The organism is Streptomyces sp. LARHCF249 (genome assembly GCF_052871255.1).
On sequence record NZ_JBIXJQ010000001.1, the window covers coordinates 229,133 to 340,583 of the forward strand.

The window sequence follows — 111,451 nt, forward strand, 5'->3', positions numbered from 1 at the left end:
GCGGGCGGGTGGGGGGGGGGGGGCGGGGGGGGCGGGGGGGGGCCCCGGGGGGGCGGGGGGGGGGGGGGGCGGCCCCCGCCCCCCAGCCCCGCGTGATCACGATCACCACGCGGCGGTTCTACCGTCCACCCCCACACCGGCAACAGGGCCCCCAAGCGGCAGTTCACTCCCCCGGCCCGTCCAGGCGGGCTTCGAGGTGCTGGTCGCAGCGGACGGCACCCTCACCCGCCCGGCAGACTGGACCACGCGCGGCTGGCACCTGGTTCCCGAAGGCAAGCACATCCTCCAGGCCATCGGCACGGAGCCCACGGCCTGGCTCAAGAGGATGTTCGATGCGAAGGCCAAGCTCACCATCAACCAGAAGTGACCGACCTCGACCACGGCAACCGCACCATCCCGCTGGACGAGTCCGTGGACATCCTCTCCGGGGGTCATCTCCTCATGAGGGACGGCGTCTCCTACGCGCCCCACTCCTGCAGCGAACACCGTACGGAGGAGACCGGGACCGACGCCATCTGCCGGGACTCGCGCACGACGCTCGTGCCGCCCGGGCGTGACGCCGCCTGCCCCGGCCGGATCGCGCCCGGCAGTAGAGATCAGCTGTGGGAACAGCTCATGGAGCAGGACCCCCTGGGGAGCACGTGGGGAGGCGACGACCCCGACACCGCACCAGGCCTCGTCCGCTCACCAACGTTCTCCAGCTACGGCTGGAACGCCACCGTCGCCCAACAGCTGGCCACACCGTCGCTCGTCCTCCACGGCCTCGACGACATCGTCACCTCGTCGAACAACTCCACCGTCATCTACGACAACCTCCCCGTGGCGAACAAGGTGCTGGTACACGTCCGGTGCGCCAGCCACACGGCGCTCCTCGAGGGCTGCTCCGGTCCGCGCTGCCCGCCTGAAACGGGAACGCCCTACGGTGGCCGCCGAGGTCGCCCCTGGGCCGGCCCCCACGCGACCATCCAGGCGGCTCTGATCGAGTGGATCAAGAAGGGCACCTTCAACGGCACCCCGAACGGCCGCTTCGTCGTCGACGAGAGCGGAGTGGCCAACCCGGCCGGCACGGCAACCGGCGCCGGGCGCGACATCATGCCGCAGTCGCGATGATGCGGATGCGGCACCCGATTTTCATGCGACCCCAGAGGCACGGTGGGGACACTTCGCGCCTGAGTGCCGCACACGACAGGGCCGACCCGCACTCGCCGGGCCGGCCCTGTTCCTCGTTTCCGCAGTCCCCGCTCAGCGCGCTCCGTATGGCGCCAGCACCTCCTCGCCGCACTTCCCCCCCCTGCGGAACCTGGGCCGCGGGGTCCCAGAAGGGGTGCAACACGGCGCTGCAACGCGCTCGCGCGACAGAGCCTTGCGCCGGGTCAAGAGCGCAACAAACGGTTGGGTTCAACGTTCGTACCCGCACTGGGCGAGGTTGGTGTTACCGCCGATAATCGTGTCGCCCACTGGCGTTGGCCTGCCTCGTGCCGGGATTGTTCTGTCCTGGGTGGCCAGGCTTGCTGTTCCCGTTGCCCTGGTTAAGGTACGGCGACAAGCGCAACGACGTCACCCCGTTGGAACCGCCCCTGGACGCGGTGCCCGACGTGCGCGGCCGACTGTGGACTGGGCGGGGCGCGCTGCCCCATACTCGGTAACGCCCGGATTCCCACCATCGGCGGGAACGTGCAGCCGGGCACGGCCGCTATGAATTACCTTGGGGGAAGCCACATGCGCGTTCGTGCCATCACAACCTTACCTGTTGGCGTCGCACTGATCCTTTCGTTCCTCCTGCCAGGCCAGGCGAGTGCGGCCACCCAGTACGAAGGCCATTCCCCGTACGAGTTCATCGGCGGTGTCCAATGCGCCTCGGACGGCGAGATCGTTGCGTCCGCAGACGTGCTGCGGAGTCCGGACACGGTGTACGGCGTTGTCCACCTGTGGTGGAGCCCGAGGTGCTCGACGGTTTGGTCGACTGTGCACTTCAATCCGAGCATGGACCCCGGAACCTGGGGCATCGCCTACATCACGGTCACCACTGACAACACCGTTCGAAATTGCGACTCTCCTGGCGGAAACAAGCACGTGACTCCGGGCCAGGCGTCTTGCCGCACACCGATGGTGGACTTCTGGGGTCCCAGCACAGCGATCGCCCAAGGCCACGAGTACCACCAGAACAGCTCCGGCAGCTGGTATATCCATGCCACCGGCAAGACCGAGAAGTGGTAGTGCGTGCTAAAAACTTCTCATATACCTCGGGCACGGCACCGTGAACATCCCAGCGACGCCGTGAACACCAAACGCCCAACATGCTGAGCAGCAGGCCGAACACGGCGTCGGTGAGTGCCACACCCAGCGCCTCAAGCCGGGGCGGCATATCAGGGGTGAAGCCAGGTCGAAACACCATCGATTCGGGACGCTGCGAAAGTCCCATCCAGCCGTCGGCCGCGTGGCAGCGGGCGGCGGCACGTGCCCGCCGGCCGGCCCACCACCCCCCACGTGCCGGCATCCGGGGGCGGCCCCGCCACCGCGCCGGGCGGCGGGGCGGTCGTCACCGCCCTTTCAGAGCCCGGAGTTCATGACAGAACGGTCACACGCCGCCACATCGAGCGGCCGGGTTCGTTGACCTCGACATGGACCAGAAAACCGTTTCGCCTCCGGACTGGGCCGGATTCGCCTGGCTGGCACACGAGTTCTGGCAGGCATCCGACGCACCGATCTACGACGCCGTCGAGCGCCAGTGGCTCGCCCTGGGCCGTGAGGTTCCGCGCCGCCCAGGCCTGTCGTGGAGCGGTCGGAATCCGGTGAACGCCGAAGACCTGTTCCGCCGCGCCTGAGCAGCTGTTGTCGTTCCGATCCTGAGCGGTGTCTGTCGAACGGGAGTCTCGATTGGTTGGTCGCGGGCGATCGGCGCACACGAGCAGGCCCTCCTGAGCAGCTCGTTGGTGTCGAATCACCGAGCAGCATCAGGAGGCCCGGTGCTCACCGGTTCGGAAAGGCCGCGGACAACGGGTTTCGGGAGGCGCGCCGCCCGACGGACATGACGTACGCGGAGTGGGCCGTGGTGCGGCCGCTGCTGCCGGTGCGGGCCGCGCCTGGTCAGGCGCCGGTGGTGGCCGGGACGGGGGCCGGACCGGGTCCGGAGCCGATGATCTGTGTGAGCAGGTTGAGGCCGGGGCGGTCTACGGGGCGGGTGTTGGCGTTGAGGATGACGACTGCGGCCTGGTGTTCGGGGGCTATGGCCAGCAGGCTGCGGTAGCCGCCGGTGCCGCCGGCGTGGAACAGGATCCGGTGCTGGCTGCGGGGCAGGTTGACCGAGATCCAGCCGGGATGAACAACGGCTCTGGCGTTGATGCGGTGGGCGGTGGTGTGGGTGAGAGCGATGGCTTCGGCGAGTTCTTCGGGTGCGTGGCCGATCTGTGCCCGGGCCAGCGTGAGCAGGTCGGGCACGGTGGAGTGCAAGCCGCCGGCGCCGGCGAGGGCGGCCAGGTGCCAGGGTGGACGGGGGCGGCCGGTGCGGGAGTGGCCGGCGGCCAGTCGTGCGGTGCGCCCGGGGTCGAGAACCACGTGGGTGTCGGTCATGCCGAGGGGCCGGCAGATCTCGGCCTGAATGAGCGCGTCGTAGTCGGTGCCGGTGTGGCGTGCCAGGGCGAGCCCGAGCAGGCCGGCGCCGAGGTTGGAGTAGCGGAAGCGGGTACCGGGCACCGACCGCAAACGGGTGCGCCGCAATCCGTCCAGCAGGAGTTCGCCCGTGCAGCCGGCGTAGGGGTCCGCCCGGAACAGGCCTCGCGGCAGGAGGCCTTTGGGCGACCGGGGCAGGCCGGAAGTGTGGCAGGCCAGGTGAGCCAGCTTGATGACCTCACCACCGCGTTCGGGAGCCGTGATGTCGCGGGGTAGCAGGTCGCGAAGCGGTTGGTCCAGTCCCACGGCGCCACGCACGGTGAGCTGGGCCAGGGCCAGCGCGGTGAACGTCTTGGTGACGGAACCGATTTCGAAGAGCGTGCCGGGGTCTGCGCCGTGAAGTGCGGACTGGCCACCCCGGACGGCACCCACCACGATGACGCCACGCTGTCGGGCGCCGAGCCGCTCCGCCGTTCGTCGTACCAGATCATCGAGGAGCGAGGTCGTGATCGTCAGGCCTCTGTCCGGCCGAACAGGCGTCGGCCGCCGTACTTCTTGTGTACGGCCTGCTTTGAGACCCCCAGCGCCTCGGCGATCTGCGTCCACGTGGTCCCTGGCGGCGGGAGAGGTCGGCCGTGTAGGCGTTGCGGGAGACCTCAGAGCGTCGGGTCCAGTGAGTGGCCGACTGGATGTTGATGCCGGGGAGGGGCTCAGGACGACGGCTGGAAGCTCGGCGGCGAGGTCCAGGTGAGCGGTGTTGCGGACCGGCTTCGTGCGGATGCCGAGGCGATGGAGTCGCACAGGATCGGCCCGAGCCCCGCCCGACGAGTCCTCCCTGAGGGTGGCCGGTGTCAGTCCTCGTCCGCGCTGGACAGAGCGTTGGCGATCAGGCGGGTGGCGTAGTCGCGGTCGCCTGTGATCCGGTTGATGTGCTCCGCGAGCAGGAAGGCAGTGGCTTCCAGCGGATTCATCTCCTCGCTGGTCCACTCCCCGTACTGCTTGCGCCACAGGCTGGGGCTCAGGCCGGTGCCTGCCGCGATGACCAGGCCCGCCATGGTGGGGATGGCCTCGGGCAGCACGCTCCGGCGCATCGTGCGCATCGTGGCCACAAGGTTGGGCACCACGTACTCGATGACGTCTTTGCCGTGATCCTCGTGCGCCTTCCTCAGCCACGTCATGAACATGTAGATGAGCGTGCACGCACCGTCCAGCAGGTCATCGGCTTCCCTGGGTCCCAGGGAAGCCGAGAACTGGTCCGTCAGCAGCCGCTGCTCGGGGCCCGTCTCGCTCTTGCCGGCATAGACGGCTTTGAGCCGCGAGTCGATCACCATGAGCGCAGCACCCACATCGCCGGCGGGAGCGTACCGGGGGTCGTAGAACGACGACACTGAATCCTCCTCGGTGACTGCGGCATGCAGCGTTGCTTCCGTACGGTAGGCCGCGGATCAGGAGGGGTCTGGCAAATCGTGATTTCTCGCAGCAGCAGACCGGTGATCGGCAAGGCCGAAGTGTCAGAGCCCTGCGCGAGAGCCGGTGCGGGGTGCGGGGAACTATCCGGCGTCAAGGCTTCCTTCACCGCCGGGGAACACGGCATCTTCCATGCCCGGCCACCCCAGCATGATCCCCGCCGAGGCGCACGCGCGCGTCCAGTGCTTCGCGCGTTGGGGCGGACCGGATACCCACAGCACGCGGCGCAGCGTGGTGGTCCCGGCGATGGCTGGTTCGGTCTCGGCGAGCTGGGCCAGCTTCTTGGGCCGGAAGTCGTCGGCGTAGTCGATGAGCTGGCCGATCGCCATGCGGAGCTGGTCCGGATCGTTGTTCCCGGTGAGCGACTTGACCTCGCACAGCGTCAGTTCACCACCGCCGTTCCACAAGACGTCGTAGACGTGTCCCTGGTCGCGGCCCAGCCACACCCGCATCCCGCGGCGTACGGCTTCGTCGGCGAGGCCGGTCAGCAGCTTGCGGTGTTCGGCGTTGGCCCACGTCATCTTTCGCGCGTCGGTGGCGCTTGGGGCCGCCTGCGTGACGGGGCCGACCCCGCCGGGGGCGGTGTACGGCACGAGCGTCATACGGCCCACCGTGACCGGATCCGCATCGGCGGCGGGCGCGTCGGCGCAAGCGTCGGCGAGCGCCCGGAACGCCCATCCGTTGGCATTCTGGAATTCCACCGTCGGATGCTGGCGGGCCACGCTGGACCGCAAGTGGTCCGGGCACGGCTGCTGGCCGAACCAGCGCACGGACCGGCGGCGTGGGTAGTCGCCCGGGGTGATCTCCTCAGACTGGAGTGGGCCGGTGACGATGCCGAAGTGCAGCAGGCCCCGCCCGTCGGCGCCGTCACCATCGCGCCAGACCACGACAAGATCATCGAGCTTCATCCTGGCGCAGAAGTTGAACAGGCTGCCCGTGGCGCCGCCGACGTCCGCGGGAGCCAGCCAGCGGGCGACGATCTGCCGGATGTGCTGCTTGCCCGTGTGGTCATCCGGTAGCCCGGCCGGTATCTCCTCTTTCACTTCATTGAAACCGACGGCGCAGTACCCGCCGCGCTTCCAGTCGGGGAAGCGGTGCGGTTCGTTCGCCTTGCCCGCCTTCATCAGCCACACCGAGACGTCGTCGGCGTCGTATTTCAGGCGGGTGGGATGGTCAAGTCTCATGATTACGGGCGTCCGTTCGTGGGATGCGTGTTGACCGTTCGCACGCCGCGGCATGGCCGGTCATCGACGCACAGGAGAAGCTCGTCCGGCGCGCACGGCGGGTGCGGCCCGCTGCCTTGTTGGCGGCCGCGATGACGCGGGGCTGATCCAGGCGGCCCTCGTCGTCCAGGCCGTCGACTCCGGGCCCGCTGTGAGCTGGCCGGAGTCCGGGTCGAAGCCGAGGGCGGCGACGTGCCCGGCGAGCTCGGGGGCGATGGCCGCGCACCGCTCCCGCAGCGAAGCGCCCGCGGCCGGAAGATCCCGGGCCCGCTCGATCGCGCCGTGCGGCCGATGAGCGGGCCCGGACCCGGTCGGACGGACGGACGGGCGGATCAGCGCAGTCCGGCGAAGAGGTCGTTCTCGGGTACGGCCGCGCCGGTGGCGTCCTTGACACGTACGAAGGTCTCCATGCCCATCAACCCGCCGAACCTCTCCTTGCCCATCTTGAGGAAGAAGATGTTCTCGCCCTGACTGGCGTGCGCGGCCAGCGCATCGAACTTCTGACCGCTGAATGCGGTGGTGTCCACCCACGTGGTGATCTCATCGTCGGGGAGGCCGATCTCGGCCATCGCTGCGGCCTCGGCAGGATCCGGCTCCGGCATGTCCTCATGAAACTCGCGCATGATCTCCCCGAACCGCTGCATCCCGGAGCGGGGCATCGTCGTCCAGTACACCTTCGGTGTCAGCGCCGTCATCTCCAGCGCCGCCATCGTGATGCGGTGAGCCTGGATGTGGTCGGGGTGGCCGTAGAAGCCGTTCTCGTCGTAGGTGACGACCACGTCGGGTCGGTAGTGCCGCATGAGTTCCGCAAGTCGGGCGGCGCCTTCCTCCACGGGGGTCTGCCAGAAGGATCCGGGGGCGTCGTTGCTCGGCCAGCCCATCATCCCGGAGTCGGCATAGTCCAGCATCTCCAGATCGCTGACCTTCAGGACGTCACAGCTCGCCTCGAGTTCTTGACGGCGCATCAAGGCAACGGTCGCCGGATCGTGCCCGGGATCGCCCGGCTTGACACCCCCGGGCCCGTCACCACAACGGCCGTCGGTACATGTCACGAGAACCGTGCGGATGCCTTCCGCCGCGTACCGCGCGAGGACCCCTCCGGTTCCGGTGGCCTCGTCGTCGGGGTGGGCGTGCACTGCCATGAGCGTCAAGGGCCGGTCAGTCATGAAACTCCTCCTGCAGAAATACGTCTTGGTCCGAGTGCGCAGCGGCCGTACCGCGGCCCTGGGGACCGGATCCTGGTAGGGCGGACGACCCTGTGGTCTCCGTGCTCCCCGCCCGTGGCGCCGGTCTCTCGACCGGTGCAACCGTGCCTGCCAGCCGACTGTTCCCGGCGCGGCCGCTCGGCCTCGCAGGCATGAACTGCTTGCCGCCGTCCCAGCCGGACGTGGGTCTTGGGGATGTCGCCGAGCAGCCCCGTCACTTGCCGGCGGCGGCAAAGGCATGCGCCCGCTTGAACGGCGGGCAGTCCGAAGGAAGTTGCGCCGACTCACCCCTGGTCGACGACGTAGACCGCACGGCGTCGCGCATCTGCCGATGGCAGTAGCCCTCTGGTCGCCCGCCCCGCCCTTCCCACCAGGCTGGCACCGGCAGCAAGCGGCGCATTGCCGTGGACGGATACGCGGACAACGACAGAACCTGCCTGTGCTCAGCCAACTCGCACCACTGAGCTACCAGGAGGTCCCGTCTTCATGCGTCGGGCCCGCTGCGATCACCCGATCAGGAACCCGCGTTCGAACCGAGAGCCCGGTAAACGGGTGGCTCTTCAGATGCCGGTAGAGAGTGCTACGTGGCGCCATTCGTCAAGTTCACGTCGCACCCGGTCCAGCTTCGCCTCGACACGCTCGATCGCATCCGCGCCCAACTGCAGGCGCAGCGGCGGCTCGGCAACCTCGGTGATGTCGACGATGGCCTTCGCTGCCTTCACCGGATCTCCTGGCTGGCGGCCGTCGTTGTTGGCCAGCGCCTCGCGCACCGGCCCCGCGCCGGCGACGTAGTCCCCGATGGAGGCCGCTTCGACCTGCATGCTCGAGCTGTTGAGGAAGTCCGTGCGAAAGCCGCCCGGCTCCACGATCGTGACACGTACGCCCAGCGGGGCCAGCTCGCCGTGCAGCGCCTCGGAGATGCCCTCGAGGGCGAACTTCGACGCCCCGTACAAGCCCACCGCCGGCGCCGTGGCGAAGCCGCCCACGGAGCCGATGTTCAGGACATGTCCGGATCGCTGGGCGCGCAACGTCGGCAGGGTTGCCCGCAATGTGTTGAGTACGCCGAACACGTTGACGTCGAACAGAGCGCGGGCGGCTCTGTCTGACGTTTCCTCGATCGCGCCCACGAGGCCGTAGCCGGCGTTGTTGACCACGACGTCGATCCGTCCGAACTCCGCCAGACCGGCCTCCGCCGCGGCCGCCAACTGCCCGGGTTCGGTCACGTCCGCGTTCACCGCCAGCAAGCCGTCCGTCTTCCCCGGGTACGCCTGGCGCACCGCCGCCCCGTCCCGCGCTGTCGCGATCACGCTATGCCCGCGATCCAGCGCCTCGCGGGTGATCTCCGCGCCGAGCCCACGCGATGCACCGGTGACAAACCAAACGCCCATGTTCTCCCCTTGTTCCGATCACCTGACCGGCCGACTTGCTGACGGCTCGACACTAGAAGCTAGAGTCGGGTCTAGATCAAGAACTGCGTTACGGGGCGGTCATGGACCTGAGCATCGGTGAAGTAGCGGAACGCAGCGGGCTCAGCGTTCACGCACTGCGGTTCTACGAGCGGGAGGGCCTGTTCGCCAACCCGGTGCGCCGCCTGTCCAACGGCCGTCGGATCTATCACGAGGAAGATCTCGAGTGGCTGGCTATCTGCACGAAACTGCGCTCCTCCGGCATGTCACTGGCGACGATCCGGCAGTACATCGAGCTAGCCCGCCAAGGCCCGGGCAACGAACACGAGCGACTTGAGTTGCTGCGCCGGCACGAAAAACACGTGGAGGCGCAGATCCAGAAACTGCACGAGACCTTGAATGTGATGCGCCACAAGGTGCGGATCTACGAAGATCACCTGGCACGCGGCGAGGCCGACCAGCTCTGGAATCCGTCGCACGCGGAGACCGCACAGGCCGGAACTGATCAGGAGCGCCACCCCTCCGGGGGAACATGATCTTCCGGTTACGACCTGTGCGAAGTCGGCCGTAACGCCTACTGCTCCTTCGCCCCTCTGTGGCCACCGCTGGCCTCCGCGGCATCTCTTGCACGCTATATAGAACTCCGCGACGACACCGAGGGTTTAGTGCGCGAATGGTGGCTTGGTCACCGTCACTGCACGCAAACGGGGCGGGTTCCCATCGCCGCATCCGCTTGCAGCTGGGCCCAGGTGCCGAACTACGGCATCGGAATCTTCGGGTCATGCGACTGTTGATCCTGACGATCGGATCCGGGGAGCGCGGCCGGGGCCGTCGCACACGCCTCCTGCGGCAGTTCCCGGATGGAGGGCCGCGAGGCCCCGGGGGCCGGGGGCGGCACCTCAAAGGCGTAACAGCCTGTCACCATACGGTGATACACGGTGATAAAGGTCCGTGGCGATCCCTGACCGAGCACTTCCGCGACCACGGTGACGGCCTCGCCCTGGCGCGTGACGCCGACGAGGCCCTTGCCGGGCTTCGACGGAGGGAAGACCTGGGCGATCTCCGTGTCCGGAAGGCTGCCGTCGGCCGCCGCCTCGCCCAGCCGGTCGCGGAGAACTTCGACGTTCTTCCGAAGGGCCATGCGCGCCTGGGCCTCATCACGCGCCGGCTGTGTCTCCAGCCAGATCCACACGCCGACGACGCCCACGAGCAGCAGTCCCAGAAGGGTCAAGCATCCGTTGAACAGGCAGCCGCCCGGCGTACCCGTCCGGACCTGTGATCGTCTCGCCATGGACACAGCCTGTACTGCATGTACACGACAGGCCACCCCGTGCCCCAAGTCGTGACCGAAGCGCGTCATCACCATCGAAGCACCTCGCGGGACCCTGCATCCCCGCGTCTCATCGGCAGCCCTTCGAACAACGTCCGCAGGGGCCCCATCGCTGCTCCTCGGCGATTCCGCCCAACCCAACCCTGGGTGCGAGTACAAGGCGAAAGGGCCAGCTGAGGCACCCATAAACACCTGGAGAACCGTCGAACCGGCCTCTGTCCGGCCCACGCAATGGCGGCGGCTGGCGGATCCGGCGAGAGGCGCGCTCCTCGGCTTACCCAGGGGTGTTGTGGGCAGGTGCCGAAGAGAGTGAGACCACAGAGGAGTCAGCCATGTCCACCGATGCCATTGTGATGCTCAGGGAGGATCACAAGAAGATACGAAAGCTGATCCACGCCTACCGTGCCGGCAGTGAGCGGGGGCTGAGCAGCGCCGGGGACGGGGGGAAGGAAACAACCCCCCCGGGCGAGATCGTCAGAGAACTGCTGCATGAACTGACCGTCCACACGTTCGTCGAGGACGAGGTGATGTACCCGCAGGTGCGCCATTTCGCCCCCGAAACGGAGTCACTGGTGCTGGAGTTCCACGAGGAACATCATGTGGCGGATGTGCTGGCCGCCGAACTGGAGGGCATGCGGCAGGACGACGAGTCCTTCGACGCCAAGGCCAAGGTCCTGATGGATTCCGTGGAGCGGCACATGGAGGTTGAGGAGAAGGTCTGGTTCCCCCAGGTACGTGAGGCGCTCGGACGCAAGACTCTTCAGTCCATCGGCATGCGCATGGCCGACGCCCGGGAACGTGCTCCCCAGCGCCCACGCAAGCCTCTGTTGCGGAAGCTGGCCGATGCCATGGCCTCCTAGGCCCGCGGTCGTGCACCGCAGGGAAGCGTCCCCGGGCCTACTCACGGCCACGAATCGGGAACGTCGCACCTACCGAGAGGACAGCGCCAGAGTCCCGCCCGCTGGTGACTGGAGACACCGCCGCGGGCAGCCGCCCAGGGGCGCTGGCCGTCGCTCCTTCCTCACTTTCTTGGCTCTCTATCCATCGACAGCCGGGAGGAGGCACTCGTGAAGGCCTTGAGACGGCGGATGCGCAGGAAGATCAGGCGTCGTGTCCCCCGCTGGACGCCTCGAGCCATCGTGCGCCGGGTGTTCGCCCGACTGATGGTGTGGGGCGTGCGGGCGACGATGTGGGGCATGCGACTAGCGATGCGACGTCTGTTGCGCGCCACGTTGCCCCTGCTTTTGGAACCCGGGCCCGTTGCGATCTTCTGGGGCGGACGGCTACGAGGAGTCGCGCCGACCTCTTCACAGGAGCGGGCTGCTGCCTGCGGTCGAGGGCGCGGATGGCACGGTGAGCTCCAGTTTCGGAGCCGCTGCAGGTCTCGTCTGCGCCTCGGCGCCGGTTTAACTCCATGATCACAGTGGTGGATGGCGCATCGCCTGGTAGGAGGATGGTTGCAGCTGGTGGGCCGTCCGCCGTCTGCTTCCACACGCGAACGTACTGGGCCTTCACAGCCCAGGATCCGAGATCCGCAGTGTCTGCGCTGTACTCCTGCCAGGTCTTGCCCCGCTCGGCGTCGCTGGTGAGCGCCGTGTCCGGCTTGGACTCCCAGACAGTGACGTTGGTGACCCAGGCCAGTTCTTGGTGGAACGGATCGTCAGGGTGGGCGGGCATGGTCGGGGCCCGCAGAGATCCCAGCCGGCTCAGGCCCAGATACTCGAGCGAGTACACGGCCGCTTCCCCTCCCTCCTCCCACTTGTCGGGGGGCACCGTGACAACGGTCCCCCCGTAATGCGTCGCCTCGTACAGCGTCGCTTCAACCACCAGATCGATGTTGCCCGTCATCACCGCATCTCCCGCCTGGCTGGCGCCTTCCCCGCAGCGGCGGCCGCATCCCTGGCAACCCTGGCAGATGCGCATGAATCTTTCGTCCTGGCCATAGAAAATCCGGCACAGCGCGGTCGGTTGTGTGGCCCGTGCAGTTGCCGGGGCGGGCCTATGCCTGTTTCCGCCAGGTCGGGGTAGAGGCATACACGCATAGGGAAGGTACGAACATGAGTGCCAGCGAGAAGATGAAGGCCAAGGCGGAGCAAGTGATCGGGAAGGCCGTGCGGAAGGCGGCGCATGCCTTGGGCAGCGAAACCACTGCGGCTAAGGGCGCCGCTTTGGAGGCCCGCGGCAAGGGCCGGGGCGCGAAGGAGACGGGTAAGGACACGTTCAAGCCCTAACCCATGGAGGTCATCTCGGCGACGGGCCGGCGCCGGCTTCCGAGTCGGTGCCCGTGGCGTCTCTGTGCGCGACGAATCCTCGCGGCGTCAAGCCGTGACGAGCGTAAAACCTTGTGGAAGGTGTTGCTGACCAGCGGAAACTACAGCCTCCTCCTCGCGAGCGATAGGGTATTACTCGCGGGAAGGAGGCTGTCATGGGTGAAGCTACGACAACCCCCCGCGAGCGATATCGCCAGCAGGTGCGCGCGGAGATCAAGGAGAGGGCGTGGGAGCAGATCGCCGTCGCCGGGGCGTCAGCGGTTTCTCTCAATGCGATCGCCAAGCACATGGGCCTGAGCGGGGCTGCGCTTTACCGGTATTTCACGAGCCGAGACGAATTGGTCACCGAACTCGTCCGGGACGCGTACCAGAGTCTGGTCGGCGCCTTCCGGACAGTCGCTGCTCGTGGAGATGGCGACCTTGCGGGCCTGGCCTACGCGCTGCGCGAGTGGGCGCTGGACGACCCGCAGCGGTACTTCCTCGTCTACGGCACACCTCTTCCCGGGTACCGCACTCCCGCCGATGTCGCCGTGACCGCGTCGGAGATCATGGGGATCCTCCTCGAGGCGTGCGCTTCGCTGCCCGCTGATGGTCCCGCGACGTCCTTCGAGACGGATGTGGAGGCCCAGCGGAAGGGGGCGGCAGCCCTCGCGCCGCCTGGGGTCCTGCACTTGGCTGTCTCCTTCTGGTCCCGGCTGCACGGCGTCCTTGCCATGGAGCTGGGCGGCCATTTCACCGGCATGGGGTTCGACCCTGCCCTGCTCTTTCAGGCCGAGCTGGACGTCCTGTCCGCCCGCTGACCGGGAGGGCCGCCGGCCCTGCCGGCGCTCCGCGCGGTAGGACGGGGATCCGAAGCCGGCAGGGGCCGGCCCTGAACCGCCGGCGGGAGTTCACCTGGCTGGTGTCGGGGTTTGAAATTCGGCAGGCGGGCAGAACGCATTTGCAAGTCTTTATGTGCGAGAAGAGGCGCGCCATGGGCATCATCGGCTGGATTCTGATGGGTCTTATCGCCGGAATCATCGCGAAGTTCCTGATGCCGGGCAAGGACCCCGGCGGCTGCATCGTGACGCCGCTCATCGGCATCGCCGGCGGCCTTCTGGGCGGATGGCTCGGCAAGGTCATTTTCGGAGTCGACTCCATCGACGGATTCTTCGAGCTCTCCACATGGGTCGCCGCTATCGTCGGCTCCCTCATCCTCCTGGGCGTCTACCGCCTTGTGGTCCGCGCCAGGGACTGAAACCCGGTGTTGTGCGCCGACAGCGAGCGGGGCATTCAGTCCCGGGGTAGCAGAGGGCCCAGTGGACCGAGGTCGAGGTTGAGGTCTTCCAGTGAGTAGCCGTGCTGGGCACACAGGTCGGCGAGGCTGTCGTGCAGGGCCAGGAGGGTCGCGCCGAGTTCCTCTTCCTGTGCGTCGGTGAGGTCTCCGGCGTCGACGCGGCGCAGGGCTTGGCGTTCGATGAGCTGGCGCAGGAGCTCGACGATGGTGAGGACGAGTTTGAGGAGGTCTTCGCCGACGGTGTCGGGGTCGGTGTGCAGGCGGCTGGCGGGGCGGGGCGGCCGGTCGTGGGCGTCGGGGGGCGTCTGAACGAGGCGGAAGGCGTGGGACAGGCTGTCACCGACGTCTTGAAGGGCGTCGGGTCGAGGTGGCACGGAGCGTTCAGGCGTCACCGCGGCCGCCGTCCTGCGCCCGGGTGGGGGCCGTCTCCGAGCTGACCGAGACGATCAGGGCACGAAGTGAGATACGCACGAGGTCGATGTCGGCGATGGACAGGACGATGTCGCCGGTCAGGACGACGCCGCCGCTGAGGAGCCGGTCGAGGAGATCGACGAGAGCGACCTGGCGGCCAGGCAGGGGCTCGCCGTACTCCGTGAGGGTCATGGCGGCGGCTCGGGGGCGTCGGCCGGAGGCATGGCGAAGGAGTAGGGGGCCCAGGGGCCGGTGACCTCGATGCGCACGTCCGGGAACCTGCGGGCGGCCGCGGCGATCGCACTTCGGAACTGGTCTGCTTGGTCGTCGGGGATGAGGTAGGCGTCGTTGAGGACGTTCTCCTGCGGGCCGGTGAGGGCGCCGCGCTGGGGAGCATGGCGTACGCGTTGGGTGGTGTGTCGGGCGGCGATGGCCTCGATGGCCTCGGCGGCCTGCTGGGCCTGCCGGTGGACGGCTTCGCGGACGTGGTGCTGGGCCCTGCGGGCCTCCAGGTACGCCTTGCCCGGGCTGGCGGGAGGCTGGGGCGCGGTGGGGGTTTCGGCGCCTGTGGGGGGCTGAGGGCCGTGGGTGGTGGGGTCGAGGTAGATCTTGACGCCGTACTCGGTCTGGGCGTGGAGTTGGTCGAGGCGCTGGGTGAAGGTGTGGTGCTGGTCCGTGAGGGCTTGGCGGGCCCGATGGTCGTCCTGGTAGACGGTGGCCATGCGCAAGGGCAGGACGGGCGCGTGGGCGGCCACGGCCTGGACGACGTCGTGGTGGGTACGGGCGACTTCCTCGAGCCAGTTCAGGTCTTCGAAGTGGTCCTTGAGGGCGGTCTCGTTGAAGTCGCGGGCCGGGACATCGCTGGCTACGAAGGCGGGTGGGGCGGGCCCGCTGCCGAGGGCGGCGCCGGTGGGCGTGAGGAGCCGGGCGGGGGCCCGGCCGATGCCGCGTAGGTCGGCGAGCACCTCGTGCAGGCGGTCTGTGGGCCGGGTGACGGCGTAGACGTAGGTGAGGGTGCCGGGGGTGTTCACGGTGCGCTCCCCCGCCGTCGGCCTGCCGGCCGGCCGCCCGCTTCTTCGCCCGTGGCCGCTTCGTCCGGGGCCTCTGCCTGCCCGAGCTGGCCGCGGAGAGCTTCGAGTTCGCCGCGCAGGCGGCGGTTTTCCTGTTCCAGGGGGCTGCCGGTGTGTCGGGTGGACAGGGAGGGGTCGTGCTCCCACCAGTCGATGCCCATCTCCTTGGCTTTGTCCACGGAGGCGATCAGGATGCGGAGTTTGATGGTCAACAGCTCGATGTCGAGGAGATTGATGCGGATGTCGCCGGCGATGACGATGCCCTTGTCCAGGACCCGCTCGAGGATGTCGGCGAGGCTGGAGGAGGAGGTCTGCCCGTACGGCATCGGCGCGCGGGACGCGAAGGTTCCTGGTCGCTCGGGCAGGGATTCGGTCACGATGGCCCCTCCTTCATCGAGTCAGGGCAGCTGTTGCCGGAACGCTGCGATCTCTTCCAGTCGCTCGATCAGCTCGTCCTCCTGGCGGTCGAAGGTCTCCTGATCGATTTCTCCGCGCAGCAGCTGCTGCTCCAGCTCGGCCAGCTGGCGCCAGATCGGGGCGGGGTCGTAGTACTCCTCTTCGGCCTTGTCCACGACGCGCTGGGCGACCCAGGTGACGGCGCGTACCGGTGCGATGGGGAGCGTCAGGAGGTAGCTCAGCAGTCCCATAGCGTTCCCCCTCTGTTCGGGGTGGTTACTGGACGAAGCTGTAGGGGGGCAGCGGGCCGGAGAACCGCAGGTCGATGCCGCTGCCGATCTCGCGGGCCAGGTTGGACTCCGTGGTGCGCAGGGCCTCCTTGTTCTCGTCGGGTACGAGGAGGGAAAGGTTGAGGAAGTCGTTCCCAGAGGCGGGGTGGGCCAGGTATTCGCGGGAGAGCGGTACGAGTGCCTCGGTCAGGCCGGCAGCCAGGGTCTCGTGCCGTACCTGCACCTCGCGGGCGACCATTTCGCCCAGGGCGAGCGGCAGGGCCGGGTCCCGGTCTCCGCCACGGATCCGGTCGTTGAGGTCGTTCGCCTCGGGCACGTCCTGAAGGATCTGCTCCAGCAGAGGCGCCTCATCGGCCTGCGAGGCCCTGACGTGGTACTCGGCGCAGCCGTCCAGACGCTCGAGCGCGGCGAGGTAGTTCTCCCCGTTGGACTCGAGGGCTTGGCTGACCGCGAGGTCGTCGGGGGCGGTGTACCCGAACTGCAGCGGCAGGATCACCCCGTCGGCCATCAGCCGCTCCTGGACCTGTTGGTGCGCGGTGAGGTCGCGGCGTTTGGGCCGGATCTCCTCGGCGATGTCGCTGACCACCGCGCACAGGGGTCCCGTGGTAACCGTGCGCAGCGGGGAGGGCTCGGAGCCGACGCCGCTGATGCCGTCCAGACGGCAGGGGTGGTCCTTCGCGGTGATCGAGTACACGTAGAGCGGCATCGGTTACTCCTTCTCCCGCCGTACCGGGCGCCGGGCAGCGGGGCGGCGCCGCCTGGGTGCCTCTTCCTCCACCTCTTGCTCTTCTTCCCGTTCCTTGGACTTGGAGGATTTGCCGGTCAGGGAATCGGTCACGGCTTCGACGGCTCCGCTGATGGCTCCCTTGGTCTTCCCGCGGGATCCGCCTTCAAGCATGTTGCCCATGACGTCGGGGAGCTGGGCGGGCGCCTTGCGGCCGGCTTCGAGATCGAGACGGTTGCAGGCCTCGGCGAAGCGGAGGTAGGTGTCGACGCTGGCCACCACGATCCGTGCGTCGATCTTGATGAGTTCGATACCCACCAGGGAGACGCGGACGAAGACGTCGATGACCAGCCCGCGGTCGAGGATGAGCTCCAGGACGTCGTAGAGGCTGCTCGTGCCGCCTCCTTGCCCTCGCGCGATGGGGCTGCCGCCCTGCGGCACCATGGTCATGGCGCCTCCTTCCGCCGGCTGTCCTGAGCGCTCAGGTCGGCCGGTCGATCATGCCGCGGGTGTAGCGGCGCGTGCGTTCGTAGGAGATCAGCTCGCCGTCCTCATCCAGCGCGACCCGGTAGCTGGCCATCACGCTGGTGGTGTCCGGGATGCGTTCCAGCTCCACCACCTCCACCTGCGCCTCCCAACCGTCCTCGGTCGGCTTGAGCGAGGAAACGGAATCGGGAAGCCGGCCGAGAAGTTCAGCGAGCTGCTGCACCGCGGCACGCATCGCCGCCGCCGCGCCCGCCGTTCCGGAACGGCGCCGGGGCGCAGGGCGCCCGGGCGTTTGCCTGTCCTGCCCTCCGCCATCGTCGGCAGCCCGCGAAGAGGCCCGCCGGGGACGTGCAGGTTCCGCTGCGGCCATATACCACTCCCTTGGGGAGACGGCCTCACAGAAACTAGAATGTCACCAAATTCAGGTAGAAGTCTCGCATCGGGGCAGGAGCCTTTCGAAGGCCGCCCCGACCGGTCCCGACCGGACCCCTTCTCATGGGCGGGCAGCGCGAGCGTGGCGCTCCGCTGTCCGCGGGCGACACCACCAAGACCGTAAGCGCCCTGGCAGGGGATGATCATGGAGGACACCACCAAGATCGCGCTCGCAGCCGCTGTGGCTGGCGGATACATACTCGGCCGGGCGAAGAAGGGCCGCCTGGCGTTCACGGTGGCGACCTATCTCGCCGGTCGCCGCTTCGGGCTCGAACCCGGACAGCTGCTCAAGGAAGGGGCCTCCCGGCTCAAGGAGATGCCGCAGTTCGAAGAACTCACCGAGCAACTGCGCGGAGAAGCCCTCGACGCCGGCCGGCAGGCGCTGGCCGTCGCGGCCAACCAGAAACTCGCCGACCTCGCCGGGTCCCTGCACGAGCGCACCCTCGAGCTCACCCGCAGAGGCCGCGGCCGGGCCGAGGAGGACCAGGGCGAGAGCGAGGAACCGTACGAGGACGAGGAACCGTACGAGGACGAGGAAGCCGAGGAGTACGCGGGAGAGGGCGAGGAAAGCTACGCCGAGCCCGAGGACGAAGCGGAAGAGTACGAAGAAGAGGAAGGTGAGGAGGGACCGGAGGCGGCAGCCGAAGAGGAAGAGGAAGAGGAAACCGAGGAAGAAGAAGAGGAGGAGGAAGAGCCGGAGGAGGAAGAGGAGCCTCCCCCGCCGCCACGCCGGACTCGCACCTCGGCCCGCACGCGGAGCGGCAAGACCGCGGCCCCCGCCCGAAGGATCGCCCGGCGACCCGCCCCGGCGAAGACGGCCGCACCCGCGAAGAGGACTCCGGCCAAGAAGGCAGCACCCGCAAAGAAGGCAGCACCCGCAAAGAAGGCGGTGCCTGCGAAGAAGGCGGCTGCGAAGAAGTCCGCACCCACCGGGAAGACGGCAGCGAAGAAGAGCCCCGGCGGCCGACCGGCGAAGAAGGCGGCCGCGCCCGCCAAGAAGAAGGCCGCGCCCGCCAAGAAGAGCTCCCCGCCCAGGGCGACCGCCAAGAAGACCAGCGCCCCGCCGCGCAAGAGGAGCACCGCTCAGAGCCCGGCTCGCAAGAGCGCTGCGTCCAAGGCCACCGCCAAGAAGACCACAGGCCGCAGCCCGGCCCGCAAGACGGCCGCCAAGAAGACGGCGGCCCGCAAGCCGTCCACGCGGAGGTAGGCCATGGCAACCCCAGAACGCACCGGCTCACCGCAGTCTCCTTCCGGGATGGACCAGCTGCTGAAGGAACTCTCGGGATACCTCGCCGCCCAGGCCGACCACCTGGCCGACAAGGCCACCGACAAGCTTTCCGACGTCACCGACCAGCTCTACGACGTCGCCGACAATGGCGGCAGCCTCTCCGACGTCGCCGGCATCGGCGGTCGGCTCCTGGAGGGCGACTCCCCTCTGAAAGCGATCGCAGGCCAGCAACTCGGCAACCTCAAGGACAAGGTCACCGAGACCGTCTCCCAGGCATTCGGCGGCAACGGCCGCGGCCGTAAGAGCGGCGGCGGCAAGGTGGTCAACATCGTCGAAGCGATCGACGTCGGCCTGCCGCTGCGCACGGTCTACGACCACTGGACGCAGTACGAGGATTTCAGCGGATTCGCCAAAGGCGTCCGCGACGTCTCACGTGACGACGACACCACCAGCAACTGGAAGGTGAAGGTCGGCCCCTCCACGCGAAGCTGGAAGGCCACCGTCCAGGAACAGGTACCCGACGACCGCATCGTGTGGACCTCCGAGGGCGCCAAGGGCACCACCCGCGGATGCGTCACCTTCCACGAACTCGCCCCGTCGCTGACCCGCATCGTCATCGTCGTCGAGTACCACCCCTCCGGGCTGTTCGAGAAGACCGGCAACCTGTGGCGGGCACAGGGCCGCCGCCTGCGCCTGGACCTGAAGAACTTCCTGCGCCACGCCATGCTCACCACCGACGAACCGGAAGGCTGGCGCGGCGAAATCCGCGACGGAGAAGTCGTCCAGACCCACGAAGAAGCCCTCGAAGAAGAACAAGCAGAAGACGCGGGGGAAGCCGAGTACGAGGGCAGCGGTGCCGGCGAAGAAGCTGCCGACGAGGAGGGAGAGTACGAAGACGAGGAGCAAGGCGAAGGAGCCGGGGACGAGGACACGGACTACACCGCCGACGAAGAAGCCGACGAGGAAGAAGAGTACGAAGCCCCTCCGCCTCGCCGTCGCCGACGCCGCCAGCCTGCATGAGGGCCATCGGACGACAGAGCAGCACACGTGAGGGCCGACAGGGCATCTCCTGTCGGCCCTCAATCCCAGGGAGCCTACGACTCAGCGACTCAGCTTCACCGGCCTATTAGTGCTTGAACGTGTCCTTCGTCTTCTGAGCGGCCTGCTTGGCATCGCCAAGCGCCTGCTCACCCCGCCCCTTGGCCTCCAGAGATTCGTTCCCCACGGCCTTGCCGGTGGTCTCCTTCACCTTCCCCTTGGTCGTCTTCGCCATGTTCTTGACCTTCTTACCCGCACCCATTCCTCTCACCTCCCCCACTCAGCGCGCGGCACTATGGCCTGTTCAGCCCCTACCCCACTCCCCCGAGCCCAATACGCATTACGGCAAAAATAGGGCGAAAGGTAAGGCGCGGCAGATGCGTGAGCTCCCCTGCGGGCATCCAGGACGTCTGACCTGGCGTGCACCGTCTTCGGCGTGCTCGGCGGCCGCCACCAGATCCGGGAACCGGCACCGACTGCAGCAGGGCCCGGACCGCGCGTCGCGGTCCGGGCCCTGCCCCGTACTGTGCCGCCCTGCGGCGGCGGTGCGTCAGCTCTGTGCGGTGTCCTCGCCCGCCTGCCCGGCGTCCTCAGCTGCGCCTGCCTTCTCGCGCATCTTGCGCACCAGCTCCGCCTTCTGGTCGGCTGCGCCCCGGCGGTCGAGGTTGCGGTGCGGACCGTTGTTCTGCCGTTCGGCGCGGGACAGCCTCTTGCGCTGGCCGCCGCCCATGCCCACGGGGTTGTTGATGTTCTTGCTCACGGTCACGGGTTCTCCCGGTAATGATGTGAAGTGATCTACGGATTCGTCGGTGGGGGACGGGCGGCGACGTCGAAGGACGTCAGCAGGGGCCCATCACGCCCTCACTCGTAAATCGGCCTCTGGAAGAACATGACAAAGACGTTACCCGGTTCCGTCGGCCCCGCACACCAACCTTTTCGCCGCCCCGGCGTCGGCCCGGCCTTCGGCGAGCGCCCGGTGTCAGCCGTTGCCTTCCGGGACTCTCAGCACCGCCAGCACCCGCCGGTGGTCGTCGCCGCCGCCCCGGGGCAGAGTCCAGATGGGCGTTAGTGGGCCGCGCGGCGGGCCTGTTGGAGGTCCGCGTTCGGGTCGGGCAGAGCCAGCAGTCCGGCGCAGCGGGCCGGCAGCGCTGAGAGAAGGTGTGCCGCCGCGTCGATCACGTGCTCGCAGTTGGGACGACGAGCAGAATCTCGCGGCCGTCGTCGGCGGGGTCGCTGCGCAGCCTGGCGGAGGCGTCGAACAGCGCGGAGCCGCGCAGGCCGGTCGCGGCCGGCAGAGCGCCGCCGACCTTGCTGGGGTCGGTGGCCGAGGCAAGATCGATCAGCCAGGCGCTGTCACGAATAGCGGCACCGACCTTGCAGGCAACCCGTGGTCGATGACCGTCGTCGAGCTGGTCGAAGTGATCGGCGGGAAGAGGGCCGAGAACGCAGATGGGCGCGGCTCCGGCGCCGGGTGGGATCCTGGGGCGATGTACGAGACCTCCGCCGCTCTGGCGACCGCCCGATGGCCGCTCGCCGCGTCCGCGGAGACCGACTGGCTGAGGGATCTGGCCGCCGACGACGGGCTCACCGGGTTCATGCCGCCGGCGCTGCCCGACGCGGCCTGGGTGCTCCACGCCATGTACGAACACGAGCTCGGGCCCTTCGACATGTCGTACGTCGAGTACCGGCGGGCCTACCTGAACGGGAACAGCACCAGCCCGGAGATCATCCCGGGTCTCGACCCCGCGGACGTGTTCACCGACCCCTCGGACACCTTCGCCAAGTCCACAGGCGAGCACCCCGGACCGCGCTACCGCCGCCTGCGCTGGGCAGAGCTCGCCCGGCGGACCGGAGATCCCGTGGCCGCCGAGGGGCGCCTGCCCTGCCACACGTCCTTCCCCTCGCTCCGCGAGACGGGCTGCTGGCCGGTCGGCATCGCGGGTCCGTCCGAGGGCAGCCTGGACCGTGCCGACTGGAACAGGCTGGTCGAAATCCTCACCGAGCACAGCCCTCAGGGCCCCGACACCCGCTGCCTCGCCTACTACACCCCGCTCGGGCAAGCGGCCGAGGACTTCGACAACCTGCACGTCCGGGCCGGTCGGCTCGCCGACGCCAAGGCCCTGTACGACCACCCCGAAGAAGAGTGCTGGACTCCTTCCAACCTATGGGCCCACGACCGGTCCTGGGTCCTGTGCACGGACTACGACCTGTGGGCCACCAAGGTCGCCGGGCCGGCCCCGCTCGTCGAAGCCCTCCTCAACGACTCGGAGGTCGAAGCCGTACGACTGCCCTGGGCGCCCTGATCCGACCATGAGCAGGCGACGCGGGAACGACCAGGCGTCAAGGCCGGCGGCAGCCGGCTCAGCCCCGTTCGCCCAGGTCCAGGCGGTCGAGCAGTCCGGCGGCGGTGAAGGCGGCGACCAGCTCGTCGCGTCCCTCGGTGAAGTGCCCCCAGCTGTCGTAGTGGACGGGAACGACCCGGCGGGCACCGAGGATGGTGGCGGCCTCGGCGGCCTGCGCACTGTCGAGGACGATCAGCGCGCCGTCGAAGAGCTCGGTGAAGCGAGGGGCCCCGGCGAACAGGATGGCGGTGTCCACCGGTCCGAACCGGTCGGCGATCTCCTTGACCAGGCCGAGGGAGGCGTTGTCGCCGCTGACGTAGACCGTGGGCAGGTCCTGCCCGGTCAGGACGAAACCGACGACCTGGCCGGTGAACGGTTCGACCTCCTCGCGCGTGCCGGGCCCGTGGAGGGCGGGCACAGCCGTGACCGTGATGGTGCCGCCACCGGCGCGGTCGAGGTCGACCGACTCCCAGTCGGCCAGTCCCCTGGCCCCCGCCCCCAGGCGCTGTCCGCCCCCGGGCGTGGTCAAGGTCAGAGGGACGTCGGCGAGCAGTGCCCGGCCGGATTCGTCGAGGTTGTCGGGGTGCTCGTCGTGGGAGAGCAGGACCACGTCTATGCGGCCGAGGTCGGCCGGCGCGGCGGAGGGGGGCGCCGTCTTGGTCAACTGGCCGCCCGGCACGCGGTACTCGCGGGGCGCGTCGAAGGTCGGGTCGATCAGGAATCGCAGGCCGCCGTACTCGAAGAGAGCGGTCGGGCCACCGAAGACGCGGACGGGGATCTGCTCAACGGGCGTGCTGGTATCAGCCATCAGAACCTCACGAACCTCACGGTTGGGTTTCGGTCTATCCGTGATGATCATAGGGGACTCACGGATGAATGCAAGGCGTACCATGAGAATCATGAGTGAGATCCCGATCCTCGAATCCGTGCGACTGCCCGCCCCGGGGGCGGAGGACTACCTCGCCCTCGACTTCGTCAACAGCGCCATCGCGCTGCCCGGAGGGCAGTTCATCGATTTCCTCGGCACCCCCGAGAGCGCGAACCGGTGGCTCACCGACCACGGCCTCGCGCCGGCCGACGCCGGGGTGCGGGAGATGTGCGCGACGCAACTGCGCTCCCTGCGCGAACACCTCAGGTCGTTGTTCGCCGCCCGCGTCGCCGGGCTGCCGGCCCTGCCCGCGGCACTGTCCGCCGTCAACGACGCGCTGAGCATGGCTCCCACGGCCGGACTGCTCTACTGGGACGAGAAGAACGGCCCCTACCGCGCGGTGCCGTGTCCCACCAACGAGATCCTCGCCCGCGCTCTCGCGACCCTCGCGGCCAACGCGGCCGACCTCCTCACCAGCCCCGACGCCGACCGCCTCACCGGCTGCGGCTCCACCCCCTGCAACCGCTACCTGCTGCGCCACGGACGCCGCCACTGGTGCTCCACCCGCTGCGGCGACCGCGCCCGCGCCGCCCGTGCGTACGCCCGGCGCACCCAGGCGAAGGCAGACTGAGAAGCCGTTCGGACCACGCGCCGACCGTCGGACCGTCGTCCTGGGCACGATGCGGCACCGGAGCGGCCGGCGGTGCGGCCCCGAGCGGTCAACCGGCCCTGCCAGTACGGTAGGTCCGGGACGTACCGCGGTGACCTGTACGGACGACCAAGATCACGCGCCGGCCACCTGGTCGAACCACCACAGAGCTACGGACGTCGCCAAGCGTTCGGCCCCTCGCTCAGCCGATGGGGACGACGCGGGCCCACGCGGGCGGACTGTCAGGGACGTAGTCCGGATCTCCCTCGTTCACGGCGCGGGGAGCACGGGGGAAGAGGCCGACGACCGTGCGGCAGGGCGGCTGCGCGGAGGGCCAGGGCGTCTGACCGTCCGTCAGGGCGACGATCACGTCCGGGCGGGGGCGCGAGCGGAGCGCACGGGCGAAGCCGGACCGCAGGTCCGTACCGCCGCCGCCGATCAGTTCGAGGTTCTCGGCCCGGCACAGCGGTACGGCGACGCCCGCCGCCGCGTCGCAGGAGATCACCGAGACCAGGTCGCGCCGCCCGCCCACCGCCCGTGAGATCGCCGCCACCTCCAGCAGCGCGCCGCCCAGCTCGGCGTCGCTCACCGACCCGGAGGTGTCGATCACGACGCAGACCCGGGGCGGCATCCGGCGCAGGCTCGGCAGCACGACGCCGGGGACGCCGGCGGAGCGGCGGGACGGGCGCCGGTAGCTGTGGTCCTCGCCCGCCCCCGGCGCGCCCGCGGCCGTGCGGAGTGCCGCGCCGAGCAACTGCCGCCACGGTTGCGGAGGGTGGAACGCCTCGTCCGCCCAACGCCGCCACCCCTCCGGAGCGTCCCCCGGCCGGCCGGTGATCGCCTCAGCCACCCGGAAGCGCACCGCGTCGCGCTGCTGCCGGCTCAGACCGTGCGCTCCTTCGGGCCCCAGCTCCCAGGGCCGCGCGTGCCCGTCGGCGCCGCTGCCGCAGTCCAGCCAGGCCAGCCGTGGTGTGCGGCCCGCCATCGAGAACCGCCGCAGGTACTCCTCCATGAGCAGCCCGTCGGGCAGGCCAAGCGTCGCCGGGAGCACCACCCCCGCCGGCACCGCCAGGCCATCGCCGTAGATGTCGTCGTTGATCTCGAAGTCGGCCGCAACGTTCTGCCGCAGCCGCTGCCCCGGCCCTTGTTCCCCGTGCTCGCGGGCGTACCGCGCGCTGCGTTCGTGGTGGTCCCGGAGCAGGTGGGAGACCTCGTGCACCCAGACGCCCGCCAGCTCCTCCAGCGGGGTGCGCGACACGAAGGACGGGGAGACGTAGCAGCGCCAGTACGCGTCCACGGCCATGGTCGGCACCGACGGGTCCTCCACCACGTGGAGCGCGAAGAGCGCACCGGCGAGGTACGGCCGGACGGCGACCGCGTGCAGCCGCGCGGCCAGCAACTTGTCCATGTCCAGCGGGAGTACGGGGCCGGGCGGTGACCCGGGGGGTGCGGCTTGCACCGGCCGCGGCGGCGGGGGCGGCGTCATCGGGCGCGGCAGCGGGCGCGGGCGGGGGCGCGGCTGCTTCACGGACCCGGTCATCGGTGCCCGCCCGCCGCGCTCTTGGCACCGGCGGCCGCCGCCGCGGTACGGGCCACCGAGTCCTCCGCCCGCCGGGCAAGGCCGACCACCGCGGCGAGGCGCTCCACCGTCTCCGGGACCTCCCAGCCGTCGCGCCGCAGCGCGGCCAGCGCCTTCGCCGGGGCGACCAGCAGATCCGGCGCGCCGGTCTCCAGCGCCCTGACCAGCACCGCCCAGCCTGCCTCCCAGCGCTCCCGCTCCGGGCGCGCTCCGACGGCGGCGACCACCGCTTCCAGCGCGGCCTGGCGCAGGTCGCCGCGCTCGGGCAGTTCGGCGGCGGCCGGGTCGGCGAGCAGCGAATCCGGGTCGGGCAGCTCCATGCGGTCGATGTGGGCGAGCAGTTCGAGGCCGGGCCCGTCCCCGACCGCACCTCGGACCAGCAGCGCCAGCACGTCCCGGGAGACGGAAGCCGCCGTGCCGAAGGCGAGCAGTGTCATTGCGGCCTCCCAGCTGCGCGGCGAGGGCCAGGCGCCACCGCGCCGCGCCTCGGTGGTCGGCAGCCGGTGGATCAGCGTCGGCCGGGCGCTCAGGAAGCCGCACACCGCGCGGCGGGCGAACGCCACCGCCTCCGCCAGTCCCGCCGGGTCGAGCCGGGGCAGTTCCGCGCGCGGCCATACCCCGCCGAGACCGCGCACCACCACGTCCCGGTCGTGCACCCAATACAGGTGCACGAACCGGTTCGCCAGCGGCGGGCTCAGCTCCCAGCCGTCCGCCGCCGACGCTTGCGGATTGGCGGCGGCCACGATCCGTACGCCGGGCGGCAGTTGCAGCGCGCCGACCTTCCGCTCCAGGACGACCCGTAGCAGTGCGGCCTGGACGGCAGGGGTGGCGGTGGACAGCTCGTCGAGGAAGAGCAATCCCCGCCCGGCGCGCACCAGCTCCACGGCCCATTGCGGCGGGGCCATGGGCACGCCGTTCGCTGCCGGGTCCTCGCCCACGATGGGCAGCCCGGAGAAGTCGGTCGGCTCGTGGACGCTGGCGATCACGGTCGTCAGCGGCAGATCGAGGGAGGCGGCGAGCTGGGTCAGCGCGGCCGTCTTGCCGATGCCGGGCTCGCCCCAGAGCAGTACGGGCAGGTCGGCCGCGACGGCCAGGGTGAGCGCCTCCAACTGCTCGTCGGGGCGCGGCTCGGTTGTGGTCGTCCGCAGGAGGGTCAGGAGGTCTTCGGCGAGGGAGAGCTGCGTGCGGCCGGCCGGGAGCGGCACGGGCACGGGCACGGAGAGGACGGTGCTCGAAGTCATGGGCATCACCTGGGTGTTTTCGGGGACGGGGGCCCGTCCTGGATGTCGTCGTCGTTCAGCGGCGTACGACGGCGCGGGCGCCGTACGTGCGGTACGCGCAGTACGCGCAGGGGTCGCGTCCGTTGCCGGGGTTGAGTCCGGTCCGGTCGGACAACGGTGTGAGTCAGGTACGGGGACGCGGTCGGACGAGGCCGTGCGGCCGACCGGGCCCGCGGACGCGGGCGCTGCGGGCCTTCAGCTCTGCAGGCCGGTCCGGGGCCGGGCACGGCTGCCCCGCTTGCGGCGCAACTCCCACGGCAGACGGTGGTCGAGCCGTGGCCGGTAGCCGTAGCCCGTGTCCCCCGTCACAGCCGCGGCGGGGTGCACCGGTACCAGCCCCGAGCGGAAGAGCCCGTGGTCGAGGCGGCCGGCCACCGCCGCTTCCAGGGCTTCCCGCAGGGGCCCTTCGCGCAGGACGGCGCCGGTACCGAGCAGCCCTTCGACCACGGCCAGGGCCCCGGTCACGTCGCCGTGGCCGAGCCGCTCACGGACGGCGGGCAGCGCCTCGGGGCTGCGGTGCACCGTGTCGATCGCCCGCAGACAGGGCAGTCCAGGCCCTCCGAGCGCCATGAGCAGTTCCTCACGGGCCAGTTGGGCCGGATGGTGGTCGACCGCCGTCAGCGTCCCGTTGCGCAGCGCAATCCGGTGGACCTCCCCCAGGCATTCGACCCGGTGCGGATCGGTGGGCCCGGGGGCCGAGTCGTCCGTCGGCTTCACGGGGCCGGGCACCGCCACGGGACCGGAGGCGGGAGCCGCGAAGCCGGGTGCGGACAGCGCTGCCGCGACCAGCGGGTGCAGCCGTTCGGCAGGGAGCAGGCCGGCCCGCAGCAGCTCCAGGTCCGGAAGCGTCCGGGCTGCAGCCTCCGGAAGCACCGGGAGCGCCGCGATCTGCTGCGGCGGCAGCACCTCCCGCACCGGCCGGAGGACCGGAGCATGGCTGTCGTCGGGGGCGACGAGTTCGAGCACGGAGTGGTTGCGCGCACCGAGCCGCACGGTGAGGGCCCCGCGAGGACGGCCCTCGGCCCGCAGGAGCAGTTCGGCCTCGTCGGCCCAGTGGTCCGGCGGCCACGAGGGATCGCGGCCGGCGGGCCGGTGCAGTGCGTCCGCGCCGCACCTCTGTGCCAGTTCGGCGCTGCGCGTGGCGTCCCAGAGGTGGCGGTGCAGGTCGAGACGGAAACGCCGGTCGGGGTGGGGGTGCGGATGGTGCTCGGGTGCGCCCTCCCGCGACTCTTCCCAGAGCGCCAGGGACATCCGCTGGCTTGCGTCCGCCCAGGCAGGCGGCGTCCGTACGACGAGCTGTGGCGCCGCGGGGCCGGGGTCGCCGTAGCGGGCGAGCGAAAGGGTGAGGCCGGGCCGGAGCCGCCCGTCGGGGGCGATCCGGGGCATGTTCCAGCGCAGCAGATCCGGCGCCAGTCGGCGCAGATCTGCCCGGAGGCGGGTGGTGAGGTCGGTGCCGTGGCGGTCGCGCACGGCGCGCAGATCGAGATCGACGTCGATTCGGGCGGCGACGCAGGCCCCGGCCCAGTCACCGGCAGCACGGCGCGCGGTCGCGTTCTCGATCATGGACGGTGGCACGGCGTAATCGCGTACGCGCTGCCACATCAGCAGGCGGGCGGGAATCGGTTCCGCGAAGTGAGCTGCCATCAGCACTCACCTTGCGCGGACGATTCCCCCAATCCGAAGGAGGGGAAGTTGTTCATCACCGGCATCATAAGCACCTCCCGGATGATCTGTCAGCCATAAAACCGGGAGGCCCGCGCCCGTGACGTGCGCTTTCCGTCCTCGCGGCGGCGTTCCCGCGGCGCGCCGCCGAATCCGGCGGGCGGGGCGGCGGCGGCCCGGCTCATCGGCACCCCGGCGCAGCTGGCATGGGCGGCGTCGCCGGCACGTCGACGGCCGACGCCCCGCGTCCGACACGGTCAGGGTTTCAGGCTCCCGATGCCAGGCTGTGGCGCGTGCGGTAGAGCAGCTCCAACGCCGTGTTCTCGGAAGCACGGTCCGTGCCCAGCAGGCGGTTGCAGTGCAGGTGCACGTAGCTCTGGCACAGCTCGGGCAGTGTCTTGCCGAGCTGCCTGCGGCGATTCAGACCGGCGAGCCGGTCGGCGACGTCCGCCAGGTGAGGACGGCGTTGGGTGAGGATGTCGCCGATGGGACGAGGAGGTGGTCCGCGCAGCAGATCACAGAATTCCGCCTTGCGGGTGCGGTACTCCGCGCCCGCGAGCCGTCGCTCGGGAGTCTCCCTGTGGTAGAAGCGGAGCCTCTCGTCTTCGCTCAGGCCGAGCCCGGTCAACAGGTCGTCAATGGTGAGCAGCGCCAGGCCGGTCCTGTCGAGCTGAGACTCACCGGCGTGGTCGAGGGAGAGCAGGTCGAGAACGGCGGCGCTGTCGGCGGAGTACAGCTGCTCGGTGACGTCCATCCCTGCGGGGCCGCCGTAGCGTTCGACCTCACGATCGTAGACGTCGAAGGTGAACCGCGAGAGGTGTCCGTCAGCGAGGAGGGCACCGGCCCAGTCGCTGAGTGCGGGGATGAGCATGGCGGGATTGCCGCGAAGGCGCAGCCGCAGGTGGGGGTCGGGGTCCGAGTAGCGCAAGAAGACGCGCCGGTCGGCCTGGCGGTCCAGGGAGCGCATGAGATCGCGGATGCCGCCGACGAGCAGGGATTCCTCCTCCTGCCGGTCGCCGTAGAGCTTGACGAAGGTCCAGTCGCTGCCCGGAGGACGCAGCCGGTCTGCCCTCGCCACCCGGGCGCCGGCTTTGCTGGGTGGAACGGAGAGCGGAGCAGGGGCGTTGCGGCTCATGGACACCACGAGTTCGACGGTGTGCCGGCCGTTCGGCCCGCTGACCCAGGCGTCGTCGAGGCCGGGTACGGCCTCCTGGAGGACCACGCTGCCGCCGGGCCGCAGACGGTTCAGGGCTCGCCGTATCTCGTTGGTGTGGGAATGCGCGGTGGCGTCGATGAGGAGCCGGTGGTCCGCAGCCGTGTCGCTGCTGGTGAGGTACGTGTAGCGGGGCACCCGCCACTGGCGGCGCCAGGCGTCGAATCCGGCCGGGAACAGGTCCGGCTGCCCGGCCATCTCCTGCGCCGTGGCGTGGTCGATGCGCCACTGGGCCAGGCGCAGGACGACCGGGCCGGAGGTGACGCGGGGCAGGTAGGGGAAGTCGCGAGCCGGGCCCCAGTCAAAGCCGACGATCTGGGCGGTGCCGTCGCGGCTCACTTCGGCGAGGAAACGGCAGACGGCGGGGGCCCGGCTGTTGTTGAGCATGTGTCCTGAGCAGACGCTGACCTTTCGGAGTTCCCCCGTACCGTCGTCCCAGATCAGTGCGAACCTGCCGTTCGTGACGCGGACAGCGAGTTGGTCGAGGGGGATGTAGCGGGCAGGTCCGTCCTCCGCGCTGGTGCGGATGCCGACCTCGTGGTCGCGGATCGCGGGCCGGACGACGACGTTCGCGGAGCGGGTCTTCTCGGGGAGGTACACCAGTTCGGCCAGGATGCAGCCGGGTTCAACGGCCTGTTCGGCTTCGGCGATGTCGCCGAGTGCGGGAACGGCACCGGTGAGCATGCCTGCGAAGCGGCCGAGGTTGCGTCCGGCGGCTCCGGCACCGACGTTGGGGCCTACGACCAGGTGGAAGTCGCCGGCGTCGATGGCGGCGGGTGACGGGGCAGAGACCATGGCGTAGAGGTCGAGCGACGCGGGGAGCCGCTCGGGGGCCGCTTCCCAGAGGGCGAGTCGGTCGATGGTCTCCTGGTCGAGGTCGATGCTGGTGAGGTGGTCGTGGAGAGCACCGGTGGCGAGGCGAAGCAAGGTGTCCGTCCGGGCGGCTTTGGCGGGAATGACCGGAGGGAGGAGGGACGGTGAGCCGAGGCCTGTGGCGGGATCGAGGAGTTCGAGGACGGACACGTCGCGGTCGGTGCCGTAGCGGACCTCGAACGCGAGCCTGTACGCGGTGATCTGGGGCAGGCCGAAGGGGAACGGGGTGAGCCGCAGCAGCAGTTCGGCCGCTCGGACCGCTTCGTCGGCCACTTCGCGGGACACCTCGCAGGCCGCCAGCGGCAGAACCGTGTCGACTTGGAGCGGTGTGGCCGTTTCGAACCCCGTGACGCGGCGGGCGTGATCGGCGAGCGCCGGGAAAGCGGCGGCGCCGGTCCCGGGTGGCTGCCTCTCCCAGTCCTGGATCGCGGCCAGCAGTTCACCGAGGTCCGCAGCGGCGGTGACGGCCGCCGGTATCCGGCTGAGGTGGTCGAGGACATGTCCCGCGGGGTCGAGGTGGGTCAGCGGCGGGCGGAGGTCCGTCAGGAGGAATGCGTGCCGCCACAGCCGGTACAGCAGGTCGTGGACCTTGTCGGGAGTGGCTCCGGGGACGGCTTCCAGGAGGTCCGCGGCGAGGTCGGCGTAGGCCATGGGTGTGCGGGCGAGGGCGAGGGCGCGAGTGACGGCGCCGGTGGCGCGGAGGGTGACGTTCTCGCCGCCGTTCGCCCCGAGGACCGCTTCGACACCGCTCAATGTGATCCGGCCGGCGCGGTGCAGCACGGCCGGATTGGCGATGACCGTGGTCGCCCCCCGGATATCGGTTCGCGATTCGAGGGCGGTGACGAAGTGCATCAGGGCGTGCATGTCGACTCGGGCGTGGACGTCGGGAGGCTGGTCAGCGAGGCGGACGTCGGTGACCGGGCCCCACCGCCCCAGGGCGACGCCGGCGTTCAGCCCGAAGGGAGTGGGCCGGGTGCTGAGGCGAATGAGGTAGCGCAGGATGCTCGACTCGAGGCGCCGCCGGTCGCGTTCGGTGCGTGCGGGCCCCAGCAATGCGCCGGCGAGGGGCAGCGAGGACACGACGACGGCACGCCGCGCGTGCTCGCTGTCCCGGACACGAGCGGTCGCGGGCGCGCGCCTGAGGTCCTCGGCCGCGGGGTAGTCCGTGACGGGGAGGATCGGTGTGCGGATCACGAAGTGGTCGAGACAGCGGTAGAGCGCCGATGCCCGGGGGGCGGCTCGTCGCCGAGTGCCGGGACCGCGGGAGGCGTCGGCGCTCATGACAGGAGGAAGAACCGGTCCCAGGCGGGTGGTTCGGGGGTGACGGCGGCAAGGAGGGCGAGGGCAACCCCTGCGGCGCCTTCGAGGAGGCCGGACCGGTCCTCGCGGGTGCCGTCCGGCTCGACACTGCGATAGCCGAAGGACGCCTGCGGCTGGTACTCGCCGAGCAGTTGGTCGACCAGGCGGCGCGCGCCGTCGCCGATCTCCTCGTCTCCGGTGTCGACGGCGAATCGCAGGGTGACCTGCAGAAGCCCGGCGATGCCGTGGCAGAACCCGGGCGAGTCGATGCGCCGCCGGGCGACGGGTCGCCGCAGTACGGCCCGCATGGCCGCGACGGCCGTACGGGTCAGGTCGGGGTCGCCGAGGGCGGTGCCCGCGAGCCAGAGGGCGCGCGCGACACCGGGGCTGCCGTAGCACCAGGCGTCGCGGGCTGCCGACGGTGAGGCGGAGTTCTCACCGAGCGGGACCACCGACGGGTACGCCCCTCCCCGGGCGTCGTCGACCTGGTGTGAAGCGAGCCAGGATGCGGTTCGGCGGATGGCCTCGGTGTGCCCCGCAACCATCGGGCCGTCGGCATGGGCGAGGGCGAGCATGGCGAGCGGGCCGGTGATGCCGTGGGCGAGACCGCAGTTGGCGACCGCGGTCCGGTACCGATCGCGCATGCTCTCGTCCGTGATGAGGGCGTGCGGGGTGTGCCACGCGGGGACCCCGTCGATGGCACGGGACAGGTCGACCAGCCAGGCGAGCACGGTGTGGAGAGCGCGGTCCCGGGCTGGGACGGTCGGCCGGGAGTGGAGGTACGCGGCCACGCCGGTCCACCCCGATACGAGGTCGAACGTGCCGACGGCGAGGCCTTCCCCGGTGACAGCGGGAAGTTGTTGGGGAAGCCGGGCGTACAGGCTGTCGTCGATACCGCCGAGCAACGTGCGGTACCGCTGTCCGCCATGAGCCAGGTACGAGGTGGTGAAAGCCACTCCGGTGAGGCCGGCGAAGAGTCCCAGAGTGCCCACGGGGTTCGACGTGGTGCCGTCGACGGCGCGGCTGAGGTGATGGTGGGCCACGAGGTCCCAGCCTTCGCCGGGCAGGCACCGGTCGAGGTGTCCGAAGGCGAGGGCGAGGCCGCATGTGCCTTGGGCGGTGCTGTGAGTCGTCCAACGCGGACGTCCGTGGAGCGGTGTCGTCCGGGCTGTTCCTTCGACGGTGTCGGGGTCGCGTAGCCGGGAGAGCACGTCCACGGAGATGGTGCGTACCGAGGCGACGGTCTCTGGATCGCCGATGGCCGGCTGCCAGGCGGGCGGGGCCATCAGCCTTCCTGCGGGTTGTGCTCGACGACGCGGCGGATGACGTGCTCACCGGCGACCTTGCGGGTGACCCCGTCGGCCCGGACCTGGCTGACTTCCAGGACGTAGTGGTCCTCGAAGAGGCTGCGGTCGCACTCCGAGGTGCAGGAGCCGCAGGTCTCACAGGTTTCGGTCTCGTTGGGGGTGTCGAGCACGGGGCAACTGCCCGCACAGGTACTGGCACAGCTGTTCGTGCATTCGTCGCCGCAGGTACTGGCACAGCTGTGCGTGTCTTGGATGACGAACCTGTCGACTTCCCGCGTCGTCATCTTGACGCGGATGTCCAGGTCGAACTGGTCATCGTTGTATTCGACGTGTGCTTGCTCGTCTTCCATGGCTTAACCTTCGGCAATCGGTCACCGAGCAATGTCCTCATCTCCACGATGGCACTTCGGGTGAAGGCTGCAACCTGGGACAACCATGGGGCCTCCGTGTGTGCTGCGCCGGTACAACGGGGGCCGAGAACCCACGGCCGCAGCTCCGTGGCAGCTCTACCGGAACAGGCCGCGCGCTGAACCGACGACAGAGAGCGGCACCCCTGTCTCGAGGAACAACAGACCAGCGATGCTTCCGTCCTTGTGGAACGTCACGCGAAACTCCCCGGGCTCGCGTTCCATGCGCAGCGGCACGTTGACCACGGTGAACTCGCCGAATGTGACGTCCTTGGGATCCCCGTGCGATTGATAGCGTCCGAACTTGTCCTGGTAGGTCTCCCAGGCCTCCGCGAGGGCATCTGGAGACAGCAGCTCGCGCATCGTCGCATCGAAGCGGGCCGTGGCCGCGGTGAACTTGCCGTTCACGATGTCGTTGAGCGTCTGGGTGGCGATCCGGTCGTATTGAGTCTGAGCCGGGGCTGCCGCGGCTCGGCCAGCGACCGTCGTGGTGGCGTGCTCCTGCACATCAGCCAGCGCCAAACCGTTGGCCGGAAACAGCGCGCAGGCGGCCAGCGTGACGGTGGCTACCGCCTCGACCAGTTGCCGCTTGCCGCTGGGCGTTGGATCTTTGCCGGGCATCGAGCACCACGACCTTCTCCAGCTTGGCGGGTCCGGATACGTCCATCCTGCTCCACCCGCCCTCCCCTCGCACGCCCGGGGGCAACCCTCCGGCCGGTCCACGGGGAGAGCTGACGAAGCAGCGGTTCGGCATGCGCCGTCGTGCCGCGCTCATTTCAAGCGCCCCCGTCCCCTGCCCCGGTGTCCGCCGGAGCAGGGGACGACGAGGAGGCCGGGGATGAAGGCGGGTCCGTCGTCGCGAGCCACTTCTGGAACTCGCGGTGGCGGAACTGGTACGCCCCACCGGACGTGCGCAGCAGGCCGCCCTTGTAGGACCAGTCGAGGAACTGGCCGAGTTTGAGCGGCAGCGCGCCGCGGCGCAGGCACAGCATGAAGACCCCGTACCGTCGACCCCCGCCGAACACCTGCACCCACTGCATGGCGCCGGCGAGGACGCCCATGAAGATCAGGTCAACACCGGGCGCGGGACCGACGTGGAGCAGGTCCGACAGCGACATCACCCACCAGGCCACCCATACGGAGACCGCCGTGACGACGGCGGTGAAGAAGCCGACGATCAGGTCGCCCCGGAAGACGTACTGCCACCGCACGGCGGTGTTGGTGTCGCGTGAGCGCCTCGCGACATGGGCCTCCGTGATGCCGGAGCCGATCACGATGCTGATGCCCCACCAGACCGCCCAGTAGGCCACGGCCAGCGGGAAGAACACCAGCATCCGGTCCAGTCCGACGGCCGACAGGAGCCACGCCACGGGCAGCGCGGCCACGGCGCCCAGTGCCGCGAACACGAAGCCCCCTATCAGCCCGTCGAGAGCAAAGGTAGTGGTTGCCCCGGAGAACACGCGGCCCCATGCCACGCACGCCGGATCGGCCCAGTACCGGAAGACCTCGAACGCCGTGAACGCGGCGGCCAGACACACGGTGGCGACCATCGCCCGCGGGTCCGGCAGCCCGCTGGCCAGCACCGCTGGGACCAGCAGCAGGAACAGCAGGCCGACCGTCGCGGCGTCCAGGGCCCGTACACGGGCCTCACCGCCGATCCACCACAGCCGCTGCCGGTGGATATCGACGCGTTCGACGCCGTCCGGGCCGGCCTGAAGATGCCGGGCGATGGTCCCGAGCCAGTGCCGGACCCTGTCCGGTTCGTACCCGCCGCCCCGCTGGGCCACCACGGCCGGGATGAATCGGGACAGCAGGTGGTCCTTCAGTTCCGGTTCCGTGGTGTAGGTGAGCAGGTGGGCTGGGTCGTCGCCCTGGGCGTAGACGGACTGGACGAGGAAGAGCCACCACGGGGTGGACAGCGCCCGGCCCAGTACGCCGGTCCAGTGCGCCGGGAGGTCATGGAGGAAGGTCCGCCATCGCGGGTCGTCATCGAAGAGACTGGCCAGGTGCGCCGCGACGTGCGCGCGGCCGATCGGCTCGATGTCGATGGCCGTCGCGTGCCACAGGCGCTGGCCCGTCGGCAGGGCGTCGTAGTGGTTCGTGCGGCAAACCAGGATCAGAGGACGGCCAGGGGCGATGTCGCCGTACTTGTTCAGGGCCTTCAGCGCGGCCAGGGCACGCGGTGCCCGGGGATCGGGCAGCTGCCGGCCGTGCTCGTCGTACAGCGGGGTGCCGTCCACGCCGGTCAAACCGGGGTCCATCTCGTCCAGGCCGTCCAGGATGGGAACCAGCAGGCCGTGCTCCACGATCCAGTCGGCCCGGACCGGTGTCACGGCGTGCTCCTCAATCAGGCGCTCCGTCAGGAACTCCTCGAACGGCACGTCCGTGCTCCATTCCGCCAGCGACAACCTCACGGGTACCGGCTTGCCGGGGGCCCACAGGCGGACGAGGTCCACCAGAAGTTGAAGTGACAGGACCGTCTTGCCGGCGCCCGGTGGCCCGGTGATGACCAGGCGGCCGGTCGAGACCTGCTGGTAGTAGGAGGCGATGCCGGGCACCTGGCCGCTCTCGTCCGCCTTCAGTTGCCCGTACGGGGGCGCGGTGCCGGCGAGACGGTCGTAAGGGCGGCGAACGTAGGTCAGGTTGAGCCGCACACCGGTATCGCCCACCATCTTGGCCAGGGTCTTCCGTGCTTCGCCCGCGGTCTTGTCCTTGAGCGTATCGGCGGCCCCCTCGGCGAGCTTGCGGGCGTCGTCCGGCTGCCGCAGGGTGAGGATCGCCGTGCGCAGGGCGACCACCGCGACGAGGAGGCCGGCCACCGAGACCACCATCGAAACGATGGAGGAGGTGTCGGCAGGGTCCTGGCCACCTCTGGCCAGCTGCCCGGCAGCCCACGCACCCGCACCCACGACGGCGAGGCCCAACCCGCCCACCACGACGAGCCAGTCGTTCGATGGACGCCTGCGGCCTCCGCGCTTCCGTTCCCCCATGCCGACAGTGTGCTCAGCAGCACGGGCAGGAAACCAGGGACGCCGGGTCAGGGTTCCGTTCCGATGCCTCCGGCCCTTCCGTCAATCGAGACCGGTCCACTCCCGGCATCGGCCTCGACGGGTGTGAGGCCTGGACGGGTCTCGGTCGTGTCAGCGCGTGAATCGCCGCCTGGCCACGAAGCGGGCGACTCGGGTGGCACCGATGACTACCGGCACCACGGCGATCCCTCCGGCCAGTCCCCACAGGGCGCTGGCCACGAAGGACTGGTCGCCCAGGCGGAGACCGAGGACCACCCCCAGTCCGCCCAGCACCGCCAGCGTGATATTCCGTTCAGCGCCGGGGTAGCGACTCTCCAGGTCATCTGTCATTGCGGTACTCCTCACAGGTCACGTCGTCCGGGATCAGAGAAGCGGCGCCGCTATCGGCCGAGAAGGCCGCTGATCGCTCCGGCGACGCCCCCGGCCACACCTGTCGCGACGGCGCCCGGGAGGCATCCGGCTCCCCCGGCGATGGCACCGCCCACACATCCGCCGATCATCCCGGCGGTGGCCCCCTTGGCCGCCTCGTCCAGCCACTTGGGGTCGGCGACGACGGGGAACGCTGTGGAGTCGGTGGTCCGCACCGACTGGACGAGGATGTTGCCCTCGATGCGGTAGCTGGTGGGTACGGGCTTGCCGTTGGCGTCCTTCGCCCACGGCGCGTCGAACCCGCCCAGGGCCTTGCCGTCCCGGGCCACCGCAACGACCGCCCCGGTGTCCGTCGCCATCAGGCTGGCGCCGTTCGGAAGCGCGAGGGCGTATCGCTGCTCGCGCGGTGCGGTCTTGTCCTTGAGGACGGCCAATGCCCGCACTCCGCCTTCCGGAGTGGCCTGCACGGCCAGATCCGTGGACGGTGCGGCGCCCGGGTAGACGGTGGTGCCCTTGCCCGCCTTCCTGCCCGGCACGTTCTTGGTCTGAGGCAGGCTGATCGATACCGATCCCCCGTCGGCTGTCCTCGCCTCGACGGTGCCGGCCGCATTGGGCGGCACGCTCACGCCCTCCCCCGGGACCCGGGCAACGGCTTCGGCGCCCGTGGCGGATTCCACTACTGCCGCGGTCCGCCTGCCGGCGTCGTCCGGCCCCTCGGCCGCCGAGACGACGGCTGCGGCCCCGAGGACGAGCGACCCCGTGGTCGCGGTGACAAGTAGGGCTGCAAAAATTCGCTGACTGGTGTTCATAGCGCCCTCCCGCGTGCCGCGTTCATGCGTACGGCGCCTGTACCGGCGTGCCGGCGTGAGGCGCCTGGAAGGACTCTGGCAGGAGAGTCAGGCGTATACGGGCGAATAGGTGGACCTTGTCGTGATTGACGTGACATACGTCCTCATCACGTGGATGGCCCCTCCCCGGACCGGCCGTTCGACACCTGGGCCGCGACGTCCGGGACGGGGCCCCGACTTGGGTTTCCGTCCTCGCCCCTGGCGAGCAGCCGGGCCGCTCCGCATTCGCGACGGAGCCCTCCAGGCCCTCACCCACCTTCCGGCCGTCCAACAGCCAGCGGACCGGCTCCGACGTCGTGGTGGCAACCCCGTCATGGACAAGCAGCCGGATGAGCACCTCACCATCGGGTAAGCCCACGAGGCCGAGAAGAGCCTGCCCGCTGCACAGGCCGACGGCGAGACCGTTCCAGGTGGCGCCTGCGTCGGATGACCACTGTGCCCACGTGTCCGTATTACTGGATCGACTGTGTGACCTCGATGCCACTGATGTCGCGGAGTTCCGCCCGCCGATCGAACTCGGTCAAGGCGACCTCCCATGCGATACGGCGACTGTGGCAGCACTGCGGCGTCGGCAACCCATTCAAGCCGATACCGGCCCGCTCTGCGGGATGCCACCCCCGCGACGCTCAAGCTGCGACCCCGCTACCGTTCGAGGAATTCGAGCGCCTGCGCGGCGAATTCGTCGTGGTATTGGAAGATCCCTCCGTGGCCGGCGTCGGGGTAGAGGGGTACGAGTTCACCCCGGGGCAGTCGCGCGGCCAGGTCGAGGGTGTTTTCACTGGGCACCATCCGGTCGCTCTCGCCGTTCGCCACCAGGGCCGGATGGTGAATGCGCGACAGGTCGGCCGGCTCCTGGAGGCCCCACCGGTGGATGGCCTTCAGCTGGGCGCGGAACGACGACAGCGAGATGGCGGTGTCGCGGTGGTGCGTGCGCTCCCCCAACCGTTCCAGGAAGGCGCGGCCCGCCCGTCGGCCGCCCTCGCTGTCGGTGAAGAAGAGGTACTGCTTCGGATCCTTCCGCGTCAGTGCGCCCTTCAGCGCGGCGCGGACGGTGAGTGCCGTGACCTTGTCGATGCCGGGGCCTCCGGCGGGGCCGGTGCCCGCGAGGAGGATCTTGCGTACGAGGTGCGGTTCCTCTGCTGCGATGACCTGGGCGATGAAGCCGCCCATCGACAGGCCGAGGAGGTCGGCCCGCTCGAATCCGAGGGCCCGGATGAACAGCACCGCGTCGCGGGCCATCGCCTCGATGGTGTCGGGCGTGGAGCCGCCCGACGCACCGACTCCGCGGTTGTCGAAGGTGATCACTCGCCGCCGGGTGGCGAGTCCGTCGATGACGCGGGGATCCCAGTTGTCCAGGACCGCGGCCAGGTGGTTGAAAAGGACCAGCGGTACGTCGTCCCCGGGACCGAGCTCCCGGTAGACGAAGTCGACGCCGTGCACGGACACGGAACGGGTCGGCGCGCTCTGGTACGACGAGGGGGTGGGGGCGGGGGAACTCCGCGGTGCGCTCATGACCGGGTCCTAGCGGTAGCGGGGGGTGGGTGGTGGTGCGGGGGGGGTGCGGGGGGGGGAATCTTCTCGTTGCCTGGGAGGTCCTCACCGTTCGTTCCGGAGGGTCTGTCCTCACTTCATCGTGACGACGACCTTGCCGGCCTTCGCCCGGCCCTTCTCGACGTACTCCATGGCCTGGCGGGTCTGATCGAATGGGAAGACCCGGTCGACGACGGGACGGATCTTCCCGGCGTCGATGAGCGGCGTGAGTGTGCGCAGCTGGTCGCCGCTGGCCCTCATGAACAGGAACGAGTACGTCACGTTGCGGCGCTTGGCGCGGCGCCGGGTCGTGAAACTGAGCGCGCTCATCGCCAGTCGGAGGATCGGGTTCGCGCCCAGCTCGCGGGCGAAGGCCGCGTCCGGAGGGCCTGCGACGCTGATGACCTTCCCGCCGGGCTTGAGTACCCGCAGGGACTTCTCGAGCGTCTCGCCGCCGAGGCTGTCCAGGACGACGTCGTAGCCGTGGAGGAGCGTCTCGAACGCCTGCTTCTTGTAGTCGACGACGACGTCCGCGCCGAGCTCCTTCACCAGGTTGACGTTGGCGGTGCTCGCGGTGGTGGCCACGTGCGCGCCCAGCTGCTTCGCCAGCTGGACGGCGATGGTGCCGAGGCCGCCGGAGCCCGCGTGGATCAGGACCTTCTGACCTGGCTGCACCTGTGCACGTTCGACCAGCGCCTGCCACGAGGTCAGGGCGACCAGCGGGAGGGACGCTGCCTCCTCCATGGTGAGCGTGGCCGGTTTGATCGCCACGTCGTCCTGGTGGACGGCGATGAGTTCGGCGAACGCGCCGATGCGGTCCTTGTCGGGCCGGGCGTAGACCTCGTCGCCCACCGCGAACCGTGTGACCGCCGATCCCACCTGGACCACCGCCCCGGCGAGGTCGTTGCCCAGGATGAGCGGGAGACGGTACGGCAGGATCGCCTTGAACTCCCCGTCGCGGATCTTGAGGTCCAGCGGGTTGACGCTCGCCGCGTGGATCCGGACCAGGACGTCGTCGGCGCCCACCTGCGGGTCGGGCATCTCGCCGGCGCGCACGCCGGCCTTGTCGCCGTACCGCTCGATCATGAAGGTCTTCATCGTCGTCTCCGTTGCCCGTCCGGGTGGGGCGGGGATCTCTGTCCATCCTGGGCTTATCCCAGTACGAGACACCTTGCGTGTTTCTGTCTGTTCTTGGGGGCCCTCGCTCGCCGATGTGGGAGGCGTCAGCCCACCGGTACGGCAGGGGGGATGACGCGGCTGGCGTCCCCTCCCTGGATGCCGCCCAGGGATCCGGCGATCACCTCGTGGGGAACGCCGAGGGGCGCCGCGCTGACTTCCGACAGCCGCGCGGAGCTGGGTGCGGTTGCGCGGCCCGGTGATCGGGATGAGCGAGGTCGCGGACTGGGCGGCACGCTCCCGTACCCAGGCCACCGACACCTGGGCGGGCGTGGCCCCGGTCTCCTCGGCGATGGCCAGGACGGCGTCGAGGACGGCGGTCTTCCGGTCGGTGCTCTCCGTGTGGATGACCGCACCCAGGTCGCTGAGGCGCCCCTTGGTGCTGCGGCGGTACTTTCCGGTGAGCAGTCCGCCGCCGAGCGGGGACCACAGGGCGGCGCCGAGTCCGAGGCTCTCGGCCATGTCAGGAGCTCGCGGTCGGCGGTGCGCTCGACGAGGCTGTACTCGTTCTGGATGCCCACGATGGGCGTCCAGTTCCTGAGTTCCGCGAGGGTCACGCCGCGCGAGACGCGCCAGGCGGGGAAGTTGGACAGGGCGGCGTGGTGGATCTTGCCGGACCTCGCCAGGTCGTCGAGCCCGCGCAGGATCTCTTCCATGGGGGTGAGCTCGTCGGGGAAGTGCACCCAGAGCAGGTCGATGCAGTCGGTGCCCAGGCGCTTCAGGCTGGCCTCCACCGAAGTGACCATGTTCTTGCGGCTGTTGCCCGTCCTGGAGACGCTCGGCTGCGGCGCGGCCCCGAGGGTGAACTTGGTCGCCAGGACGAAGTGGTCCCGGTCGGCGGCGATGAACCTGCCCGTCAGTTCCTCCGACTCGCCGAACTGGTAGGTGTCCGCGGTGTCGAGGAAGGTGCCGCCGGCTTCGGCGAACCGGTCGAACATGCGGCGGGCCTCGTCCGGCTCGGCGCCTGCACCCCAGCCGGTGCCGAAGTTGGCCGTGCCGAGCGCGTACTCGGACACGCGCAGTCCGGTCCGGTGTCCGAAGGTCGTGTAACGCATCAGGTGTCCTTGCTCCGGGAAATCGGCACGAGGAAGAGCTGCGGCGGGGCGTGCCTCACGCCGCATTCGGCGAGGCGGCCAGGCTCTGCCTGACGTACCGGGTGGTCTCGTCGGCGAGGATCTCGGGCAGGCCCGTCTCGATACCGTGCAGGGCCTGCGCGGCGACGTCGGCGGGGGCGGTCTTCTGATCGGCGGGGACGCCCGCCGCCATGTCGGTGTCCATGTATGCGACATGCAGCGCCGAGACGGTGATGCCGCGGGGCGCCAGTTCCTCCCGGGCCGCGCCGGTCAGCGCCCATGCCGCGGCCTTGGCCGCGGCGTAGGACCCGAGGCCGGCCGGATGCAGCCAGGACAGGACGGACAGGACGTTGAGCACGGCGCCGCCGCCGTTGCCCTCGATGACGGGGGCGAAGGCCCGGGTCACGACGAGCGGGCCGAAGAAGTTCGTCTCCATCTCCAGGCGCACCGCGTCCAGGCCGCCCGCGATCAGCGGCGTGGCGGTGGAGATGCCCGCGTTGTTCACGAGCAGCGTCGCGTCGGACGCGGTACGCGCCGCGGCCCGAACCGACTCCTCGTCCGTCACGTCCAGCCGCAGCGGGACGACGCCGGGCAGGTCCACCGTCTCCGGGCGGCGGGCCGCCGCGTACACCTTCGCTCCGCGCTCCACGAGCTGAGCGGCCAGATGCCGCCCGAGCCCCCGGTTGGCGCCGGTGACCACCGCGACCGCGTCCTTCAGTTCCATGTCCACTCCGTGCGTCGTGGGCGCCAAGCGGCCCGCGCGATTAGATTACGAGTACAATCTAAATCACAGTCTAGAATAGATTGCAAGCGACATCCAACCGGGAGGAGTGCCTCATGGGCCGCGTATCGCAGGCACAGGCGGAGGAGAACCGCCGACGGGTCGTGGAAACCGCGTCCCGGCTGTTCCGGGAGCAGGGCACCCACGTCAGCGTCGCCGACCTCATGAAGGCGTCCGGACTGACCCACGGCGGCTTCTACAAGCAGTTCGCCTCCAAGGAGGCGCTCGTCGGCGAAGCCACCGCTCACGCGTTCGACGAACTCACCCGGCTCCGCAACGACGGACTCGAGCAGCACGCCGGCCGGCGCGACGCCGCCCAGCGGGCGCTGATCGACACCTACCTCTCCGTCGAACACCGGGACGGCGCGGCGGACGGGTGCCCCGCCGCCGCACTCGCCGGCGACATGGCGCGCGAACCCGGAGAGCGCGAGGCCCGCCGCGTCTACACCGAGGGAGTGCGTGACTTCGCCCAGTGGCTCGCCACCGAGGACCAGGACGGCATCACCCGGCTCTGCACCATGCTCGGCGCGCTCGTCCTGGCCCGGGCCACCAAGGACTCCCCGCTCTCCGAGGAGATCCTCACCGCCGCGCACGCAGCACTGACGGGGGCCAGCTGATCGACTGATCAGCTGATCAGCGACCCGGTGCCGGGCAGCACGCCGCAGGAATTCACGGGAAGAGGGCGCCGCCGGCTCGGCCGGCATCTGCAGCAAGGCCGGGTCGTCGATCGAGGCGACGGGGAAGTCGGGGACCAGGCGCTGCACCACACGCGCCCGGGTTCTGCTCAGGTGGGCAACCCGTTGCGCACCGGCCTCGGGGAACATCGGTACGGCGGATGCCGGTGAGAACGAAACGCGGTACCTGGGTCAGCGCCCCTGATGCCGACGCGCATCGAACCGGCGCGCGATGCGGCCCCGCCCCGGCCCGCGTCACGCCAGAGGCCTGGCGTCAGCGCGCCTTGCACCGGCGCCGGTGGGCGTCGGGCCAGGATGGAGGCCCCGCGGGCTCGGTGCCTTCGGGGGGAAGGAGAACGGATGATCACCACGGACGTCCAGCACTGCGGCAGCTCCGTCCTGGTCAGCGTCGGCGGCCAACTCGACGAGGACGCGGGGGCGGCGCTCGAGCAGGCACTGGACGACGTCGCCGTCGACACGCGGGACCTCATGCTCGATCTGCACGGCGTGGCGTCCATGGACTCCGCCGGCCTGCTCCACCTCCTGGACCTGCACCGGCGCGCGGAGTGCCTGGGCCTGCGGGTCCTGGCGGTCGGCTGGCAGCCCCAGCCGCAGCAGCTCATGGCCAAGGTCGCCGGCATCCCCGGCCCCGGCTCCTCCACCGGGGAGCGGTACGCACTGGCGGGCTTCCGCCGCCTCATCGAGCACCGCGCACAGCGGACACGGGACGCCGACTTCGGCTCCGACTCACCGACCCGCGAGTAGCGGGCGGCGGGGCCCCGGACAGGGGGCGTCCGGGGGCCGCTGGTGGCGGCACCGCAAGAGGGCAGAGCGCTCCGGCATGAAGTCCCACGGCCGCGACCCGACCATCCTGGCCATGACCGGCTACGAGCAGGTGCGTTCCATCCGCCGCCCTCGCCGGCGACCTGGAAGCGGCCGAGCGCGTCGAGCTCACCGTTCCCGAGACGGGCGTGTGCGGTGGCGCAGGCCTGTTCGACGAACCGGAGGCCGCTCCGGATTGCCGTGTCGTCGTCCCTGGGGTTTCTGGCGTACGGTCCGCCCGGACCTGAGGTCCGGGCAGACCGCCACCCCTGCTCGGCGGCTCGGGCTCAGCAGCCGCCGCAGTTGTAGTACGTCACGTCCCAGTGGTTGCCCTCGTCGGCGTAGATGTTGCCGGAGCCGGACTTCCACTGCGGGGCGCCGTCACCGCGTACGCCGATGTACGTGAAGGTGTTCTTGATGTAGTTCCCGATGCAGGTGTACTTGCTGTAGTCGAGCTTGTAGCCGTTCCAGTGCGAGTACGTGCCGCCGGCGTGGCCGGTCTCGGTGCCACCGGTGATGTTGAGGGCGCAGCCGCTGGCGCTCTTGAGGGTCTGGGCGCCCTTCGCCGAGGCGAGGTTGAGCTGCTCGAAGGAGGTACAGGTCGGGTTGTTGCGGTCGGAGCAGCCGCCGGACGAGGACCAGGTGATCCCGGAGCTGCGGAACATCGACGTCGCGGTGGCGTGACTGATCTTGGTGACCGCGTGCGCGTCGGTGGCGCCGGTGAGGACGCCGACGCCGGGTGCGAAGAGCGCGCCGAGGACGAGGGCGAGGGCGGTGAGGACCGAGCGCAGTGCGGTTCCCCGCCTGCGGGTGGGGGCCGTGTCGCGGGCCTGGTGGCCGCTGGAGGCTTGCGGAGACTTCACGGGCTTTCCTCCTGGTGCCGACTTCGGCGGGTGGGTGCGGACAGGGGTGGCGCTGCTGAGCGGTGGACCGTGAGGTCTACCCGCGTCGACTCGTTGGTGCAGAAGACCCCGGTAGTGCGGTCCGGGGGAATCAGACGGCGGAGCGGAAAGCCGGCAGGTAGCCGCCGGAGTGGCCCGTGGCCGTGGGGTGGTAGCTGTTGGAGACGGGCACCGAAACGCTGTGCAGCCAGGCGGCGCTCGAGCAGATCTCGTGGCCGGTGAACTCGTCCACGACGCTGGAGTAGGAGAACCCCGCGTCGGCGGCCTGCTTTGCGAGCATGCCGTTGAGGGCGTCGCTGCCCCGGTTGATGGCCGCGCGCTCGGTCTCGCTGAGCCCGGCGATGCAGCTGCCGTTCAACTGGTAGAAGCGCGGATAGCCGAGCACGACGACACGAGCCTGCGGGGCCTTGCTGCGGATGGTGCCGTAGAGGGACGAAAGGCTTCCGGGCAGAGTGCTGTTGACCTGTGCAATGGCGTTGTCGACCGCGTTGACGCAGGTGGCTTCGCTCTGCAGAACACAAGTCTGCATGACGTTCGCGAACCCGACGTCGTTGCCGCCGGCGGTGACGCTGACGAGGGTGGTGGTGCTGTTGAGCGGGGTCAGCTGGCTGCTCTTGACCGTACCGGTCGTCGCGCCGGAGCAGGCGGTGAAGGTGAACGAGGCCGGGGCGTTGGCCGCCGCCCACAGGGACGGGTAGGCCTTGCTGCTGCGCTGGCAGCTGCCGCTGTCGGACAGGTAGCTGCCTGCGCCCACCCCGGAGGAGTAGGAGTCGCCGAGAGCGACGTACCGCTCCCCCGCTGCCGCAGCGGCGGAGGCGGGCTGGGCCAGCCCCAGGGTGGCGGCCGCCAAGGCCGCCAGGACGGGTAAAACCCGCCCCAATTTAGACGTGTACATGACAAGTAACTCCTTGGTGCGTTGTGGGGATCAGGAGTTGTTGAAGCGTCACACTTGTAGCAGTGATCGACACCCTCGCGATAGGCGTGGGAAGCGGCTTGTTTCCGTGCGCTCGACTGAGGGGCGATGATGCCGGACGCCCCTGCCATCACCAGAGCGCGCGCCGCCTGCCGGCCTCACCCGGCTTCTGGTGGTGGACCACGGCCTCCACCGCACCCGCATCGGCCCGATATCTCCGCTATACACCGGGGGCTTTAAAACGACTCGGCCCCCCTTGACCCTCTTAAGGGTGGTCTGGTGTCGATTCCCGGAGAGTCTCGTTTTCGGCGCCGGATACTGGCCTGCGCACGGCAACCGATCACGGAAGTGAGATCTCATGGCGAACGGCACCGTCCTGCTGGCTCTGCGCGAGGATCCCCTGGGAGGTGGTGCCGGCACCGAGCAACTCCGGCGCGTCGGGAAGGAGTTGGAGAACCGCGGCCTGGAGGTGCGCTGGGCGCGCAGCGACCGTGACGCGCAGGCGGCCCTGCAGACGGAGGCGGGGCTCTCGGCGGCGGTCGTGGCCTGGGACCTGCCGGGGGCCGGCGGCGGTGAGGGCGAGGACGGCGGCGGCGCGGCGGTGTTGCGCCGGATCGGGCGGAGGTTCAAGAACCTGCCGGTGTTCCTCGTCATGGCCGACGAATCCGACCACGCCTTGGAGCGGCTGCCGTTGTGGGTGTCGGAAACGGTGGTGGGTTACGTGTGGCCGTTGGAGGACACTGCGCCCTTCATCGCCGGCCGGGTCGTCAGCGCCGCCCGCACCTACCAGGAGAACGTACTGCCGCCGTTCTTCAAGGCACTGCGCCGCTTCGACGACGCGCACGAGTACTCCTGGCACACACCGGCGCACTCCGGCGGCGTCGCGTTCCTCAAATCTCCCGTCGGCCGGGTCTTCTTCGACTACTTCGGCGAGCGCCTCTTCCGCAGCGACCTGTCGATCTCGGTCGAGGAACTGGGCTCGCTGTTCGAGCACAGCGGTCCGATCGGTGAAGCGGAACGCAACGCCGCCCGGGTCTTCGGCGCCGACCGTACGTACTTCGTGCTGCACGGCGACTCGACCGCCGACCGCATGGTGGGGCACTACTGCGTGACCGCCGACGAGATCGCGCTGGTGGACCGCAACTGCCACAAGTCGGTGCTACACGGCCTCGTGATCTCCGGGGCGCGCCCGGTCTACCTCGTGCCGACCCGCAACGGATACGGCCTGGCAGGTCCTCTTCCGCCGCACGCGACCGAAGCCGCGGCCGTGGCGTCGCGGATCGCCGCCAACCCCCTGACGGCCGACGCGGTTTCCTCCGAGGCCCAATATGCGGTCGTCACCAACTCCACTTATGACGGCTTGTGTTACGACACGCTCCAGGTCGCCCGGGCGCTGGCGCCGAGCGCGCCGCGGCTCCACTTCGACGAAGCGTGGTTCGCGTACGCGCGCTTCCACCCCCTGTACGCCGGCCGGTACGGCATGGCGGTCGGCCCCGAGACGTTCGACGGGCCGCAGCGGCCGACGGTGTTCGCCACCCAGTCCACTCACAAGCTCCTCGCCGCCCTCTCGCAGTCGGCGATGGTTCACGTCCGCTCCGCGCCCAGGGCCCCGGTCGAGCACGAGCGCTTCAACGAGGCGTTCATGATGCACGGCACCACATCGCCGCTGTATCCCGCGATCGCGTCCCTGGACGTGGCGACCGCGATGATGGACGGCCCGCAGGGGCAGTGGCTGATCGACGAGGCCGTGAGCGAGGCAGTCCGCTTCCGTCAGGCCGTGGTCCGTACCGGCCGCCGGATCGCGAACGCGGGTGACCGTCCGGCCTGGTTCTTCCGCGTCTGGCAGCCCGAGACGGTCCCCGATCCGGACGGCGGCGAGCCGATCCCCTTCGCCGACGCCCCGGCCGCGCTCCTCGGCCGCGACGCGGCCTGCTGGCGGCTGGAACCGGGCGCCGATTGGCACGGCTTCCCCGGGCTGGAAGACGGCTACTGCATGCTCGACCCCGTCAAGGTCACGCTCACCTGCCCGGGTGTCGATGCCGCGGGCCACGTCGCGGAGTGGGGGATTCCGGCACGGATCCTCACCGCGTACCTCGCGGGGCGGGGAATCGTCGTGGAGAAGACGGACAGCTACAGCACGCTCGTCCTCTTCTCCATGGGCATCACGAAGGGCAAGTGGGGCACGCTGCTCGACGCCCTGATGGACTTCAAGGCCCTCTACGATGCGAACGCCCCGCTGGACCAGGTCCTGCCCGAACTGGTCGCCCGCCACCCGCGCCGGTACGCGGGCGCCACGCTGAGCGGACTGTGCCAGGAGATGCACGAGCACCTCACCCGGGCCGAGCTCGTCTCCGCGCTCGACGCCGCCTTCCAGCAGCTGCCCGAACCGGTCCTGCCACCACAGGCGTGCTACCGGCAGCTGATCCGCGGAGGGACCGAACGCGTACGCCTGAGTGACGCAGCGGGCCGGATCGCCGCCGCCATGGTCACCGTCACTCCGCCGGGCATTCCGGTCCTGATGCCCGGCGAATCCCTCGGCCCCGCCATGAGCCCCGTGCTGCGCTACCTCCGCGCCCTCGAAGCCTTCGACGAGGTCTTCCCGGGCTTCCGCAGCGAAGCCCACGGCGTGACCGTCGACGAATCCACCGGCGACTACACGATCGAATGCCTGAAGAACACCCCGGCCACCGTCTGACCGACGGCGGTGGGCCATAGGCCAGGGGCAGTTCGGGGGCCGCCGCAACGCCGCCGGCGATGTCGTCGCCCTCGCGAGCCGCTCCTGGCCGGCCGGGTGCCTCGGAGCGGCCCACTCCGCCGAAGTCAGGGCGCGAAGCTCATGATCATCAACTTGTCGGGGTCGGGAAAGGGCACGAAGCCCACCTTGGCGTAGACGCCGTGGGCGTCGAGCGTGGACAGCAGCACGCGCTTCAGCGCGTAGGGGGCGAGATGGTCCCGGACCGCCGCGGCCAACCATGTGCCCAGGCCCTTGCCGCGATGAGCCTGGTCGACATAGACATCGCAGAGCCATGCGAAGGTCGCCAGGTCGGTCACGACACGCGCATAGGCGACCTGCGCCCCGTCCGCGTCATAGACGCCGAAGTTGACAGACGCTCGGATGGACTGCTCCACCGTTGCCCGGCTGCGGCCGAGAGCCCAGAACGCATCGGTCGACAGCCAGTGGTGCACCAGGTCCACGTCGAGGCGGCGTGGATCGACATCGACTTCGTACCCGTCTTCCCTACGAATGATCATGCGTTCGGATAGTACTCGGGCATCCGCAACGGGCCCGGCCCCTGGGCCAGTTGTGAATCACCAAGGCGGCCCGAGGCAGCAACGACACATGCACCGCGGGGGCCTCCGCTGACCCGCAGTCCCACAGCCACGCCAACCAGGTTGGCGTGCTTTCACCTTGCGGGATGTGCCGATCCGCGCCGGTGACACTGATCGGCCACCGCGCGGGGTCCGGATCCGGTAGAACGCGCTGCCGCAGCGAGTTCCCCGACTGGAGAGGACCCCCATGCACCAGAGTCGTAGACACCACCGCCGGCTGAGCCCCGGCCGCACCGCGGTGCGCGCCGCCGTGTGCGGCCTGCTGCTGGCGCTCGCCGGTGTGCCCGGCGGGAGTCCGGCCGCGGCCGCGCCCGGCGGCGCCGCCGGATGCCGGCCGACCGCGCAGACGTACGCGGACCGCACCGACGAGCGCGGCCACTGCCTGGCCGTCACGCTGCACCTGTCCGAGGCCCCCGTCCTCGGCGGTTCGGCGCGGCTCGACATCGAGGTGGGCACCATCGGTGGCGACACGGACGTACGACTGGACGTCCAGCTGCCCGCCGGTCTGGAATGGGTGACCGCGCCCGCCGGGCTCAGCACCTCCACGTCCGCCTCGCTCGTCCCCGTCCAGGGCGGCCGCGTGCACCGGGCCGAGGGCACCGGCCGGGCTGGGCAGCAGCGTCCGTGGCGGCTGAGCGGCACCGTACGCGCGGTCGCCGAGGGGCCGGCCGGCATCCGCGCCACCGTCACGTCGGCGGCGGACCCGGCGGACACCGACTCGGGCAGCGTGTTCCTCACGGTCGGCGCACGCCAGTCGGCCTTCGGCATCCCGGTCGGGAGCGTCAGCGCCGCGACCCCGGCGGCCGCCGGCGCGAGCCGCGCCCGCCCGGGCCTCGCCCACCGCCCCGCCGAGCCGGACCCCGGCCCGGCGGCGCCGGCGGCCGCGGCGGGTACGGCCTGTGCGACGGGCTCGTGGAACTACGTCGACCACGGCGGCGTCACCCGGGTCTCCGCCAACGCCCGTGTGGCCGTCTACGACGACGACGCGCGCGGCGCGGACGACCTCCTCACCACTGGTCTCACGGGCGCCGACGGCGGCTTCACGCTCTGCTTCGACAACACGGATGAGGAGGGCGGCGGCCAGGACGTCTACGTCCAGTTCGCCACCGAGAACCAGCACTGGGTGATACGCAACGGCAAGTCCCGCCAGCCGTATCGTTTCGCCTCCCCGGTCCGCGCCAACGTACCCACCGGCTCCACCACCGGCATCGGTGCCTTCCAGCCGGCCGACGCGGCGCTGATGCGCGGGGTCGAGGCCTTCGACACGATCAACACGGGATGGAACTGGAAGCCCGGCAACTGCTGGGACGCCCGGGACACCGCCTGCCGCCGCGGCCTGGTCAACTGGGCGCCGGACTCCACCGACGGCACGTACTACTCGCTCCAGGGCAACGCCGTGCACCTCGCCGCCGCGGACCCCGACGCCCCCGTGCTCGTACTGCACGAGTTCGGCCACGCCATGATGGACGACGTCTACGAGGACGCCTTCCCCTCCTCCCCCAACTGCAGCCCGCACTACATCACCAAGACCAGCTCGGCGGGCTGCGCCTGGACCGAGGGCTTCGCCACCTGGTTCGGCGTCGTGGCGCTCGGCGATCCCACCTTCCGCTGGCCCGGCGGCCGCACCCAGGACCTGGAGGGACCGACCTGGGGCACCACCGGCTGGGACAACGGCGATACGGTCGAGGGCCGGGTCCTCGGCGCGATGATCGACCTGTCCGACACCGCGAACGAGCCCGGTGACACCTGCGCGGAGAACCCGGCGGGGCCGCTGTGGAGCACCTTCCTCGGCCATGTCTCCGGTACCTTCAGCCAGTTCTGGAGCCACCGAACCGCCGACGGCCACGACGTGGGTGCGGGCGCCCTGTCCTGCCTGTACCACAACACGATCGACTACTGATCCCGGGCCGGGCCGAGCCGGGCCCGGCACCGCGCGCAAGTGGTCCCCGCGCGGTCGCACCACCACCGGGCCTTTTCCGGTCGAGGTGGTGCGGCCGCCGCACCGCGTTGGTACCTTGCCGACCATGGCGACGGGGGAAGTCGGCGAGGCGCTGCGAAGACTGGGCATCGGCGCCGGGGCGGTCCGGCTCTATCTGGCCCTGCTGGAGCTGGCGCCCGTACGACTGCCCGAGCTCGGCGCCGCCACCGGCCTGGACGAGCACGAACTGGCGTCTGCGTACGAGGAGTTGGTCGAAGCAGGGCTGGGCAGCGCGGCAACCGGCGACGGCGAGGCGGTGGCCCCCCTGCCACCAGCCGCCGGCCTGCAGTTCCTCGGCCGCCTCCGGGCCGCCGAACTCGACGCCTCGTGCATCACCGTCGCCGGGGCCTTCGACACCTTCCGCCGCCGCCGTCCGGCCGCGTTCAAGAACGACCTGGTCGAGGTGGTCACGGGAGAGGACATCGGCCCCCGCCTGCGCCAGGCCTGGGCGGGTGCCTGCGGACAGATCCGCCAGTTCGACTCCCCGCCGTACTTCCCGATTCCCACCGCCACCGACGAGGCCCTCGCCACCCTCGCCCGGGGCGTGACCCAGCGGGTGGTGTACTCCCGGGAGTCGCTGGAGTACCCGGGCAACTTCAGCCGCAGCATCGAGCCGTGCATCGCCGCCGGCGAGCAGGCCAGGGTCGTGCACGCGGTTCCGGTGAAGCTGATCATCATCGACGACGCGTGCGCGCTGGTCTCCCTGTCGATCCACGAGGTCGATGTGCACCACACCCTGCTCATCGTCCGCCCGTGCGGGCTGTTCTCGGCGCTGGTGGCGCTGTTCGAGCAGACCTGGCAGAGCGCGCTGCCGCTGTACGCCTCCCGCACACCGCCCCCGCGGGGCGCCGCCGTCCCACCGCAGCGCCCGCTGCCCGCCGACCGGCGCATGCTCACACTCCTCGCGGGCGGGGTGTCGGACGAGGACATCGCACGCGAACTCGGCATCAGCCGCCGTACCCTGTTCCGCCGTGTGGAGGTCCTGATGGCCCGCCTGGGCGCCACGACCCGCTTCCAGCTCGCCCTCCAGGCCCAGCGCCGCGGTTGGCTCTGATCCCCGTATCCGCTGCCGTGCACGCCAAGCGGCCCGCCGGCGGTTGGGCTCTTTACCAGTGGAGACAAGCTCAATGGCGGCGGCGCAGTTCCAGGGTGGTGACGACGGCCACGCCGAGGGTGATGTGCATGAGCGACAGGGCTGCGACGGTGCCGCCGTCGGCGCCGGACGACAGTGGTCCGGCAACCGACAACAGTGCCAGCCCGCCTCCCACGTACTGCGCGATCCGCAGGAAGACCGGCTTCCACAGGGCCATCAAGAGCGCAGCGCCCGTCCCGACGACCAGGGGAACGACGGAGGCGCCGATGACTCCCCCGACCGTGATCGGGTGCGCTTCGCCGCCGTCGACGACGATGAGCGAGGCACCGGCCAGCTTCGCGACGGCAAGAACGATCAGGTTGACCACGACCGCGCCGACCGCGCCGGTGACCAGCGCCTTCCACCAGGCGAGACCGGAGCGGCGGACCGGGGACGCGGCGGGCACAGAGGGGCCGGAGTTGTGAACGGCACTGCTCGACATGGGACTTCCTCCTACGGGTGAACTGCTGCGCCGCCCTGCGGCCGGCGACCTACGAAGAAGCCTCCAACCTGAACCGCACTTGAGGTCAAGCCCTGTCCCGGCCCTGTGAGGGCATGCCACCGCCCGCTTGCGACTTGCGCAGCCAATCGGGGGGTGCCGGTGCGCGCCGTGGGCCCGGTGCGGGGCGCGGGCTGCTAGGCAGGCGGATGTACCGGTCGGGTCTCGCCGGCCCCGCCTCCCACCGCACACCAGGAGACACCCACGTGCCGACCCTCGCCCGCGGACGCCGCCTGCGCACCGGACTGTCCGCCACCGCCCTCGCCGCCGCCGCGCTCGGAGGGCTGCTGCAGCCCGCGCAGGCAGCCGGCGACCCCGGTCCGGCTGACGGCGGCCCGAGCCGCGACAAGAGCCTCCAGCAGCAGCTCGATCAGCTCGTCGCCCAGGACGACGGCCCGCCCGGGGTGATCGCCCTTCTCACTCAGGGGAACCGGACCCAGGTGTACACCGCCGGTGTCGGCGACATCGCCACCGGCCGCCCGCCGCACCCCGACGACCACATGCGCATCGCCAGCATCGCCAAGGCGTTCAGCGGGGCGGTTGCCCTCCAGCTCGTCGACCAGGGCCGGCTTTCCCTCGACGACACCATCGGCGAGCACCTGCCCGACCAGCCCACGGCCTGGCACACGGTGACCCTGCGCCAGCTCCTCCAGCACACGAGCGGCCTGCCCGACTACTCGGCCGCCCCCGAGTTCCTCGAGATCCTCGCCGCCGACCCGCGCCACGTCTTCGACCCGCGCAGGCTCCTCGACTTCGTGGCCGGTGAGCCGCTGCTGTTCGAGCCCGGCTCCCTGTACGAGTACTCTAACTCGGACAACATCGCCGTCGCGCTCATGGCCGAGGCCGTCACCGGCCGCCGCTACGAGGACCTCCTGCAGGACCTCGTCTACCGCCCGCTGGATCTACGCCGCACCAGCCTGCCCCTGGGCCACCAGCTCCCCCGGCCGTACCTGCACGGCTACGACGTCCTCCCGCCCGCCGAACCGCAGGACATCAGCGAGGCCCTCGGCGTCTCCGGCATCTGGGCCTCCGGCGGCATCGTCTCCACCCCCAGGGAACTGGGCGCCTTCATCCGCGCCTACGGCGGCCCCGCCCTGCTGTCCGAGAAGACACGCAAGGAACAGCTCACCTTCCGCCCCGGCGACTCGTCCGAGCCCGCCGGCCCCGGCACCAACGCCGCCGGCCTCGCGATCTTCCAATACACCACCCGCTGCGGTGTGCTCTACGGCCACAGCGGAAACTTCCCCGGCTACACCCAGCTCGCCGCCACCACCCCCGACGGGACGCGCTCGCTGACCTTCTCCATCAACACCCAGACCAGCAAGGGCAACAAGCCTGCCCTGCTGGCCCGGCTGCGTACCGTGCAGGAGAACTTCGCCTGCGCCCTGCTCAAGGGGCGCTGACCTGCGGGCCGCCACCGGGTGGTGGCGGCCCCCGCCGGGTCGGCCTCAGAGCCGGGCGCGGCCGGGGCCCCCGGCTCGCGAAAAGTGTGACTCTGTGATGAATCACGCGGTTCACGGCTGGCAAGTCCGCGCCATGGCAAGGACTTGCCTTCGTCAGGCATTCACGTCGGCGTTCCCGGCCGATAGACCCATGGCATGTTCTCCCCCTCACTCTCTTCCGCCTTCCGCCGTAGGCGCTGGCAGCTGATCTCGGCCGCCACCGCGGTGCCGCTGCTGGCGTCGGGACTCGCGGTTCTGCACACACCCGCACAAGCCGATCCGAGCAAGCCCACCGCACCCGCCAAGCCCTCGTCGACCCACAAGGTCACCCTGGTCACCGGCGACGTCGTCACGGTCACCACGATGGCCGACGGCAAGCAGACCGCCGACGTCGACCGGCCGGACAGCGCCGTCGGCGGTGTAAAGATCCAGCAGATCAAGGGTGACCTGTTCGTCATCCCGGACGAGGCGGTGCCGCTGCTGGGCACGGACAAGCTGGACCGGCGGCTCTTCAACGTCAGCGACCTCATCGAGATGGGCTACGACGACACGAAGTCGGCCGAGGTGCCGCTGATCGCGACGTACTCCCAGCCGGGGTCCCGTACGGCCGCCCCGCCGACGGCCCCCCGGGGCAGCAAGCTGACCCGCGACCTCAAGAGCATCCGCGGTGCCGCGCTCAGCACCGAGAAGCGGCAGGCCCGCACCTTCTGGACCCACGTCGCGCCGCAGGGCAGCGCGACGTTGGGCGCGGGTGTGGCGAAGCTGTGGCTCGACGGTCGGGTGAAGGCCAACCTGAAGGAGAGCGTGCCGCTGATCGGCGCGCCCGAGGGATGGGCGGCCGGGTACACCGGCAAGGGCGTCAAGGTCGCGGTGCTCGACACCGGCATCGACGTCAACCACCCCGACTTCGCCGGCCTGATCGACGGCACGACCAGCTTCGTGCCGGGTGAGGCCGTCACCGACGTCAACGGGCACGGCACGCACGTGGCCGGCACGATCGTCGGTTCGGGCGCCGCCGCCGGAGGCGACAACAAGGGCGTCGCCCCCGGCGCCGACCTGTTCGTCGGCAAGGTGCTCGGCGGCGCGGAGGGCTACGGCCAGGACTCCTGGGTCATGGCCGGCATGCAGTGGGCCGCCGAGTCCGGTGCGGACGTCGTCAACATGAGCCTCGGCGACTCCTACCCGACGGACGGCAGCGACCCGATGTCGCAGACGGTCGACGCGCTGTCCGCGCAGTACGGCACGCTGTTCGTGATAGCCGCCGGCAACGCGGGCCCGGAGAGCATCTCCGCCCCGGGCGCGGCCGCCTCGGCACTGACCGTGGCCGCCACGGACAAGCAGGACCGGCTCGCGTCCTTCTCCAGCACCGGCCCGCTGGCCTACTCCGGCGGTATGAAGCCGGACATCGCGGCGCCCGGCGTGGACATCACCGCGGCCCGCTCGCAAGAGATGGCCGACGGCGGTCAGGGCCTCTACCGCACCATCAGCGGCACCTCGATGGCCACCCCGCACGTGGCCGGCGCGGCGGCGATCCTGGCCCAGCAGCACCCGGACTGGACCGGCGCGCAGCTCAAGGAACACCTCATGAGCACCGCGAAGGGGCTGGACGGCGGGTACTCGCCGTACGAGGTCGGCGCCGGGCGCCTCGACGTGGCCGCCGCCGTGCGCACCACGGTCCGGGGCACCGGATCGCTCTTCTTCGGCAACCACACGTGGCCGCACGAGCCGGGCGATGCCGCTGCCACGAAGGACCTGACCTTCACCAACTCCGGTTCCGCCGACATCAGGCTGAACCTGGCGCTGACCGACGACGGCGGCCCGTTCACGCTGGGAGCCACCACGGTGACCGTCCCTGCGGGCGCCGCCGCCGCCGTCCCGGTGACCGGTGACCCGAAAACCGCTTCGGCAGGCCGGCACGCCGGCTACGTGACGGCCACCGACGCAGCCACCGGGCAGCCGGTGGCCCGCACCTCCTTGGCGCTGCTCAAGGAGGAGGAGCGGTACGACCTGAACATCAAGCTGGTCGGCCGGGACGGCAAGCCGACCGCCGGGCTGGTCGCGGTCAACCTGGCGGGCGACTTCTGGCCGTGGTCGGTGTACGTCGACGGCTCGACCACCATGCGCATGGCACCCGGCCTGTACACCGTTGCGGCGTACCTCGACGTGGCCGGTGAGAAGGCGGACCGCTCGGGTCTGGCCGTGCTGGTCGACCCGGAGACCGTGCTCAAGGACGGCTCCGCGGACGTGGTGCTCGACGCGGGCAAGGCACACCTGCTGCAGACCGAGGCGCCGCAGCGCACTGAGGACCGCCAGCGCAAGGTCGACTTCAACGTCCACTACAAGGGCCTCGACCCGTACATGGACTACCGCAGCGCGTACGTGCTGCCGCCGTCGTACGACGACGTCTACGTCGCGCCGACGGAGCCGATGAAGCAGGGCGAGTTCATGCTGATCACCCGCTGGCGCAAGGGCGAGCCGCTGCTCAGCCTGAGCACGTCGGGCGACCGGCTCCGCTTCGAGACTCTGGTGCAGGCGGGCAGTGCCCTGGGCACCGCCACGGACAGGCTGGACGCCGTGCACGCGGGCAACGGCGCGGTTGCCGAGTACGAGAAGGTCAAGGCCAAGGGCAAGGTCGCCGTGATCGAGCGCAGCGACAAGGTCTCGCCGCAGGAGCGCACCGAGGCGGCGGTCGCGGCCGGTGCGAAGGCGCTGATCGTGGTCAACGACGGGGTGGGCGGCCTGATGGAGTACGTCGGCGAGTCGACCATCCCGGTCGCCACCGTGCACCGTGAGGCGGGCAAGACGCTCACCGCAATGGCCAAGGCCGGCAAACTCAAGCTGACCGTACAGCAGACCGAGCACACGCCCTTCGTCTACGACCTGACCCGGGACTACCCGGAGCAGGTGCCGGACCGGGCCCTGGTCTACAAGCCGGCCAAGGGCGACCTCGCCCGGGTCGACGCGCGCTACTACTCGGCCGCGGGCGGCCGGTTGGCGGAGGGCTACCGGTCCGACTTCACCCTCAGCCCGTCGTTCAACTTCCCCGAGCCCGAGTGGCACCCGGGCACCCGCACCGAGTGGGTGACCCCGGGCCAGGTATGGAGGGAGTTCCACGCGCAGGGCATCGACGGAGCCCTGCCGTGGGTGATGGTGTCGGGCGACAACACGTACGCCAAGGACAGCGCCACCCGTCTGGACTGGTTCGCACCGGCGACCCGGCCCGGCCAGAGCGAGTCCTTCGGTGTGTACAACTCCCGCTGGGGCAACTACATGACCTGGAACGTGCAGGCTTGGGCCTCCGCCAGCGACGCCATGCGGCTGGGCGGCTACCTCCCGTGGGGTGAGACGCCGTCCCGCCTGCAGGTCTTCCAGGGCGACACGCTGATCCACGACAACCCGGTCGGCGGAGACATGCAGTGGCAGGAGGTGCCGGCGGGCAACCTCGCCTACCGCGCCGTCCTCGACGCGGAGCGGCCCGGTGACGTCTTCCGGCTGTCGACGCGCACGCACACCGAGTGGACGTTCATGTCGGACACCGTCGACTCGGACGACTTCGAGCCCTTCTCGGTGCTGAACCTGGACTACAAGCTGGAGTCGGACCTGCACGGCGATGTCGAGGCCGACGCGACCCGGCAGATCGCGCTCAAGCCGGTGTCGCTGAACCTCGGCGCCGTGCCGGGCACCGTCACCACGGTGAAACTGGACGTCTCGTACGACGACGGCGCCAGCTGGCAGAAGGTGACGCTGGCCAAGGGCGCCGACGGCTACTGGACGGGTTCGTTCAGGACGGCCAAGAAGCCCGGCGGCTTCCTCTCGGTCCGCGCGAGCGCCGAGACGGACAGCGGCTTCAGCGTCAAGAACGAGATCGTGCGGGCATACGGCCTGCGATGAACCGCACTGTCGGGCCCCGGGCAGGCGACTGCCCGGGGCCCCTCCCGCCACACGTGCTCCCAGCAGGGACTATTCAGGGTCTGCCGCCATGGCGCATACTCTCCCCGCTGCGGCAAGCGGAAGAGAGTCGGTCGCCGATGCTGGATGTTCTGGGCCTCGAACCCGATGACGAGCGCGTCTACCGGGCGCTGCTCGGACTTCCGAACTCCGCCGCGGTGCCGCTGGCGGACCTGCTCGTCCTCTCGCGAGCCCACGTCGACAAGGCGTTGTCCCGCCTGGTCGGGTGGGGACTGGTGACCAAGTCGGCGGATGAGCGGTTCACCGCCGCGCCGCCGGCCATGGCGCTCGGCGCTCTCATCAGCCAGCGCCGAGACGGGCTGCGCATGGCCGAGCAGGCACTGGTGGCCTTCGCCGAGGAACACCGGGCGGGGATGACCGGGAGCAGCATCAGCGATCTGATCGAGGTGGTCACGGGCGTCGACGCCATCCGCCATCGCTTCCTCCAGGTGCAGCAGGCGGCCCGCACGCAGGTCCGCAGTTTCATCACCGCACCGTTCGTCGCCTTGCCGCCCGACGAGAACACGGCCGAACCCGTGGCCATCGGCCGCGGCGTGCACTTCCGGGCGGTACTGGACCGGGCCGTGCTGGCAGAGCCGGGCATCATCGACGATGCGATCGATTCACTGCGCAACGGCGTGGAACTGCGTGTCGCCGACCGGCTGCCGATGAAACTCGTGCTGGCCGACGCCGACCTCGGCCTCGTCCCGCTCGCGGTCACACCGGCCGGAGAGCCCGGCGCCGTGCTGCTGCACCGCAGCGGTCTCCTGGATGCGCTGGACGCGCTGTTCGAGACGGTATGGCACACCGCCCACCCACTCGAGCTGTCGGGCACCGGCGGAGAAGCCGAAACCACCGTCGAGCTCGGTGCGGAAGGCCCGACCGCCCTCGACCGAAAGATCCTCGCGCTACTGCTGGCCGGCCTGACCGACCCGACGGCCGCGACCCAGCTCGGCCTGTCACCGCGCACGCTGCACCGCCGCCTGCGCCGCCTCATGGACATAGCCGGAGTACGGACCCGGATGCAGCTTGGCGGTTACGCCATCCGACACGGCTGGGTAAACCCACACTGAGGTCTCGACACACTCGACGCAACGCCGCCGACCCGTTGTCCCGGGACGCTGTCCCGGGCCAACGGGCGGCGGTGGCTGGGGGTTTGGGGATCTGGGGGTCTGGGGATCAGCCGAAGTCGTACACGAGGACGGTCACGGAGCCGCCCTCGGCGCTGATGGTGTATGAGCCGGGGCCCGTGTAGGGGACGCAGCCGTCAGCGAGGATGTCGTCCTCGTTGATGCCGGTGTCGTCCTCCCCGACGAAGGCGCACACCTCGGTGACGGGGTGGGGGACGAACCTGTGCTCGGCGCCGCCGAATAGCGGATAGCGGGGCAGGGTGGGGGTGTTGATGTCCCGGTCCGGGTGTTCCCACAGTGAGGTCTGCTGGCCCCACGGCGCCCTCACGACGACTTCGCCGTAGGGTTCGGGCAGGTTGTTGTCGTCGCTTTCCCGGGGGTTGGAAAACTCGATCGCGTACGTGATGGGCCCGCTGGACGCCTGGGCCTGCGCTTCGCCGGCGCTCGCCACGCCGACCACGATCAGGGCTGTCGAGGCAAGGGCCGCCAGGCGGCCTACAGAGTGGGAACTCACCCGAAATCCTTTCACTCTTGGTAGCCATTCGACTACGCCAAGTAGCCTAGGGGGAGGGTGGCGCGGCTACCGCCAGACCCCTGCACGCAAACCCCTCGGACGGATGGGGCCGAAGCCCGGCACGGTCTTTCTGCGCCCGCGCGCGCGGGCCTCCCCGAAGCACCGCACCACATGCGGGCTCCGCTCCCCTCGCGCGATACCCCTGGGGGGTATATGGTGGTGATGTGGGCGCAGGGGAACGGGCCCACACTGGACGGGAATGGGGATGACGGTCATGGACCACAACGCACACCACACCAGCACCGCGCACGACCACGCCGCGCACCAGGCACACCAAGGCCGTGCAGGCCACCACACCGGGCATCAGATGGGCAGCGTGACCTGGGGCGCCGCCGCGAAGGCGACGCTGCACTGCCTGACCGGATGCGCCATCGGCGAGATCCTCGGCATGGTCATCGGCACCGCCCTGCTGTGGGGGAACGTCCAGACGATGGTCCTGGCGATCTCGCTCGCGTTCCTCTTCGGCTACTCCTTCACCCTCTTCGCCGTCCGGCGGGCAGGCCTGGACTTCAAGACCGCCGTCAAGGTGGCGCTGGCCGCAGACACCGTCTCCATCGCGGTGATGGAGCTCGTCGACAACGGCATCATCGCCCTGACGCCCGGCGCGATGGACGCCCACCTGTCCGACGCACTGTTCTGGACGGCGCTGCTGGGCGGCTTCGCCGTGGCCTTCGTGGTCACCACCCCGATCAACAAGTGGATGATCGGCCGCGGCAAGGGCCACGCCGTCGTCCACGCCTACCACTGACCCAGCGCCCGGCGAGCATGCCCGGCCGCACCGGAAGGGTGCGGCCGGGCATGCTGCGGCCGTCAGCGGTTAGCTGGAGGTGTACCGGGGCCCGCAAGGCGGCCGACCGGATCGCCGGCCCCGCTGGAGCAGGAGGCATTTGCGATGACCAGCACCGTCAAGGACATGCTCGCCACCTACCCGGCCGACCTCGGCGCCATCGACCGGGCCAAGCTCACCCGCTGCATCGAGGCATGCATCGGCTGCGCCCAGGCTTGTACCGCATGCGCGGACGCCTGCCTGTCCGAAGGCATGGTCGGCGATCTCACCAAGTGCATCCGCACCGACATGGACTGCGCCGACATCTGCGCGGCCACCGCCGCGGTACTCTCCCGGCACACCGGCTACGACGCCAACATCACCCGCGCGATCCTCCAGGCGTGTGCCATGGCCTGCAAGGCGTGCGGCGACGAATGCGCCTCCCACGCCGATACGCACGAGCACTGCCGCGTCTGCGCGGAAGCCTGCCGCTCCTGCGAACAGGCGTGCAACGAACTGCTCGGCGCGCTCGGCTGACCGCAAGCGGCGCCGACGGGCTCCCGGGCCGGGTTCAGAGAGGCAGCGGGCTCTGCTCGCTCCGGCGGCGCCCGTAACGGGTCACGCCGCGCGGCTTGAACACCGAAAGAGCGGCGGCCGTAAGCAGCACGACGAGGGCGGCGGCCGCGTCCGCGATCAGCTGGACGCGCATGCCCTCGAGCTCGCCACCGGCCAGGGCGGCCCGCGCCGCTGCGTCGGCGAGGTGCCCGACCGGCTGCATGTGCACCAGCAGCAGAAGCGTCGCGATGACGGTGATCAGCAGTTTCGCGATGACCCAGTAGTGGCGCAGCAGCCCCCACACCGTTCCCAGCGACTGGACCAGACCGGTCAGCAGCGAGGCGATGCCGACGGGGACGATCACGTACCAGCCGACCACGTCCATCGCCAGGTAGGCACCCCGTACCGTCTCGGGCGCACCGCTGGTCAGACCGGCGACGGCGAGGGCGAGGAAGGCGGCGAACAGCCCACCGAGGCGGTGACGTGGAGGGTGAGGGCCGCCTTGCGCAGCCGGGGCGGGAACGGTCTCACGGCGTATGCCCCACCATGCCGCCGCCGGCCAGATGCACGATGACGAACACCGCGACCAGCACGATCGCGAGCGCCGCGGAGACCTTCACCCAGCGCGGCGGCCCGTCGCCGTCGCCCCTGCCACTGCCGTCCGGGCGGTTCGGTGAGCCTGTCATGACGCACTCCACGGTTTTTCGAGACACAGTGTCTCGCTCTGGAACTGAGTGTATCGCCTGTGGACGGCCGTATCCTTGACGGGTGCCGAAGCTGTGGAACGAGACGATCGACGCCCACCGCGCCGCGGTCCGCGAGGCGATCCTGGACACCACCGCCAAGCTGGTGGCCGAGGGCGGCCTGCGGGCGGTGACCATGTCGCAGATCGCCGAACAGACCGGCATCGGGCGGGCCACGCTCTACAAGTACTTCTCCGACGCCGAAGCCGTCCTGTTCGCCTGGCACGAACGCCAGGTCACCGCACACCTCCAGCAGCTCGCGGGCATCCGCGACCAGGACGGCACAGCCCTGGAGCGCCTCACGGCAGTGCTCCAGGCGTACGCGGGCATCGCCCGGCAGCGGCACGGCGGCGAACTCACCACCCTCCTGCACCAGGGCGAACACCTCACCCACGCCGAGCGGCACGTACACGGGATGCTCCAGCACCTTCTCGCCGAAGCCGACGACGTGCGCCGCGACGTCCCGCCCGCCGAGCTCGCCCAGTACTGCCTGCACGCCCTGACCGCCGCCGCCTCCCTGACCTCCGAGTCCGCCGTGGCCCGCCTGATCGCCGTCACCCTCGACGGACTGCGCCCGGCTGCCTGAACCAGCCCGGATTCCCGCCTTCACCGCAATGACACCGCTCGACGTCAACGGGCGACCGCGCCGGCGTCGCGCAGCTTGGCCGCGATGCAGTCGGCGCGGCGTTTCTGCTGCGCGGCAACCGCTTCGGCGTGATGGATCTCAATGCTCAGACGGCCACCGAAGGTACTGAGAATGCAGGAGCCACCGCTGGGATGCTGTGGCTGGCGCGGCACGTCAGGGCCCGGCGTCGAGACGAGCGTCGAGCGAAAGTCGGTGATCCGCAAGCCCTTCGGCGCCCGCAGCGCCGGCACCCGACCCCAGTTGGTGACGATCAGCATGCCTGGGGGCGGCGTCGCGCCTGCCGTGTTCCTCTTGGGAATGTGCAACGGCGTCTGCTGTACGGCTCCCTCGGCAAGGGCCGCCGCCAGCGATTCGCATATGCTGCGAGCCAGCTCGACGAGCCCCATCGACTCCGCCGGGGGCAGGTATTTCGCAGACCCGAGCAGGTTGGTGCCATCGGTCTTGCCGACGGTCGGCGTGATCCGCGTGCGCAGATCCACCGGATAGAGGTAGATCATCTGGGTCAGCGGAAGTTCACGAAGCTCGGCGTCGCTCAACAGGATTGCGGCCGAGACCAGACCGTTGATGGTGACGCCCTCCCGATGCCCGAGTTCGACCAGCGCAGCGGTCTCGGCGACCGACAGGTGGCACCGCGCGACGAGGGGTGCGTTGTGCCGATCGTCGTCGACGGGCGCTTCGGTGACGGCCGGTTCGGCGACCACGGATTCGGAGACCACCGGTTCGACGTCGGCCTCGGGCTGGGCCGGCACCGGCACCGGCACCGGCACCGGCGGCACCCTCTTCTCGATGCCGCGCTCGGCGAGCAGTTCCTCGATCGACGCCGGATACGGATGTACCTCCCGCTCGGGCGAACGCCCGGTCACCACATCGGTGTAGCAGGACCACAATTCGGCAAGCACAGCGAGCGAGTGATAGGCGTCCGCGATGCTGTGATGAGTGAACAGCGTCACGCTGGCGGTGTCACCGTCACGCACCACGGACACATGGCTGAGCACGACACGCTGATCGAACTTCTGGTCACGGATCAGCTGATGCGGATCACCGTCCACCACCGAGATCTCCGGTGCGCCCGACGTCCCGGCGACGAGATCGAAGCCACCGTCGTCCGACGGCTCCAGCCGCGCGCCGAGCACCGGATAGGCGCGCACCAGCGCTTCGTAGGCCGCGGTGAGTGCCGCCAGATCCAATGTGCCGGACACCTGGACCGCATAGCCCATGTACACGCCGGCTCCTGCGAACGTCACTTCGCTCGGAGCCAACGGACGGACAACAGTGGACGTGGTCATAGAGCTCCCCTTCTCCCTGGAGGTCAAACGGAAGATCAAACCCACTGCACTCGCGCAAAAGCAATCGGTTTTCCGGTGGCCGGACACCATTCGGGGTCGCGCCGGTCGCCACACCCGCTCAGTTCCCCTCGGTTCCGGATGGCCCTGAACTGTCGAGCCGTTTGATCCTTTCGACGGGGTACACGGCCAGTGCGCCGACGAGGAGTCCGTAGCCGGCCAGCGCCAGCAGGGTGGGGAGTGAGAGTCCGGCGGGGTCGGGCCCGCTCATTTGCGCGTAGAGGGGGTAGAGCGGTGCAAGGCTCAAGGCCGTGGCTCCGCTGTACCAGTGAGCCACCAACCTGTTGGCCTTCTCGGTGAGCGCCGCGTCGGCTGCCACCCTGGCAGGCACCTCGTAGCCCCGATCAGGGTCGCAGACCTGGCCCCGGTAGCCGGTGACGGCGGCGAACGCCGAGGCCACCGCCGCGAGTGCGAACACACCGAACACGACAAGGCCTGCCATGCGCTTGCACCTCCCTCGCTTGGGCGCAGAGGCGAACGTCTTTCTCGCCTGGATGCCGGGGCTGGATCAGATCCCCACCGTCGCACGGGGAACACGGGGGACGAGCCCAGGAGCCTGGGTCAGGGCGCGAAAGGCGGAAGTCACGTCCCGGAACGTCTGCTGCTGCCGTGCGCTGACGTGTGCACGGGGTGGCCGAACGAATGCGGTCGCTCCTGCGCTTGCCGGACAGGCCTTCGCGCGAGGCGGTGCGGCGCGACCTGGAAAGGGGGAGATACGTCCTTGTTGGGGGGCCGGGAATCACGGAGGCTTGCTTGCATGGCTAGCCGGAATGTTCTCTTTGTCCTACCCAGTGGGCTGGAGCCCCTCGACGTGACCGGGCCGATGGCCGTGTTCGACTGGGCGAACCGACTCGCTTCCCGCACGGCGCCCGACGCAGTTCTGTACCGCCTGCGTACGGCCAGCCCCGGCGGCGGGCCGGTTCGGGCCGGCGGCGGCCTCGTACTCCTGCCCGACGCCCGCCTCGAAGAAGAACCGCCACCGGACACCGTCGTGATCCCCGGCGCTCCCGTCGACCGCTGGGTAGTGGCGTGGCTGAGGCAGCACGCCCGCCGCACGCGCAGGGTCGTCTCGGTGTGCACGGGATCCCTCGCGCTTGCCGAAGCAGGCCTCCTCGACGGCCGCCGGGCCACAACGCACTGGAGCCGCGCAGAAGAGATGGCGGCTTCCTATCCGGGCGTGCGTGTCGACGCGGAGCCGGTCTTCATCCGGCACGGCAAGGTGTGGACGGCGGCGGGCATCACCAGCGGCATCGACTGCGCCCTCGCGCTCGTGGAGGAAGACCACGGCCGACAACTGTCCCTGGCAGTGGCCCGCCAGCTGGTGGTCTTCCTGCGGCGTAGCCACAACCAGGCGCAGATCAGCACACAGCTACAGGTGCAGATCGCTCACCGGGACAGCCTGCGCGAGGTCCAGGACTGGATCTCCGACCACCCCGATGCCGACCTCAGCATCGAGGCACTCGCGTGGCGAGCGGCGCTGTCCCCGCGGCAGTTCACCCGCGCCTTCACCAAGGAGACCGGAATGTCACCGGGACGGTACGTGGCCAAGGTCCGGCTGGAGACGGCGTGCCGACGCCTGGTCAACAGGCGCCACGACGCGATGGATCACATCGCCGCGTCGTCCGGCTACCCCAGCGCGGAAGCCATGCGACGGGCCTTTCAGAACGCGCTGCGCATGTCGCCCACGGAATACCGCGACAGGAACTGAGGCCGAGCGTCACCGTCGACACCCGCCGACGTGATGGGCGGGATCCACGACCTTTCCATCGGATGAGTTCGGGTGCATTGTGAAATTTGTCCAGAGTGCAGAAGCCGCACGCCACGCTGGCTGGTGAGCCAGAGCGAGTCGACCTCGTTGTGTGCGGGCCAGAGGAAGGGGTCGAACCGGTGGATTCACTGTGGTTGGTGACTGTTCCGACGGAGCGGACCACGGGCGGTCAGCGCGTCAGGGGCACACAGAGCTGGGTCATCAAGGCGGGGCAGCGCGACGCCGCTGTGCGGTCCGCGCTGGCACGGGCCACGACCGAACGTGCGCGGCGCCGCCGTTCGTACGCCACGATCGACCCCTCCCAAGTGGCCGTGCGCTCACTGGGCCAGGCGGCCGACTGACGCCAGGTCCGGCTCTGCTCGGATACGAATGCTTCGGCGGTCGACCGAGGCCCTGTAGGGCCCTCGGCATCGTGGTGCGCAGCGGGTCGGCCCACCGGCGGATGCCTTCCGCCCGGGTGTGACCCGGATGTTCAGGCGCCGGTGCCGGTGCGGGCGCCGTACTTCCCGCCGCGGGACGCCATCTCCTTGATGACGACCGCGGTGCGCCCGGTGACGTAGGCCCGCCGGAGGGTGTCGTCGGGGCGGGTGAACTGGCCCACCGCGTTCTTCCGTCCGAGAGTGACGGCCCGCGCGACATAACGCAGCGAGTACGGCTCGGGCTTGCGGCCCTCGATCAGGCGGGCCAGGGTGTTGGCCGCGTGAGCTGCCTACGGGGTGGCGAGCGCGCAGGCGAAACGGGCTCCGGGTACTGCCGCGCAGTCCCCCACGACGAAGATCCGTTCGTCGTCGACGCTGCGCAGGTACTCGTCCACGAGCGCACGCCCTTGAGAGTCGACCTGGAGACCGCTGCGTGCCGCGAGGTCGGGGACGCCCGCCACGACCGCCCACAGGGTCAGGTCGGAGGCGAGCTCCGCTCCCGACCGAAGGTGCACGACGCCGTCGGCGACCCCCGTGGCGCCGTCGTCCACGATGTCGACCTTCAGCCGTACCAGTCCGGACCGGACCCGCTGGTACGCCCGGTGGGAGAAGCTCCCGGCGACCGACGATCCAACGATCCGCACTCGGAGGTCCGGCCTCGCCTCGGCCACCTCGGCCGCCGTCTCGATGCCCGTCGCGCCGCCCCCGATCACCGTGACCGTGCTGCCCGCGGGAAGCGCGGCGAGCGCCACGCGAGCCTGTTCCGCCCCCTCCCAGGTGCCCACCGAGGAGGCCGTCGACAAGAGCCCGGCCGCGGTCCGTCAGATCGCCCATCGGGCGCGGGCGCACGTTGCCGCGCGCCGACCGCGTTGCGGTGCCGTTTCCGCGGCCGAGTCCCGGGCCGCGCTCGGGGCGTTCCAACGGGCGGTCGAGACGGGCGACTTGCAGAGCCTGCTCGACCTCCTCGCGCCGGACGTCGTCGCCCTGAGCGACGGCGGCGGCATCAAGCAGGCCATGCCGCAGCCCATCGTGGGGGCCGACAAGGTGGCCCGCGCGCTGGCCGCCGGCGTTGCGGTGTTCGGCCCCGTGTCGACGGTGGAGCCGGCACAGGTCAACGGCCACCCGGCTCTGATCATGCGGATCGACGGGCGGATCGACATGGTTGTGGCGATGCGGATCGACGACGGTCTCGTGACCGGGCTCTACTCCGTGCGCAACCCCGAGAAACTGACGCGCATGGAGCGGGAGACCGCCGTGAGCCGCTGAGTTGGCCCCCGATGGATCACGGCGGTGCCCATCGTCGCCTGCGCACCATGAACCCCGCGGTGCGGTTCGCCGGCATAGCCACCGCACCGCGCGGTGGCAGTGGCCCTCCCGCCGTCCGCCACGGCCCTGAGCGACCAGGCTGGTCGGGCGCCCCTGCGGTCGTCAGGCGTCGTTGCGCTTGAGTGCGAAGTAGCCGCCGGCCAGGGAGGCCGCGGCCCACAGCGCCATGATGCCGAGCCCTGTCCACGGGCCGTACGGCGGCCCGTCCGCCTGCTGCACCACCTGCATGACGCTCGTGCCCGCCTGGTCGGGAAAGAAGTAGCCGACCTTCCTGGTCGCAGGAACGAAGTTGAAGATCGGCGCGATCATGAAGAAGTAGGCCATCAGGACACTGAGGGAGAGCACCGCCTTGCGCAGCATCGTGGCGACGCCCACTGCGAACAGAAGCATGAGCGCCAGGTACACCCCGGCGCCGGTGACCGCCCGCAGCACGCCGGGGTCGCCGAGGGAGGCGCCGCGGTCGCCGAGGAGCGCCTGGCCGACGAAGAACGTCGCGACGCTGGTGGCCATGCCCACGGCCAGGCCCGGTACGGCGGCGGCCGCGGCCTTGGCGCAGTAGAGCAGGCCGCGCTGCGGCACGGCGGCGAGCGTGGTGCGGATCATGCCCGTGCCGTACTCGCTGGTGACCACCAGGACGCCGAAGGTGATCATCGCGAGCTGGCCGAGGCCCATACCGATGAAGCTGGTCATCACCGGGTCGAAGGCGGCCTGCTCCGCGGCGCCGAGGGTGTCGAACTCTCCGCCCAGGATGACGCTCAGGAGCGCACCGAGGCCGATGGTGGAGAAGAACGCGGCCGTCAGCGTCCACTTCGACGAGCTGACGGTCCGGATCTTCGTCCACTCCGCCCAGAGGACGGCAGTGGTTGCGGCCATGGTCATGACTCCTTCCCGGTGCGGGAGCGGATCAGGTCCGGCGCCTGTTCGGGCGACGGGGTCCCGGAGGGAGCGAGGACGGCGTCCAGGCCGGCGCCGGCCTGGTACTCGAGCGAACCCGCGGTGAGCCGCATGAACGCCTCCTCCAGCGAGGCACGCTGCGAGCCGATCTCGAGCAGGGCGATCCGGTGGGCGGCGGCGAGTTCGCCGAGCACCTCGGCGTTGCCGTCCTGGATCTCGAAGGCCCCGTCCCCGGTGAGGACCGGCGTGATCCCCTCGTCGGCGAAGACGTCGAGCAGCCGCTCCGGCTGGGTGGTGCGCAGCCGTACGACGGAGCGGGAGTTGTTCTCGATGAAGTCCGCCGTGGACGTGTCGGCCAGCAGCCGGCCGCGGCCGATGACGATCAGGTGGTCGGCCGTCAACGCCATCTCGCTCATGAGGTGGCTGGAGACGAAGACCGTACGGCCCTGGGCCGCCAGTTGCTTCATCAGGTTGCGGATCCAGAGAATGCCTTCGGGGTCGAGTCCGTTGACGGGCTCGTCGAGTACGAGCGTCTCGGGCTCACCGAGCAGCGCGGCGGCGATGCCGAGCCGCTGACCCATACCGAGCGAGAAGGCACCCGCGCGCTGGTGCGCCACGTCGGCGAGTCCGACTGTCTCCAGGATCTCTCCGACCCTGCGGTCCGGGATCCTGTTGGACCGCGCCAGCCACAGCAGGTGGTGGTATGCGGTGCGGGCGGGGTGCAGGGCCTTCGCGTCCAGCAGCGCGCCGACCTGCTTCATCGGCTCGCGCAGATCGCTGTAGCGCTTCCCGCCGATGCTGACGCTGCCACCGGTCGGCCGGTCCAGGTCCAGCATCATGCGCATGGTCGTCGTCTTGCCCGCACCGTTCGGGCCCAGGAAGCCGGTCACCGCGCCGGGGCGCACGGTGAACGTCAGGTCGTTGACTGCGGTTTTGTCCCCGTACCGCTTGGTAAGCCCGCGTAACTGGATCACACGACGCAATGTAGGTGGCAGGCGTGCCGGGAATGCGGCGTATCTGGCCGTCTATCCAGTGATGCTGCCCGGATGACAGGGGCAAGATGAGGGGTTCCCCCACGGGCGTTTTCCTCAGCAGGGGGCGCATAAGGGTTTGTGACGGCACGTCGGCCGTCGGCCACGGCGGCCACGTCGACTCGCCTTCGACGCCTCAGGGCGACGGTCCCCTGTCGATGAACCGGCCTTCGCGCGACGCCTACCCGTCACCGCGCCCCAGCGCGTGAAGTGCCTTCCGGCGGTGGCTCAGGGCCAGGTTCACCGAGTCGGGGCTGCCGGAGGCGCGGAAGTGGTCGGCCGCCTGCTGGTTGACGGCGACGGCCTCTTCGTACCGCCCCACATCCACCAGGAGGCCGCCGAGGAGGAGCAGAGCCGTGCCCGCTCCTTGAGCGTCCGCGGTCTCCCGGCAGATTGCCAGATACCGCTCGAACGTCGGGATGGAGTCCTCGTACTGCCTGAGTCCCACGGTGACGACGCCGAGCCGGAAGAGCGCCTGGCCTTCGTTGGCGCGGTCCCGTCTGGCGCGGAACAGCTCCGCGGCGCGTCGGTAGGCGGGGACGGCGTCCGCGGACCGGCCCATCTTCTCCAGCACCTGGCCGAGGTGGAAGTGGACCTGGCACTCCCGGTCGCGGTCGCCGGTTCGCGGGTAGACGGTGGCGGCCCGCCGGTAGACGGTGACGGCTTCCTCGTTCCGGTCCAATGTCCGCAGGGCGCGGCAGAGGTTGAGGAGCGCGGATCCCTCGAGGTCCGGAAGGTCTAGTTCCTGGAACAGGGTGGCAGTCCGCCGGTACGTGGCGATGGCCTCCTCGAACCGGCCCTCTTCCATGAATCCCTCACCCAGGCGGTAGAGGGCCAGACCCTCGCCGCGCTGGTCGCCGGACTCCCGGGAACGGGATGCTGCCTGCTGCACGACGCTGATGGACTCCGCTTCCCGGCCCGCCGAGGCGAGGGCGCCGCTGAGATGGCGCAGTGCTTCGGCCTCGGCACGGCCGTCGCCGGTCCCCCGGTGGATCTCAGCCGCCTGTGTGTGGACGGGGACGGCCTTCTTCGGCTTCCCCAGGCCCTGCAGGCCGCGGCCGACGACGGTAAGGGCGTGGGCCTCCCGCGGGCGGTCGCCGGACCGCCGGTGGATCCGGGCGGCATGCCGGCCGGCGGTGACGGCTTGCTCAAACCGACCCAGCTGGAGCAGAGATACGCCGAGTTCGCCGTACGCCGCCCCTTCGCCACCGATGTCACCCGCGGCGCGGAACGCGCTGACGGCCCGTTCACGGGCGGCGACCGACTCCTCGACGCGCCCCAGCTCCATCAGCACCGATCCGAGCCGGTCGAGCAGTTCGCCCTCGTGGTCGCGGTCTCCGGCCTCGCGGTAGCCGACGGCGCCCTGCTCGCAGACGGGCACGGCCTCCGCGTAGCGGCCCTCGTACACGAGGACGAGGGAGAGGCTGTGCAACGCCGTCCGCTCACTGCCGCGGTCGCCTAGCTCCCGGCAGATCGCGAGTTCCTGCTGGTACGCGGTGATGGCTTCGGCGGACCGGTGCACCTGGAAGAGATGGGTGCCGAGGCTGTGCAGCAGCACGCCCTCGCGTGCGCGGTTCCCCGCCTTGCGGTAGCCGGCGGCGGCCTGTTCGCAGGCGGTGACGGCCTCCTCGAACCGCCCCGCCTTGGCCAGGGCCTCGCTGCGGTTGGCCAGCGCATGGGCCTCGCGCTCGTGGTCCCCGGACTCCCGCAGGAGTGCGGCGGCTTTCCCGCATGCGGTGGCGGCATCCGCGTAACGACCCACCTCTGTACAAGCGTTGCCCAGGTTGATCAGCGCCGAGGCCTCACCCGTACGGTCGCCCAGCTCGCGGCAGACGGCGGCGGCCCGCTGGGTGGCGGTGACGGCCTCGTCGTATCGCCGAGCGTGCAACAGGGCGGGGCCGAGCCGGCCGAGTACCCGGCGTTCCTTTTCGCGGGCGCCGGTCTCGTGGTAGAGCGCGGCCGAACGCTGGTAGGCGGCGATCGCCTCGTCAAGCCGGTCCGTCTGGCGCAGGGCATCCGCGAGATTGCCGAGCGAGTCCGCTTCGCGGTCGCGATGGCCCTTCTCGCGGTAGATGGCGGCAGCCTGCCGCGAGGGGGCGATGGACTCCTCGTGCCGTCCTTGGCTGAGCAGGGCGTTGCCCAGGTTGTGGAGCGGCAGGCCGTCGCGCTGGCCCTCGCCGTTCTTGTCAGAGAGCGCGGCGGCACGTCGACTGACGTCGGCGGCTTCGGCGAACCGCTCCGCGGCCGTCAGCGCATTGCTCAGGTTGGTGAGCATCTCGGCCTCGAGGAGCCCCTCGCCGGTGTCCCGGAAGGCGGCCACGGCCCGTTCGCAGGCGGTGACGGCCTCGTCGGTGCGGCCCTCGGCGGCCAGGGCGGTGCCGAGGTTCGTCAGTGCGGCGCCTTCCGGGCTGCGGTCACCGGTCCGGCGGAAGTGGTCGGCGGCCTGCTCGTAGAGGGCGGCCGCGTCCGCGGACCGTCGCATGCCGAGCAGGACGTTGCCCGATTCGAGGAGGAGTTCGCCCGCGCGACGGCGGTCACCGGTGTCGACGTGGAAGGCCGCGGCCCGCTCCACGGCGGTGACGGCTTCCTCGAAGCGCCCGAGGCGGGCCAGGGTCTGGCCTGTCTTTCCCAAGGACGAGGCGTGGTCGCTGAGTTCGGCCGGTTCGGCGCCGGAGGATGTTTCGGTCAGCAGCCGGTAGAGCTCGGTCGCCTCGCGCGTGGCGGCCAGGGCCTCCTCCCGGATCCTCCTCGGGGCCCGCGCCAGTCTGTTGCGTACGTCCGCCTGCTCGGGGAGGTCGACGGTGGGGTGGGCGAGCGCCAGTCGCCGGTACAGGTCGTCCGCTTCTCGCGTGACCTCCAAGGCCCGCTCCTCATGACCCAGGGCAAGAAGCCGGGTGCCGAGGTTGTTGAGGACCCTGGCCAGATCGAGGCAGTGGGCGGCGAAGTCGCTCTCGGCCAACCGTCGTTGGATGGCCACCGCCTCCTCGGCCGGGGCGAGGGCCTCGTCCCCGCGGCCCAGGTCCGCGAGGAAGGCCCCGAGGTTGACCAGCGCCGTCGTCAGGTCGGGTTGGTGGGCGGCGGGGTTGGCGTCCGCGAGCTGCCGGTACAGGTCGGTGGCCACCTCAGTGACCTCAAGGCCCTCCTCGGCGCGGCCCGAAGCACGCAGCGCGGTCCCGAGGTTGGCGAGGGACATCGCGAAGTGATGCCGTTCCGCCTCGGGGTCGGCGTCGGACAGGCTCCGGTACAGCGCGGCCGCCTCTTCGCTGGCGGCCAGGCCCTCTTCGGTGCGGCCCGCGTCGATCAGCCGCATGCCCAGGTTGGTCAGCAGCCCGGCCCGGTCGGGCCGGTACACGGGGTCGGCGTCGGACAGGTGCCGGTACAGCTCGGCCGCCTCCTGGGTGACGGCCAGGGCCTCCTCATGCCGGCCGTGCCGGGAGAGCCTGTTGCCGAGCCCCGTCAGCGAACCGGCCAGGCGGTCCTGGTGGGCGGCGGGGTCGGAGTCGGCCAGGCGGCGGCTGATCGCCACGGACTCCTCGGCTACGAACAATGCCTCCTCCCAGCGGCCCGCGGCGGACAGCCGGTCGCCGAGTATGCCGAGGGAGTTCGCCAGGTAGGGAAGCTGGCCGGGGTTGCTCCCGGCCAGCTCACGGTGCAGGCGCACGGCCTCCTCGGCGGGGGCGACCGCCTGCTCCCGGCGGCCCGCGTTGGCCCGGCGCCACGCCAGCGTGCCGTACAGCCAGGCGCGTTGTGCGAGGTCCGTGGTCACGGCCAGACGGTGCCCGATCAGCGTCTCGACGACGGCGAGGATCCCGTTGTCCAAGTCCACGTGGCGGCCCGTGGGCAGCTGGGACTCGATGGCCTCCAAGACGGTCAGTAGGTCGGGGTCGATGCCCTGCTCGGGCCCGCCGCCCGCGTCGGCGAGCGCTGCGAGAGTCGTCAGGGCTGAGCTGCCGGCGGCGATCGCGAGGCCGGGTGCGGCCCGTAGCAAGGGGTAGAGGACCCGCTCGCCGATATGGCCCCAGCGGCCGGCGGCGGACGCCAGGAACGTCACGGCCCGAGGGGCCACGGCGGGTGCCAGCTCACCGTCCAGCAGGACGGCCGGGACGCCGGTCGCCCACGGGTCCGGGTCGTACGCGCTGACGTCGTGCCCGGGGGTGAGCAGGCCGAGGAAGTCCTCGGCGAGCCGGTCGGGGTAGAGCGGCTCCAGGACCAGTTCGCGGTCGTTGGGCGGGTAGCAGAACCGGTGGTCGAGGAGGAGTTCCTGCGGGTGGCCCGGCAGGTCGAGGGTGCGCAGCGCCCGTGTCGCGGTGTCGTGGCTCACCGCGCCGGTGAGGGCGGCGGTGAACACGGTCTTGGCCATGACCGCGGGCCGGGTCCGGTAGTCCTGCCCGCGCCCACCGGCGTCGAACAGCCGCTGCCACGCCAGGTATTCGCGGTCCAGGAGGTATGCCGACAGCTCGTGCGGCTGCGTGAGGGAGGGCCGCTCACCGCGCGAGTGGGCATCGACGGCGACCAGGGCGGCCATGTGCAGGTTCAGCGTCAGGCCGAAGTCGCGGCGGTCCAGGGAAGCGGGCGGTGCGACGGTCGCGGTGTCCGGCAGGTCGTACAAGTCGCTCGCGCCGTAGCGGTCCCGAGCGGCGGTGAACATCCGCAGCCGGTCCGCGCCCAGGGAGGGAAGGAGCAGATCGCCGGTGGCGGCGCGGCGGTCGGCGAGCTCACCGCGCAGGGCGGCGAACCAGCGGACGGTGCGGCCGATCAGGAGGACCCGCGTGGGCCGCTGCTGGTGCAGGACCGGTTCGGACAGCAGGCGTTCCAACTCGCTGTGCGCCCAGCGGTCGGCGTAGTCGACCAGGAGCAGGACACCGGCTCCCGCTGCGGGCGGGGCGGCCACATGGCCCGGGGTCGAGGCTCCGTCCCGGAAACCCGCCTGCAGGACCTGCCAGCGCTCGTCCGCCGGCAGATCCGGGCTACGGGACCGTTCGGCGAACTCCGTGGCGAGCCGGGTCTTGCCCTCTCCGCCGGGAGCGTGGAGCAGCAGCACCGAAAGTCGCGCGTCCCGGGCGTCCCGCCACTGCCGCAGCCGCTCCAGCTCGGTCTTCCGGCCGATGAAGGGGACGACGTGGCTGCGCGCGTCGAGGAGGCGGCTGGGCTGCGCCATCAGCCATGCGGTGTCCGGGGCGGCCGGGGCGGGTAACGCCTCGATCGTGGGCAGCCGCGTCCCGTAGTAGTGATTGACGGTCGCGCTCGCGTTCGGGCCCTGCGCCGCGGCCGAGCCGGCAGCGAGGTGCTGTTCGTAGCGCGACTCCGTCAAGATTCACCGATGGGAGCCTGGGCCGGCGAACTACCGGGCGCGTAATGGTGGTTGTTGATGGTCACGCTCGCCCCCGGCCCCTGTGCGCCCGCGCCGCCGTTGTGGATCACCTGGCTGTAGACGCCGCCGGCTTCCGTCCCGCTCAGCGCCGCCCCGAGGGCGCGGATCTCGCCCTCGGCGCCTGGCTGCCCGCCGATCAGCTCGCGCAGCAGCCCCTCGTACTCCGCCGAACGGTCGGCGCTCGACGCCAGGGCCGCCCCGAGCCGGGCCGCCCAGTCGTGGTGCGCTGCGCCCAGGGCCGACTCGTCGCCCCGCTCGTAGGCGGTGAGAACGGTCTCGCGCGCCCGCTCCAACTCTGCCTCGGCAGCCGCTCCTTCGTCGGCGCGGCCGAGTCCGAGCAGGCGGACGAAGCCGCGCTTGGTGTGCTCCCACGCTTCCGTCGTCATCGCGGTGACGAGCGTGGTCGCGGCGGTGGCGGCGACAGCCGCGACTGCAGGATCCAAGACGCTCTCCCTCTCCCGAGGCACTCGACCACTCAGAGAGCACAAGTGTGCCATGAGGCTGTTCCTGTGTGCCGGACAGGTGGCTCGTTCGACGTGAAGTTGCAGCAGTCGGACGCCGGTTGGTGAGCCGCGCTCAGGCCCCTGAGTCGCTAGTCGCAGGTGTGGAACGTGCAGAAGCGTAGATCGACGACCCCGGGCAGCCGCAGGATCTGCTCCTTGAGCCTGTCCTGGCTGTGCCCTTCCGCGAAGCTGTCGGGGATCCCCACCGTGAGTACGAGCTGACCAGGGCGGTGCTCAGCGACCGAAATCCGCGTGGCGCCGAAGTCTCGCAGCTGTTCCTTGCGCTGCAGGGCCGCTGGGATGAAGAGGAACATGCCGATGACGGCACCGATCAGCGCCCAGGCCAGCAGGCCCGCACCGACGACGAGGCAGGCTCGGGCAAACACCTTCGGCTGGTCTCGCATGACGAGCGGGATGGCGACCGCAACCGAAGCCGGACCCGGCTGTTCGCGACCCCGGTCGGCCCAAGGTCTTGCGGCCGCGGGACTGGTGAGACGCCGCGGCAAGAATTCGGGGCCTCATACGCAAAGACGCTCGGCCCGGAGGTCCCGGCCGAGCGTCTTCGTGCGTCTGCTGCTGCGCGCTGGTGGCTTAGTACCAGTGGTTGGCCGACCAGAAGTTCCAGGCCTCGACCGGGCTGCCGTAGCGCTCGTTCATGTAGTCCAGGCCCCACTTGATCTGGGTGGCCGGGTTGGTCTTCCAGTCCGCGCCCGCCGAGGCCATCTTCGAGGCCGGCAGGGCCTGGACCAGGCCGTACGCGCCGGAAGAGGCGTTCGTGGCGGTGTAGTCCCAGCCGCTCTCACGCGTGATGATCTTGTCGAAGGCGGCGAACTGGGCCGGGTCCTTGATCATCTGCTGGGCGATCGCCTTGGCGCTCATCGGGGCGGCCTGCGCGGGAACCGCGGCCAGCATGGAACCGGCGACGCCCAGGGCGACGACGGTACCCGCGAGGGTCTTCTTGGAAGCGGCGATGCGGCGGATGACTGCGTTGGACACGGATTGACCTTCCGAAGGGGACAAGGGCGGTCGCGGGCATGTCGAAGACATGCGTGAGCCACTCACGCGGAGGAGAGGGGTTCGTCGGCGGCGGGTGAAGCACCCCTGCCGCCCTGCGACTCATCCAGTTCTACAGACCGCCCGGGGCCCTGGCAACGACCCCACTTACTAACGACCCTCGCAGCTGGGGACTCAAGACACCCGCGGCACCCGGAAGGGTCCGTGCACGTGGGAGCCGTGCCAGAAGGCCATGGCCAGCGCTGGGAAGCTACTAACCCGCTTCGTACGTGACGTGGGTCCTATGGGGCGAGTCACCTCCAGGGCACCCAAATCTTACCGAACGTCACCATATGTACCCCTTCGAGAGACCAGGCTGCACAGCTGAATCACCCGGGAATCCAAGGACCGGAGTGCCGGAGGCCGCCCTTCCTGTGACTACAGCACTCCGGGACGCGGCGGCCGACCAGATGGCCCTGCCGTACCGGCTGTCGGACGGGTGGAGGTTCTCGTGCCGGACCAAGTGCGGCTACTCGGCCCGTAGCGCGGCCAGCCGCTGTGCGAATGGCACCACCTCGAAGCCGTCCGCCGGATCCACCGACGTGATCGCCCCCGTCAGTGAACGGGGCGCGATCGCGCCGGCGGTGTCGACGTCCGGGGCGGCGTCCCGGCGGACGGGCTCCATGAAGCGCGCCAGCTCGGCGCCCGCACGGGCGATCCGCTGCGCCAGCCCCTCCTCGCCCCAGTCCTCCGAGGCCGCGTACACGGCGGTCGGCAGGACGAGCGCGCGCAGGTAGGTGAACAGCGGGCGCAGGGAGTGTTCGGTGACCAGCGAGTGCCGGGCCGTGCCTCCGGTCGCGCCGAGGAGCACCGGCTTCCCCGTGAGGGCGTCCTTGTCGATGACGTCGAAGAACGACTTGAACAGGCCGCTGTACGACGCCGCGAACACCGGTGTCACGGCGATCAGGCCGTCAGCGGCTGCCACCGCGTCGAGCGCGGCCGCCAGCCGGGCGGGCGGGAACCCGGTGACGAAATGCTGGGCGATCTCCGTCGCCAGGTCCCTCAGTTCGATCACTTCGGGCTCGGCGTCCACGTGCCCCAGCGTGGCGGCCGCGAGCCGGTCGGCGAGCAGCCGCGTCGAGGAGGGCGAACTCAGGCCCGCCGATACGACGATGAGCTTCATGCCCGCGTCTCCTCCTTCGGGGTCTCCTGGGCCACCGCCACGCGGGCCGAGTGCGTCGGCGCGTCCGGCACTCCGGCCGGGCGCAGGTTCGCGAACTCCTTGCGCAGCACCGGCACGACCTCCTCGCCGAGCAGGTCGAGCTGTTCCAGGACGGTCTTCAGGGGCAGGCCCGCGTGGTCCATCAGGAACAGCTGGCGCTGGTAGTCGCCGGCGTAGTCGCGGAAGGACAGGATTCGCTCGATCACCTGCTGCGGTGAGCCGACGGTCAACGGTGTCTGGGAGGTGAACTCCTCCAGGGACGGGCCGTGGCCGTACACCGGCGCGTTGTCGAAGTACGGCCGGAACTCGCGCACCGCGTCCTGCGAGTTCTCGCGCATGAACACCTGGCCGCCGAGCCCGACGATGGCCTGCTCGGGGGTGCCGTGCCCGTAGTGGGCGTAGCGCTGGCGGTACAGGTTCACCATCTGCTCGGTGTGGGAGGACGGCCAGAAGATGTTGTTGTGGAAGAAGCCGTCGCCGTAGTACGCGGCCTGCTCGGCGATCTCCGGCGAGCGGATGGAGCCGTGCCACACGAAGGGCGCGACGCCGTCCAGCGGGCGCGGGGTCGAGGTGAAGGACTGCAGGGGCGTGCGGAACTTGCCCTTCCAGGTGACGACGTCCTCGTCCCACAGACGGCGCAGCAGCGCGTAGTTCTCGATGGCGAGGTCGATGCCGTCTCGGATGTCCTTGCCGAACCAGGGGTAGACCGGACCGGTGTTGCCGCGGCCCATCATCACGTCGACGCGGCCGTCCGCGACGTGCTGGAGCATCGCGAAGTCCTCGGCGATCTTCACCGGGTCGTTCGTGGTGATCAGCGTCGTCGACGTGGACAGGATCAGGTTCTCGGTGCGCGCGGCGATGTAGCCGAGCATCGTCGTCGGAGAGGAGGGGACGAACGGCGGGTTGTGGTGCTCACCGGTGGCGAAGACGTCGAGGCCGACCTCCTCGGCCTTCTGCGCGATGGCGAGCATCGCCTTGATGCGCTCGTGCTCGCCGGGCACGCGCCCGGTCGTCGGATCGGCCGTGACGTCGCCGACGGTGAAGATCCCGAACTGCATGGCTCCCCTTCCGAGGTTGTTTATGATTCAACTATACCCGGGAACCGCGGGTGCGACCGGGGTATTCCCGATGGGGCGCGGGGCTGGAGGCAGCCGGGCCGGGGGCGTCGCGGGTGCCGTGCCGCGGACCGCGCACCAGCGGCGGTGCTCCGCGGACTCGGGCGGGCTGCGGCTGTCGCCACTTTCCCGCCTCGGCGGCGCGGGGGGCTACGTGCCCGCCACCGCCTGCTCCGGCAGCATTGCCGGCCGCGCGGCAAGCGGTGTCCTCGGCGCAGCGCCGGCGGACGGCGGTTCCTGGCACCGGAGCCCCCTGCCCTTCGACGGCGGACCGGCAGGCGTCTGCCGGCCGGCCGGACCGGTCGTGGCGGTCGTCGGCCGGGACACGCGGTTGCAGGTGCTGACGGACACCTCGGAAGGCTCCGGGCCGGCCAGGGGCACCGACGACGTCGCTTCGCCGCGAACCGGGGAACCGGGGAACCGGGGAACCGCCAACACTCCGGCGACCCTGCCTGCCCCCACAAAGACCGATTACGGTACAACCCTCAGGCCGGCCCGCTGAGTTGTCTCAGCCACCCGTGTCGCGCACGCCGCGATGATCGCGGGCGTGACCTGCGGCAGGTCTTTCGAGCCGGGAGCCGTGTTGACTTCGCAGATCGTGAACGTGCCGTCGCACTCGAAGAGGAGGTCGACCCCGGCCAGGTCCGCTCCTACGGCGGCAGCGGCCCGGCGGGCGAGCCGCTCCCCTTCGGGATAGCGCCCAAGGCAGGGTTCCGACGTGCCGCCGAGCGCCACGTTCGACTTGAAGCCCTTGATGCTGGACCTCACCTTCGCAGCCACCGCGCGGCCGTCGACGACGACCACGCGCAGGTCACGGCCCGGGCGGAACCCGTGGTAGCGCTGCAGGACGTACGGGACGTCGTCCCGGAGACTGCCGTGGAGATCCTCGAGCATCTCCCGGGTCGCGCGAAAGACGCGGCTACCGCCGCTGCCATGGACCGCCTTGACCACGCACGGGTCAGGGACTCCCGCGTTCGCAACGTCCGGCAGCGCGGCATGGACGGAGCAGTAGGTGTCGGGGACCGGCAGCCCGGCAAGCGTGAGCAAGCGGAGCTGGCGGAACTTGTTGGCGCAGTTCAACCGCGCCTCGACGGAGTTGAAGACGACGCTCCCCATGGCTTCCAGATGCGACACGAGCGAAAGACCGCAGTCCACATCGGCGTCAAGGCGCGGATAGACGACGCTCGGGGCCCGTACCGGTCGGCCCTCGAGGTCACGGAGGACGAGCTGCCCGCCGTCGACGCCCATGACCAGGCGGTCGTACATGACGACGGACTCCGGCCCGAACGCGTCGCGGAAGGCGCAGACGTCTTCCTCCGGATAGCCGAGGTTGTACTGCCGTGGTCCCAGCAGCAACCACATGTCAGGGCGGACACCCTCTCCTTTGACACCGTTCACCACGCCCGTCGCCTCCCTCACGAGTCTGGATCTCGAGTCTTCAGCACCCTGGTGGGACAGCGCGCGCACTTCGCGCAGACCCCAAGCCAGTCGGCGGAGAACGCGCGGCCCGCGGGCACTTCCCCTCCGAGGCCGCCGGCTGTTGCGAGGGCGCCTGGCCGTGGAAACCGAGGGCGATCCAGGAGCTGCCGGCCGGTGATGCCGCCCGGTGACGGATCGGCGGCAGGCTCCGTGCCTGCCTCGGACGATGGCAGACGGCGTGCGCACCCGCCCCGGCTCCCGTGGGGCGGGCGCGCAGCAGACCCGTGAGTAAGGGAGACGGCCTGCATGGCGCCTCCAGGCGCAGGTCTGGCCGGTAGTGCCGACCTCGACCGTTCGGCCGTCCGGGATCCAGGTCCAGTGCTGCCAGCCCATGCTGCGGGGCCGCCGCCGGATCCCCGCAGGCGTTGTGCGGCGACGCCGTTGAGGGCCACCACCGCTCCTTTACGCGGACCCGGGGGGCGACCCAGTCGGCGAGGCCGGCCACCTCGCCGCATCAGCCGTCGGCATCGAAGAAACTACTTCACCGATCCCGCCATCACGCCCTGGACGAAGTGCCGCTGGAACGCGAAGAAGACGATCAGCGGGACCACCAGGGACAGGAACGCTCCCGGCGCGAGGACGCCGATGTTGCTTCCGAACTGCCGCATCTGGGACTGCAGAGCGACCGTGAGTGGCTGGGAGTCGCTGTCCGCGAAGAGCAGCGCCACGAGCATGTCGTTCCAGACCCAGAGGAACTGGAAGATCGCGAGGCTCGCGATGGCCGGACGGCCGAGCGGCAGCACGAGCCGGGAGAAGATCCGCCACTCACTGCCGCCGTCCATGCGGGCGGCTTCCAGCATTTCGCGCGGTATCTCGGCGAAGTAGTTGCGCAGCAGGAAGATCGCGAACGGCAGCCCGTAAGCGACGTGGAAGAGGACGACGCCCGTGATCGTGCCGAACAGTCCCACCGCGCCGAAGAGTTTGGCCACGGGCAGCAGCCCGACCTGCACGGGTACGACGAGCAGTCCGACGACCAGCAGAAAGATGCCGTCCCGGCCGGGGAAGTCCAGCCACGCGAAGGCGTACCCGGCGAGGGATGCGATGGCGACCACCAGGGCGGTGGTGGGCACGGAAATCAGGAGGGTGTTCCCGAAGGCCGCGGCGATTCCGGAGTCCTCCAGCAGGGCGCTGTAGTTCTCCAGGGACAGTTGGGACGGGTCGGCGAGCGCGGTCCACCAACCGTCGGAGGCATTGTCCCGCTCGGAGCGCAGCGAGGACAGGAACAGGCCCGCCAGTGGAGTGATCCATACGAGGGCTACCAGGATCAGCACGCCCTGGACGACGCTGTTGCTCAGCAGGCGCGCCGGCCAGCTCCTGCGCCGCGGCCCGGGCGCGGTCGGCGCGGGGAAGGCTCGGACGGCCGCCGCCCGCCGGGGCGGTCGGCGCTCGATGGTGCTCTGGCCGCTCATGCTCCACTCCTTCGGAAGCGCCGGATGTTGAAGACCATCGCCGGGACGACCAGCAGGAGGAGCACCACGCTGAGCGCGCTGCCGAGACCCTGGTCGTTGCCGCCGCCGAAGGAGACCAGCCACATTCGGGTGGCCAGCACGTTGGCCTCTTCCTGGACGGGTCCGGGCGCGATGATGTAGACGAGGTCGAAGACCTTCATCACGTTGATCACCAGGGTCACGAAGACGACGGTGAGCACCGGTGCCAGCAGGGGCACGGTGATCCTGCGGAAGATCTGGCCCTCGGTGGCGCCGTCCATCCGCGCGGCCTCCAGCGCGTCGCGTGGGATGGCTGCGAGGCCGGCGCCGATCAGGACCATCGCGAACCCGGTCCACACCCACAGGTAGGCGCCGATGATGGCCGGGGTCACCAGCGCCGGCCCGAGCCAGTTCACCCCCTTGTAGGGGGCCTTGAAGTTGGCCGCGGGCAGCCCGAGGGTGTACTCGGCGTCGTCCAGCCCGGTGAAGCGGAACGACCCGTCGTCGGCCGTGGTGGCGGTCGCGACCACCCGCCCGTCCCGTACTGCCTCGACCTTGATGCCGGGCAGCCCCTTCTCCCCCGGGTCGATCTTGCCCGGCGTGCCGGCGCCGCCGGGAGCGAAGTCGAGGTAGACGACTCCCCCGATTGCCTGCGTGCCGGGCGCCGGGGCGGCCGCGGCCTTGGCGCCGGCGGGCATCGCGTCGGGTGCCACCCCGACGAAGCCCAGGCTGACCGAATGGCCGGGGCGTACGGTGTCCTCGGTGCTGTACGGGCCGCCCGCCCCGCCGGTCAGCCCCTGGTCCTCTCGGGCACGGGCCGTCGGATAGGCGGCAGCGTCGTCGAAGGTGTCGTGGACGCCGACGACGGCGGCGTTGAGCACGCCCCGCGCCGGATCCTGTTCGTAGGCGAGCCGGAAGATGATGCCCGCGGCGAGGAACGACACGGCCATCGGCAGGAAGAGCACCAGCTTGAAGGCGGTGGCCCAGCGCACCTTTTCGGTGAGCACGGCGAGGAGCAGCCCGAGTCCGGTCAGCAGCGTCGGGGCGACGACGACCCAGATGGTGCTGTTGCGGATCGCCTTCAGGGTGGCCGGGTCGTTGATGATCGCCGCGTAGTTCGCGGCTCCGACGAAGCGCTCGCCGCCGGCGTCGAAGAGGCTGCGGCCGAAGGAGAAGAGGACCGGGTAGACGACCAGCGCGCCGAGCAGCAGCAGCGCCGGCAGGACGAAGACGACCGCGAGGCGGCGCTTCCTTCGCTGGGCCCGGCGCCGCGCGTCGGCGGCGGCGGGGGCGGGGGCGGTCACGGTGTCAGCCATGGGAGCCGCCTCAGTTCCCGTAGGCCTTGGCGGCCTCGGCCTCGAGCTTCGCTGCCGTGCCCTGGGGGTCCGACGGGTCGCGCAGGAAGTCCTGGAGGAGCTTCCACTCCCCCGCACCCTTGGTGCCGCCGAACGCGGCCGGGGCCTGGTCCGACATGTCGAAGCGGATCGAGTCGCCCGCCGCGATGAGCGACTCGGCGGTGCTGCGGGTGACGGGGTCTCCGTACGAGGCCATGTCGACGCGGATGCTCGGGGACAGGAAGCCGCCCGAGGCGGCCCAGATCTCGGCCGCCTCGGGGCCGGCCAAGTACTCGACGAGCTTCATGCCGGCCTTGCCGTTCTTTCCCTGCTTGAGGACGACGGCCGCGTCACCGCCGCTGACGACGGGCGCCTTGCCGCCGTCGACCGCGGGGAACGGGAGGAACTTGGCGTCCTTGCCGGGCTGCTTGCCGAACTGGTCCTTGGCGACGCCGCCGACGAAGTCACCCTCGTAGACCATGGCCGCCTTGGGCTGGGGGCCGAAGACCTGCTCGACCGAGGTGGGGAAGTCGGTGGCCAACGCGCCCTGGGCACCGCCGGCGACGAGCTGCTTGTCCTTGAAGAGCTCCCCGAGGGTGGTCAGCGCCTTGACGACGCTATCGTCGGTCCACTTGAGCTCGTGCCGGGCGAGCTGGTCGTACTTCTCCGGACCGGCCTGGGAGAGGTAGATGTTCTCGAACCAGTCGGTGAGGGTCCAGCCGTCCTCGCCGGCTATGGCGAAGGCCGGGCGGCCGGAGTCTGCGAGGGTGCGGCCGGCCTTCAGCAGGTCGGCGTAGCTCTTGGGCTCGCTGACGCCGGCCTGGGCGAAGGTCTCGGGGGCGTACCAGATGGTGGACTTGTGGGCGGCTTTGAAGTACAGGCCGTAGTACGTGCCATCGACGGTGCCGTAGTTCTTCCACACCGGGGCGAGGCTCGAGCCGGCCGTCTTGGCGGTCTGGTCGGAGAGGGGCTGGAGCCAGCCCTCCTGCACGAACTGCCGGAGCACGCCCACCTGGGGAACCATCACGACGTCGGGCGCGTTGCCGCCCTCGATCTTGCTTCCGACGAAGGTGGAGACGTTGTCGCCGGAGGGGACGAAGACCGTGGTGGCGCCGGTCTTCTCGGTGAAGGCGTCCAGGACCTTCTTGAAGTTCTTCTGCTCGCTGCCGGTCCAGACGCCTGCCACGGTCACGGTCTGGCCGGCCAGTTCACCGCCGCTCGCGGGCCCGGTGGTGCCGCCGCAGGCGGTGGTACCGAGGGCGAGGGCGAGGACCGCGGTGGCGGTGGCCGTGGTCCGTCGGGTGGTCTTGCCGGGTCGTCGCATGATGAGGTCCTTTTCGAGGGGGCGCGGGGGCCACCGGGTGGCCTTCGGCTGCACTTGGAGGGGATTCGCTCGGGGAGGGGAAGTCAGGGGCAGGGGGGTCACCGGACCGGGCACTCGCCCGTCCACCAGGCGGCGGTGGCCGCGGGGAGCACCCCGTCGGGGCAGGGTCCGCTGGCGAGCAGCGGAGTGCCCGGGACCGGGGCGGGCACCGGCTCCGCGCCGAAGTTCACCGCGCAGACCAGGCCGTCGCCGCGGGCGATGGCCAGCACCTGCGCGGGCGCGTCCAGCCAGCGCAGCGTGCCGTCGCCGAGCTGCGGCAGGGTGCGCCGCAGTTGGAGACCGTCGCGGTAGAGGTGCCAGAAGGAGCGGGTGTCGGCGAGGGCACGGTCCGTGGCGTGCTCGGCGAACCACGCGGGCTGCGGCAGCCAGGGTTTGGCTCCGGCCGCCTCCTGGCTGAAGCCGAACGGAGAGGCGTGCCCGGACCAGGGCAGTGGTACGCGGCAGCCGTCCCGGACGTGCTTGCGGCTTCCGGTGCGGTGGAAGATCGGGTCGGTGAGGACGTCGTCGGGCAGGTCGAGGACCTCGGGAAGGCCGAGCTCCTCGCCTTGGTAGACGTAGGCGGCGCCGGGCAGGGCGAGCATCAGGAGGGCGGCGGCGCGGGCGCGGGCGGCTCCCAGTCCGCTGCCTTCCACGCCGGGCTCGCCCGCGTAGCGGGTGACGGTGCGCACCTGGTCGTGGTTGTTGAGGACCCAGGTGACGGTGGATCCGGTGCCGGCGATGTCGCGTATCGCCTCGGTGATCGTCGCCCGGAAGGCGTCGGCGTCCCAGGGCGCGCTGAGCAGGTCGAAGAAGAACGCCTGGTGCAGTTCGTCGGGGCGGACGTACTCGGCGTGTTCGCGTGCGGTCGGTACGGACACCTCACCGACCAGCAGCCGTTCGCGGCCGTCCCGCGTGGCGTACTCGTCGCAGACGGAGCGCCAGCGGCGCCACACGTCGTGGACCTCGGGCTGGTTCCAGGCGAGCTGGTTGACGGCGTCGCGGGCGCGCTCGTCGGCTCCGGGGTCGTCCGAGTCGGGCAGATCGCGGTGCTTGAACAGTCCCGCGGCGACGTCTATGCGGAAGCCGTCGACACCGCGGTCCAGCCAGAAGCGCAGCACCTGCTCGAAGTAGTCGCCCACAGCCGGGTCGCGCCAGTTCAGGTCGGGCTGCTCGGGCGTGAAGAGGTGCAGGTACCACTCTCCGGGGGTGCCGTCGGGCTCGGTGGTCCGGCTCCAGGCGGGGCCGCCGAACATGGCGCGCCAGTTGTTGGGCGGCTGCGCCCCGTCCGGGCCGCGGCCGGGCGCGAAGTGGAAGCGGGAGCGCGGCGCGGTGCCCGGCGGCGCGGCGAGTGCCTCACGGAACCACGGGTGCTCGCTGGAGCAGTGGTTGGGGACGATGTCGAGGAGCAGCTTGAGGCCGAGCCGGCGTACGTCGGCCGCCAGCCGGTCGAACTCCGCCAGGTCGCCGTAGACGGGGTCGACGCCGCAGTAGTCGGCGACGTCGTAGCCGTGGTCGTGCTGCGGCGACGGATAGAAGGGGCTGAGCCAGAGGCCGTCGACGCCGAGCTTCCTCAAGTACGGCAGCCCGGCCCGTACGCCGGCCAGGTCGCCGATGCCGTCGCCGGTGCTGTCGAGGAAGCTGCGGACGTAGACCTGGTAGATCACCGCGTCACGCCACCAGGGTGCGGATGTGGTGGCGGTGCGGGAGGGGTGGCCGATGTCGGCCGGAAGGGTGCTGAGCATCTCGCGTCGACCTGTTTCTGCTGAATGCGAGAGCGCTCCGAGTCGGTGCGCTGTTATGCATGCATGTTAAGTAGCAGGGAATGCAAGGTGTCAACGGTGTGTCCGGAAACTGCGGAAAGCTGGGGTAGTTTGTGCCCAAGTGCCCAGATGCAATGACAAAGGGCCTCTACTTAACATGTAAGTAGAGGCCCTCGGAGTGAGCGGGGGATCAGCCCTTGCGGGAGATGGTTCCCAGTTCGCGGCCGAGCCGCGCCACGGCTTCCTCGGGGGTCTGGCGCAGCGCCATCACGTCCTGCGCCACGGCCTGCACGGCGAGGCTCACCTGGTCGTAGCTCGGACTCTTCGGGCGCGGCACCGCAGACAGCACGCTCTGGCGGAGCGTGGGCAGGTACGGATACGCGCGGATCAGCTCGGGGTCCTCGTACAGCGCGGCGCGCACCGGTGGCAGCGAACCCTGGGTGAGCACCTTCCGCTGGACCCGTTCACTGGTGAGGTAGGAGATCAGGTCGGCCGCCGATGCCGGATGCCGCGCATGACTGCTCACGGCGAGGTTGGAGCCGCCCAGCACGCTGCTGCCGGGCCCGTCGGGTCCCGGGAGCGGCACGGCGCCGAACCTGCCCGCGATCTTCGACCCTTCCCCGCCGGCGTCCGCGTACACGTACGGCCAGTTCCGCAGGAACAGCAGCCGGCCGTCCTGGAACGCCCGCCGCGACTCCTCCTCCTTGTACCCGAGCGCGTCGCGCGGGATCCAGCCGTCCCGCACACCGTCCGCGAGGAACCGCAGTCCGGCGCGCGCCGCGTCGGAGTCCACGCTCACCCGCGCGCCGTCGTCGCGCAGGATCGATCCGCCCGCCGAGTGCACGGCCTCGGTGACGTTGACGGTGAGCCCTTCGTACGGCAGGAACTGTCCGGCGTAGCCGTCCAGTCCGTACTTCGGGGCGATCGTGCGTGCCTGGCGGACCAGCTCGGCCCACGTGCGCGGCGGTTGCTCGCCTTCGCGGTCCAGGATGTCCTTGCGGTAGTAGAGGAGCCCCGCGTTCGTGACGTACGGAACCGCGTACAGCCGGCCGTCGAAGGTCGCGGTGTCGACGACCGGCGGCAGGAAGGCGTCCAGCGGGAAGCGGTCACGCGCGAGCGGGGAGATCCATCCGGCCGCCGCGAACTCGGACGTCCAGGCGACATCGATGTTCAGTACGTCGAACCGGTCGCGGCCCGATCGCAGTTCGCTGATCATCTGGGCCCGGGTCTCGTCGGCCGAGTCGGGCAGCTCGACGAGAGTGACGTGCTCGCCGGGGTGGTCGCGGTTCCAGTCGTCGAGCAGGGGGGAGAGGTAGGCGGTCAGGTCTCCCGCCGTCGCGAGCGTCAGGGGGCCGCGGCCCCCGGATGCCACGTCGGCACCGGCATCGGCGTGGACACCGAAACCGGCGTATCCCGCCAGCACCACCGCCACGACCAGGAGAGCTCTACCCGCGGCACGCATCCACCGCATAGATTCCTCCCAGTACATGATCCGGCTGCGCCGCCGACCATCACGGCCTATATATACCCGTTAGGCATGGGCGATACTAGACGCCCAGGCAGACGGGACGGATGCCGGCACCAACTCCGTCCGGTGCAGAGTGAACCGTTGACTACGGAGCGGGAAGGAGGGGGAGCGAGTGCGGCTGGCGCTCCTTGCACTCCTCACCCGTAGCCCTGCGCACGGTTACGAGCTGAAGCAGGACCTTGAGAAGCTCCTGGGCGCCGCGTACCCTCAGCCCAACGTCGGCCAGATCTACGTCACCCTCGGCAGGCTGGAGAAGAGCGGCCTGATCGAAGGCGAGGACGTCGAGCAGTCGGGCCGGCCCAACAAGCGCACGTACAAACTGACGGACGCCGGGCGCGAGGCCGTGCTGGCCTGGTTCGAGGACACCGCTGAGGAGCCTCGCGTACGGGACGAGTTCTTCATGAAACTCGCGCTCGCACCGCAGTCGGGTCTGGCCGACCCCGTCGCGCTGATCAACAAGCAGCGGCGGCAGTACCTCAACACCATGCGGGACCTGTCCAAGCTGGCCGCGGCGGAGGACCGCGACAACAAGATCTCCCAACTGCTGATCGAAGGGGCCATGCTGCATCTGCAGGCCGACCTCGACTGGCTGGAACGCTGTCAGGAGGAGCTGGAGTGAGCGACGACGACACCACCGCTCCTGCCGTGCCCATCGTGCGCGCCGAGGGCCTGACGAAGACGCACTACGGCGAGGGCCTTCCGGTGCATGCCGTGCGCGGGGTGGACCTGTCCGTCCGGCCGGGCGAGTTCGTCGCCGTGACCGGGCCGTCGGGGGCCGGGAAGTCCACTCTGCTCCACCTGATCGGCGGCCTCCAGCGGCCCGACCGCGGGAAGCTGTGGCTGGCCGGGGAGCGGGTCGACGGGTACAGCGAGGCCCGCTGGGCGGTCCTCAGGCGCCGCAGCATCGGCGTCGTCTTCCAGTTCTTCAACCTGGTCTCCAACCTCACCGTCGCCGACAACGTCGAACTGCCCGCCCTGCTCGCCGGCGCCTCCCCGAAGGCCGCCCGTGAATCCCGCGCCGAACTGCTCGCCGAACTCGGCCTCGAAGGGCGCGAGCGGTCGATGCCCGGCGAGCTGTCCGGCGGCGAACAACAGCGGGTCGCGCTCGCCCGCGCGCTGGTCAACCACCCCACGCTGCTGCTCGCCGACGAACCGGCCGGCAGCCTCGACAGCAAGGGCACGCGTGAGGTACTGCGGCTGCTCTCCCGGTTCCACCAGCGCGGCCAGACGATCATGATCGTCACCCATGACGCCCGGATGGCGAGTGCGGCCGACCGCGTCGTCAGCTTCTTCGACGGGCGCATAGCCGACGACGCGCAGCTCGGCGGCGGTCGCCGCGAGCCGGCCGACGGCGTCCGCGGTGTACTCGAACTGAAGGAGTGACCGTGCGGGCCACTCTGCGCTGGGCACACGCCGACTTCCGTGCACGCCGCGGCGAAGCGCTCTTCGTCGTGCTGGCCAGCGCCGGGATCATCGCCTCGCTCCTGCTGGCCGGCGCACTGTTCAGCTACGCCGCGAATCCGTGGCAGCGGATCTTCAACCAGTCGCAGGGCGCGCACATCTGGCTGCACACCCGCGCCGGGGCGGACACGGCGGCCCTGACGGGCGTGGACGGGGTCGCCGCACTCTCCGGTCCCTTCCGCACGGCGGCGACGACCGTCGAGTCGCGCGGCGCGCGGGCCGGGGTGACTTTGCGCGCAGCCGTGGTGGCCCCCGAGACGGGGCGGCCCCTCGTCACCGCGGGCAGCTGGCTGGTCCCACCGGACGGTGCTGCCCGGGCCGGCACCGTCGTGCTGGAAGCCTCGGTCGCGCAGGCGCTCTGGGCCCGGCCGGGCGACACGGTGCAGATCACCGGTCCGGACGGCGCCCCACACGCGCTGCAGGTGAGCGGGATCGCCGAGGCGGCCGAGCCCCGCTACCAGCCGGGCGGCGGAGGCGGCACCGGCTGGGTACTCCCCCGCACCCTCGACGAGATCGCGCACGGAGACACCGGGCAGAGCGTGGGGCTGCGGCTGAGGGATCCGGACGATACCGACTTCATGGTCCAGCGCGCCGTGACCGTCCTCGGTGCCGACCGGGTGGCGAGCGTCACCAAGTGGCAGCAGGCCCGGGCCGAGGCGGGCGGCGACGACCGTCTCCTCGGACAGCTTTTCGCCGTCTTCGGGCTCGGCGCACTGCTGACGGCGGCGCTGGCCGCGTCGGGAGCGATCGGCGCCCGGGTCCGCGGCCAGCTGAGGGACATCGCCGTCCTCAAGGCCGTCGGCTTCACCCCCGGTCAGGTGACCCGCGGCTTCCTCGTCCAGCACCTGGCCTTCGCGCTCATCGGCGTCGCCCTCGGCACGGCGGCGATCGCCCTGCTGGGCGCCCGGATACCGGGGCGGATCGGGGAGGCGGCGGCGGTGTGGCAGGGCCTGCCCGGCCACACCGCGCTGATGATCGGCGTCCCCTGCGGCGCGGTGCTGCTGATCGCGGCTGCCACCGGGCTCTCGGCCTGGCGGGCCGGACGGGTACCGCCGGTACCGGTGGCCCGGGCGGCGCTGCCGTCCGCCGCGCCGATGACCGCGCTCGGCAGGCGGGCCCTCGGGATACGGGTTTCGCCGGCCCTGGTCCTGGGATGGCGCGCGGCGTTCCCCCGACGCGCCCGGACGCTCGTATCGGTGGCCCGGCTCGCCCTGCCCCTGGCGCTGATCACGGTCGCGCTCGTCGCCTGGTCCACGCTGGACCAGTTCCGCAGCCGGCCCGCGCAGATGGGACTGCCCGCGGCGCTGACCGTACGGGCCGAGCAGCCTGCCGGGCCCTCCGACGCGGAGCTGGTCAAAACCCTCGAGGCGATCCCGGGCATCGCCGCGGTCCATCCGGGCGTGGAGATGGCGGCGCTCGTGCCGGGGCAGACCGGCACCATCACGCTGCGGGGGCTGGGTACGGCCGGGAGCCCGTTCCCCTCCACTGTGGTGGAAGGGCGTGCGGTCCGCGGTTCGGACGAGGCCGTGGCCGGGCAGGGGCTGCTGGATCTCCTCGGGGTGCGGGTCGGCGACTGGGTGCGGATGACCGTCGCGGGACGGCCGCAGATCCTGCACCTCGTCGGCCGCACCATCGAACCCGAATCCGGCGGCCGGGTGATCACCACGACCGTCGACGCGCTGCGGGAGCGTGATCCGAAGCTGCGGCCCGAGTTCCACGCTGTGGTCCTGCGCGACGGGGCGGACCCCCGTGCGGTGAGCGGCACGCTCTCCGTCGCGGCAGGCGGAACGCTGGAGATCCGGGAGACGCCCAATCCAGGCGACCGGCTGGAACCAGCACGCGGAGTGACCGCTGCCCTGGTCGTGGTGTTGGCACTGATCGGGCTGACGGACCTTCTGACGCTCATCGGCACGGGCGTGCGCGACCGGGGCCGCGACCTGCTCGCGCTGAAGGCGATCGGGCTGACGCCTCGGCAGATCGGCGCGATGATCATGACGGCCGCCGGTCTGACCGCGCTCGTATCCGCGCTGGTGGGGACGGCGGTGGGCGCTCTGTCCGGCAGGTGGCTGGTGGATGCTCAGGGCGCGTCGAGCGGGATCGGCGCGGGGATCGCCCACCTGCCGGGCTTGCCAATGCTGTTGACGGTGATCGTCGGGGCGGTGCTGGGTGCGGTGGGGGCGGCGACACTGCCGGCCACACGGGCGGCACGACGCCGGCTGGCTGACTCGCTGAGCGAGGCGCTCTGACCCAGAGCCCTGGAGAGGGGTGGGGGCGGTAAGGCGGCCTGCGGCGGCAGTTGGCCGACGGTCTCTCAGAACATCACTTCCCCGGCCGGATAGCCGCCGCCGATCCTTGTGCGGGGCCGGTACGAGCCGGATCCGTCGCCCCGATGCAGCCACAGCACGCCGGCGCCGTCGCGGGCCAGCAGGTCCGGGGAGCCGTCACCGTTGACGTCGCCCGGTGGCACCAGCGCGTTGTACGTGTTCCAGCCAGTGCCGACCCGCACGCGCGAGGCGAACGCGCCGGCGCCGGCGGCGCGGTACAGCCAGAGCACGCCCGCCCGGTCACGCGCCAGCAGGTCCGGGCGGCCGTCTCCGGAGAGGTCGCCCGGCGCCACGACGGCGGTGTAGATCTGCCAGCCGGTGCCGATGCGCACCGGCGCGGCGTAGGTGCCGTCTGCCCTTCCGGCGTGCAGCCACAACTGCCCCGCCGTGTCACGTGTGATCAGGTCGTGCCGGCCGTTCCCGGTGGTATCGCCGGGTGCGACCAGCGCGTCGTACCCCTGCCAGCCCGTGGCAGTACGAGTGCGGGTGCTTTCCCGGTAGGCGCCCGTGGCGTCGGGCGAGTTGCGCCACAGCCGGCCGGCGGTGTCGACCGTCAGGAGGACGTCGGAGCCCGGCAGGCGCACCGCGTGCCGCGTGTCCTGCCAGTTGCTGCCCACCTTGCAGGGGCCGGAGAAGGTGCCGTCGCCCTCGCCCGGGATCCGGAAGAGCGCACCCGAGGCATCCAGGCGGAAGTACGTGCCCCGGCCCGGTTCGTACGGGCCGCAGTCGGACCAGGCCGCTGCGGCACGCAGCATCCGGTGGTCGGAGACAGGCGTGTCCAGGGGCCGTACATCGGCCGCCGGGTTCTTGAAGTCCGCAGCACTGAAGAAGACGTAGTCGAGCTTCTTCTTCAGGGCGGGCACCGTCGCCTCCCCCGAACGGCACGAACGGGTGACCCCGACGGTGCAGGCTGCCGGGTCGAAGAAGTCCCGGTCGTCCTGGTCGGCCTCGAGGAAGCGGCCCATCGCGCCGTCGCCCATGGTCCGGTCGTAGAACCGGGTGAGGGTGGAACTGCGGGGCGAGTGGTTGAAGTCGCCGCCCAGGACCACCGGGATGCCCTGGTCCTCCCAACTCCGGGCGCGGGCGGCGAGCCGGTTCGCCTCGGGAACGGCGAGCGTCCCGTCGTCCCAGTACAAGTGGACCGAGCAGGCCCAGTTCGGCCGGTGCTGCGTGGTGCTCTTCAGGCAGGGCACCCGGATGGGCTCCTTCTCCCCGCCCACCGTCAGGTCCAGGTCCAGGCTGTCCAGGACCTCACCCCTGACGAGGACGGCGTTCCCGTAGTCGGCGTCGCCGCAGACGCCGGGCCTGCCCAGTACCGTCCTGCTGAACAAGCCGCGGTAGCCCAGCCCCCGTAGCCGGGCCAGCACGGCGTCGTACTGGGGCCGGCACACCTCCTGGAGGAAGATCTGATCGGCGTCCCACGTCGTGACGCCGGCCTGGGCAACGACCGTGTCGATGCGCCGCTGGTTGTCGTACGGAGCCGAACGGCAGACGTTGCCGCAGATGTTGTAGCTGACGAAGCGCAAGGGCGGCGCCGTGGCCGGAGCGACCGTATCGCTCCTCTCTCCGGACGCCTGGGTGCCGTGCGCCGCAAAGGACGGGACGGGGCTGCCCGCCACGGCGGGAGGCGCGACCAGCGCACCGCCGACTGCCAGCACGGACAGGACCGCAGTGGTCCAGGCGGATCGGGTCCGGCATCGCATCAGATTGGTCCCCCCGAAACAGCGAAGGGCGGCCCGACGCCGCGTCGCACCAAGCGCGCCGGTGCGCAGCGGACCGCCTCGGAGAAAAGTGTGATCACCACATCACGTGACGTGCGGTCAGGGAGGCTCATCCGTCGCCGCGGCGGCCCGATTCACTCGCCTGGACGGCGGGCGGACCCGACTCCCGGCCGCCTGCCCGCTGCCCCGTGCCCGTGCACGCGCTCGTCAGCCGCGCCGCCAGACCACGTAGCGCTGACCGCGGACGTCCCTGTCGACGTGCCATCCGGGCGGGGCGCTGCGCCAGCTGTCGGTGGCCGGGGCCTGCTCGTCGGAGAGAGGGAGCACAGCCACGTCGGCCTGCGGCGGCGGGGCCTGGTTCTCGGCCAGGTCGCGGGTCCAGATCCGGCCGTCGAGCACGGCGAAGGCCATCGTCGTGCGTATCTGCCAGCGCAGGCCCTCGTCCATCACCAGGCGGTCGCCGGGCCGGATGCCGGCCTCCTGGACGAACCCGGTGGCATCCCCGTGGCGCCAGCCGGTCGAGGGCTTGCCCCGCCCAGTTGCCCTACCCCACACCGGAGCCTCCGCCGACCACCGCCACGAGGTTCGTCCCAGCAACGCCCTTCAGTGGCCGGGGAGTACGACATGCGCGGGGTACCGCCCACGCTCGCTCCCCGCAACCGATCGGCGGACCTTGCGGTAGTCGGGCCGAAATCAGGAGTTCACGGCGGCTCGGTCGGACTCGCTACGCAGAACACAGAATTCATTGCCTTCGGGATCAGCGAGGATCGCCCAGCCTGAACCATCAGGATTCCGGTGATCAGCGACAAAGGTGGCACCGAGGCCCAGCAGCCGGTCCACCTCCTGATCGCGCGAGGCCTCAGGGCGCAAACAGAGATGGATTCGGTTCTTGATCGTCTTGGCCTCGGGCACCTGGTTGAAGTACAGCACCGGGCCCTCCGCCAGCAGCACCTGAGTCTCCCGGGCGCCCGGTCCGTCCTCCGCATGCAGCGGACGGCCAGTCACACTGCTCCAGAACCGAGCCAACTCGTAAGCATCCGCACAGTCAATCGCCACGTTCTGCACCACCGAAACCATGCGGCCCAGCCTTCCTGATCTCCACGCCGAACGCCACTGAACTGCGCCCATTTTCGCGCACACGGCTCGGACCCCTGGCAGCACGATACGGCCACGGCCGGGCCCCGGGGCGTCCACGCCTGTCAGGGGCCGAGCTCAGGGGCACTCGCGCGCAGAGCGTCCCGGATCAGGCTTCGCCTCAGCTGTCCCGTGGCGGCCGTTTCCGCGGGCGTATCTCCCTGACGGCGGCACGCACGCACGCCGCCGGAGTGCCGTAGGCGACGACGATCAGCTCTGCGTCCCCGGCCGACTCCGCCTCGATGCGCGGCTCGATGCCGTGCTGCATCTCCTGGGTGCGTGCCGCGCACTCGGGCGTCGCGCCATCGCTCCTGGGCGGCTTGCGGGTCGCCGTGGACTGACCTCGGCACGCCCAGTGTCCGAGCCGGGCGGCCGTTCTGGCGCAGGCGACCCCGCGCGGCAGCCGGTCGTGGGCGGCGAGACGGGTTTCGGCCGGGGAGTACGAATCACTGCTCTGTACGAGCGAGACTTCGCGGGCGGGACCCATGGACGGCCGGGCCGATGGGCAGTCTGACTGCGTACAGCGTGCGCGCCCGATCGCACGTCACGTTTTCGGAAGGGCCCAGGCATTGATGATGCCGACGACCTGCGTGCTCGCCCCCGTGATGGCACTGTCCCTGTTGCAGGGCGTGGCTCCCCTGGAAGGATCGGCCACACCACCGTACGACGGTCAGCCCGCCCACAGCTCGGCCTTGTTCAGCGTGAAGGCGACGAACAATGCGGCGGCTCAGGCGTTCACCACCGAGAACCGCCGTATCTCCCGCGTGAGCGTGTACGTGGCGAGTCAGGCGGCCACCGGTCGGATCACGGCCCAGATCAGGACGGACAAGAGTGACAGCGCGTCAGCCATCGCGACCGGAAGCATCACTCTGGCGTCCATCGGCGGAGCCGGTGCGGGATGGCTGGAATTCCCCCTGACCGCCGACGTCACCCCCGGCACCACCTACTACCTCCATCTCCAGGCGACCACCACGGAGAGCAAGCCCGTCGCCTGGTACGGGACCGTGGCGTCCGTGCCGAACTCCTTGACCAGCTGGAACTACGACAAGGCGTACTGGGGCGGATGGCACGCCTACTCCTCCAGGCTGGCGTTCTACGTCGACCCGTCCGGCAGCGAGCGGTGCGGTGAGGCGGAACCGTGCTACGTACCGGCCGCGTCGCTCGCCGCACGGACCGCCGGCCTGCTCACCAACGGGACCGCCACCGAGGCCGTGCTTCCCGGCTTCGCCGTCGGTGCCTCCTACGTGGACGGCAGCAACGTACTGCGCCTGCCCTCCGGCCGCTGGCGGTACCTGCCCGACGACGCGCAGACGTCCATCGTGGTGCCCGCGAACGACCCGGGCGCGCGGGCACAGATCTCCGAGAACGGGCGCTGGCTGGAATCCGGCACCGTGCCAGGCACCACGGAAGTCCAACGAGCCGCAGCACGGCGCGCGTTGCTGTCGATGCGCGCGCTCCTGCAGCCCGACGGAGCGTTCGCCGCCGCCTGGTCGCCCGCCTGGAAGTACTCCTGGCCCCGGGACGGATCCTTCGCCGCGGTGGCATTCGCGGCCACCGGGCACGACCAGGAGGCGTACCGCATCCTCCAGTACAACGCCCGTACGCAGCGCGCCGACGGGACGTGGGAGGCCAGGACCAAGCTGGACGGCAGCGGCCCTCCGGACCAGCGGGCCTGGCAGCTCGACGGCAACGGCTGGGTGCCGTGGGCCACGTGGCAGTGGTATCAGGCCGCCCCCGGCGCAGACCGGGACGCGCGGCTGCGCGCCCTCTACCCGATGGTGCAGAAGGCGGCGGACTACGCCACCCGGTCCCTGGGCGCCAACGGGCTGCCCCCGGCTTCCCCCGACTATTGGGAACTCCCCACCGACACCACCAACATCGGCACCGCGGCGCCTCTCCTCGCGGGACTCAACGCCGCCGTCGACCTTGCCTCCCGGCTGGGACAGGACTCCGACCGAGTGCGCTGGGCGGGCGCGGCGGAGCGCCTTTCCGAAGGCATCGCCCGGTACTTCGCCCCGCTGGGCTACCCCCGCACCATCGACGGCCGGCACGGCCGGGACAGCGCCGCGGCGTTCATGGCACCGCCCTTCAACCAGGCTCCGGCCGACCTGCCGGCCGCCCTCGATTCCACCTACCGGGCCCTGCTCCTTCCGAACGGCGGACTGACACCGGGCAACGACCCCGGGTTCAGCTGGGGTTCTTACGCGTGGACGGCGAGCACCTCCTTCTTCGCCCTTGCCTGGGCGCACCTGGGCGAGGAGGAGCGGGCGGACGCCGTACTCCGCTGGGTGTTCTCCAAGCGCAACGGGCTCGGCGAGCTGCCCGAAACCGTGAACGGCTCGGGCCTGCCCTCGTCCGTTGCGCCGCTGGGCTGGACGGACGCCCTCGCGGTCATGGCGCTGCGCGCCCTGCAGGGCGACCCGCTGCACACTCCGCCGCTCCGGCCGGGCCGGGCGTCGGTCACGGAGGGCGAGAAGTGAACTTCGAGTGACCTGCCCGGGTGGGCCCCGCATCACCCTGGGCGTCCACCCGGCGGGGGATCTCCCCTTGGCCCGGGGAACCGGACTGAGGGTCACGCCTCAGTGCGGTGCCACCAGTTTGATGCCGACCCCGCGCACGGTGCGCAGGTAGCGCGGCGCCGCGGCCCGCTCGCCGAGTTTGCGGCGCAGCGCGGAGACGTGCACGTCGATGGTCTGGTCGTCGATGTACGCCTCGCGCCACACGTCCGTGAGCAGGCGGTGGCGGGAGACCACCGCGCCTGCGTGCCGGGCCAGGAAGGCCAACAGGTCGAACTCCCGCCGGGTGAGCGCCAGCTCGCGCCCCGCCAGATGGGCCGACCGGGCCAGCGGGTCCACGGTGAGTTCGCCGACGGTCACCGGGCTCATCGGGTCGGCGGGCCTGGGCTGCCCGGCGGCCGGGCCGGGCGCCGCGGTGCGGCGCAGGACCGCCGAGAGCCGCGCGATGAGCTGACCCCCCGAGAACGGCTTCACCAGGTAGTCGTCGGCTCCTGCGTTCAGCAGCTTGATGATCTCGTTCTCGTCGTCCCGGGCGGTGGCCACCAGTACGGGCACGGCCGATATCCCCCGGATCATGCGGAGGGCGTCGCCGCCGTCGAGGTCGGGCAGGCCGAGGTCGAGCACCACCGCGTCCAGGGGGCCCTGGGCGACCTCCCGCAGGGCACCGAAGCCGTCGCCCGTGCTGCGTACCGTGTAGCCGTGCTCGGAGAGGATCTCGATCAGAGAGGCACGGATGCTGGGGTCGTCTTCCACCACGAGTACGCACGGCATGGCGGACACCCTACAGCCGCCCTCGCGCAGCATTTTCGCGGCGGCCATCGAGCTCAGGTGACGTAGTGCGCCGGGCCGTGCGGGCCCACGGGGTCCCGGCGGAGCAGTCCCTCGGCCCGCAGATGGGTGCAGGCCCGCCGTACGTGCTCGGGGCGCAGGCCGAACTCCTGGCCGAGCAGACCGGTCGGCAGGGCTTGTCCGCTGCGGTAGCAGCCGGCGCGGATGCGGGCGCGGACGGCGGTGACGAGGGGGAGGTCACGGGGGTGCATCTGGCCCGGGCTCAGGACGATGCGGATCTGTGGGCGGCAGATCGCCACCTCTCCGAGGGTGTCCAGCTGCCGGACGGCCTGCCGCACCGCGTTGTGGGGCAGGCCCAGGTGCCGCGCGATGACCGCCAGGGGGTCCAGCAGATCGCCGGGGGCGTACGACTCCCGCACGTGGTCGCGCACCCGGCGGAAGACGGCCGCCTCGCCGCGCGGCCGGCCCGTCACGGGCGTCGGCGCCACTTCGTCTTCCATGGTCGTTCCCCCCAACTTCCGTACGGCCGTGCGGCACCCGGCGGCACGGGTGGCCTACGGCACGGCACGGGAAGATCGTTGGCATTGTGCGCACCCCGGCCCGCCCTGCGGCACGGCTTCAGGTTCCCCTCAGGTACCGCTGAGGTTCCGCGAGGGTGGGACCGCGGCGGCCGTCAGTACCAGTTGTGGCCTGCCGCCTCAGCCGTGGACTCGCGGCCCGGCGGACCGGCCGGGTGGCGGGACGCAGAGGTCTAGCCTCCTGTGGAACGGCCTGCACAGGGCCACGGCCAGCCCGGCCGTCGCCCGCAGCGAAGGGGGCGGTGCGGTGCTCACCCGGCCACCGTACGGCCTGCCCCCGCCCTTCGCCGATCGGCACGAGGTCACGGCCGGGCTTCCCGGCACGGCCGCGGTGGCGGCACTCTCCACGGGAGCTTAGGTTCGGACCATGGACGCGCCGCGTCGCGAGCCGGCCCCCGATACTCCCCGCGGACTCTCCGCCGGGCCCGTCGCCCTGGCCTGGCTGACGCAGTTCCTCGTCGGAACCGACCTGTTCGTCGTGGCTCCGCTGCTTCCCGCCATCGGCGCGTCCCTCGGGGTGTCCGCGGCCAGTACGGGTCTGCTGGTCACGGCCTTCGCGATCGCTTACGTGGTGGCCTCGCCGTTCGCCGGCTGGCTCTCCGACCGCCGGGACCGCGCCACGGTTCTGGTGTGGGCCCTGGTGCTCTTCTCGGTGGCCAACGCCGGCACCGCCCTCGCGCCGAACTTCGGCCTGCTGCTGGTGACCCGCGTGGTGGCCGGGATCGCGGCCGCCGCCACCGGCCCCACCGTGTACGCGCTGGTCAGCACCCGCGCGCGACCGCAGGCTCGGGCCCAGGTGCTGGCCGTCGTGGGATCGGGCCTGCTGACCGCCCTGTGGGTGGGCGCCCCCGCCGGTGCGCTGCTGGGCCGCCACGTGGGCTGGCAGGCCGCCTTCGTCATCCTGGCCGCGGGCACGCTCGTACTGGCCGTCCCCCACGCGTTCGTCTGGCGCGCCCGGCCGGTCCCGGCGGCCGCCCCGCCACGGGCTTCCGGGACGCCCGCGCCGACCGGTCCGGGGGTCGCGGTGTCCGCGGTCGCGGTCACCGCCCTGTGGGCCTTCGCGGTGTACGGCCTGTACACCTTCCTGGCCGTCGCGCTCCACTCCGACGGCAGGGCGGGTTCCGTGACGTGGCTGCTGGTGGTCTACGGCATCGGCGCCGTCGTCGGCGGGCAGTTGGGCGGCCGGATCGCCGACCGGGCCGGGGCCGTGCGGGTCACCATGACGGCATTGGCGCTGACGGCGGTGCTGGAGGCCGTCGTCGCGCTGGTCTACCCCGAGACCTGGGCGCTGGCCGTGGCGCTCGGCCTCTTCGCCTTGGCGGCGTACGCCTTCTTCCCCGCGCAGCAGCGCCACCTCGTGGACATGTTCCCCGAACGGGCGACCGCGATGCTGTCCTGGAACAACAGCGCGCTGTTCGTGGGCCTGTCGGTGGCGGGCGCGGCGGGAGGCCAGATCCTGCACGCCCTCGACTACCAGGCGCTGGTGTACATCTGTGCCGCCGTGGCCGTACCGGCGTGCCTGGTCGCCCGGGGACGGCCGCCACGGCCCGCCGGGAAGGGACCCCGGCGATGACGGCCCGCCCCCGGGCCGCACCCGCGTGACACGAACCCTGTGAAGCGAGGCGGAGATGGCGATCGACCCGGTCCTGCAGGAGCTGCTCGACAGCATGCCGACCACGGCTCCCGACACGGTTCCCCTGGAGGACATGCGCCGTTCGAGCATCGCCGGCGCCGCGGCGCAGCCGCGGGCCGCGCAACTGCCGCGCGTGGAGGACCGCACCGCTGACGGAGTGGGCGTACGGCTGTACTGGCCGCGCGCCGGCGCGACCGGGATGCCGGTGGTGGTGTACTTCCACGGCGGCGGCTTCTTCATGGGCAACCTCGACACGCACGACAACGTCGCCCGCACCATCGCCGCCCGGGCGGACGCCGTCGTCGTGGCGGTCGACTACCGCCTGGCCCCGGAGCATCCGTACCCCGCCGCCGTCGAGGACGCCTCCACGGTCGTGCGCTGGGTCGGTGAACACGCTGCGGAGCTCGGCGGCGATCCGTCACGCCTGGCCGTCGCGGGAGACTCGTCCGGCGGCAACCTCGCGGCCCTCATGGCACTGCACGCGCGCGACGCGGGCGGGCCCGACCTGTGCTTCCAGCTGATGTGGTACCCCGTCACCCACTTCGACCCCACCCTGCCCTCCGCGGTGGAGAACGCCGGAGCACCGCTGCTCTCGCGCCGGTCCTACGAGCGGCTGATCGCCTGGTACCTCGGCGACCGGGACCCCCGTACCTCGGGCGCCGCCCCCGCCTACGCCGCCGGCCACGCCGGCCTGCCACCCGCCTACATCGCCACCGTCCAGACCGACGTCCTGCGCGACGAGGGAGTCCGCTACGCCCGGATCCTGAGGGACGCCGGCGTAGCGGTGGAGCACCGCAACCACACCGACCTGGTCCACGCCTTCTGCACACTGGCCTCCCGCGTTCCGGCGGCCGCGGCGGCACTCGGGGACTCGCTGACCGCCCTCGGGAACGCTCTGGCCCCGGTCCCGGACGCGCGGGGGCGTAGGCCACACTGATGCGGTGCCCCGCCTCACGCGCTATCTCCTCATATGGCTGTCGTGCACCGCAGCCAGCGTCACCGCGGTCATGCTCACGGTGTACTTCGTCATCGGGCTGACCCGGCCCGCACCGCCTGCCCCGCGGTCGGTGCAGGCCGTGTACCCCTCGCCCTCCGCCGTCATCGGCGCGGCCGCGTCGTCCGCCGCACCCGAGCCGGGGCCCGCGGCGTCGCGGACGCCCTCGCCCACCCCGCCGCCGGCGAGCGCCTCCACGCCCGCGCCCGCATCCACCCCCACGCCCCGCCCCTCGCCCCAGTGCAGCGGGGGGCCGGGACTCCACACGGTCCCCTCCCAGGGTGGCAAGGTCACCGTCCAGTACGGGAAGCGGAGCGTGTGCTTCGTCTCCGCGGTGCCCGCTCCGGGATTCCGCACGACCACCGAGCAGACCGCCTCGGACACCCTGGTGGTCGTCTTCACCAGCGCCGACCACCGCTCCCAGATCACGGCGACCGTCGTGCCCTCCGCGAAGGCGAGCGTGCGCGAGACCCGGCTGTGACCCGGCTCTGAACCTGTGCAGTTCCTTAAGAGCGCCTGATGAGACCCATCAGGAGGGCCCCGAACGCCCCTGCCGCACCTAGGCTCACGGACGGTCAGAACGGCTTGCTCCACTTCCGGCGGACATGACGCCCGCCGTGTTCTGGCCCCGCTCCGACGGCCGCCTCCCGGCCCAGGAGACCTTTCCGCTGACAAGGGGTTACTTCGTCATGGCCGCACACCGACGTCAACGCGCCGCCCGCATACAGGGGCTCGTCCGCTTCTCCGCCGTCTCCCTGACGGTCGCCACCGCCGCCGCCCTGGTCACCGCCTGCGACGCCGACGACGCGAAGGAGGGGAAGGCGCGGAGCGTCTCGGCGTCCGTGGCGCCTGACGCGTCCGCGTCGGAGAGCCCGCTCGGCACGGTGGCCGCGGGCGAATCGGCGTCCTCCTCCCCCTCGGCCTCGGCCGCGGACCCGGTTTCCCCCTCCGCTTCCCCCTCCGCCTCCGCGCCCGGCCCCAAGAGCTCCGCGAAGCCCGCGGCGTCGAAGCCGGCCGCTCCCTCGAAGCCGGCCGCGCCCACGAAGGGCGGCTCTGCACCGGGCTCCTCCGGCTTCGCCCCGGGATACGACTCCGGCGCCGACTCGGCCAAGGCCGTCAAGGCCGCGATCGCCGCGGCAAAGGCCGACGGGAAGAAGGTGCTGATCGACTTCGGCGCCAACTGGTGCGGCAACTGCAAGGCCGCGGACAAGGTGTTCGCGCAGAGCGGCGTGGGCGCGATCCTCGATGCCTCCTACCACGTCGTCAAGGTCGACATCGGCAGCCAGAACTCCGCCAACTTCGACCTGCTGCGCGGCTACTGCTCGGGCAAGGGCGCGTACAAGATGCCGGTACTCGTCGTGCTGGACGGCAGCGGCAAGCTCGTCACCGAGACCCACTCGACCGGGAACCCGTCCCTCACCGCCGACGGCCTGAGCGCGTTCCTGCGGCAGTGGGCCTGATGGCCCGGCACCACCCGGCCCACCGCGGACCGGCGGCGGCCGCCCTGCTCCTCCTCGCCCTGGCGGCGGCCGGCTGCGCCGGCCCCGCACCGCAGGCAGCCGGATCCGGTACCGAACCGGCCGCCCGATCCGCGGGTACGGCGCCGAACGGCGGGGCCGGTACGGCCGCCACGGCGGCGGTGCTCCCGGTGGACGGGCGCCGGCCGGCCCCCGATACCTCCGGTACCGCCCTCGACGGCCGGGCGGTCGCGCTCCGCTCCTACCGCGGCGAGGTCGTGGTGCTCAACGTGTGGGGCTCCTGGTGCGCCCCCTGCCGCACGGAGGCCCCCGAGCTGGAGGCGCTCCGAGCCGCCGTGGAACCCCGGGGCGTACGGCTGCTCGGGATCAACGTCCGCGACCGGTCGAAGGGACCCGCCCGGCAGTTCGAGGAGACCTACGGACTGCGCTACCCCAGCATCCACGACCCGCAGGGGGCCCTGCTGCCGGCCTACCCCCCGGCGCTGCTGAACCCCCAGGCCATGCCCTCCACCCTGGTCATCGACCGGAAGGGCCGGATCGCGGCCGCGATCTCCGGGCCGGTCACCCGCGCCCAACTGGAGCCGCTGGTCGCCCGCGTGGCCGAGGAGCAGGCATGACCGGCCCCACGTGGACCGCCCTCGCGGCGGTGGCGGACTCCGGCACGGTCTCGGGCACCCTGCTGCTGGCCGTTCCGGTGGCCGTGGCCGCGGGCCTGGTGTCCTTCCTCTCGCCGTGCGTCCTGCCGCTGGTGCCGGGCTACCTCAGCTACGTCACCAGCCTGTCGGTGGCCGACCTCTCCGACGCGGACGGGGGCCGGCGCGGCCGGATGGTCGTCGGAGCCGCCCTGTTCGTCCTCGGCTTCAGCACGGTCCTGGTGTCCGGCGGCGCCCTGTTCGGCCACGTCGGACGGAACCTGATCGCCCATCAGGACACCGTCTCGCTGGTGCTCGGACTGTTCACCATCGCCATGGGCCTCGCCTTCGCCGGGTGGCTGCCCGGGTTCACCCAGCGGGAGCTGCGCAGCCGGCGCCGGCCCGCCTTCGGGCTGATCGGAGCCCCCCTGCTGGGCATCGTGTTCGGCGTGGGGTGGACCCCCTGCATCGGGCCGACGCTGGCCGCCGTACAGGCCCTCGCGTGGAACGAGGCGAGCGCCGGACGGGGCGCACTGCTGATGGTCTGCTACTGCGTCGGGCTCGGAGCCCCCTTCCTGCTCACGGCGCTGGCGTTCCGGCGGGCTCTGGGCGCGTTCCGCTGGGTCAGGAACCACCACCGGACCGTCATGCGGGCCGGCGGCACGCTGCTCGTCCTGGTGGGCGCCCTGCTGGCCACGGGCATCTGGTCCGACATGGTCTACGCCCTCCAGCTGCGCCTCGCGGACGGCTCCGCGGCCCTGTGAGCACGCCCACCGGGCACCGGGACCGCCCCACACCTGCTGCCGAAACACCCGCTCCCGAAACACCTGCTTCCGAAGAAAGTGAAGAAAGCACGCACATGAGACGACGACACGCATCCGACGAGCACCCGGCCACCGGATCCGGCCGGACCGGCGGACGCACTGCGCGACCCCTCCCGGTCTGGGCCACGGCCGCGCTGCTGGCGGCCACCGTACTCACCGGATGCGGGCAGGAACCGGAGCGGGAGCCGCAACACCCCGCCGCGGTCGCCGAGTTCAACGAGAACGGCGTCACCGTGAAGCTGAGCGTGTCCGACTGGGAGTCCTCGGCGGGCACCCTCGTCGCCACGTTCACCCCCGACGAGGCCGGCTTCCACCTCTACAGCACCGACCTGCCCGCCAACGGCGTCGAGGGAGTGGGCCGTCCGACCGAGATCCGCGTGGCCGGCGTCGCCGCGGCGACGGGCCCGCTCAGCACGGACGCGCCGGTCAAGGAGATCCGCGTACCCGGCGTGAACAGCGCCGTCCCGGTGTACCCGGACGGACCGGTGACGACCACGCTGCCGATCCGCGCGACCGCGGCGGGCGAGGCGGAGGTGGTGATCGGCTACGCGAGCTGCAGCGCGACCGCGGGGTGTACGATCCCGGTGGCCGGCCGGACCGTGGCCCTGCACGCCACCGCGGAACACCTGTCGTTCACCACGGGCTGACAGCGGTGACCGGGCCCGCCGCGGGCGCCGCTCCCCGGGGCGTCCGCCCGGTGGCGACGGTACTGCGGACCCGGCCTGCGGGCCCGGCGTCCGCCGTCCCTCCCCGCCGGAGCCAGAACCGTGCCGCCCGCGCGGCCCACACCGTAGGAGCGCCGTTCCCGTGACGCGAGGGCCCCGGAGACCCGGCGACGAACGCGGGGCGCAGCGGTGAGGCGCTCCCTGGCAGGCGTGGCCCTGGCCGTCACCTCGATGGTCGCCCTGTCCTTCCTGATCCCCCTCGGGGTGCTGGTGATGTCGCTCGCCCGCGAGCAGAGCATCACCTCGGCCGAGCAGAGCGCCGCCGCGATGGCGCCCATCCTGGCGCTCACCACCGACCCGGCCGAGCTGCGGGAGGCCGGGGCCGGCCTGCGGGCGGCCGAGCACCTCGTCATCCACCTCCCGGACCACAGCGTGGTCGGCGGCCAGGGGCACGCGCCGCGGGAACTCCTGCGCAGGGCGGGGGCCGAACGCGAGTCCATCTCGCGGGACGTTCCCGGCGGCTGGATCTACCTGCAGCCCGTGATCCTGCCCCAGGACCGGGTGGCCGTCGTGGAGAACTTCGTGCCCGACGACGAGCTGACGCACGGGGTCGCCGTGTCGTGGAGCGTGATGGCGGGCCTGGCCGTCGTACTGCTCGCCGGCTCCGTACTGGTCGCCGACCGGCTCGGCTCGGCCGTCGTCACCGCCGCCCAGCGGCTGGCCGAGGCCTCCCGCCGGCTCGGCGCGGGGAACCTGGACTCCCGGGTTCAGCCCAAGGGCCCGCCCGAGCTGAAGGAGGCGGGTACGGCGTTCAACACGATGGCCGACCGGATGACGGACCTGCTCGCCGTGGAGCGGGAACTGGTCGCCGACCTGTCCCACCGGCTGCGCACCCCCCTGACCGCGCTGCATCTGGCGGTGGAGCGGATCCCGCCGAGCGCCGAAACCGGCCGCATCCACGGCGCGGTCACCGAACTGGAGAAGGAACTCAACGCGATCATCGCCGCGGCCCGGACCCCGCTGGCCGTGGGGCCCATGGGCCGGGTGCTGCGCGGCGAAGGCGCCGAGGACACGCCGGGCCCGGGGGGCGCGGAGCGCTGCGCGGTGGCCGACGTCGTCCGCAGGCGGGCGGCGTTCTGGGCCGTGCTGGCCGGGCAGCAGGAGCGCCCCTGCCAGATGCGGGTCACCGACGAGCCGACCACCGTCGGTCTGCCCGAGTCGGACATCACGGCCGTGGTGGACGCTCTGGTGGGCAACGTCTTCCGCTACACCCCGTCGGGCACGGCCCTGGAGATCGCCGTGAGCCGTACCGCGCACACCGTGGAGCTGACGGTCCAGGACGCTGGCCCGGGCATCGCCGATCCGCACGGCGCGCTCGCCCGGGGCGGCAGTACGGGATCCAGCGGTCTGGGTCTCGACATCGCGCGCCGGGCGGCGCTCGCCTCGCAGGGCGAGGTCCGCATCACCCGCGGACCGCTGGGGGGTGCGCAGATCACCGTGGTCTTCGGCCTGGCCCTTGCGGCGCCGCAGGACCGGCCGCGCTCGCGCCGCCGGGTGCGCGCCTCCGGCGGCCGCGGCACCTGAGCCGCGTACGGGAGCGGCGCGTGCGCCGGCCCACCGGCCTGGTCGTTCGCCGTCCCCTGCGCGGGGGGGGCCGGGCAGGTGTGCGCGAGGGCCGGTCGAGGCCGGTCAGGTGGGCGGCGTCCAGCCCCATGCGGTCGGCCGTCGCCGCCTTCGCCCGGTCCAATGCCGTGCCGCAGGCATCGGCGTACAGCGCCCGCTGGACGGTCTTGTTCGCCGCGATCTCCCGGGCCCTGCAGACGGCGGAGCACACCGCGAGGACCTGAACGGGACCGCCGCACGCCCGACGGCTTCGGGCCGGGGGCGCGGCGTGCTCATGTCCTGGGGTGGAGCGGCGCCACGGGACGGTCGTCCGGGCCGTGTTCCCCGACGGTTCCGGATGGCCGCCACGCCGTGTGCAGCGCCTTCCAGAAGTCGCTCCAGGCGGCCGTTTCCGTGGGCCCGTGCCCCTCGATTCCCGCCAGCGTGTCGCACGAGACGACGTAGCCGTCGGGCGTCAGGCGAACGGTCGGAGCGGACATGGCACAGTCTCCCCTGGCATCTTTCGGGTAAATCCAGTGTCCGCCGCCGCGGCCCGCCCCGCACGTCCGGACACCTGCTCACCAGCCAACACGCGCCTCGGCCACCGCACAGACCTGGGCCGCCCGCCGGTGTGGCGAGCTGTGCGGCCTGGGTGTGTCGTCCGGCCGTCGGAGCTGCCGACGCCGACGCGGTCCACGGCACGGAACACCCAGGACGGTACGCGGGGTCCCGCCCGCGCCGGATCGGCCATCGGAACCCCGATGGCACGGCGCCGGAGCCCTGAGGGGCCTGGACCCACGGCTGCGGGAGGGGTTGACCCTGCCCCTGCGTCAGGGTTGGAGGCTGGTCGCATGACGGACGACAACACTTCCCCGGTTCGGCTCGCCCCGCCGATCGGAGGGTTCCAGGAGATCGAAGGCCGCCGCATCTTCGTGCGTCGCTCGGGCAGCGGCGGACCGGCCGTGGTGTTCCTGCCGGGCGCCGGCGCGGTCGGCCTGGACTATTTCGGTGTCCAGCAGGGCGTTTCGCAGTTCACCACCGCCGTTGTGTACGACCGCGGCGGCACGGGCTACAGCGATCCCCTTCCGCTGCCGCGCACTGCCGCCGCGGTCGCCACGGAACTGCGCGAGCTGCTGCGAGCCGAGAACATCGCCGCCCCGTACGTCCTGGTGCCGCACTCCCTCGGCGGCTTCTACGCGCATCGGTTCGCCCAGCTGTACCCGCAAGACGTGGCCGGACTGGTCTGGTTGGACGCCTTCCACCGCGACTGGGACGACTTCATGCCTCCCGAGGCCGGTCTGGCCGCGATCGAGCAGATGGCACCCGATGGGGAGCAGCTGGAACAGATGCGCCCGGCCCTGCGCGAGATGAGGGCCGAGTTGCTCGCGGACTACCCGGAGCACGTGCGGCAGGCGCTGGTGGATGCCAAGGCGAGTGACGAATGGACCCGCGTCGGCATCGCCGAGCGCACCGAGCTGGCCGTACTCGCCGGCGAACTGCGGGCCGGGCCGGACCTTCCCGACGTACCGGTGGTGGCTCTCTCCGTGGTGGGCATCGACCCCGGCCGGCAGGCGCTGGCGTCGGAGCGGACGTTGCGCGAGATGAACGACGGAAAGACGAGAATGGACGCGGCCCTGGTGAGCGCGGTCTCGCACGGGGAACAACGCGTCATCTCCGACACCAGCCACCACCGGCTGTGCTTCGACCGCCCCGATGCCGTGGTCGAGGATCCGCGACGTCGTCGACCGGGCCCGCCCCTAAACTCGGCACGACCACTGCACGAAAGACCCGAGGACGACGGTGCTCACGATCAGCCAGTTCGCGGCAACCGCCGGCGTGACCGTGCGCACCGTTCGTCACTACCACCATGTCGGCCTGTTGCCCGAGCCGGAGCGCGATGCCTCCGGCTACCGCCGGTACAGCGCGCAAGCGGCGGTGGATCTCATCCGGATCAGGACCCTCGCCGACGCCGGGGTGCCACTGGCCCGCATCGACGCCCTGCTGCATGCACAGCCGGCCGAATTCGCCGCGGCCGTCACCGACATCGACGCGGAATTGCAGCGCAAGATCGACCAGCTCACCGAATACCGCCGCCGGATCTCCCAACTGGACAGCGGCGAAAGGCTCGTCCTGCCCCCTGAGGTGGTCGCCATCCTGAACCGGATGCGCAGTCTCGGCGTCAGCGAACGGAGGGTACTGCTCGAGCGCGACTCGTGGATCCTGATGCAGGCACTGAACCCGCAGGTCATGCCGCAGCGGATACGGGACAAGAACGCCGGCTTCGACGATCCCGAGACGACACGCCTGTATCTCGCCTGTGACCAATCAGTCGACTGGGATCCGTACGATCCGCGCCTGGACCGGCTCATCGACGACCTGGACGCATGGGAGATCAAACACGAACGGGACAGCAGCCGGGGAGAGTACCTGAAGCTGGTCTCTTCCCGGATCTCCGAGGCATCGCCGGCATGGCAACGCATCGTCGACGCGCTCGCCCACCGCGCCGAGCGGCGCCGAACCGCCGGGCACGACAAGACGCATGACCGGCGCCCTCCGCGCGGTTAGCATGCCGGCATGGAGATCCGAGTGGGCCGGGTGCTGGTCCACTACGTGCAGCACGGGACCGGTCGACCCGTGGTGGTGCTCCACGGGGCCGGCGTCGACCACCGCGAGGCCGAGGCTTGCTTCGAGCCGGTTCTCGACGGAGTCCCGGGGCTGCGGCGCATTTATCCCGACCTCCCCGGAATGGGACGGACAACCGCTCCCGAAACACTGCGCAGCGCCGACGACGTCCTCGACACGCTGCTCGACTTCACCGACGAGGTCACCGGCGGGACTGCCCACCTCCTCATCGGCCACTCGGCGGGCGCGTACTACGCGCAGGCAATGGCCGCGAGGCGCCCGGCACGAGTAGCCGGTCTGGCGCTCGTCTGCCCATTGCTGCCAGGACTGCGCGACGTACCGGAACACCGCGTCGTCGCCGGCTCCGGTGAGATCGGCGACGACGTCTTCCGGAGCTACTTCGTGATCCAAACCCCGGAGATGCTTGAACGGTACGAACGTTACGTCGCCCCGGCCACCGCGCTCGTCGACCGGGCAGCACTCGAGCGAATCGGCGAACAGTGGGCCCTGACCCCCGATCACGCGCCGGCCTATCCGGGTCCGACCCTGCTGGTGGCGGGGCGGGTGGACTCGACCGTCGGCCATGCCGCCGCCACCGACCTCGTCGGCCACTACCCACACGCCTCGCTCGCCGTGGTCGACGACGCGGGACACGCCCTACCCCACGAGCAGCCGGAACTCCTGCGCGCCCTCCTCGCCGAATGGCTCACGCGCGTCCAGCGCTCGAGCTGACAGGGCGCGGGCGGTCACCGTTGGCCGCTCCCTGCTCATGAGGCGACTGCTGCCCTTGCTCTTGCCCTTGCCCTTGCGTCGGCCGAACGGCGCACGTGGACGAACGCGCGGGACGGCTCCGCGACGCCGCCGGGCGCCGGGCGCCGGGAAGGGATCCTCCGGGCCGTCCTGGCCGACGCTGACTCCCGGGGGCGGGTGGACTGGAGCATGGCGAGCGTGCACTCCACTTCGTGCCTGCAAGATTCATCTTGCTGCGGAGGGTGGGCGCTGGCCGCTGGCCTTCCTGGTCACGCCGGGCCAGTGGGGGACAGCCCGCAGTTGATCCCCGTTCTCGAGCGGATCCGGGTCCAGCGCCGCGGCAGTCGAGGAGGTAGGCCCTTAGCGGCCTTGATCGCCTGGTTCGGCGCGGACGCGCAGCATGTAGCTGATGTCGTCGAGCCGTCCCGCGCCCAGGCTGCGGTGGTTCTTGATGCTGCGGCGGATCTCGTCGAGTACCGGCAGGCCGCGCTCGTCGCCTCGCAATGCCAGCCCGGCAGCGGCTTCGATCCTGGCGTCGAAGTGCGAGTCCGTGAGATGGGCCGCCATGACGGCACGCAGCTCGGGAGTGTCGACGGGGGACATGGTGAACGCGTAGAGCGCGGATGCCCGGGTATCGGGTACGGGATCCGCCGCCAGGCGGACGAGGGCCGCAAGGACCTCCGGTTGGTCGGCCGTGACGAGGGCGCTGTTGGTGGCGAGCTGCGAGGCGACGCAGCGGCGGACGCCCGGCTCGGCGTGGTCGGCATGGACGAGGATGGCCCGGACCTCCTCGGTGGGGCAGTAGGAGGCGAAGGCGGCGATGACGGTGCGCAGGGCGTGGGGATCCTGCTCGGTGTCCAGCAGGGGGCGGAGGAACTCGGCCGCCTTCTGGGTGAACGGCAGTTCGTCGTACTGATCCAGGTCCAGCTCCGGGTCGTACGGCGAGTCGAGTCCGAAGTTCAGGGAATTCAGGGTGTCGAGTCCGAAGCGCCTGCGGTCGAGCGAGGAAGAGTCGCTGGCGACCGTGCACGCCCAGTTGAACAGCTCCTGGTCGGCGCGGTATCCCAGCTGGATGAGCGACTCGGCCCAGTCGTCGTGGTCGGCGCGGGCGTGCACCAGGGCACGCGCCATCAACTCGTCCGGCGAGCGGTGTATGCCGAGCACGGCCTCCAGATGGCTCACGATCGCCCGGTGGGCAGGCGGTGGCCCGGGCTCTACCGCTACTTCGGAGTCGATGGCGGCCTGTGCCTCGCGCAGCGCACGGCGGTGCGGGCTGCCGGCGCGCAGGGGGTCGCCGCTGCGGATCAGAAGGGCCAGCAGGACCGGGTACGCGCCGCGGCGGGCCGCCCACGTCACGGGATCGACGCCGCCGGCCCAGGGACGGGCCACATCGACGCCATCCTCGACGAGTCGCCAGACCACCTCGTCTCGTCCAGCGTAAGCGGCGGCGGCCAGCAGGGTGACGGCGTCGTCGCCGGTGAGTTCGTGACTCGGAACGTCGTCCAGAAGGTCGAAAACCGTACGGTCGTCGCCGCACTCGACGGCGGACAGCAGCGGGGGAAGGCGCACCGGGTGATTGTGCCCGTGGCAGCCCTGGCGGGGCGAACGGATATTGGCTCGCGCCGCCGTGGTCCGCCGGACAGAGCCTTGTCACCGACCGGGCTCGGTGTGTTCGTCGTCCGCTTCACAAGCCGGCCAGCAGGCGTCCGGTGTAGCCCGCCATCACGGCCCAGAACAGGCTTGAGTAGCCCCGTTCGCCGATCTTGGTGTTGAAACGCCGCCCGAGGAACGTCGCGAACACCATCAGGGGCAGGCACGCGAGAGCAATCAGGTAGTCCTCGCCCACGAGCAGCGACGCGTCCGTCCAGATCGCCGTTTTGGTCACGTCACCGACCAGCGAGGTCAGCGACAGCGCGCCGACGAGATGCAGACGGTCCAGCGCCAGCCCGCGGACGGCGAGACCCTTCAGGGGACCGGAGGTGCCGCTGAACCCGGACGTCGCGCCCGAGGCGAACGCCAGCAGCGGTGAACTCAGGTGCCGGATACGCGTGAACTGGAAGGACTCCACCAGGAATGCCACGGCGAAGCTGAGGATCACGGCCAGCGTCACGGCTCGTTCCGGCGCGGAGACCAGCAACTTCGCACCCAGGGCGGCGCCGACGGCGACAAGGACGATCACGGGAGCCGCCTGCCGGTACGGCAGCGTCTTGCGGTACGCGATGACCTTGACCACGTTGTTGGCCGCGAGGAGAAGGGCTGCCAGCGCCACCCCGGGCTTGGTGCCCAGCACCAAGGCCAGCGTGGGTACGAGGATCAGACTGCCGCCGAACCCCGCTGCCGCGGAGACCGCGAAGGCGGCGAACACGGCAATCAGCACGACCGGGACAAGGTAAGGCTCCATTGGGGCTCCTCAAGTCCCTCGATGCCCGCGTCGAAGAGGGCCCGTGACCGAGCCTCGGCGCTCAGTCGTCCCGATACCCGACACCCTGGCGCCCCCTTCCAATGTGAGGCGCACCCCGGGGATCCGCCACCCGTGAACGACCACCCCCGACGACAGCTCCCGCAGGGCATGGAGGCGTGCGACAAAGGCGAGGTGCACGTCCGCAAGGGGAAATATCTGTGTTCGCGGGGTGAGAATTTGGCGGACCGCGC

General features: G+C 70.8%; 106 protein-coding genes and 6 pseudogenes. 46 read left to right on the plus strand and 66 right to left on the minus strand.

Annotation, left to right across the window (positions count from 1 at the left end):
* Window positions 1-196: 196 nt before the first annotated feature.
* The 4 genes from ACIPUC_RS01185 (at window position 197) to ACIPUC_RS01200 (ending at window position 2,825) form a co-directional block, all read left to right on the plus strand.
* Window positions 197-367 carry a hypothetical protein gene (locus ACIPUC_RS01185; protein WP_446586088.1) on the plus strand — a complete coding sequence of 57 codons (171 nt, stop codon included), beginning with the start codon at window positions 197-199 and terminating at the stop codon, window positions 365-367.
* The gene (locus ACIPUC_RS01190; protein ID WP_446586089.1) at window positions 364-1,110 is read left to right on the plus strand and encodes a hypothetical protein; all 747 of its coding nucleotides are present in this window, start codon (window positions 364-366) and stop codon (window positions 1,108-1,110) included. Before ACIPUC_RS01185 ends, ACIPUC_RS01190 begins: the two co-directional genes overlap by 4 nt.
* Before the next feature lie 609 nt (window positions 1,111-1,719).
* On the plus strand, window positions 1,720-2,217 hold the full coding sequence (locus tag ACIPUC_RS01195; RefSeq protein WP_446586090.1) for a DUF2690 domain-containing protein: 498 nt from the start codon (window positions 1,720-1,722) through the stop codon (window positions 2,215-2,217).
* A gap of 404 nt (window positions 2,218-2,621) precedes the next feature.
* The gene (locus tag ACIPUC_RS01200; RefSeq protein ID WP_446586091.1) at window positions 2,622-2,825 is read left to right on the plus strand and encodes a hypothetical protein; all 204 of its coding nucleotides are present in this window, start codon (window positions 2,622-2,624) and stop codon (window positions 2,823-2,825) included.
* A 262-nt stretch (window positions 2,826-3,087) separates the two neighbouring features.
* On the opposite strand, the gene ACIPUC_RS01205 is transcribed toward ACIPUC_RS01200, so the two are convergent.
* From ACIPUC_RS01205 to ACIPUC_RS01225, 5 genes are all read right to left on the minus strand, one after another.
* Window positions 3,088-4,410, minus strand: a complete 1,323-nt coding sequence (locus tag ACIPUC_RS01205) for a serine hydrolase domain-containing protein (protein WP_446586092.1) — start codon at window positions 4,408-4,410, stop codon at window positions 3,088-3,090.
* A 50-nt stretch (window positions 4,411-4,460) separates the two neighbouring features.
* The gene (locus ACIPUC_RS01210; protein ID WP_446586093.1) at window positions 4,461-4,997 is read right to left on the minus strand and encodes a hypothetical protein; all 537 of its coding nucleotides are present in this window, start codon (window positions 4,995-4,997) and stop codon (window positions 4,461-4,463) included.
* Between the two features lie 162 nt (window positions 4,998-5,159).
* Window positions 5,160-6,260, minus strand: coding sequence for a hypothetical protein (locus ACIPUC_RS01215; RefSeq protein ID WP_446586094.1), 1,101 nt, complete (start codon window positions 6,258-6,260; stop codon window positions 5,160-5,162).
* Window positions 6,261-6,631: 371 nt separating this feature from the next.
* The gene (locus ACIPUC_RS01220; RefSeq protein ID WP_446586095.1) at window positions 6,632-7,465 is read right to left on the minus strand and encodes a PIG-L family deacetylase; all 834 of its coding nucleotides are present in this window, start codon (window positions 7,463-7,465) and stop codon (window positions 6,632-6,634) included.
* Window positions 7,466-8,064: 599 nt separating this feature from the next.
* Window positions 8,065-8,892: an oxidoreductase gene (locus ACIPUC_RS01225; RefSeq protein WP_446586096.1), complete on the minus strand. Its 828-nt coding sequence runs from the start codon at window positions 8,890-8,892 to the stop codon at window positions 8,065-8,067.
* 101 nt (window positions 8,893-8,993) lie between these two features.
* Between ACIPUC_RS01225 and ACIPUC_RS01230 the strand changes: the two genes are divergently transcribed.
* Window positions 8,994-9,446 carry a MerR family transcriptional regulator gene (locus ACIPUC_RS01230; protein WP_446586097.1) on the plus strand — a complete coding sequence of 151 codons (453 nt, stop codon included), beginning with the start codon at window positions 8,994-8,996 and terminating at the stop codon, window positions 9,444-9,446.
* A 221-nt stretch (window positions 9,447-9,667) separates the two neighbouring features.
* On the opposite strand, the gene ACIPUC_RS01235 is transcribed toward ACIPUC_RS01230, so the two are convergent.
* The gene (locus ACIPUC_RS01235; protein ID WP_446586098.1) at window positions 9,668-10,141 is read right to left on the minus strand and encodes a hypothetical protein; all 474 of its coding nucleotides are present in this window, start codon (window positions 10,139-10,141) and stop codon (window positions 9,668-9,670) included.
* A gap of 431 nt (window positions 10,142-10,572) precedes the next feature.
* On the opposite strand from ACIPUC_RS01235, the gene ACIPUC_RS01240 reads away from it, so the two are divergent.
* The 4 genes from ACIPUC_RS01240 to ACIPUC_RS01255 all read left to right on the plus strand — a co-directional run bounded on the left by ACIPUC_RS01240 (window position 10,573) and on the right by ACIPUC_RS01255 (window position 13,747).
* Window positions 10,573-11,100: a hemerythrin domain-containing protein gene (locus ACIPUC_RS01240; RefSeq protein ID WP_446586099.1), complete on the plus strand. Its 528-nt coding sequence runs from the start codon at window positions 10,573-10,575 to the stop codon at window positions 11,098-11,100.
* Window positions 11,101-12,297: 1,197 nt separating this feature from the next.
* Window positions 12,298-12,471 (plus strand): hypothetical protein, encoded by a 174-nt coding sequence (locus tag ACIPUC_RS01245; RefSeq protein WP_446586100.1) that lies wholly within the window; start codon window positions 12,298-12,300, stop codon window positions 12,469-12,471.
* Window positions 12,472-12,665: 194 nt separating this feature from the next.
* On the plus strand, window positions 12,666-13,310 hold the full coding sequence (locus tag ACIPUC_RS01250) for a TetR/AcrR family transcriptional regulator (protein ID WP_446586101.1): 645 nt from the start codon (window positions 12,666-12,668) through the stop codon (window positions 13,308-13,310).
* Between the two features lie 173 nt (window positions 13,311-13,483).
* Window positions 13,484-13,747, plus strand: a complete 264-nt coding sequence (locus ACIPUC_RS01255) for a GlsB/YeaQ/YmgE family stress response membrane protein (RefSeq protein WP_446586102.1) — start codon at window positions 13,484-13,486, stop codon at window positions 13,745-13,747.
* Between the two features lie 35 nt (window positions 13,748-13,782).
* On the opposite strand, the gene ACIPUC_RS01260 is transcribed toward ACIPUC_RS01255, so the two are convergent.
* The 8 genes from ACIPUC_RS01260 to ACIPUC_RS01295 form a co-directional block, all read right to left on the minus strand.
* A complete protein-coding gene (locus tag ACIPUC_RS01260; RefSeq protein ID WP_446586103.1) occupies window positions 13,783-14,178 on the minus strand; it encodes a gas vesicle protein K in 396 nt (131 codons plus the stop codon).
* Window positions 14,168-14,389 (minus strand): gas vesicle protein, encoded by a 222-nt coding sequence (locus ACIPUC_RS01265; protein WP_446586104.1) that lies wholly within the window; start codon window positions 14,387-14,389, stop codon window positions 14,168-14,170. Before ACIPUC_RS01265 ends, ACIPUC_RS01260 begins: the two co-directional genes overlap by 11 nt.
* Complete coding sequence (locus tag ACIPUC_RS01270) at window positions 14,386-15,228, minus strand: GvpL/GvpF family gas vesicle protein (RefSeq protein ID WP_446586105.1); 843 nt, start codon at window positions 15,226-15,228, stop codon at window positions 14,386-14,388. The genes ACIPUC_RS01265 and ACIPUC_RS01270 overlap by 4 nt, the downstream gene beginning before the upstream one ends.
* Window positions 15,225-15,593: a gas vesicle protein gene (locus tag ACIPUC_RS01275; RefSeq protein ID WP_446586753.1), complete on the minus strand. Its 369-nt coding sequence runs from the start codon at window positions 15,591-15,593 to the stop codon at window positions 15,225-15,227. Before ACIPUC_RS01275 ends, ACIPUC_RS01270 begins: the two co-directional genes overlap by 4 nt.
* Before the next feature lie 72 nt (window positions 15,594-15,665).
* Entirely contained in the window at window positions 15,666-15,914 is a 249-nt protein-coding gene (locus tag ACIPUC_RS01280) for a gas vesicle protein GvpG (protein WP_446586106.1), read from the minus strand.
* Between the two features lie 25 nt (window positions 15,915-15,939).
* Window positions 15,940-16,659 (minus strand): GvpL/GvpF family gas vesicle protein, encoded by a 720-nt coding sequence (locus ACIPUC_RS01285; RefSeq protein WP_446586107.1) that lies wholly within the window; start codon window positions 16,657-16,659, stop codon window positions 15,940-15,942.
* 3 nt (window positions 16,660-16,662) lie between these two features.
* On the minus strand, window positions 16,663-17,127 hold the full coding sequence (locus ACIPUC_RS01290; RefSeq protein ID WP_446586108.1) for a gas vesicle structural protein GvpA: 465 nt from the start codon (window positions 17,125-17,127) through the stop codon (window positions 16,663-16,665).
* Between the two features lie 31 nt (window positions 17,128-17,158).
* The gene (locus ACIPUC_RS01295; protein ID WP_446586109.1) at window positions 17,159-17,533 is read right to left on the minus strand and encodes a gas vesicle protein GvpO; all 375 of its coding nucleotides are present in this window, start codon (window positions 17,531-17,533) and stop codon (window positions 17,159-17,161) included.
* A gap of 207 nt (window positions 17,534-17,740) precedes the next feature.
* On the opposite strand from ACIPUC_RS01295, the gene ACIPUC_RS01300 reads away from it, so the two are divergent.
* Window positions 17,741-18,802: a histone protein gene (locus ACIPUC_RS01300; RefSeq protein ID WP_446586110.1), complete on the plus strand. Its 1,062-nt coding sequence runs from the start codon at window positions 17,741-17,743 to the stop codon at window positions 18,800-18,802.
* Window positions 18,803-18,805: 3 nt separating this feature from the next.
* Window positions 18,806-19,843, plus strand: coding sequence for an SRPBCC family protein (locus tag ACIPUC_RS01305; protein WP_446586111.1), 1,038 nt, complete (start codon window positions 18,806-18,808; stop codon window positions 19,841-19,843).
* A 106-nt stretch (window positions 19,844-19,949) separates the two neighbouring features.
* Here the strand turns inward: ACIPUC_RS01305 and ACIPUC_RS01310 are convergent, their stop codons facing one another.
* A complete protein-coding gene (locus ACIPUC_RS01310) occupies window positions 19,950-20,096 on the minus strand; it encodes a CsbD family protein (RefSeq protein ID WP_446586112.1) in 147 nt (48 codons plus the stop codon).
* A 315-nt stretch (window positions 20,097-20,411) separates the two neighbouring features.
* On the minus strand, window positions 20,412-20,627 hold the full coding sequence (locus ACIPUC_RS01315; RefSeq protein ID WP_446586113.1) for a DUF6243 family protein: 216 nt from the start codon (window positions 20,625-20,627) through the stop codon (window positions 20,412-20,414).
* Window positions 20,628-21,255: 628 nt separating this feature from the next.
* Between ACIPUC_RS01315 and ACIPUC_RS01320 the strand changes: the two genes are divergently transcribed.
* Window positions 21,256-22,164, plus strand: coding sequence for a hypothetical protein (locus tag ACIPUC_RS01320; RefSeq protein WP_446586114.1), 909 nt, complete (start codon window positions 21,256-21,258; stop codon window positions 22,162-22,164).
* Window positions 22,165-22,222: 58 nt separating this feature from the next.
* Here the strand turns inward: ACIPUC_RS01320 and ACIPUC_RS01325 are convergent, their stop codons facing one another.
* Window positions 22,223-23,011, minus strand: coding sequence for an MBL fold metallo-hydrolase (locus ACIPUC_RS01325; protein ID WP_446586115.1), 789 nt, complete (start codon window positions 23,009-23,011; stop codon window positions 22,223-22,225).
* Window positions 23,012-23,102: 91 nt separating this feature from the next.
* Between ACIPUC_RS01325 and ACIPUC_RS01330 the strand changes: the two genes are divergently transcribed.
* Window positions 23,103-23,702 carry a CGNR zinc finger domain-containing protein gene (locus tag ACIPUC_RS01330; protein WP_446586116.1) on the plus strand — a complete coding sequence of 200 codons (600 nt, stop codon included), beginning with the start codon at window positions 23,103-23,105 and terminating at the stop codon, window positions 23,700-23,702.
* A gap of 220 nt (window positions 23,703-23,922) precedes the next feature.
* Here ACIPUC_RS01330 and ACIPUC_RS01335 read toward each other — a convergent pair whose 3' ends face one another.
* The 14 genes and pseudogenes from ACIPUC_RS01335 to ACIPUC_RS01400 all read right to left on the minus strand — a co-directional run bounded on the left by ACIPUC_RS01335 (window position 23,923) and on the right by ACIPUC_RS01400 (window position 42,089).
* Entirely contained in the window at window positions 23,923-25,128 is a 1,206-nt protein-coding gene (locus ACIPUC_RS01335) for a vWA domain-containing protein (RefSeq protein ID WP_446586117.1), read from the minus strand.
* Window positions 25,129-25,256: 128 nt separating this feature from the next.
* On the minus strand, window positions 25,257-26,540 hold the full coding sequence (locus ACIPUC_RS01340; RefSeq protein ID WP_446586118.1) for an AAA family ATPase: 1,284 nt from the start codon (window positions 26,538-26,540) through the stop codon (window positions 25,257-25,259).
* Window positions 26,541-26,774: 234 nt separating this feature from the next.
* Window positions 26,775-28,223 carry a hypothetical protein gene (locus ACIPUC_RS01345; RefSeq protein WP_446586119.1) on the minus strand — a complete coding sequence of 483 codons (1,449 nt, stop codon included), beginning with the start codon at window positions 28,221-28,223 and terminating at the stop codon, window positions 26,775-26,777.
* 283 nt (window positions 28,224-28,506) lie between these two features.
* Window positions 28,507-31,608 (minus strand): lantibiotic dehydratase, encoded by a 3,102-nt coding sequence (locus tag ACIPUC_RS01350; RefSeq protein WP_446586120.1) that lies wholly within the window; start codon window positions 31,606-31,608, stop codon window positions 28,507-28,509.
* A complete protein-coding gene (locus ACIPUC_RS01355) occupies window positions 31,605-32,912 on the minus strand; it encodes a lanthionine synthetase C family protein (protein ID WP_446586121.1) in 1,308 nt (435 codons plus the stop codon). The genes ACIPUC_RS01350 and ACIPUC_RS01355 overlap by 4 nt, the downstream gene beginning before the upstream one ends.
* A complete protein-coding gene (locus ACIPUC_RS01360; RefSeq protein WP_446586122.1) occupies window positions 32,912-33,283 on the minus strand; it encodes a hypothetical protein in 372 nt (123 codons plus the stop codon). Before ACIPUC_RS01360 ends, ACIPUC_RS01355 begins: the two co-directional genes overlap by 1 nt.
* 156 nt (window positions 33,284-33,439) lie before the next feature.
* Window positions 33,440-33,961 (minus strand): DUF3887 domain-containing protein, encoded by a 522-nt coding sequence (locus ACIPUC_RS01365; RefSeq protein WP_446586123.1) that lies wholly within the window; start codon window positions 33,959-33,961, stop codon window positions 33,440-33,442.
* A 155-nt stretch (window positions 33,962-34,116) separates the two neighbouring features.
* Entirely contained in the window at window positions 34,117-36,330 is a 2,214-nt protein-coding gene (locus tag ACIPUC_RS01370; RefSeq protein ID WP_446586124.1) for an NACHT domain-containing protein, read from the minus strand.
* A 150-nt stretch (window positions 36,331-36,480) separates the two neighbouring features.
* The gene (locus ACIPUC_RS01375; protein ID WP_446586125.1) at window positions 36,481-36,699 is read right to left on the minus strand and encodes a hypothetical protein; all 219 of its coding nucleotides are present in this window, start codon (window positions 36,697-36,699) and stop codon (window positions 36,481-36,483) included.
* Window positions 36,700-36,749: 50 nt separating this feature from the next.
* Window positions 36,750-37,547 carry a hypothetical protein gene (locus ACIPUC_RS01380; RefSeq protein WP_446586126.1) on the minus strand — a complete coding sequence of 266 codons (798 nt, stop codon included), beginning with the start codon at window positions 37,545-37,547 and terminating at the stop codon, window positions 36,750-36,752.
* A gap of 681 nt (window positions 37,548-38,228) precedes the next feature.
* Window positions 38,229-39,098, minus strand: coding sequence for an alpha/beta fold hydrolase (locus tag ACIPUC_RS01385; RefSeq protein ID WP_446586127.1), 870 nt, complete (start codon window positions 39,096-39,098; stop codon window positions 38,229-38,231).
* 111 nt (window positions 39,099-39,209) lie between these two features.
* Complete coding sequence (locus tag ACIPUC_RS01390) at window positions 39,210-40,214, minus strand: NADP-dependent oxidoreductase (protein ID WP_446586754.1); 1,005 nt, start codon at window positions 40,212-40,214, stop codon at window positions 39,210-39,212.
* A gap of 297 nt (window positions 40,215-40,511) precedes the next feature.
* Window positions 40,512-41,413, minus strand: a pseudogene (locus ACIPUC_RS01395) (aldo/keto reductase); the annotation flags it as partial.
* Window positions 41,403-42,089 carry an SDR family oxidoreductase gene (locus ACIPUC_RS01400; RefSeq protein ID WP_446586128.1) on the minus strand — a complete coding sequence of 229 codons (687 nt, stop codon included), beginning with the start codon at window positions 42,087-42,089 and terminating at the stop codon, window positions 41,403-41,405. The pseudogene ACIPUC_RS01395 and the gene ACIPUC_RS01400, both read right to left, overlap by 11 nt.
* A gap of 113 nt (window positions 42,090-42,202) precedes the next feature.
* Between ACIPUC_RS01400 and ACIPUC_RS01405 the strand changes: the two genes are divergently transcribed.
* The 3 genes and pseudogenes from ACIPUC_RS01405 to ACIPUC_RS01415 form a co-directional block, all read left to right on the plus strand.
* Entirely contained in the window at window positions 42,203-42,763 is a 561-nt protein-coding gene (locus tag ACIPUC_RS01405; RefSeq protein ID WP_446586129.1) for a TetR/AcrR family transcriptional regulator, read from the plus strand.
* Window positions 42,764-43,180: 417 nt separating this feature from the next.
* Window positions 43,181-43,585 (plus strand): STAS domain-containing protein, encoded by a 405-nt coding sequence (locus tag ACIPUC_RS01410; protein ID WP_446586130.1) that lies wholly within the window; start codon window positions 43,181-43,183, stop codon window positions 43,583-43,585.
* A 73-nt stretch (window positions 43,586-43,658) separates the two neighbouring features.
* A pseudogene (locus ACIPUC_RS01415) lies at window positions 43,659-43,833 on the plus strand (flavoprotein); the annotation flags it as partial.
* A 96-nt stretch (window positions 43,834-43,929) separates the two neighbouring features.
* On the opposite strand, the gene ACIPUC_RS01420 reads toward ACIPUC_RS01415, so the two are convergent.
* Window positions 43,930-44,433 (minus strand): hypothetical protein, encoded by a 504-nt coding sequence (locus ACIPUC_RS01420; protein ID WP_446586755.1) that lies wholly within the window; start codon window positions 44,431-44,433, stop codon window positions 43,930-43,932.
* Between the two features lie 202 nt (window positions 44,434-44,635).
* Window positions 44,636-45,439, minus strand: coding sequence for an SGNH/GDSL hydrolase family protein (locus tag ACIPUC_RS01425; RefSeq protein WP_446586131.1), 804 nt, complete (start codon window positions 45,437-45,439; stop codon window positions 44,636-44,638).
* Window positions 45,440-45,815: 376 nt separating this feature from the next.
* Between ACIPUC_RS01425 and ACIPUC_RS01430 the strand changes: the two genes are divergently transcribed.
* Window positions 45,816-48,152, plus strand: coding sequence for an Orn/Lys/Arg family decarboxylase (locus ACIPUC_RS01430; protein ID WP_446586132.1), 2,337 nt, complete (start codon window positions 45,816-45,818; stop codon window positions 48,150-48,152).
* A gap of 125 nt (window positions 48,153-48,277) precedes the next feature.
* Here the strand turns inward: ACIPUC_RS01430 and ACIPUC_RS01435 are convergent, their stop codons facing one another.
* On the minus strand, window positions 48,278-48,709 hold the full coding sequence (locus ACIPUC_RS01435) for a GNAT family N-acetyltransferase (protein ID WP_446586133.1): 432 nt from the start codon (window positions 48,707-48,709) through the stop codon (window positions 48,278-48,280).
* 265 nt (window positions 48,710-48,974) lie between these two features.
* Here ACIPUC_RS01435 and ACIPUC_RS01440 point away from each other — a divergent pair, with 265 nt between their 5' ends.
* Window positions 48,975-50,687, plus strand: coding sequence for a hypothetical protein (locus ACIPUC_RS01440; protein WP_446586134.1), 1,713 nt, complete (start codon window positions 48,975-48,977; stop codon window positions 50,685-50,687).
* A 124-nt stretch (window positions 50,688-50,811) separates the two neighbouring features.
* Window positions 50,812-51,819: a helix-turn-helix transcriptional regulator gene (locus ACIPUC_RS01445; protein WP_446586135.1), complete on the plus strand. Its 1,008-nt coding sequence runs from the start codon at window positions 50,812-50,814 to the stop codon at window positions 51,817-51,819.
* A 70-nt stretch (window positions 51,820-51,889) separates the two neighbouring features.
* On the opposite strand, the gene ACIPUC_RS01450 is transcribed toward ACIPUC_RS01445, so the two are convergent.
* Window positions 51,890-52,339, minus strand: a complete 450-nt coding sequence (locus ACIPUC_RS01450) for a DUF6069 family protein (RefSeq protein WP_446586136.1) — start codon at window positions 52,337-52,339, stop codon at window positions 51,890-51,892.
* Window positions 52,340-52,602: 263 nt separating this feature from the next.
* Between ACIPUC_RS01450 and ACIPUC_RS01455 the strand changes: the two genes are divergently transcribed.
* The 3 genes from ACIPUC_RS01455 to ACIPUC_RS01465 all read left to right on the plus strand — a co-directional run bounded on the left by ACIPUC_RS01455 (window position 52,603) and on the right by ACIPUC_RS01465 (window position 58,859).
* Entirely contained in the window at window positions 52,603-53,799 is a 1,197-nt protein-coding gene (locus ACIPUC_RS01455) for a serine hydrolase domain-containing protein (protein WP_446586137.1), read from the plus strand.
* 195 nt (window positions 53,800-53,994) lie between these two features.
* Window positions 53,995-57,729: a S8 family peptidase gene (locus ACIPUC_RS01460; RefSeq protein ID WP_446586138.1), complete on the plus strand. Its 3,735-nt coding sequence runs from the start codon at window positions 53,995-53,997 to the stop codon at window positions 57,727-57,729.
* A 53-nt stretch (window positions 57,730-57,782) separates the two neighbouring features.
* Complete coding sequence (locus ACIPUC_RS01465; RefSeq protein ID WP_446586139.1) at window positions 57,783-58,859, plus strand: helix-turn-helix domain-containing protein; 1,077 nt, start codon at window positions 57,783-57,785, stop codon at window positions 58,857-58,859.
* 106 nt (window positions 58,860-58,965) lie between these two features.
* Here ACIPUC_RS01465 and ACIPUC_RS01470 read toward each other — a convergent pair whose 3' ends face one another.
* Window positions 58,966-59,430, minus strand: a complete 465-nt coding sequence (locus ACIPUC_RS01470; RefSeq protein WP_446586140.1) for a hypothetical protein — start codon at window positions 59,428-59,430, stop codon at window positions 58,966-58,968.
* Between the two features lie 274 nt (window positions 59,431-59,704).
* Between ACIPUC_RS01470 and ACIPUC_RS01475 the strand changes: the two genes are divergently transcribed.
* Window positions 59,705-60,238, plus strand: coding sequence for a DUF4396 domain-containing protein (locus ACIPUC_RS01475; RefSeq protein WP_446586141.1), 534 nt, complete (start codon window positions 59,705-59,707; stop codon window positions 60,236-60,238).
* A gap of 144 nt (window positions 60,239-60,382) precedes the next feature.
* On the plus strand, window positions 60,383-60,793 hold the full coding sequence (locus tag ACIPUC_RS01480) for a four-helix bundle copper-binding protein (protein WP_446586142.1): 411 nt from the start codon (window positions 60,383-60,385) through the stop codon (window positions 60,791-60,793).
* A 34-nt stretch (window positions 60,794-60,827) separates the two neighbouring features.
* Here ACIPUC_RS01480 and ACIPUC_RS01485 read toward each other — a convergent pair whose 3' ends face one another.
* Both ACIPUC_RS01485 and ACIPUC_RS01490 read right to left on the minus strand, forming a co-directional pair.
* Window positions 60,828-61,196: a hypothetical protein gene (locus tag ACIPUC_RS01485; RefSeq protein WP_446586143.1), complete on the minus strand. Its 369-nt coding sequence runs from the start codon at window positions 61,194-61,196 to the stop codon at window positions 60,828-60,830.
* Window positions 61,197-61,338: 142 nt separating this feature from the next.
* Window positions 61,339-61,497: a hypothetical protein gene (locus tag ACIPUC_RS01490; protein WP_446586144.1), complete on the minus strand. Its 159-nt coding sequence runs from the start codon at window positions 61,495-61,497 to the stop codon at window positions 61,339-61,341.
* Window positions 61,498-61,579: 82 nt separating this feature from the next.
* Here ACIPUC_RS01490 and ACIPUC_RS01495 point away from each other — a divergent pair, with 82 nt between their 5' ends.
* Entirely contained in the window at window positions 61,580-62,140 is a 561-nt protein-coding gene (locus ACIPUC_RS01495) for a TetR/AcrR family transcriptional regulator (RefSeq protein ID WP_446586145.1), read from the plus strand.
* Window positions 62,141-62,184: 44 nt separating this feature from the next.
* Here ACIPUC_RS01495 and ACIPUC_RS01500 read toward each other — a convergent pair whose 3' ends face one another.
* Entirely contained in the window at window positions 62,185-63,486 is a 1,302-nt protein-coding gene (locus ACIPUC_RS01500; RefSeq protein ID WP_446586146.1) for a phthiocerol/phthiodiolone dimycocerosyl transferase family protein, read from the minus strand.
* Window positions 63,487-63,604: 118 nt separating this feature from the next.
* Window positions 63,605-63,985, minus strand: a complete 381-nt coding sequence (locus tag ACIPUC_RS01505; protein ID WP_446586147.1) for a hypothetical protein — start codon at window positions 63,983-63,985, stop codon at window positions 63,605-63,607.
* 315 nt (window positions 63,986-64,300) lie between these two features.
* On the opposite strand from ACIPUC_RS01505, the gene ACIPUC_RS01510 reads away from it, so the two are divergent.
* Entirely contained in the window at window positions 64,301-65,251 is a 951-nt protein-coding gene (locus tag ACIPUC_RS01510) for a GlxA family transcriptional regulator (protein ID WP_446586148.1), read from the plus strand.
* 197 nt (window positions 65,252-65,448) lie between these two features.
* Window positions 65,449-65,652 (plus strand): hypothetical protein, encoded by a 204-nt coding sequence (locus tag ACIPUC_RS01515; protein ID WP_446586149.1) that lies wholly within the window; start codon window positions 65,449-65,451, stop codon window positions 65,650-65,652.
* Window positions 65,653-65,783: 131 nt separating this feature from the next.
* Here ACIPUC_RS01515 and ACIPUC_RS01520 read toward each other — a convergent pair whose 3' ends face one another.
* Window positions 65,784-65,912 (minus strand): hypothetical protein, encoded by a 129-nt coding sequence (locus tag ACIPUC_RS01520; RefSeq protein WP_446586150.1) that lies wholly within the window; start codon window positions 65,910-65,912, stop codon window positions 65,784-65,786.
* A 108-nt stretch (window positions 65,913-66,020) separates the two neighbouring features.
* Window positions 66,021-66,515: an FAD-dependent oxidoreductase gene (locus ACIPUC_RS01525; protein WP_446586151.1), complete on the minus strand. Its 495-nt coding sequence runs from the start codon at window positions 66,513-66,515 to the stop codon at window positions 66,021-66,023.
* 1 nt (window position 66,516) lies between these two features.
* On the opposite strand from ACIPUC_RS01525, the pseudogene ACIPUC_RS01530 reads away from it, so the two are divergent.
* A pseudogene (locus ACIPUC_RS01530) lies at window positions 66,517-66,996 on the plus strand (RNA polymerase subunit sigma-24); the annotation flags it as partial.
* Window positions 66,997-67,158: 162 nt separating this feature from the next.
* Here ACIPUC_RS01530 and ACIPUC_RS01535 read toward each other — a convergent pair.
* From ACIPUC_RS01535 to ACIPUC_RS01600, 14 genes are all read right to left on the minus strand, one after another.
* Window positions 67,159-67,935: an ABC transporter permease gene (locus ACIPUC_RS01535; RefSeq protein ID WP_446586152.1), complete on the minus strand. Its 777-nt coding sequence runs from the start codon at window positions 67,933-67,935 to the stop codon at window positions 67,159-67,161.
* Window positions 67,932-68,924 carry an ABC transporter ATP-binding protein gene (locus ACIPUC_RS01540; RefSeq protein ID WP_446586153.1) on the minus strand — a complete coding sequence of 331 codons (993 nt, stop codon included), beginning with the start codon at window positions 68,922-68,924 and terminating at the stop codon, window positions 67,932-67,934. Before ACIPUC_RS01540 ends, ACIPUC_RS01535 begins: the two co-directional genes overlap by 4 nt.
* Window positions 68,925-69,162: 238 nt before the next feature.
* Window positions 69,163-74,292 (minus strand): tetratricopeptide repeat protein, encoded by a 5,130-nt coding sequence (locus ACIPUC_RS01545; protein ID WP_446586154.1) that lies wholly within the window; start codon window positions 74,290-74,292, stop codon window positions 69,163-69,165.
* Entirely contained in the window at window positions 74,289-74,795 is a 507-nt protein-coding gene (locus ACIPUC_RS01550; RefSeq protein ID WP_446586155.1) for a hypothetical protein, read from the minus strand. The genes ACIPUC_RS01545 and ACIPUC_RS01550 overlap by 4 nt, the downstream gene beginning before the upstream one ends.
* Before the next feature lie 149 nt (window positions 74,796-74,944).
* Window positions 74,945-75,259 (minus strand): hypothetical protein, encoded by a 315-nt coding sequence (locus ACIPUC_RS01555; RefSeq protein WP_446586156.1) that lies wholly within the window; start codon window positions 75,257-75,259, stop codon window positions 74,945-74,947.
* Window positions 75,260-75,446: 187 nt separating this feature from the next.
* On the minus strand, window positions 75,447-75,851 hold the full coding sequence (locus ACIPUC_RS01560) for an aggregation-promoting factor C-terminal-like domain-containing protein (RefSeq protein WP_446586157.1): 405 nt from the start codon (window positions 75,849-75,851) through the stop codon (window positions 75,447-75,449).
* Between the two features lie 526 nt (window positions 75,852-76,377).
* On the minus strand, window positions 76,378-77,031 hold the full coding sequence (locus ACIPUC_RS01565; RefSeq protein WP_446586158.1) for a CE1759 family FMN reductase: 654 nt from the start codon (window positions 77,029-77,031) through the stop codon (window positions 76,378-76,380).
* Entirely contained in the window at window positions 77,028-78,128 is a 1,101-nt protein-coding gene (locus ACIPUC_RS01570) for an LLM class flavin-dependent oxidoreductase (protein ID WP_446586159.1), read from the minus strand. The genes ACIPUC_RS01565 and ACIPUC_RS01570 overlap by 4 nt, the downstream gene beginning before the upstream one ends.
* Before the next feature lie 528 nt (window positions 78,129-78,656).
* Entirely contained in the window at window positions 78,657-79,547 is an 891-nt protein-coding gene (locus ACIPUC_RS01575; protein ID WP_446586160.1) for an ATP-grasp domain-containing protein, read from the minus strand.
* Between the two features lie 593 nt (window positions 79,548-80,140).
* Window positions 80,141-81,073 (minus strand): carbohydrate ABC transporter permease, encoded by a 933-nt coding sequence (locus ACIPUC_RS01580; protein WP_446586161.1) that lies wholly within the window; start codon window positions 81,071-81,073, stop codon window positions 80,141-80,143.
* Window positions 81,070-82,407, minus strand: coding sequence for an ABC transporter permease subunit (locus ACIPUC_RS01585; protein WP_446586162.1), 1,338 nt, complete (start codon window positions 82,405-82,407; stop codon window positions 81,070-81,072). Before ACIPUC_RS01585 ends, ACIPUC_RS01580 begins: the two co-directional genes overlap by 4 nt.
* A gap of 10 nt (window positions 82,408-82,417) precedes the next feature.
* Complete coding sequence (locus ACIPUC_RS01590) at window positions 82,418-83,749, minus strand: ABC transporter substrate-binding protein (RefSeq protein WP_446586163.1); 1,332 nt, start codon at window positions 83,747-83,749, stop codon at window positions 82,418-82,420.
* Window positions 83,750-83,847: 98 nt separating this feature from the next.
* A complete protein-coding gene (locus tag ACIPUC_RS01595) occupies window positions 83,848-85,530 on the minus strand; it encodes a glycoside hydrolase family 13 protein (protein WP_446586164.1) in 1,683 nt (560 codons plus the stop codon).
* Between the two features lie 208 nt (window positions 85,531-85,738).
* Window positions 85,739-87,019, minus strand: a complete 1,281-nt coding sequence (locus ACIPUC_RS01600; RefSeq protein ID WP_446586165.1) for an ABC transporter substrate-binding protein — start codon at window positions 87,017-87,019, stop codon at window positions 85,739-85,741.
* 169 nt (window positions 87,020-87,188) lie between these two features.
* On the opposite strand from ACIPUC_RS01600, the gene ACIPUC_RS01605 reads away from it, so the two are divergent.
* Genes ACIPUC_RS01605 through ACIPUC_RS01615 form a run of 3 tightly spaced genes read left to right on the plus strand, consistent with a single transcriptional unit; the run spans window position 87,189 to window position 90,783 of the window.
* Window positions 87,189-87,695 carry a PadR family transcriptional regulator gene (locus ACIPUC_RS01605; protein WP_189743464.1) on the plus strand — a complete coding sequence of 169 codons (507 nt, stop codon included), beginning with the start codon at window positions 87,189-87,191 and terminating at the stop codon, window positions 87,693-87,695.
* The gene (locus ACIPUC_RS01610) at window positions 87,692-88,459 is read left to right on the plus strand and encodes an ABC transporter ATP-binding protein (RefSeq protein ID WP_446586166.1); all 768 of its coding nucleotides are present in this window, start codon (window positions 87,692-87,694) and stop codon (window positions 88,457-88,459) included. The genes ACIPUC_RS01605 and ACIPUC_RS01610 overlap by 4 nt, the downstream gene beginning before the upstream one ends.
* Before the next feature lie 2 nt (window positions 88,460-88,461).
* Window positions 88,462-90,783, plus strand: a complete 2,322-nt coding sequence (locus ACIPUC_RS01615; RefSeq protein WP_446586167.1) for an FtsX-like permease family protein — start codon at window positions 88,462-88,464, stop codon at window positions 90,781-90,783.
* A 65-nt stretch (window positions 90,784-90,848) separates the two neighbouring features.
* Here the strand turns inward: ACIPUC_RS01615 and ACIPUC_RS01620 are convergent, their stop codons facing one another.
* Both ACIPUC_RS01620 and ACIPUC_RS01625 read right to left on the minus strand, forming a co-directional pair.
* Entirely contained in the window at window positions 90,849-92,519 is a 1,671-nt protein-coding gene (locus ACIPUC_RS01620; protein WP_446586168.1) for an FG-GAP-like repeat-containing protein, read from the minus strand.
* A 270-nt stretch (window positions 92,520-92,789) separates the two neighbouring features.
* Window positions 92,790-93,137 carry a hypothetical protein gene (locus ACIPUC_RS01625; protein ID WP_446586797.1) on the minus strand — a complete coding sequence of 116 codons (348 nt, stop codon included), beginning with the start codon at window positions 93,135-93,137 and terminating at the stop codon, window positions 92,790-92,792.
* Between ACIPUC_RS01625 and ACIPUC_RS01630 the strand changes: the two are divergent.
* Window positions 93,136-93,257, plus strand: a pseudogene (locus ACIPUC_RS01630) (peptidoglycan bridge formation protein FemAB); the annotation flags it as partial. The gene ACIPUC_RS01625 and the pseudogene ACIPUC_RS01630 sit on opposite strands and share 2 nt — an antisense overlap.
* An 18-nt stretch (window positions 93,258-93,275) precedes the next feature.
* On the opposite strand, the gene ACIPUC_RS01635 reads toward ACIPUC_RS01630, so the two are convergent.
* Entirely contained in the window at window positions 93,276-93,659 is a 384-nt protein-coding gene (locus ACIPUC_RS01635; RefSeq protein ID WP_446586169.1) for a VOC family protein, read from the minus strand.
* Window positions 93,660-93,837: 178 nt separating this feature from the next.
* Window positions 93,838-94,203, minus strand: coding sequence for a hypothetical protein (locus ACIPUC_RS01640; protein ID WP_446586170.1), 366 nt, complete (start codon window positions 94,201-94,203; stop codon window positions 93,838-93,840).
* An 85-nt stretch (window positions 94,204-94,288) separates the two neighbouring features.
* On the opposite strand from ACIPUC_RS01640, the gene ACIPUC_RS01645 reads away from it, so the two are divergent.
* A complete protein-coding gene (locus ACIPUC_RS01645; RefSeq protein WP_446586171.1) occupies window positions 94,289-96,196 on the plus strand; it encodes a hypothetical protein in 1,908 nt (635 codons plus the stop codon).
* A 99-nt stretch (window positions 96,197-96,295) separates the two neighbouring features.
* Here ACIPUC_RS01645 and ACIPUC_RS01650 read toward each other — a convergent pair whose 3' ends face one another.
* Together ACIPUC_RS01650 and ACIPUC_RS01655 are read right to left on the minus strand one after the other, a co-directional pair.
* Window positions 96,296-97,003: a response regulator transcription factor gene (locus ACIPUC_RS01650; protein WP_446586172.1), complete on the minus strand. Its 708-nt coding sequence runs from the start codon at window positions 97,001-97,003 to the stop codon at window positions 96,296-96,298.
* 53 nt (window positions 97,004-97,056) lie between these two features.
* Window positions 97,057-97,521 (minus strand): GntR family transcriptional regulator, encoded by a 465-nt coding sequence (locus ACIPUC_RS01655; protein WP_446586173.1) that lies wholly within the window; start codon window positions 97,519-97,521, stop codon window positions 97,057-97,059.
* Between the two features lie 445 nt (window positions 97,522-97,966).
* Between ACIPUC_RS01655 and ACIPUC_RS01660 the strand changes: the two genes are divergently transcribed.
* Window positions 97,967-99,172, plus strand: a complete 1,206-nt coding sequence (locus ACIPUC_RS01660; protein WP_446586174.1) for an MFS transporter — start codon at window positions 97,967-97,969, stop codon at window positions 99,170-99,172.
* Between the two features lie 55 nt (window positions 99,173-99,227).
* Window positions 99,228-100,169, plus strand: a complete 942-nt coding sequence (locus tag ACIPUC_RS01665; protein WP_446586175.1) for an alpha/beta hydrolase — start codon at window positions 99,228-99,230, stop codon at window positions 100,167-100,169.
* 21 nt (window positions 100,170-100,190) lie between these two features.
* On the opposite strand, the gene ACIPUC_RS01670 is transcribed toward ACIPUC_RS01665, so the two are convergent.
* Window positions 100,191-100,493: a hypothetical protein gene (locus ACIPUC_RS01670; protein ID WP_446586176.1), complete on the minus strand. Its 303-nt coding sequence runs from the start codon at window positions 100,491-100,493 to the stop codon at window positions 100,191-100,193.
* A 49-nt stretch (window positions 100,494-100,542) separates the two neighbouring features.
* On the opposite strand from ACIPUC_RS01670, the gene ACIPUC_RS01675 reads away from it, so the two are divergent.
* The 7 genes from ACIPUC_RS01675 (at window position 100,543) to ACIPUC_RS01705 (ending at window position 105,672) form a co-directional block, all read left to right on the plus strand.
* The gene (locus tag ACIPUC_RS01675) at window positions 100,543-100,707 is read left to right on the plus strand and encodes a hypothetical protein (RefSeq protein ID WP_446586177.1); all 165 of its coding nucleotides are present in this window, start codon (window positions 100,543-100,545) and stop codon (window positions 100,705-100,707) included.
* A 208-nt stretch (window positions 100,708-100,915) separates the two neighbouring features.
* Window positions 100,916-101,686 (plus strand): thioredoxin family protein, encoded by a 771-nt coding sequence (locus tag ACIPUC_RS01680; RefSeq protein ID WP_446586178.1) that lies wholly within the window; start codon window positions 100,916-100,918, stop codon window positions 101,684-101,686.
* Window positions 101,686-102,321, plus strand: coding sequence for a TlpA family protein disulfide reductase (locus ACIPUC_RS01685; RefSeq protein ID WP_446586179.1), 636 nt, complete (start codon window positions 101,686-101,688; stop codon window positions 102,319-102,321). Before ACIPUC_RS01680 ends, ACIPUC_RS01685 begins: the two co-directional genes overlap by 1 nt.
* Window positions 102,318-103,100 (plus strand): cytochrome c biogenesis CcdA family protein, encoded by a 783-nt coding sequence (locus ACIPUC_RS01690; protein WP_446586180.1) that lies wholly within the window; start codon window positions 102,318-102,320, stop codon window positions 103,098-103,100. Before ACIPUC_RS01685 ends, ACIPUC_RS01690 begins: the two co-directional genes overlap by 4 nt.
* Before the next feature lie 95 nt (window positions 103,101-103,195).
* A complete protein-coding gene (locus tag ACIPUC_RS01695; protein ID WP_446586181.1) occupies window positions 103,196-103,807 on the plus strand; it encodes a hypothetical protein in 612 nt (203 codons plus the stop codon).
* Window positions 103,808-104,014: 207 nt separating this feature from the next.
* Window positions 104,015-105,409 (plus strand): ATP-binding protein, encoded by a 1,395-nt coding sequence (locus ACIPUC_RS01700; protein ID WP_446586182.1) that lies wholly within the window; start codon window positions 104,015-104,017, stop codon window positions 105,407-105,409.
* A 128-nt stretch (window positions 105,410-105,537) separates the two neighbouring features.
* Complete coding sequence (locus ACIPUC_RS01705; protein WP_446586183.1) at window positions 105,538-105,672, plus strand: hypothetical protein; 135 nt, start codon at window positions 105,538-105,540, stop codon at window positions 105,670-105,672.
* A 48-nt stretch (window positions 105,673-105,720) separates the two neighbouring features.
* On the opposite strand, the gene ACIPUC_RS01710 is transcribed toward ACIPUC_RS01705, so the two are convergent.
* Complete coding sequence (locus ACIPUC_RS01710; protein ID WP_446586184.1) at window positions 105,721-105,927, minus strand: hypothetical protein; 207 nt, start codon at window positions 105,925-105,927, stop codon at window positions 105,721-105,723.
* A 351-nt stretch (window positions 105,928-106,278) separates the two neighbouring features.
* Here ACIPUC_RS01710 and ACIPUC_RS01715 point away from each other — a divergent pair.
* From ACIPUC_RS01715 to ACIPUC_RS01730, 4 genes and pseudogenes are all read left to right on the plus strand, one after another.
* Window positions 106,279-106,647: pseudogene (locus tag ACIPUC_RS01715) on the plus strand (alpha/beta fold hydrolase); the annotation flags it as partial.
* A 580-nt stretch (window positions 106,648-107,227) separates the two neighbouring features.
* Window positions 107,228-107,992, plus strand: a complete 765-nt coding sequence (locus ACIPUC_RS01720) for a MerR family transcriptional regulator (RefSeq protein WP_446586185.1) — start codon at window positions 107,228-107,230, stop codon at window positions 107,990-107,992.
* A 9-nt stretch (window positions 107,993-108,001) separates the two neighbouring features.
* The gene (locus ACIPUC_RS01725) at window positions 108,002-108,781 is read left to right on the plus strand and encodes an alpha/beta fold hydrolase (RefSeq protein WP_446586186.1); all 780 of its coding nucleotides are present in this window, start codon (window positions 108,002-108,004) and stop codon (window positions 108,779-108,781) included.
* A gap of 93 nt (window positions 108,782-108,874) precedes the next feature.
* Window positions 108,875-109,159, plus strand: a pseudogene (locus tag ACIPUC_RS01730) (IS5/IS1182 family transposase); the annotation flags it as partial.
* On the opposite strand, the gene ACIPUC_RS01735 reads toward ACIPUC_RS01730, so the two are convergent.
* Entirely contained in the window at window positions 109,160-110,368 is a 1,209-nt protein-coding gene (locus ACIPUC_RS01735; protein WP_446586187.1) for a hypothetical protein, read from the minus strand.
* Window positions 110,369-110,483: 115 nt separating this feature from the next.
* Window positions 110,484-111,200, minus strand: coding sequence for a TSUP family transporter (locus tag ACIPUC_RS01740; RefSeq protein WP_446586188.1), 717 nt, complete (start codon window positions 111,198-111,200; stop codon window positions 110,484-110,486).
* Between the last annotated feature and the right edge of the window lie 251 nt (window positions 111,201-111,451).

Bases quoted from the DNA above. Each gene is read 5' to 3' on its own strand.
- ACIPUC_RS01195 (WP_446586090.1), top strand. From the start codon at position 1,720: ATGCGCGTTCGTGCCATCACAACCTTACCTGTTGGCGTCGCACTGATC.
- ACIPUC_RS01200 (WP_446586091.1), top strand. From the start codon at position 2,622: ATGGACCAGAAAACCGTTTCGCCTCCGGACTGGGCCGGATTCGCCTGG.
- ACIPUC_RS01215 (WP_446586094.1), bottom strand. From the start codon at position 6,260: ATGAGACTTGACCATCCCACCCGCCTGAAATACGACGCCGACGACGTC.
- ACIPUC_RS01220 (WP_446586095.1), bottom strand. From the start codon at position 7,465: ATGACTGACCGGCCCTTGACGCTCATGGCAGTGCACGCCCACCCCGAC.
- ACIPUC_RS01225 (WP_446586096.1), bottom strand. From the start codon at position 8,892: ATGGGCGTTTGGTTTGTCACCGGTGCATCGCGTGGGCTCGGCGCGGAG.
- ACIPUC_RS01230 (WP_446586097.1), top strand. From the start codon at position 8,994: ATGGACCTGAGCATCGGTGAAGTAGCGGAACGCAGCGGGCTCAGCGTT.
- ACIPUC_RS01240 (WP_446586099.1), top strand. From the start codon at position 10,573: ATGTCCACCGATGCCATTGTGATGCTCAGGGAGGATCACAAGAAGATA.
- ACIPUC_RS01245 (WP_446586100.1), top strand. From the start codon at position 12,298: ATGAGTGCCAGCGAGAAGATGAAGGCCAAGGCGGAGCAAGTGATCGGG.
- ACIPUC_RS01250 (WP_446586101.1), top strand. From the start codon at position 12,666: ATGGGTGAAGCTACGACAACCCCCCGCGAGCGATATCGCCAGCAGGTG.
- ACIPUC_RS01255 (WP_446586102.1), top strand. From the start codon at position 13,484: ATGGGCATCATCGGCTGGATTCTGATGGGTCTTATCGCCGGAATCATC.
- ACIPUC_RS01265 (WP_446586104.1), bottom strand. From the start codon at position 14,389: ATGACCCTCACGGAGTACGGCGAGCCCCTGCCTGGCCGCCAGGTCGCT.
- ACIPUC_RS01275 (WP_446586753.1), bottom strand. From the start codon at position 15,593: ATGCCGTACGGGCAGACCTCCTCCTCCAGCCTCGCCGACATCCTCGAG.
- ACIPUC_RS01280 (WP_446586106.1), bottom strand. From the start codon at position 15,914: ATGGGACTGCTGAGCTACCTCCTGACGCTCCCCATCGCACCGGTACGC.
- ACIPUC_RS01285 (WP_446586107.1), bottom strand. From the start codon at position 16,659: ATGCCGCTCTACGTGTACTCGATCACCGCGAAGGACCACCCCTGCCGT.
- ACIPUC_RS01290 (WP_446586108.1), bottom strand. From the start codon at position 17,127: ATGACCATGGTGCCGCAGGGCGGCAGCCCCATCGCGCGAGGGCAAGGA.
- ACIPUC_RS01295 (WP_446586109.1), bottom strand. From the start codon at position 17,533: ATGGCCGCAGCGGAACCTGCACGTCCCCGGCGGGCCTCTTCGCGGGCT.
- ACIPUC_RS01300 (WP_446586110.1), top strand. From the start codon at position 17,741: ATGGAGGACACCACCAAGATCGCGCTCGCAGCCGCTGTGGCTGGCGGA.
- ACIPUC_RS01305 (WP_446586111.1), top strand. From the start codon at position 18,806: ATGGCAACCCCAGAACGCACCGGCTCACCGCAGTCTCCTTCCGGGATG.
- ACIPUC_RS01310 (WP_446586112.1), bottom strand. From the start codon at position 20,096: ATGGCGAAGACGACCAAGGGGAAGGTGAAGGAGACCACCGGCAAGGCC.
- ACIPUC_RS01320 (WP_446586114.1), top strand. From the start codon at position 21,256: ATGACCGTCGTCGAGCTGGTCGAAGTGATCGGCGGGAAGAGGGCCGAG.
- ACIPUC_RS01325 (WP_446586115.1), bottom strand. From the start codon at position 23,011: ATGGCTGATACCAGCACGCCCGTTGAGCAGATCCCCGTCCGCGTCTTC.
- ACIPUC_RS01330 (WP_446586116.1), top strand. From the start codon at position 23,103: ATGAGTGAGATCCCGATCCTCGAATCCGTGCGACTGCCCGCCCCGGGG.
- ACIPUC_RS01335 (WP_446586117.1), bottom strand. From the start codon at position 25,128: ATGGACAAGTTGCTGGCCGCGCGGCTGCACGCGGTCGCCGTCCGGCCG.
- ACIPUC_RS01340 (WP_446586118.1), bottom strand. From the start codon at position 26,540: ATGACTTCGAGCACCGTCCTCTCCGTGCCCGTGCCCGTGCCGCTCCCG.
- ACIPUC_RS01345 (WP_446586119.1), bottom strand. From the start codon at position 28,223: ATGGCAGCTCACTTCGCGGAACCGATTCCCGCCCGCCTGCTGATGTGG.
- ACIPUC_RS01350 (WP_446586120.1), bottom strand. From the start codon at position 31,608: ATGAGCGCCGACGCCTCCCGCGGTCCCGGCACTCGGCGACGAGCCGCC.
- ACIPUC_RS01355 (WP_446586121.1), bottom strand. From the start codon at position 32,912: ATGGCCCCGCCCGCCTGGCAGCCGGCCATCGGCGATCCAGAGACCGTC.
- ACIPUC_RS01360 (WP_446586122.1), bottom strand. From the start codon at position 33,283: ATGGAAGACGAGCAAGCACACGTCGAATACAACGATGACCAGTTCGAC.
- ACIPUC_RS01365 (WP_446586123.1), bottom strand. From the start codon at position 33,961: ATGCCCGGCAAAGATCCAACGCCCAGCGGCAAGCGGCAACTGGTCGAG.
- ACIPUC_RS01370 (WP_446586124.1), bottom strand. From the start codon at position 36,330: ATGGGGGAACGGAAGCGCGGAGGCCGCAGGCGTCCATCGAACGACTGG.
- ACIPUC_RS01375 (WP_446586125.1), bottom strand. From the start codon at position 36,699: ATGACAGATGACCTGGAGAGTCGCTACCCCGGCGCTGAACGGAATATC.
- ACIPUC_RS01380 (WP_446586126.1), bottom strand. From the start codon at position 37,547: ATGAACACCAGTCAGCGAATTTTTGCAGCCCTACTTGTCACCGCGACC.
- ACIPUC_RS01385 (WP_446586127.1), bottom strand. From the start codon at position 39,098: ATGAGCGCACCGCGGAGTTCCCCCGCCCCCACCCCCTCGTCGTACCAG.
- ACIPUC_RS01390 (WP_446586754.1), bottom strand. From the start codon at position 40,214: ATGAAGACCTTCATGATCGAGCGGTACGGCGACAAGGCCGGCGTGCGC.
- ACIPUC_RS01400 (WP_446586128.1), bottom strand. From the start codon at position 42,089: ATGGAACTGAAGGACGCGGTCGCGGTGGTCACCGGCGCCAACCGGGGG.
- ACIPUC_RS01405 (WP_446586129.1), top strand. From the start codon at position 42,203: ATGGGCCGCGTATCGCAGGCACAGGCGGAGGAGAACCGCCGACGGGTC.
- ACIPUC_RS01410 (WP_446586130.1), top strand. From the start codon at position 43,181: ATGATCACCACGGACGTCCAGCACTGCGGCAGCTCCGTCCTGGTCAGC.
- ACIPUC_RS01425 (WP_446586131.1), bottom strand. From the start codon at position 45,439: ATGTACACGTCTAAATTGGGGCGGGTTTTACCCGTCCTGGCGGCCTTG.
- ACIPUC_RS01430 (WP_446586132.1), top strand. From the start codon at position 45,816: ATGGCGAACGGCACCGTCCTGCTGGCTCTGCGCGAGGATCCCCTGGGA.
- ACIPUC_RS01435 (WP_446586133.1), bottom strand. From the start codon at position 48,709: ATGATCATTCGTAGGGAAGACGGGTACGAAGTCGATGTCGATCCACGC.
- ACIPUC_RS01440 (WP_446586134.1), top strand. From the start codon at position 48,975: ATGCACCAGAGTCGTAGACACCACCGCCGGCTGAGCCCCGGCCGCACC.
- ACIPUC_RS01445 (WP_446586135.1), top strand. From the start codon at position 50,812: ATGGCGACGGGGGAAGTCGGCGAGGCGCTGCGAAGACTGGGCATCGGC.
- ACIPUC_RS01450 (WP_446586136.1), bottom strand. From the start codon at position 52,339: ATGTCGAGCAGTGCCGTTCACAACTCCGGCCCCTCTGTGCCCGCCGCG.
- ACIPUC_RS01460 (WP_446586138.1), top strand. From the start codon at position 53,995: ATGTTCTCCCCCTCACTCTCTTCCGCCTTCCGCCGTAGGCGCTGGCAG.
- ACIPUC_RS01475 (WP_446586141.1), top strand. From the start codon at position 59,705: ATGGACCACAACGCACACCACACCAGCACCGCGCACGACCACGCCGCG.
- ACIPUC_RS01480 (WP_446586142.1), top strand. From the start codon at position 60,383: ATGACCAGCACCGTCAAGGACATGCTCGCCACCTACCCGGCCGACCTC.
- ACIPUC_RS01485 (WP_446586143.1), bottom strand. From the start codon at position 61,196: ATGGACGTGGTCGGCTGGTACGTGATCGTCCCCGTCGGCATCGCCTCG.
- ACIPUC_RS01490 (WP_446586144.1), bottom strand. From the start codon at position 61,497: ATGACAGGCTCACCGAACCGCCCGGACGGCAGTGGCAGGGGCGACGGC.
- ACIPUC_RS01500 (WP_446586146.1), bottom strand. From the start codon at position 63,486: ATGACCACGTCCACTGTTGTCCGTCCGTTGGCTCCGAGCGAAGTGACG.
- ACIPUC_RS01505 (WP_446586147.1), bottom strand. From the start codon at position 63,985: ATGGCAGGCCTTGTCGTGTTCGGTGTGTTCGCACTCGCGGCGGTGGCC.
- ACIPUC_RS01510 (WP_446586148.1), top strand. From the start codon at position 64,301: ATGGCTAGCCGGAATGTTCTCTTTGTCCTACCCAGTGGGCTGGAGCCC.
- ACIPUC_RS01535 (WP_446586152.1), bottom strand. From the start codon at position 67,935: ATGACCATGGCCGCAACCACTGCCGTCCTCTGGGCGGAGTGGACGAAG.
- ACIPUC_RS01555 (WP_446586156.1), bottom strand. From the start codon at position 75,259: ATGCGAGACCAGCCGAAGGTGTTTGCCCGAGCCTGCCTCGTCGTCGGT.
- ACIPUC_RS01565 (WP_446586158.1), bottom strand. From the start codon at position 77,031: ATGAAGCTCATCGTCGTATCGGCGGGCCTGAGTTCGCCCTCCTCGACG.
- ACIPUC_RS01570 (WP_446586159.1), bottom strand. From the start codon at position 78,128: ATGCAGTTCGGGATCTTCACCGTCGGCGACGTCACGGCCGATCCGACG.
- ACIPUC_RS01575 (WP_446586160.1), bottom strand. From the start codon at position 79,547: ATGTGGTTGCTGCTGGGACCACGGCAGTACAACCTCGGCTATCCGGAG.
- ACIPUC_RS01580 (WP_446586161.1), bottom strand. From the start codon at position 81,073: ATGAGCGGCCAGAGCACCATCGAGCGCCGACCGCCCCGGCGGGCGGCG.
- ACIPUC_RS01585 (WP_446586162.1), bottom strand. From the start codon at position 82,407: ATGGCTGACACCGTGACCGCCCCCGCCCCCGCCGCCGCCGACGCGCGG.
- ACIPUC_RS01590 (WP_446586163.1), bottom strand. From the start codon at position 83,749: ATGCGACGACCCGGCAAGACCACCCGACGGACCACGGCCACCGCCACC.
- ACIPUC_RS01595 (WP_446586164.1), bottom strand. From the start codon at position 85,530: ATGCTCAGCACCCTTCCGGCCGACATCGGCCACCCCTCCCGCACCGCC.
- ACIPUC_RS01600 (WP_446586165.1), bottom strand. From the start codon at position 87,019: ATGCGGTGGATGCGTGCCGCGGGTAGAGCTCTCCTGGTCGTGGCGGTG.
- ACIPUC_RS01635 (WP_446586169.1), bottom strand. From the start codon at position 93,659: ATGGTTTCGGTGGTGCAGAACGTGGCGATTGACTGTGCGGATGCTTAC.
- ACIPUC_RS01640 (WP_446586170.1), bottom strand. From the start codon at position 94,203: ATGGGTCCCGCCCGCGAAGTCTCGCTCGTACAGAGCAGTGATTCGTAC.
- ACIPUC_RS01645 (WP_446586171.1), top strand. From the start codon at position 94,289: ATGATGCCGACGACCTGCGTGCTCGCCCCCGTGATGGCACTGTCCCTG.
- ACIPUC_RS01650 (WP_446586172.1), bottom strand. From the start codon at position 97,003: ATGCCGTGCGTACTCGTGGTGGAAGACGACCCCAGCATCCGTGCCTCT.
- ACIPUC_RS01655 (WP_446586173.1), bottom strand. From the start codon at position 97,521: ATGGAAGACGAAGTGGCGCCGACGCCCGTGACGGGCCGGCCGCGCGGC.
- ACIPUC_RS01660 (WP_446586174.1), top strand. From the start codon at position 97,967: ATGGACGCGCCGCGTCGCGAGCCGGCCCCCGATACTCCCCGCGGACTC.
- ACIPUC_RS01665 (WP_446586175.1), top strand. From the start codon at position 99,228: ATGGCGATCGACCCGGTCCTGCAGGAGCTGCTCGACAGCATGCCGACC.
- ACIPUC_RS01680 (WP_446586178.1), top strand. From the start codon at position 100,916: ATGGCCGCACACCGACGTCAACGCGCCGCCCGCATACAGGGGCTCGTC.
- ACIPUC_RS01685 (WP_446586179.1), top strand. From the start codon at position 101,686: ATGGCCCGGCACCACCCGGCCCACCGCGGACCGGCGGCGGCCGCCCTG.
- ACIPUC_RS01690 (WP_446586180.1), top strand. From the start codon at position 102,318: ATGACCGGCCCCACGTGGACCGCCCTCGCGGCGGTGGCGGACTCCGGC.
- ACIPUC_RS01695 (WP_446586181.1), top strand. From the start codon at position 103,196: ATGAGACGACGACACGCATCCGACGAGCACCCGGCCACCGGATCCGGC.
- ACIPUC_RS01705 (WP_446586183.1), top strand. From the start codon at position 105,538: ATGCGGTCGGCCGTCGCCGCCTTCGCCCGGTCCAATGCCGTGCCGCAG.
- ACIPUC_RS01710 (WP_446586184.1), bottom strand. From the start codon at position 105,927: ATGTCCGCTCCGACCGTTCGCCTGACGCCCGACGGCTACGTCGTCTCG.
- ACIPUC_RS01725 (WP_446586186.1), top strand. From the start codon at position 108,002: ATGGAGATCCGAGTGGGCCGGGTGCTGGTCCACTACGTGCAGCACGGG.
- ACIPUC_RS01740 (WP_446586188.1), bottom strand. From the start codon at position 111,200: ATGGAGCCTTACCTTGTCCCGGTCGTGCTGATTGCCGTGTTCGCCGCC.